This is a genomic window from Bradyrhizobium sp. AZCC 2176 (genome assembly GCF_036924645.1).
GTDB lineage: Bacteria > Pseudomonadota > Alphaproteobacteria > Rhizobiales > Xanthobacteraceae > Bradyrhizobium.
On record NZ_JAZHRX010000001.1, the window covers coordinates 1,203,970 to 1,316,843 of the forward strand.

106 protein-coding genes, 3 tRNA genes and 3 pseudogenes (2 of these 112 only partly in view) are annotated in these 112,874 nt (G+C 63.3%); 49 read left to right on the forward strand and 63 right to left on the reverse strand.

Annotated features, from left to right (window positions below; translation table 11 throughout):
* Positions 1 to 76: the beginning of a group II intron reverse transcriptase/maturase gene (gene ltrA, locus V1288_RS05305; RefSeq protein WP_334355225.1), read on the reverse strand. The gene continues 1,301 nt to the left of window position 1, outside the view; only the first 76 of its 1,377 coding nucleotides appear in the window; its start codon is at positions 74 to 76; its stop codon lies off the left edge, out of view.
* Positions 77 to 950: 874 nt separating this feature from the next.
* Between ltrA (V1288_RS05305) and V1288_RS05310 the strand changes: the two genes are divergently transcribed.
* The gene (locus tag V1288_RS05310; RefSeq protein WP_334356073.1) at positions 951 to 1,460 is read left to right on the forward strand and encodes a MarR family winged helix-turn-helix transcriptional regulator; all 510 of its coding nucleotides are present in this window, start codon (positions 951 to 953) and stop codon (positions 1,458 to 1,460) included.
* Between the two features lie 17 nt (positions 1,461 to 1,477).
* Here V1288_RS05310 and V1288_RS05315 read toward each other — a convergent pair whose 3' ends face one another.
* Entirely contained in the window at positions 1,478 to 3,121 is a 1,644-nt protein-coding gene (locus V1288_RS05315; RefSeq protein WP_334356074.1) for an ATP-dependent acyl-CoA ligase, read from the reverse strand.
* A gap of 174 nt (positions 3,122 to 3,295) precedes the next feature.
* Here V1288_RS05315 and V1288_RS05320 point away from each other — a divergent pair, with 174 nt between their 5' ends.
* Entirely contained in the window at positions 3,296 to 4,918 is a 1,623-nt protein-coding gene (locus V1288_RS05320; RefSeq protein WP_334356075.1) for an AMP-binding protein, read from the forward strand.
* 22 nt (positions 4,919 to 4,940) lie between these two features.
* On the opposite strand, the gene V1288_RS05325 is transcribed toward V1288_RS05320, so the two are convergent.
* The 7 genes from V1288_RS05325 to V1288_RS05355 form a co-directional block, all read right to left on the reverse strand.
* The gene (locus tag V1288_RS05325; RefSeq protein ID WP_334356076.1) at positions 4,941 to 6,095 is read right to left on the reverse strand and encodes an ABC transporter substrate-binding protein; all 1,155 of its coding nucleotides are present in this window, start codon (positions 6,093 to 6,095) and stop codon (positions 4,941 to 4,943) included.
* 28 nt (positions 6,096 to 6,123) lie between these two features.
* Entirely contained in the window at positions 6,124 to 6,909 is a 786-nt protein-coding gene (locus tag V1288_RS05330) for a cyclase family protein (RefSeq protein ID WP_334356077.1), read from the reverse strand.
* Positions 6,910 to 6,938: 29 nt separating this feature from the next.
* Positions 6,939 to 8,180: an SDR family NAD(P)-dependent oxidoreductase gene (locus tag V1288_RS05335; RefSeq protein WP_334356078.1), complete on the reverse strand. Its 1,242-nt coding sequence runs from the start codon at positions 8,178 to 8,180 to the stop codon at positions 6,939 to 6,941.
* Complete coding sequence (locus tag V1288_RS05340) at positions 8,177 to 9,355, reverse strand: thiolase family protein (RefSeq protein WP_334356079.1); 1,179 nt, start codon at positions 9,353 to 9,355, stop codon at positions 8,177 to 8,179. The genes V1288_RS05335 and V1288_RS05340 overlap by 4 nt, the downstream gene beginning before the upstream one ends.
* A 26-nt stretch (positions 9,356 to 9,381) precedes the next feature.
* Positions 9,382 to 9,810, reverse strand: coding sequence for an organic hydroperoxide resistance protein (locus V1288_RS05345; protein WP_334356080.1), 429 nt, complete (start codon positions 9,808 to 9,810; stop codon positions 9,382 to 9,384).
* A gap of 9 nt (positions 9,811 to 9,819) precedes the next feature.
* On the reverse strand, positions 9,820 to 10,620 hold the full coding sequence (locus V1288_RS05350; RefSeq protein WP_334356081.1) for an aspartate/glutamate racemase family protein: 801 nt from the start codon (positions 10,618 to 10,620) through the stop codon (positions 9,820 to 9,822).
* Positions 10,621 to 11,119: 499 nt separating this feature from the next.
* Positions 11,120 to 11,938 carry an alpha/beta fold hydrolase gene (locus V1288_RS05355; RefSeq protein ID WP_334356082.1) on the reverse strand — a complete coding sequence of 273 codons (819 nt, stop codon included), beginning with the start codon at positions 11,936 to 11,938 and terminating at the stop codon, positions 11,120 to 11,122.
* A 139-nt stretch (positions 11,939 to 12,077) separates the two neighbouring features.
* On the opposite strand from V1288_RS05355, the gene V1288_RS05360 reads away from it, so the two are divergent.
* The 4 genes from V1288_RS05360 to V1288_RS05375 are packed head-to-tail and all read left to right on the forward strand — an operon-like array spanning position 12,078 to position 16,784.
* The gene (locus V1288_RS05360; protein WP_334356083.1) at positions 12,078 to 13,226 is read left to right on the forward strand and encodes an ABC transporter substrate-binding protein; all 1,149 of its coding nucleotides are present in this window, start codon (positions 12,078 to 12,080) and stop codon (positions 13,224 to 13,226) included.
* Between the two features lie 38 nt (positions 13,227 to 13,264).
* Positions 13,265 to 14,308, forward strand: a complete 1,044-nt coding sequence (locus tag V1288_RS05365) for a branched-chain amino acid ABC transporter permease (protein WP_334356084.1) — start codon at positions 13,265 to 13,267, stop codon at positions 14,306 to 14,308.
* Positions 14,305 to 16,074, forward strand: a complete 1,770-nt coding sequence (locus tag V1288_RS05370; protein ID WP_334356085.1) for a branched-chain amino acid ABC transporter ATP-binding protein/permease — start codon at positions 14,305 to 14,307, stop codon at positions 16,072 to 16,074. Before V1288_RS05365 ends, V1288_RS05370 begins: the two co-directional genes overlap by 4 nt.
* A gap of 5 nt (positions 16,075 to 16,079) precedes the next feature.
* The gene (locus tag V1288_RS05375; RefSeq protein ID WP_442894010.1) at positions 16,080 to 16,784 is read left to right on the forward strand and encodes an ABC transporter ATP-binding protein; all 705 of its coding nucleotides are present in this window, start codon (positions 16,080 to 16,082) and stop codon (positions 16,782 to 16,784) included.
* Between the two features lie 22 nt (positions 16,785 to 16,806).
* Here V1288_RS05375 and V1288_RS05380 read toward each other — a convergent pair whose 3' ends face one another.
* The 7 genes from V1288_RS05380 to V1288_RS05410 all read right to left on the reverse strand — a co-directional run bounded on the left by V1288_RS05380 (position 16,807) and on the right by V1288_RS05410 (position 23,367).
* Positions 16,807 to 17,784 carry a 3-hydroxybutyryl-CoA dehydrogenase gene (locus V1288_RS05380; RefSeq protein WP_334356087.1) on the reverse strand — a complete coding sequence of 326 codons (978 nt, stop codon included), beginning with the start codon at positions 17,782 to 17,784 and terminating at the stop codon, positions 16,807 to 16,809.
* Positions 17,781 to 18,872 (reverse strand): NAD/NADP octopine/nopaline dehydrogenase family protein, encoded by a 1,092-nt coding sequence (locus tag V1288_RS05385; protein WP_334356088.1) that lies wholly within the window; start codon positions 18,870 to 18,872, stop codon positions 17,781 to 17,783. The genes V1288_RS05380 and V1288_RS05385 overlap by 4 nt, the downstream gene beginning before the upstream one ends.
* 22 nt (positions 18,873 to 18,894) lie before the next feature.
* Positions 18,895 to 19,542, reverse strand: coding sequence for a flavin reductase family protein (locus tag V1288_RS05390; protein WP_334356089.1), 648 nt, complete (start codon positions 19,540 to 19,542; stop codon positions 18,895 to 18,897).
* A gap of 9 nt (positions 19,543 to 19,551) precedes the next feature.
* On the reverse strand, positions 19,552 to 20,463 hold the full coding sequence (locus V1288_RS05395; RefSeq protein ID WP_334356090.1) for a fumarylacetoacetate hydrolase family protein: 912 nt from the start codon (positions 20,461 to 20,463) through the stop codon (positions 19,552 to 19,554).
* Between the two features lie 110 nt (positions 20,464 to 20,573).
* Entirely contained in the window at positions 20,574 to 21,701 is a 1,128-nt protein-coding gene (locus V1288_RS05400; RefSeq protein WP_334356091.1) for a cupin domain-containing protein, read from the reverse strand.
* 42 nt (positions 21,702 to 21,743) lie between these two features.
* Positions 21,744 to 22,148, reverse strand: coding sequence for a RidA family protein (locus V1288_RS05405; RefSeq protein ID WP_334356092.1), 405 nt, complete (start codon positions 22,146 to 22,148; stop codon positions 21,744 to 21,746).
* Positions 22,149 to 22,191: 43 nt separating this feature from the next.
* Positions 22,192 to 23,367 (reverse strand): acyl-CoA dehydrogenase family protein, encoded by a 1,176-nt coding sequence (locus tag V1288_RS05410; protein ID WP_334356093.1) that lies wholly within the window; start codon positions 23,365 to 23,367, stop codon positions 22,192 to 22,194.
* A 277-nt stretch (positions 23,368 to 23,644) separates the two neighbouring features.
* Between V1288_RS05410 and V1288_RS05415 the strand changes: the two genes are divergently transcribed.
* The 7 genes from V1288_RS05415 to V1288_RS05445 are packed head-to-tail and all read left to right on the forward strand — an operon-like array spanning position 23,645 to position 31,442.
* Positions 23,645 to 25,807 (forward strand): indolepyruvate ferredoxin oxidoreductase subunit alpha, encoded by a 2,163-nt coding sequence (locus tag V1288_RS05415; RefSeq protein WP_334356094.1) that lies wholly within the window; start codon positions 23,645 to 23,647, stop codon positions 25,805 to 25,807.
* Positions 25,804 to 27,348 carry an indolepyruvate oxidoreductase subunit beta family protein gene (locus tag V1288_RS05420; RefSeq protein WP_334356095.1) on the forward strand — a complete coding sequence of 515 codons (1,545 nt, stop codon included), beginning with the start codon at positions 25,804 to 25,806 and terminating at the stop codon, positions 27,346 to 27,348. The genes V1288_RS05415 and V1288_RS05420 overlap by 4 nt, the downstream gene beginning before the upstream one ends.
* A gap of 2 nt (positions 27,349 to 27,350) precedes the next feature.
* The gene (locus V1288_RS05425; RefSeq protein ID WP_334356096.1) at positions 27,351 to 28,316 is read left to right on the forward strand and encodes a PDR/VanB family oxidoreductase; all 966 of its coding nucleotides are present in this window, start codon (positions 27,351 to 27,353) and stop codon (positions 28,314 to 28,316) included.
* Positions 28,317 to 28,327: 11 nt separating this feature from the next.
* A complete protein-coding gene (locus V1288_RS05430; protein WP_334356097.1) occupies positions 28,328 to 29,641 on the forward strand; it encodes an aromatic ring-hydroxylating dioxygenase subunit alpha in 1,314 nt (437 codons plus the stop codon).
* Position 29,642: 1 nt separating this feature from the next.
* Positions 29,643 to 30,155 carry an aromatic-ring-hydroxylating dioxygenase subunit beta gene (locus V1288_RS05435; RefSeq protein ID WP_334356098.1) on the forward strand — a complete coding sequence of 171 codons (513 nt, stop codon included), beginning with the start codon at positions 29,643 to 29,645 and terminating at the stop codon, positions 30,153 to 30,155.
* A 6-nt stretch (positions 30,156 to 30,161) separates the two neighbouring features.
* Positions 30,162 to 30,896 carry an SDR family NAD(P)-dependent oxidoreductase gene (locus V1288_RS05440; protein WP_334356099.1) on the forward strand — a complete coding sequence of 245 codons (735 nt, stop codon included), beginning with the start codon at positions 30,162 to 30,164 and terminating at the stop codon, positions 30,894 to 30,896.
* Positions 30,897 to 30,914: 18 nt separating this feature from the next.
* Positions 30,915 to 31,442 carry a MarR family winged helix-turn-helix transcriptional regulator gene (locus V1288_RS05445; protein ID WP_334356100.1) on the forward strand — a complete coding sequence of 176 codons (528 nt, stop codon included), beginning with the start codon at positions 30,915 to 30,917 and terminating at the stop codon, positions 31,440 to 31,442.
* 49 nt (positions 31,443 to 31,491) lie between these two features.
* Here the strand turns inward: V1288_RS05445 and V1288_RS05450 are convergent, their stop codons facing one another.
* Positions 31,492 to 32,307, reverse strand: coding sequence for a dienelactone hydrolase family protein (locus V1288_RS05450; protein ID WP_334356101.1), 816 nt, complete (start codon positions 32,305 to 32,307; stop codon positions 31,492 to 31,494).
* A 161-nt stretch (positions 32,308 to 32,468) separates the two neighbouring features.
* Here V1288_RS05450 and V1288_RS05455 point away from each other — a divergent pair, with 161 nt between their 5' ends.
* On the forward strand, positions 32,469 to 33,398 hold the full coding sequence (locus V1288_RS05455) for a GlxA family transcriptional regulator (RefSeq protein WP_334356102.1): 930 nt from the start codon (positions 32,469 to 32,471) through the stop codon (positions 33,396 to 33,398).
* A gap of 31 nt (positions 33,399 to 33,429) precedes the next feature.
* Here the strand turns inward: V1288_RS05455 and V1288_RS05460 are convergent, their stop codons facing one another.
* The 7 genes from V1288_RS05460 to V1288_RS05490 are packed head-to-tail and all read right to left on the reverse strand — an operon-like array spanning position 33,430 to position 40,559.
* The gene (locus tag V1288_RS05460) at positions 33,430 to 34,848 is read right to left on the reverse strand and encodes an aldehyde dehydrogenase family protein (RefSeq protein WP_334356103.1); all 1,419 of its coding nucleotides are present in this window, start codon (positions 34,846 to 34,848) and stop codon (positions 33,430 to 33,432) included.
* 49 nt (positions 34,849 to 34,897) lie between these two features.
* Positions 34,898 to 35,662 carry an SDR family NAD(P)-dependent oxidoreductase gene (locus tag V1288_RS05465; protein ID WP_334356104.1) on the reverse strand — a complete coding sequence of 255 codons (765 nt, stop codon included), beginning with the start codon at positions 35,660 to 35,662 and terminating at the stop codon, positions 34,898 to 34,900.
* An 11-nt stretch (positions 35,663 to 35,673) separates the two neighbouring features.
* A complete protein-coding gene (locus V1288_RS05470; RefSeq protein WP_334356105.1) occupies positions 35,674 to 36,642 on the reverse strand; it encodes a Bug family tripartite tricarboxylate transporter substrate binding protein in 969 nt (322 codons plus the stop codon).
* A 43-nt stretch (positions 36,643 to 36,685) separates the two neighbouring features.
* Positions 36,686 to 37,765, reverse strand: coding sequence for an alpha/beta hydrolase (locus V1288_RS05475; protein ID WP_334356106.1), 1,080 nt, complete (start codon positions 37,763 to 37,765; stop codon positions 36,686 to 36,688).
* Positions 37,766 to 37,823: 58 nt separating this feature from the next.
* Positions 37,824 to 38,795 carry a DUF6282 family protein gene (locus V1288_RS05480; RefSeq protein WP_334356107.1) on the reverse strand — a complete coding sequence of 324 codons (972 nt, stop codon included), beginning with the start codon at positions 38,793 to 38,795 and terminating at the stop codon, positions 37,824 to 37,826.
* 29 nt (positions 38,796 to 38,824) lie between these two features.
* Complete coding sequence (locus V1288_RS05485) at positions 38,825 to 39,757, reverse strand: hypothetical protein (RefSeq protein WP_334356108.1); 933 nt, start codon at positions 39,755 to 39,757, stop codon at positions 38,825 to 38,827.
* The gene (locus V1288_RS05490; protein ID WP_334356109.1) at positions 39,741 to 40,559 is read right to left on the reverse strand and encodes an HpcH/HpaI aldolase family protein; all 819 of its coding nucleotides are present in this window, start codon (positions 40,557 to 40,559) and stop codon (positions 39,741 to 39,743) included. Before V1288_RS05490 ends, V1288_RS05485 begins: the two co-directional genes overlap by 17 nt.
* A 137-nt stretch (positions 40,560 to 40,696) precedes the next feature.
* Between V1288_RS05490 and V1288_RS05495 the strand changes: the two genes are divergently transcribed.
* A complete protein-coding gene (locus tag V1288_RS05495) occupies positions 40,697 to 41,476 on the forward strand; it encodes a DNA-binding transcriptional regulator (protein WP_334356110.1) in 780 nt (259 codons plus the stop codon).
* Positions 41,477 to 41,505: 29 nt separating this feature from the next.
* Here the strand turns inward: V1288_RS05495 and V1288_RS05500 are convergent, their stop codons facing one another.
* On the reverse strand, positions 41,506 to 42,438 hold the full coding sequence (locus tag V1288_RS05500) for a CobW family GTP-binding protein (protein WP_334356111.1): 933 nt from the start codon (positions 42,436 to 42,438) through the stop codon (positions 41,506 to 41,508).
* A gap of 2 nt (positions 42,439 to 42,440) precedes the next feature.
* Positions 42,441 to 43,931, reverse strand: a complete 1,491-nt coding sequence (locus tag V1288_RS05505) for an amidohydrolase family protein (protein WP_334356112.1) — start codon at positions 43,929 to 43,931, stop codon at positions 42,441 to 42,443.
* Positions 43,932 to 44,514: 583 nt separating this feature from the next.
* On the opposite strand from V1288_RS05505, the gene V1288_RS05510 reads away from it, so the two are divergent.
* Entirely contained in the window at positions 44,515 to 44,706 is a 192-nt protein-coding gene (locus tag V1288_RS05510; RefSeq protein ID WP_334356113.1) for a hypothetical protein, read from the forward strand.
* Between the two features lie 136 nt (positions 44,707 to 44,842).
* Here V1288_RS05510 and V1288_RS05515 read toward each other — a convergent pair whose 3' ends face one another.
* A complete protein-coding gene (locus tag V1288_RS05515; RefSeq protein ID WP_334361197.1) occupies positions 44,843 to 47,629 on the reverse strand; it encodes a UPF0182 family membrane protein in 2,787 nt (928 codons plus the stop codon).
* Between the two features lie 521 nt (positions 47,630 to 48,150).
* On the opposite strand from V1288_RS05515, the gene V1288_RS05520 reads away from it, so the two are divergent.
* Genes V1288_RS05520 through V1288_RS05540 form a run of 5 tightly spaced genes read left to right on the forward strand, consistent with a single transcriptional unit; the run spans position 48,151 to position 50,139 of the window.
* Positions 48,151 to 48,354 carry a hypothetical protein gene (locus tag V1288_RS05520; RefSeq protein WP_334356114.1) on the forward strand — a complete coding sequence of 68 codons (204 nt, stop codon included), beginning with the start codon at positions 48,151 to 48,153 and terminating at the stop codon, positions 48,352 to 48,354.
* An 8-nt stretch (positions 48,355 to 48,362) separates the two neighbouring features.
* Positions 48,363 to 48,812: a hypothetical protein gene (locus V1288_RS05525; RefSeq protein WP_334356115.1), complete on the forward strand. Its 450-nt coding sequence runs from the start codon at positions 48,363 to 48,365 to the stop codon at positions 48,810 to 48,812.
* Positions 48,809 to 49,075, forward strand: a complete 267-nt coding sequence (locus tag V1288_RS05530; RefSeq protein WP_334356116.1) for an HGGxSTG domain-containing protein — start codon at positions 48,809 to 48,811, stop codon at positions 49,073 to 49,075. The genes V1288_RS05525 and V1288_RS05530 overlap by 4 nt, the downstream gene beginning before the upstream one ends.
* Positions 49,076 to 49,411: a hypothetical protein gene (locus V1288_RS05535; RefSeq protein WP_334356117.1), complete on the forward strand. Its 336-nt coding sequence runs from the start codon at positions 49,076 to 49,078 to the stop codon at positions 49,409 to 49,411. It begins immediately after the preceding gene.
* Entirely contained in the window at positions 49,408 to 50,139 is a 732-nt protein-coding gene (locus V1288_RS05540; RefSeq protein ID WP_334356118.1) for a Fic/DOC family protein, read from the forward strand. The genes V1288_RS05535 and V1288_RS05540 overlap by 4 nt, the downstream gene beginning before the upstream one ends.
* Positions 50,140 to 50,355: 216 nt before the next feature.
* Here the strand turns inward: V1288_RS05540 and V1288_RS05545 are convergent, their stop codons facing one another.
* Positions 50,356 to 50,724, reverse strand: coding sequence for an addiction module antidote protein (locus V1288_RS05545; protein WP_334356119.1), 369 nt, complete (start codon positions 50,722 to 50,724; stop codon positions 50,356 to 50,358).
* Positions 50,721 to 51,025, reverse strand: a pseudogene (locus tag V1288_RS05550) (type II toxin-antitoxin system RelE/ParE family toxin). Before V1288_RS05550 ends, V1288_RS05545 begins: the two are co-directional and overlap by 4 nt.
* Before the next feature lie 178 nt (positions 51,026 to 51,203).
* Here V1288_RS05550 and V1288_RS05555 point away from each other — a divergent pair.
* On the forward strand, positions 51,204 to 52,382 hold the full coding sequence (locus V1288_RS05555; protein WP_334356120.1) for a hypothetical protein: 1,179 nt from the start codon (positions 51,204 to 51,206) through the stop codon (positions 52,380 to 52,382).
* 342 nt (positions 52,383 to 52,724) lie between these two features.
* Here the strand turns inward: V1288_RS05555 and V1288_RS05560 are convergent, their stop codons facing one another.
* The 3 genes from V1288_RS05560 to V1288_RS05570 form a co-directional block, all read right to left on the reverse strand.
* Positions 52,725 to 54,542 (reverse strand): DEAD/DEAH box helicase, encoded by a 1,818-nt coding sequence (locus V1288_RS05560; RefSeq protein ID WP_334356121.1) that lies wholly within the window; start codon positions 54,540 to 54,542, stop codon positions 52,725 to 52,727.
* Positions 54,543 to 54,718: 176 nt separating this feature from the next.
* A tRNA-Glu gene (locus V1288_RS05565) sits at positions 54,719 to 54,793 on the reverse strand.
* Positions 54,794 to 54,925: 132 nt separating this feature from the next.
* Positions 54,926 to 55,264, reverse strand: a complete 339-nt coding sequence (locus V1288_RS05570; RefSeq protein ID WP_334356122.1) for a hypothetical protein — start codon at positions 55,262 to 55,264, stop codon at positions 54,926 to 54,928.
* On the opposite strand from V1288_RS05570, the gene V1288_RS05575 reads away from it, so the two are divergent.
* Positions 55,263 to 56,291 carry an RluA family pseudouridine synthase gene (locus tag V1288_RS05575; RefSeq protein ID WP_334356123.1) on the forward strand — a complete coding sequence of 343 codons (1,029 nt, stop codon included), beginning with the start codon at positions 55,263 to 55,265 and terminating at the stop codon, positions 56,289 to 56,291. The genes V1288_RS05570 and V1288_RS05575 overlap by 2 nt on opposite strands.
* 215 nt (positions 56,292 to 56,506) lie before the next feature.
* Positions 56,507 to 57,415, forward strand: a complete 909-nt coding sequence (rpoH, locus tag V1288_RS05580) for an RNA polymerase sigma factor RpoH (protein ID WP_334356124.1) — start codon at positions 56,507 to 56,509, stop codon at positions 57,413 to 57,415.
* 271 nt (positions 57,416 to 57,686) lie between these two features.
* On the opposite strand, the gene V1288_RS05585 is transcribed toward rpoH, so the two are convergent.
* The 5 genes from V1288_RS05585 to V1288_RS05605 form a co-directional block, all read right to left on the reverse strand.
* A complete protein-coding gene (locus tag V1288_RS05585) occupies positions 57,687 to 58,310 on the reverse strand; it encodes a peptidoglycan recognition protein family protein (RefSeq protein ID WP_334356125.1) in 624 nt (207 codons plus the stop codon).
* A gap of 36 nt (positions 58,311 to 58,346) precedes the next feature.
* Positions 58,347 to 59,576 (reverse strand): GGDEF domain-containing protein, encoded by a 1,230-nt coding sequence (locus V1288_RS05590; protein WP_334356126.1) that lies wholly within the window; start codon positions 59,574 to 59,576, stop codon positions 58,347 to 58,349.
* Positions 59,577 to 60,290: 714 nt separating this feature from the next.
* On the reverse strand, positions 60,291 to 61,667 hold the full coding sequence (ltrA, locus tag V1288_RS05595) for a group II intron reverse transcriptase/maturase (protein ID WP_334355225.1): 1,377 nt from the start codon (positions 61,665 to 61,667) through the stop codon (positions 60,291 to 60,293).
* Positions 61,668 to 62,181: 514 nt separating this feature from the next.
* Complete coding sequence (locus V1288_RS05600; RefSeq protein ID WP_334356127.1) at positions 62,182 to 62,799, reverse strand: LysE family translocator; 618 nt, start codon at positions 62,797 to 62,799, stop codon at positions 62,182 to 62,184.
* Between the two features lie 81 nt (positions 62,800 to 62,880).
* Positions 62,881 to 63,267 carry a response regulator gene (locus V1288_RS05605; protein ID WP_334356128.1) on the reverse strand — a complete coding sequence of 129 codons (387 nt, stop codon included), beginning with the start codon at positions 63,265 to 63,267 and terminating at the stop codon, positions 62,881 to 62,883.
* A 122-nt stretch (positions 63,268 to 63,389) separates the two neighbouring features.
* Between V1288_RS05605 and V1288_RS05610 the strand changes: the two are divergent.
* Together V1288_RS05610 and V1288_RS05615 are read left to right on the forward strand one after the other, a co-directional pair.
* Positions 63,390 to 63,551 (forward strand): annotated as a pseudogene (locus tag V1288_RS05610) (acetoin dehydrogenase); the annotation flags it as partial.
* Positions 63,552 to 63,807: 256 nt separating this feature from the next.
* A complete protein-coding gene (locus tag V1288_RS05615) occupies positions 63,808 to 64,836 on the forward strand; it encodes an IS110 family transposase (protein ID WP_334356129.1) in 1,029 nt (342 codons plus the stop codon).
* 356 nt (positions 64,837 to 65,192) lie between these two features.
* Here the strand turns inward: V1288_RS05615 and V1288_RS05620 are convergent, their stop codons facing one another.
* Positions 65,193 to 65,999, reverse strand: a complete 807-nt coding sequence (locus V1288_RS05620; protein WP_334356130.1) for a lytic murein transglycosylase — start codon at positions 65,997 to 65,999, stop codon at positions 65,193 to 65,195.
* Positions 66,000 to 66,193: 194 nt separating this feature from the next.
* Entirely contained in the window at positions 66,194 to 66,985 is a 792-nt protein-coding gene (locus V1288_RS05625; RefSeq protein ID WP_334356131.1) for a lytic murein transglycosylase, read from the reverse strand.
* 239 nt (positions 66,986 to 67,224) lie between these two features.
* Here V1288_RS05625 and V1288_RS05630 point away from each other — a divergent pair, with 239 nt between their 5' ends.
* Together V1288_RS05630 and V1288_RS05635 are read left to right on the forward strand one after the other, a co-directional pair.
* Positions 67,225 to 68,799: a hypothetical protein gene (locus V1288_RS05630; protein ID WP_334356132.1), complete on the forward strand. Its 1,575-nt coding sequence runs from the start codon at positions 67,225 to 67,227 to the stop codon at positions 68,797 to 68,799.
* 124 nt (positions 68,800 to 68,923) lie between these two features.
* Entirely contained in the window at positions 68,924 to 69,160 is a 237-nt protein-coding gene (locus V1288_RS05635) for a hypothetical protein (RefSeq protein ID WP_334356133.1), read from the forward strand.
* Between the two features lie 233 nt (positions 69,161 to 69,393).
* Here the strand turns inward: V1288_RS05635 and rpoD are convergent, their stop codons facing one another.
* Both rpoD and dnaG read right to left on the reverse strand, forming a co-directional pair.
* Positions 69,394 to 71,502 carry an RNA polymerase sigma factor RpoD gene (rpoD, locus tag V1288_RS05640; RefSeq protein ID WP_334356134.1) on the reverse strand — a complete coding sequence of 703 codons (2,109 nt, stop codon included), beginning with the start codon at positions 71,500 to 71,502 and terminating at the stop codon, positions 69,394 to 69,396.
* A gap of 395 nt (positions 71,503 to 71,897) precedes the next feature.
* Positions 71,898 to 73,910 carry a DNA primase gene (gene dnaG / locus V1288_RS05645; RefSeq protein ID WP_334356135.1) on the reverse strand — a complete coding sequence of 671 codons (2,013 nt, stop codon included), beginning with the start codon at positions 73,908 to 73,910 and terminating at the stop codon, positions 71,898 to 71,900.
* Between the two features lie 278 nt (positions 73,911 to 74,188).
* On the opposite strand from dnaG, the gene V1288_RS05650 reads away from it, so the two are divergent.
* A complete protein-coding gene (locus V1288_RS05650) occupies positions 74,189 to 74,755 on the forward strand; it encodes a chlorite dismutase family protein (protein WP_334361198.1) in 567 nt (188 codons plus the stop codon).
* A gap of 108 nt (positions 74,756 to 74,863) precedes the next feature.
* Here the strand turns inward: V1288_RS05650 and V1288_RS05655 are convergent, their stop codons facing one another.
* From V1288_RS05655 to V1288_RS05665, 3 genes are read right to left on the reverse strand one after another with little or no spacing between them, the layout of a single operon-like run.
* A complete protein-coding gene (locus tag V1288_RS05655; RefSeq protein ID WP_334356136.1) occupies positions 74,864 to 75,262 on the reverse strand; it encodes a gamma-glutamylcyclotransferase family protein in 399 nt (132 codons plus the stop codon).
* 31 nt (positions 75,263 to 75,293) lie between these two features.
* Positions 75,294 to 76,106, reverse strand: a complete 813-nt coding sequence (locus tag V1288_RS05660) for a transglutaminase-like domain-containing protein (protein WP_334356137.1) — start codon at positions 76,104 to 76,106, stop codon at positions 75,294 to 75,296.
* 2 nt (positions 76,107 to 76,108) lie between these two features.
* Positions 76,109 to 77,020: a transglutaminase family protein gene (locus tag V1288_RS05665; RefSeq protein WP_334356138.1), complete on the reverse strand. Its 912-nt coding sequence runs from the start codon at positions 77,018 to 77,020 to the stop codon at positions 76,109 to 76,111.
* Between the two features lie 94 nt (positions 77,021 to 77,114).
* Here V1288_RS05665 and V1288_RS05670 point away from each other — a divergent pair, with 94 nt between their 5' ends.
* A complete protein-coding gene (locus tag V1288_RS05670; RefSeq protein WP_334356139.1) occupies positions 77,115 to 77,918 on the forward strand; it encodes an N-formylglutamate amidohydrolase in 804 nt (267 codons plus the stop codon).
* On the opposite strand, the gene V1288_RS05675 is transcribed toward V1288_RS05670, so the two are convergent.
* The 4 genes from V1288_RS05675 to V1288_RS05690 form a co-directional block, all read right to left on the reverse strand.
* Entirely contained in the window at positions 77,915 to 78,892 is a 978-nt protein-coding gene (locus V1288_RS05675; protein WP_334356140.1) for a DUF3592 domain-containing protein, read from the reverse strand. The genes V1288_RS05670 and V1288_RS05675 overlap by 4 nt on opposite strands.
* Before the next feature lie 71 nt (positions 78,893 to 78,963).
* Positions 78,964 to 79,581, reverse strand: coding sequence for a LysE family translocator (locus tag V1288_RS05680; RefSeq protein WP_334356141.1), 618 nt, complete (start codon positions 79,579 to 79,581; stop codon positions 78,964 to 78,966).
* A gap of 153 nt (positions 79,582 to 79,734) precedes the next feature.
* Positions 79,735 to 80,289 carry a hypothetical protein gene (locus tag V1288_RS05685; protein ID WP_334356142.1) on the reverse strand — a complete coding sequence of 185 codons (555 nt, stop codon included), beginning with the start codon at positions 80,287 to 80,289 and terminating at the stop codon, positions 79,735 to 79,737.
* 11 nt (positions 80,290 to 80,300) lie between these two features.
* On the reverse strand, positions 80,301 to 81,746 hold the full coding sequence (locus V1288_RS05690; RefSeq protein ID WP_334356143.1) for an LVIVD repeat-containing protein: 1,446 nt from the start codon (positions 81,744 to 81,746) through the stop codon (positions 80,301 to 80,303).
* Positions 81,747 to 81,863: 117 nt separating this feature from the next.
* Here V1288_RS05690 and V1288_RS05695 point away from each other — a divergent pair, with 117 nt between their 5' ends.
* From V1288_RS05695 to V1288_RS05710, 4 genes are all read left to right on the forward strand, one after another.
* Positions 81,864 to 82,178 carry an ArsR/SmtB family transcription factor gene (locus V1288_RS05695; RefSeq protein ID WP_334356144.1) on the forward strand — a complete coding sequence of 105 codons (315 nt, stop codon included), beginning with the start codon at positions 81,864 to 81,866 and terminating at the stop codon, positions 82,176 to 82,178.
* Positions 82,171 to 82,632 carry an SRPBCC family protein gene (locus tag V1288_RS05700; RefSeq protein WP_334356145.1) on the forward strand — a complete coding sequence of 154 codons (462 nt, stop codon included), beginning with the start codon at positions 82,171 to 82,173 and terminating at the stop codon, positions 82,630 to 82,632. Before V1288_RS05695 ends, V1288_RS05700 begins: the two co-directional genes overlap by 8 nt.
* Before the next feature lie 26 nt (positions 82,633 to 82,658).
* On the forward strand, positions 82,659 to 83,171 hold the full coding sequence (locus tag V1288_RS05705) for an SRPBCC family protein (protein WP_334356146.1): 513 nt from the start codon (positions 82,659 to 82,661) through the stop codon (positions 83,169 to 83,171).
* Positions 83,172 to 83,446: 275 nt separating this feature from the next.
* Positions 83,447 to 84,328 carry an FkbM family methyltransferase gene (locus V1288_RS05710; RefSeq protein ID WP_334356147.1) on the forward strand — a complete coding sequence of 294 codons (882 nt, stop codon included), beginning with the start codon at positions 83,447 to 83,449 and terminating at the stop codon, positions 84,326 to 84,328.
* A 178-nt stretch (positions 84,329 to 84,506) separates the two neighbouring features.
* Here V1288_RS05710 and V1288_RS05715 read toward each other — a convergent pair whose 3' ends face one another.
* The 3 genes and pseudogenes from V1288_RS05715 to V1288_RS05725 form a co-directional block, all read right to left on the reverse strand.
* Positions 84,507 to 86,117 (reverse strand): acyl-CoA synthetase, encoded by a 1,611-nt coding sequence (locus V1288_RS05715; protein ID WP_334356148.1) that lies wholly within the window; start codon positions 86,115 to 86,117, stop codon positions 84,507 to 84,509.
* A 138-nt stretch (positions 86,118 to 86,255) separates the two neighbouring features.
* Positions 86,256 to 87,788, reverse strand: coding sequence for an FAD-dependent oxidoreductase (locus V1288_RS05720; protein ID WP_334356149.1), 1,533 nt, complete (start codon positions 87,786 to 87,788; stop codon positions 86,256 to 86,258).
* 36 nt (positions 87,789 to 87,824) lie between these two features.
* Positions 87,825 to 88,004: pseudogene (locus tag V1288_RS05725) on the reverse strand (GTP cyclohydrolase I); the annotation flags it as partial.
* 175 nt (positions 88,005 to 88,179) lie between these two features.
* On the opposite strand from V1288_RS05725, the gene V1288_RS05730 reads away from it, so the two are divergent.
* Together V1288_RS05730 and V1288_RS05735 are read left to right on the forward strand one after the other, a co-directional pair.
* Positions 88,180 to 88,914: a protein-L-isoaspartate(D-aspartate) O-methyltransferase gene (locus V1288_RS05730; protein ID WP_334356150.1), complete on the forward strand. Its 735-nt coding sequence runs from the start codon at positions 88,180 to 88,182 to the stop codon at positions 88,912 to 88,914.
* Between the two features lie 98 nt (positions 88,915 to 89,012).
* Positions 89,013 to 89,333: a hypothetical protein gene (locus V1288_RS05735; RefSeq protein ID WP_334356151.1), complete on the forward strand. Its 321-nt coding sequence runs from the start codon at positions 89,013 to 89,015 to the stop codon at positions 89,331 to 89,333.
* 169 nt (positions 89,334 to 89,502) lie between these two features.
* On the opposite strand, the gene V1288_RS05740 is transcribed toward V1288_RS05735, so the two are convergent.
* The gene (locus tag V1288_RS05740; RefSeq protein WP_334356152.1) at positions 89,503 to 89,958 is read right to left on the reverse strand and encodes a GatB/YqeY domain-containing protein; all 456 of its coding nucleotides are present in this window, start codon (positions 89,956 to 89,958) and stop codon (positions 89,503 to 89,505) included.
* 309 nt (positions 89,959 to 90,267) lie between these two features.
* Here V1288_RS05740 and carA point away from each other — a divergent pair, with 309 nt between their 5' ends.
* From carA to V1288_RS05755, 3 genes are all read left to right on the forward strand, one after another.
* A complete protein-coding gene (gene carA, locus V1288_RS05745) occupies positions 90,268 to 91,458 on the forward strand; it encodes a glutamine-hydrolyzing carbamoyl-phosphate synthase small subunit (protein WP_334356153.1) in 1,191 nt (396 codons plus the stop codon).
* A gap of 197 nt (positions 91,459 to 91,655) precedes the next feature.
* A complete protein-coding gene (locus V1288_RS05750) occupies positions 91,656 to 92,189 on the forward strand; it encodes a cupin domain-containing protein (RefSeq protein WP_334356154.1) in 534 nt (177 codons plus the stop codon).
* Positions 92,190 to 92,791: 602 nt separating this feature from the next.
* A complete protein-coding gene (locus V1288_RS05755) occupies positions 92,792 to 93,424 on the forward strand; it encodes a Crp/Fnr family transcriptional regulator (RefSeq protein WP_334356155.1) in 633 nt (210 codons plus the stop codon).
* 200 nt (positions 93,425 to 93,624) lie between these two features.
* Here the strand turns inward: V1288_RS05755 and V1288_RS05760 are convergent, their stop codons facing one another.
* Together V1288_RS05760 and V1288_RS05765 are read right to left on the reverse strand one after the other, a co-directional pair.
* Complete coding sequence (locus V1288_RS05760) at positions 93,625 to 93,843, reverse strand: hypothetical protein (RefSeq protein WP_334356156.1); 219 nt, start codon at positions 93,841 to 93,843, stop codon at positions 93,625 to 93,627.
* Positions 93,844 to 94,209: 366 nt separating this feature from the next.
* On the reverse strand, positions 94,210 to 94,743 hold the full coding sequence (locus V1288_RS05765) for a Dps family protein (protein WP_334356157.1): 534 nt from the start codon (positions 94,741 to 94,743) through the stop codon (positions 94,210 to 94,212).
* 120 nt (positions 94,744 to 94,863) lie between these two features.
* Here V1288_RS05765 and V1288_RS05770 point away from each other — a divergent pair, with 120 nt between their 5' ends.
* The 5 genes from V1288_RS05770 to V1288_RS05790 all read left to right on the forward strand — a co-directional run bounded on the left by V1288_RS05770 (position 94,864) and on the right by V1288_RS05790 (position 100,912).
* Positions 94,864 to 95,568 (forward strand): class I SAM-dependent methyltransferase, encoded by a 705-nt coding sequence (locus V1288_RS05770; protein ID WP_334356158.1) that lies wholly within the window; start codon positions 94,864 to 94,866, stop codon positions 95,566 to 95,568.
* A gap of 82 nt (positions 95,569 to 95,650) precedes the next feature.
* Positions 95,651 to 95,726, forward strand: a tRNA-OTHER gene (locus tag V1288_RS05775).
* Positions 95,727 to 96,001: 275 nt separating this feature from the next.
* A complete protein-coding gene (carB, locus tag V1288_RS05780; RefSeq protein WP_334356159.1) occupies positions 96,002 to 99,466 on the forward strand; it encodes a carbamoyl-phosphate synthase large subunit in 3,465 nt (1,154 codons plus the stop codon).
* Between the two features lie 228 nt (positions 99,467 to 99,694).
* Positions 99,695 to 100,168, forward strand: coding sequence for a transcription elongation factor GreA (gene greA, locus V1288_RS05785; protein ID WP_171583518.1), 474 nt, complete (start codon positions 99,695 to 99,697; stop codon positions 100,166 to 100,168).
* A gap of 333 nt (positions 100,169 to 100,501) precedes the next feature.
* Positions 100,502 to 100,912 (forward strand): DoxX family protein, encoded by a 411-nt coding sequence (locus V1288_RS05790; RefSeq protein WP_334356160.1) that lies wholly within the window; start codon positions 100,502 to 100,504, stop codon positions 100,910 to 100,912.
* A 134-nt stretch (positions 100,913 to 101,046) separates the two neighbouring features.
* On the opposite strand, the gene V1288_RS05795 is transcribed toward V1288_RS05790, so the two are convergent.
* Positions 101,047 to 101,526, reverse strand: a complete 480-nt coding sequence (locus V1288_RS05795) for an Lrp/AsnC family transcriptional regulator (RefSeq protein ID WP_028350193.1) — start codon at positions 101,524 to 101,526, stop codon at positions 101,047 to 101,049.
* 280 nt (positions 101,527 to 101,806) lie between these two features.
* On the opposite strand from V1288_RS05795, the gene trxB reads away from it, so the two are divergent.
* From trxB to dapA, 3 genes are all read left to right on the forward strand, one after another.
* A complete protein-coding gene (gene trxB, locus V1288_RS05800) occupies positions 101,807 to 102,772 on the forward strand; it encodes a thioredoxin-disulfide reductase (RefSeq protein ID WP_334356161.1) in 966 nt (321 codons plus the stop codon).
* 2 nt (positions 102,773 to 102,774) lie between these two features.
* Positions 102,775 to 103,698: a LysR family transcriptional regulator gene (locus V1288_RS05805; RefSeq protein WP_334356162.1), complete on the forward strand. Its 924-nt coding sequence runs from the start codon at positions 102,775 to 102,777 to the stop codon at positions 103,696 to 103,698.
* A gap of 594 nt (positions 103,699 to 104,292) precedes the next feature.
* A complete protein-coding gene (gene dapA, locus V1288_RS05810; RefSeq protein ID WP_334356163.1) occupies positions 104,293 to 105,222 on the forward strand; it encodes a 4-hydroxy-tetrahydrodipicolinate synthase in 930 nt (309 codons plus the stop codon).
* A gap of 47 nt (positions 105,223 to 105,269) precedes the next feature.
* Here the strand turns inward: dapA and V1288_RS05815 are convergent, their stop codons facing one another.
* Complete coding sequence (locus V1288_RS05815; RefSeq protein ID WP_334356164.1) at positions 105,270 to 105,410, reverse strand: hypothetical protein; 141 nt, start codon at positions 105,408 to 105,410, stop codon at positions 105,270 to 105,272.
* Between the two features lie 234 nt (positions 105,411 to 105,644).
* Between V1288_RS05815 and V1288_RS05820 the strand changes: the two genes are divergently transcribed.
* Positions 105,645 to 105,782 carry a hypothetical protein gene (locus V1288_RS05820; protein ID WP_334356165.1) on the forward strand — a complete coding sequence of 46 codons (138 nt, stop codon included), beginning with the start codon at positions 105,645 to 105,647 and terminating at the stop codon, positions 105,780 to 105,782.
* Between the two features lie 169 nt (positions 105,783 to 105,951).
* On the opposite strand, the gene V1288_RS05825 is transcribed toward V1288_RS05820, so the two are convergent.
* From V1288_RS05825 to V1288_RS05850, 6 genes are all read right to left on the reverse strand, one after another.
* A complete protein-coding gene (locus V1288_RS05825) occupies positions 105,952 to 106,632 on the reverse strand; it encodes a ParA family protein (RefSeq protein ID WP_334356166.1) in 681 nt (226 codons plus the stop codon).
* A 169-nt stretch (positions 106,633 to 106,801) separates the two neighbouring features.
* On the reverse strand, positions 106,802 to 107,131 hold the full coding sequence (locus tag V1288_RS05830) for a hypothetical protein (RefSeq protein ID WP_442893911.1): 330 nt from the start codon (positions 107,129 to 107,131) through the stop codon (positions 106,802 to 106,804).
* A gap of 130 nt (positions 107,132 to 107,261) precedes the next feature.
* Positions 107,262 to 107,579, reverse strand: coding sequence for a hypothetical protein (locus tag V1288_RS05835; protein WP_334356168.1), 318 nt, complete (start codon positions 107,577 to 107,579; stop codon positions 107,262 to 107,264).
* A gap of 173 nt (positions 107,580 to 107,752) precedes the next feature.
* Positions 107,753 to 107,829: transfer RNA gene (locus tag V1288_RS05840), tRNA-His, on the reverse strand.
* Between the two features lie 230 nt (positions 107,830 to 108,059).
* The gene (locus V1288_RS05845) at positions 108,060 to 108,494 is read right to left on the reverse strand and encodes a phasin (RefSeq protein WP_334356169.1); all 435 of its coding nucleotides are present in this window, start codon (positions 108,492 to 108,494) and stop codon (positions 108,060 to 108,062) included.
* A gap of 249 nt (positions 108,495 to 108,743) precedes the next feature.
* The gene (locus V1288_RS05850) at positions 108,744 to 109,127 is read right to left on the reverse strand and encodes a phasin family protein (RefSeq protein WP_334356170.1); all 384 of its coding nucleotides are present in this window, start codon (positions 109,125 to 109,127) and stop codon (positions 108,744 to 108,746) included.
* Between the two features lie 290 nt (positions 109,128 to 109,417).
* On the opposite strand from V1288_RS05850, the gene V1288_RS05855 reads away from it, so the two are divergent.
* Positions 109,418 to 112,483, forward strand: a complete 3,066-nt coding sequence (locus V1288_RS05855) for a PAS domain-containing sensor histidine kinase (RefSeq protein ID WP_334361199.1) — start codon at positions 109,418 to 109,420, stop codon at positions 112,481 to 112,483.
* A 36-nt stretch (positions 112,484 to 112,519) separates the two neighbouring features.
* On the opposite strand, the gene V1288_RS05860 is transcribed toward V1288_RS05855, so the two are convergent.
* Positions 112,520 to 112,874: the 3' end of a glutathione S-transferase family protein gene (locus tag V1288_RS05860; RefSeq protein WP_334356171.1), read on the reverse strand. 365 nt of this gene lie beyond the right edge of the window; only the last 355 of its 720 coding nucleotides appear in the window; its start codon lies beyond the right edge, outside the window; the stop codon is at positions 112,520 to 112,522.

Below are 112,874 nucleotides of genomic sequence, written 5' to 3' on the forward strand. Positions count from 1 at the left end.
CTCGGGCGGCGGCGCTTCGGGCTTCACCCTCCGCTCCGGTGCCCAAGTTCAGCTCGACCTGGTTCTTCTGCCGCATGGCTCGCACGAGATCGCCGCTCTACTAACCGCTTCCACCGTTCAGGCCTTCGGCGGCGCGCTGCCGCCTACTACGCCCTCTGCTGACTTCTGCGCTGCGGTCAGGCCGCCTTGCGGCGGCCTCAGTCCCAAAGCTGGGACGCAGCGCAGACCTCCCGAGGTAAGACCGACCGCCTTCACCGCACGCCCGCCGGATCTACCACCCCGACCTTTGATGACCATGGACTTCGCGATTGGCTGCTCGCTCGTCCGGCCGGGCAGGCCTCGTTATCCGGTGTTTGTCCATCGGGCCGCGGCTTTGCTCCACGCTTTCTTCAGACCCCACCTCGCGGTGACGCCCTTGCGCTTCGCTAGTCCTTCGCCGTCATCAGGCTAGACAGAGGACTTCCACCTCCAAGCTGTCGTTCATACTCGGCACACAGCCGAAGCGCACCCGCAGGCGCGTGCGCCAAATGCCGCTCGGCAGCTCGGAAAGCGTCAAGGGTTCAAAACGGGCCATACACAAGGCGCTCATTTAGTTTAGGCCTAAAGCATTGTTTTTATAGCCGGGCCGGCTCGCAGAGTCGAGCATTTGAAGTCTCCGCACGCCGCGTCCCGACTCTCAATCGGCGATTCCGCGTTGAGGCACAGCACTGCATTTTTCCGGAAATTCAGGTGGTTTTCTGCATGGACGGGGGGCCGCGCCGCTTGCCTCGCCACGATGTCCTCTACTACGGTCGTGGGTGGCGCAGGCAACCGAACCGAGAGCAGAATCGTTCAGGCCCCTCTTGCGTCGGGCACTTGATTTGGTCCTAAAGGATTTGCACGTTCATTTCAGAACCTTTGCGCCGATCCGCTCGGCTGCACCACGGGGAACGTCGGGAGGCATGGGGTTGATGGCCGGCAAGGAAATCGCGCTGATCGACGAAGAGAACATGACGGGCGAAGACACCGATAACCGCGCCCAGGTCAGGTTATGGCTTCGCCTCCTCGCCTGTACGTCGTTGATCGGCACCGAGCTTCGCCGTCAGTTCCGGGAAGAGTTCGACTTCACAATGCCGCGCTTTGACGTGCTGGCGCAGCTCGATCGTGAGCCCGTTGGGCTGGTGCTGGGTGAGCTGCCAAAGCGGTTGATGGTCACCGCCGGAAATCTGACCCCGATCGTGGATCGCCTGGTCGAAGACGGCTTCATCACGCGGTCGCCGTCACCGCTCGACCGTCGCGTGCAGATCGTCTGCATGACGGCCGAGGGCAGGAAGGCGTTCAGGCGGATGGCGAAGAAGCATGGGCTTTGGCTGGCTTCGCTGCTTGCCGAGGTTCCGAAAGGGCGGCTCGACGGATTGGTCAAGGAGCTCGACGACCTGAAGAACGCCGTGAAGCGCGCGACGGAGCAGGCCCGCGCCTGATCCCGCGCGCCGCAAGGCTAGCGACGCAGCTTGTATCCCGCCGCATCGCGATCCCAGATGCCGGGAATCCTCCCGGCCTCGCGCAGCGCAACCTTTCGTATTTTGCCGTTCTCGGTCAGCGGCATTTCGGAGACGATCCGGACGAACCGCGGAACCGCGAAATAGGCCATCTTGCCCTCGCAATGCCTGACCACATCAATCGGCTCCAGCGCATGCCCGGGTTCGAGCTGGACGGCCGCCGCAACTTCATCCTCGCCGAGCTCGGAGGGCAGCGGATAGATGGCGCAGGCAGCGATCGCCGGATGCTTCAGCAGCACCTGCTCCACCTCCCAGGACGAAACATTCTCGCCGCGCCGGCGGATTGAATCCTTGATCCGGTCGACGAAGCGGTAGTGGCCGTCCGCATCGCGCACCACCCGGTCGCCAGTATGAAACCAGAGATTTCGCCACGCTTCGGCCGTCTTGTCCGCCATTCCGAAATAGCCCGTCGCGAACGCGAGCGGCTCGCGCGATCGTAGCAGCAGCTCGCCGGCCTCCCCGTCAGGCAGAGGTTCATCGCCAGGACCGACGATGCAGGCCTCGATGCCCTCGACGAGATGGCCCATGGTGCCGGGGCGATCGGACGGGATCGTGCCCGCGAACACGAAATTCGTTTCGGTCGAACCGTAGCCATCGAGCAGCGGCACGCCGAAGCGTTCGAGAAACGGCCCGTGAAATTGACCGGGGACGCCGCCGCCGAGCGCGACCCGCAGGAAATGCGCGGTGTCCTCGTCGGATTTCGGCTGCGCCAGCAGCATCACGGCCATCGCACCGAGGAGATAGCCGACGGTTGCCTGGTGCTGTCGCGCAGATGCCCAGAAACCGGAAGCGGAGAATTTCGGCTCGAGCGCAAAGGTGCAGCCGTTCAGGAGCGCCTGATAGAAAGCGTTCAGCGCATTGGTGTGGAACAGCGGCAGCGTCGTGAACAGTACATCACCCTCGCGGATGCCGAGCGCGCGCGCCGAATAGACGCCCCACCAGAACATCTGCGCCTGCGGGCAGCAGACACCCTTGGAAGGACCCGTGGTGCCCGACGTATAGAGGATCGCGACCGTGTCGCCGGGCCGTACGGGCGCCGGCGCAACTCCCTCGCCAAGCGCAGGCAGGGGCAAGATCGATTGCGGCGCGACCAACAGCGCGGCGCTTTCCCCGATCATCCAGATAAGATCCGGCGGCGCGATATCGCGTTCCAGCGTTTCGATCGCCGGCACAAAGCCAGACTCGATCACCAGCAGTTTCGGCGTGGAGTTGCGCAGGATGTGGCCGAGCTGAATGCCGCGCAGCGCGGTGTTGATCGGCACGGTCACGGCACCCATCCAGGCGCAGCCGAGATAGACCTCCAGGAATTCCGGCCGGTTCGAGCACATCAGCGCGACGCGGTCGCCGGCCCGAATTCCGGCGCGCATCAGGCGCGCCGCGGATGCGGCGGCGATTGCGGCCGTCTCCGCATAGCTCCATCGTGTTTCGCCGAAGACAAACAGCGTACGATCGCGGTATTGCGCGGCCTGCCGCGTCAGGATGGTCGAGAGTATGCGATCCGCCGGCGGGAAACGTTCAGCCGCCAGCGACCAGATCGACGCGCCCCGCCGCTGCCTGGCCGCGCTGCTATCACCTGCCTGCACACGCACCTCCTGGGTTTCGCCGGGCTGATCTGCGACAGATCGCACTTGGCCGACGAGATAGTTTAGGCTTAAAGTATTCACGAAAGTTGCCGCCGCAGCAAGGGGCTGCGCGCGGGTTCCGGCTGTCATCCCTCCGGCGGTGGCCGCAGCCGACGAACAGGAGCGACGTCTGCAATGAGCCTCGACACGCCGTATCGATCGCCGTCCGATGCCTTCGCGGCCACGGCTGCAAGGCGGCCGGACGCGCCATTCCTGCTGGCGCCTGCAAGCGCAGGACTGCCCTATGCGCTGGAAGGATTCAAGATCGAATACGGGGCATTCAAGACCGAGGTTGATCGGCTGCGCGCGGAATACGCGGCCGCTGGCTATGGGCGCGGGGCGCGGGTTGCGTTGCTGCTCGAAAATCGTCCGGTCTTCTTCCTCCATTGGCTTGCGCTCAATGCGCTCGGGGTTTCGATCGTTCCGATCAACCCCGACGTCCGGCCCGACGAATTGTCCTTCCAGCTTGAGCTGTCGCATGCCGATCTGCTGGTGGCGACGCCGGATCGCATGCAGGTGACGAAAGGGGCGGCACTCGGGCGCGCCCGCTTGATCGATACCGACAGCCGCATCCCGCCGTGCCAGATGGATGTCGCCGCCCAGGACGGTGAATTCAACGGCGAATGCGCGCTGCTGTTTACTTCAGGCAGCACCGGCAAGCCAAAGGGCTGCATGCTCTCGAACCGCTATTTTCTACAGGTCGCCGATTGGTACCTCGCGCAAGGTGGCGTGGCCGGGCTGCAGCCGGACCGCGAGATCAACCTGACGCCGCTGCCGATGTTTCACATGAACGCGCTCGGCTGCAGCGCCGTCGGCATGATGGTGCTCGGCGGCGCCGTGGTGCCGCTCGACCGCTTTCACGCCAACCGCTGGTGGCAGTGCGTGGCCGACAGCGGCGCGACCGTCGTGCATTGTCTGGGCGTCATCCCCGCCATCCTGCTGCAACTGCCGGTGACCGAGGTGGAACGGCAGCATCGCGTGCGCTTCGCGTTTGCGCCCGGCGTCGATGTCCGCCACCGCGCCACCTTTGAGGAGCGCTACCGCATCCCGATCGTCGAGGCCTGGGCGATGACCGAAACCGGCGGAGCGGCGGCTACCACCACCGCGCGCGAGCCGGCCGGGTTTGGCGCGCGTTGCGTCGGCCGACCATCTAAAGGCATGGAGTATCGCCTCGTTGACGACCAGGGCGCCGATGTCGCGCCTGGAAAACCCGGCGAACTGCTGGTCCGCGCCAAGGGCGAGGATATCAGAGCCGGTTTCTTCAGCGGCTATCTGAAGGACGAGGAAGCCACTGAAGCGGCGTGGCAGGACGGCTGGTTCCACACCGGAGACCTGGTCTTCGCCGATGAAGACGGGCTGATGTATTTCTTCGATCGCAAGAAGACCATCGTGCGGCGCAGCGGTGAGAACATCGGTGTGCTCGAGGTCGAAAGCGCGCTTTACATGGACACCCGTGTCGGCGGCTGCGCGGTAACACCCGTTCCCGACGACATCCGCGGCGAGGAGGTTTTCGCGTTCATCGTGCCGAACGCGGAGATCGATGACGCCGACGCGCTCGCGGTCTCGATCGTAAAGACCTGCGCTGAGCGTCTCGCCTACCACAAGGTACCCGGCTACATCGCCATCGTCGACGAGCTTCCGCTATCGTCAACGCGCAAGCTCGCCAGGGGCGAGATCAAGGCGCTCGCCGCTGCGGCCGTCAGCAACAAACGCGCGATCGACATTCGCGCGCTCAAGGCGAAGCTGCGCCACGCCTGAGCGATCTCGCTGGCTGCCGCCATCACGGCAGCAGCTTGTATGCTCCGTTTTTGATCTGGACCAGAATGCGTGCGCGGCTGTCGACGCCGTGGCGGTCGGCCGGCGTGAAGCTGTAGATGCCGTGCGTGCCGACAACGTCCTTGGTCGTAAACAGCGCCTCGCGCAATGCGTTACGGAAGGCCGGCGTGCCCGGCGTCGCCCCTGTCGCTTTTGCACGCCTGGCGGCATCCATGAACACCAGCCAGCCATCAAAGGCATAGGGCGAAAACCCGTCGGTCGGCGCCTCGCCGTTGGCCTTCTCATAGGCGGCGCGGAACGCAAGCCCGACCTTGCGGGTCGGATTGCTCTCGGGAAGCTGCTCGGCTGCCGTTATCGGCCCGGTCGGGCAGATGATGCCCTCGGCCGATTTGCCGGCAAGCCGCAGCAAGTCGGCGCTGATCATCCCATTGTTGCCATAGAGCGGTCCCTTGTAGCCACGCTCGGACAGCGTAATCACCGGCAACGCGCCCGGCGTCCCGGTCCCACCCAGCATGATCGCATCGGGTCGCGCCGAGATCGCACGCAGCACCTGCGCGGTGACTGAATTGTCGGAACGCGCGTAGCGCTCATTCGCAACCACCTTGATATTGGCCGCTTCAGCAGTTTGCAGCAGGGCGTTATAGAACAGATCGCCGAGGGCGTCGGAGAAGCCGAGAAACGCCACCGTTTTCACGTTGCGGCTCTTCATGTGATCGACGATGCCTTGAATGAGAAGCGGCATCGGCTGCGGCGTTTGCACGACCCATGGCCCGCCCTCTCCGGCCGGCACCGGCGCGATCGGCGAAACCGCCACCATCGGCACCTTCATCTCGATCGCCGCGGTGGCCATCGCAAGCGTCTGCGGCGCACCTGATGTGCCGATCAGGAAGTCGACCTTTTCCTGCTCGACCAGCTTGCGGGCGTTGCGCGTCGACGCGGCCGGGTCGGAGCCGTCGTCGAGCTGGATGACGCGAACTTTCTCGCCGTCGATCTCGCCGATATACGCTTGGCCTGCGGCCAATCCCTTGGCGTTCGGCACGCCGATCGAGGACACCGGCCCGCTCAGGCCGGTGATGAAACCGACGATAATTTCGGCGCGCACCGGCGCGACCGCGCCGAGCAGAAGCGCGGCGCCGATCAACAAAGTCTTGCTTTTCATGATGTCACTCGATGTGGGAGATGGAGGCTCAACCCTGCCCGGGCACCAGCGCAAGCACGCGCAGCGGACTGCCGGAGCCGTTCTGGATCTTGAGCGGCGCGGCCACGATCACCGCGCCGGTCGGCGGAAGCTGATCGAGATTGCACAGGCATTGCAGGCCGTAACGCCCGCCGCCGTGCAGGAAATGGTGCGCCGGATAGGGCGGATCGAGATGACCGGCCTGTCCGGCATCAGTCCCGATCGTCTCGGTGCCGAGGCCGATGATGCCGCGCTCCTCGACCAGCCAGCGCATCACGGTGGCATCCGGCCCGGGCGTGTGCGCGCCGTCGTCCTTCAAATTGGCGTAGTCGCGCCAGCCTTTCTTCGACCAGTCGGTGCGCAGCAATACCCAGTGCCGTTCCGGAATCCGCCCGTGGCTTTTTTCCCAGGCTTCAATGACCGGTATCGTCAAAAGGAAATCCGCGTCCTTTGCGGCCTGCGCCGAGCAATCGATCACGCAGGCCGGCGCGATCATGTCGCGCACCGGCAGCGTATCGACCGAATTGTTCGGCAGATCCTTGCCGGTAAACCAGTGGATCGGCGCGTCGAAATGCGTGCCGGTGTGCTCGCCGAAGGTCAGGTTGTTCCAGTACCAGGCAGGACCACTCGCGTCATAGCGCGAAATCTGCTGGATGCGGACGGGCGCGGCCTGGCCGAACTCGGGCGGCAGTACGATGACGGGGAAGTCCGGGCTGAGCGTAAACGTCAGGTCGACGATGCGCACCGCGCCGGATGCAACCGCGCCGGCAAATTGCGTGAGACCATTGCTGTCCATTGCGCTTCTCCCGTTTCTAGCAAACCCGCCTACGCCCCGAGTTCACGCTCGACCGCCTTGGGGTTGGCCGCAAGGCGCTGACGAATATCCTCGGCGACATCGCCTACGAACACATCTTCAAGTCCGCGCTTGAGCGCCGACACGATCGCGCTCGCGACCGCGCGGGGCGCGACCTTCGGCGGCGGCACCGTCTGGAACCACTCGATATCGAGCGGCCCGGTAAACACGTTCACCACCTTGACGCCGCCGGGGCGAAGCTCCGCCCGCAGGCAGTGCGACAGGGAGAGGCAAGCAGCCTGCGACGCCGAATACGCACCGAACACCGGCCAGTTTGCGAGCGCATAGACAGAGAGGATATTGACCCAGGCGGCGGCGCTGTTGACGCCATCGGAGCCCCGCATTCGCATCGCGGGTCCAAACGCCTGCGCCAGATGCACGAAGCCGAGATAGCTCTGGTCGATCTCGTCGCGCACGACGCTGGTGCCCTGACGATCGAGCAGGCCGCCGGCGCGGACATGCTCGGCGGTATTCACGAGGATATCGACCTTGCCGCCGATATCGGCCGCGAGATCCGCGACGGATTTTTCGTCGCCGATATCGAGCGGCACGATCTCGACTCCCTCCAGCGCCTGCAACGCGTCCTCGCCGGGAAACGGCTTCCACGGTTCGGCGACACCGACGAACACGATCGAAGCGCCGGCCGCCTTCAACGCGGCCACCGCTTCCTGACCGACGATGCTCCGCCCGTTTGTCACCAGAACGCGCCGGAATTTCGGATCGGCGGTCATCTCACGCCACTGCCTGTCGTCCGTCATGTTGGGGGTCTCACGTTCGGGGTACGCGAAGGCCACGGCCTGCCCGCTCTTGTCCAATTGAAACGACATCACGACCGGCCGCCCTTCTTCGCAATCCGCGTGCAGGTGCGTCACCAGCTTGGGTCCGCATTCCATCGCGACCAGCCCGACGCGCCATGGCGCGCGCTCGCGGAAATGCACGTCGGCCGGAATATGCAGCGTGGTTTCGCTCAGGAGCGTGCCGCGCCGCGGCGCGTCCGCAAAGACGAGATCGGCGGACAGGCACGCCGGACAGGCGTCGCGCGCGGGATAGCAGAACGTGCCGCAGGCGCCGCAGCGCTGCAGCATGAAGCGGCCTTCGGCGGCTGCCCGCGTAAAACCGTGCGACGCGCGGCTGCGCGCGCGTGGCGGCGACGTCGGCAGCCGCGTCCGCTTCAGCGGATTCTTTCGGCGCGGCTTTGCTATCGGCTCGATCATGCGCCCGGTCCTGCGAGAATCGCCGCGCCCGAGGCGAGGCCGCGATCATAATTGATCATACCAAAACCCGACGCCAATCCGACGCGCGCATCCCTGACCTGCGTCGGACCGGCCTGACCAAGCACCTGGCGCAGCGCCTCGACCACGCCGAGATAGGCGCCGCCCGCGCCGGCCTGCCCGACCGAGAGCTGCCCGCCGGATGTGTTGTGCGGGAAGCTGCCGTCGATCGTGAGATCATGCTGCCGGACGAAATCCGGCCCCTCACCCTTGCGGCAGAAGCCGAGATCCTCGAACTGCATCATCGAAATGACGGGATAGTCGTCATAGGTCTCGACGAAGTCGAGATCATCCGGCTTGACGCCGGCCATCGCATAAAGCTCGTCGATGTCCATCGCCCAACCGCCCCGCACCTGAACGGGATCGTCGCCGAACGCATTGTGGCGCTCGATCGTGGCGAGAATTTTGGCGGCGGGCAGCTTCAGCGAAGTGGCGACGTCCTCGCTCATCACCAGGAAGGCCTCCGCGCCGGCGCACGGCATCACGCAATCGAACAAATGGATCGGGTCGGCGATCGGCCGCGCCGACATGTATTGCTCGATCGTCAGCGGCGCTTTCATCAGCGCATGGGGATTGCGAAGCGCGTTGTGGCGCTGGGCGACGGCGATCTTGCCAAAGTCCTCGCGCCGCGCGCCGAACGTGCGCATGTAATTGCGTGCGATCAGCGCAAAGCTCGCATTGGCGCCGCCGGCGCCGTAGGGATAGACGGCATCCTGGTTGAAGCGCGAGAAATTCTCGAGCGTGTAGCGGAAGGAATCGACGTGGTTGGTATCGCCCGCCACGCAGGCCACGATGCGGGCGTCGCCCGCCTGCACCGCCCGCGCGGCGCGCCGGAGCGCGGCAATCGCGCTCGCGCCCCCAAGCGGAATGGTGTCGAGCCATCGCACGCACAGTCCGAAATGCTGGGTGAGACCGATCCCGCTGTCGAGCCCCGCCGTGAAACTCGAAACACAGAACCCGTCGATATCGCGCGGCGTGATCCCGGCGCCATCCACCAGCGCCTTCAGCGCGCGGCCGATCCACCACTGCGCGCTCTCGATCGAATAGCGCACATAGGGGATCGTCACCGGAACCGCCATCACGACCCGATCATATGGTGTTCGGATGGAGCTCTGCATCGGACTACCGGGTTCCTGTGAGCCGTTCAGAGCACGGTCAACTTGACGTCGATATTGCCGCGCGTCGCGTTGGAATAAGGGCAGCGCTCGTGGGCGCCGGCAACGATTTCCTCGGCGACGGATTTCTCCAGTCCGGGGAGCAGCACCTTGAGCTCGACGGTGAGCGCGTAGCCGACCGCGACCGGTCCCATACCGACCTTCGCGGTGATGGTCGGCTCCGCCGACGGCGTGATGTTACGGGTGCGCGCGACGAGTTTTACCGCGCCGAGGAAGCACGCCGCATAACCGGCAGCAAAAAGCTGCTCCGGATTGGTTCCCGGTCCGCCTGGCCCGCCCAGAGATTTCGGCAGCGACAGCGACACCGACAACAACCCGTCGTCGCTCGCGGCCTTGCCGTCGCGCCCGCCGGTCGCCGTCACTTCGGCTTCATACAGAATCTTGTCTGGCTGCAGCATGTCTTGTCCTCAAGGGCTCTTTGGTCTGTCGGCCTGCGTGCGCGCCACGGTGGCGCGGAAATCCTGGCGGGCGCGGTCGTTGGCCAGCGCGAAGCTCGGTCCGCGGCTCGGCTCGGTACCGTTGAGGCGCTGCAACTGCACCCACATCTCGGCGCTCTTCAACGCCACCGCCGCACAGTTGACCACCGGCGCATGACCGATCTTGAAGCCATGCTCGCTCGCAATAAGGAGACCGGGCAACACGCCAGCCGGAATGATGACATCGGCGCCGCGATCGACGAGCGGCTGGGCGCAGGCCGCAAACTCGGTCAGCATGCGCGCCTTTGCCGCCGCATCTCCCGCGAATGCGGCACTGAAATCCTCCGGACGGCAGCCCATCCCGGTGACATGCATCACGCGGCCGGAGAGTCCGTAACGATCGGCCTGCTCGTAATGCCAGACCTCGAAGGCGGTATCGAGCGTGACGAGGCCGAGGCGGCGCCCAAGCTGCGAGGCCGCGAGCAGCGTCGCCTCGCCCGTCCCGACGACCGGAATCGTGAGCGCGGAGCGCAGTTCGTACAATCCTGGATCCTGGAAGTGGCCCATGACATAGGCGTCGAAACCGTTCTCCTGCGCCGCGAGCCCATTGTCGACCGCCTGGATCGCACAACGGAATTCGCTCAGGCGGCCGAAATCACGATCAGCGGGCGTGATGCCCTCAACATGGACGCTGGTGCCGGGCGCCGCGATCTCGTTCAGATAGGCCGCAAGCCGCGCCATGTAGGGCGCGCTCGTGGCCTGGTCGACGAAGCTCTGCCAGAAGATGCGCACAGCGGGTATCCTGTTCACAGGCTAAGCGTGCCGGTCCTCGAACCTTCGCGTCATTGAGAGGCCTGACGACACGCACATGCCGGTCGCTGCGAACACACGCCACAGCGTGGCGCCATTCCATCGACCGAAATATTTCAACCACAAAATAATTTTGGCGTCAATTGAACCGCGCGCCGAAGCGTTCTGCGCGCGACACGGTCGAGTGCCGAAACGACAGGCAGGTAGCGCCTCACCCTTTTGCACAGGCGAATTCAGCCTTCGCGCCGGCGCGCGCTGCCGCAAACTTTTTCCGCGAGGCACGAAACTGGTGTATTGACCTTCGGTCGAGAAATACTTTAGGCTTTAAACAATTGACAGCATCGGCGCCTGGGCGGACGGACGTCGCATTGGTAGTTGCGTTGATAAAGGCTCATCAATCGTGGCTGAGATCATCAACCTCGGAACAGCAGGCGCTGCCGGCGAATTGCCATTCGCGCCGGTCGAGCGGGGCATTTCAGTTTCAGGGCATCCGGGCAGCGATGAACTCGCGGACCAGGCCGGCGAAAGCCTCCGGCATCTGATCGGGAAGCGGCACCATGCCTCCTGAGAGCTCACGCAAGATGCTGCCTTCGATAGCTTCAGCGACCTTCGGAGCCACCGGATGAACATGCGGATCGCCCGTCGGAGCAATGACCAGCGTGGGACAGTGGATCTGCCCCAGACGGTCCTCCATCCGATAGCGATTCACCACCCGATGGCCTTCCGCCGCCATCTCGCCGGCCCGCAGCGCGTCGATCATGAAGCGCTGCAGCAGATCGATATCGTCAGCCGGATAGAATGGCTGCCGGCGCGCCCAGAGCTCAGCGAGATGGGCGCCATCGGTACGCGCTTTCACATCGTCGATGACGCGCGTGCCGTGATGTTTGGCCCGGCGCGCCGCATCGACGAAAGGACAGGCCGAGAGCACCAGCGCGCTCACGCGCGCAGGCACGGAGGCTGCCATTTCGACCGCGATCACCGCACCGGTATGATGGCCCACGATCGCGGCGTGCGGTTCTTCCAGCGCATCAAGCAGCGCGAACGCGCCCTCGGCCCACAGTTCAATCGAAGGATCGCCGGGAGGCCGATCGGAATCCCCGAAGCCGAGCGTATCCATCGCGATCGTGCGGAAATCGCGGCCGAGCAGCGGCAGCACATCACGGTACTCGTCCCACGACCGCGGCGTCTGATGCAGCAGGAGAACGGGAAAACCGGTTCCCGCCATGGCGACGTGGATGCGGCCCAAGCGCGTCGTGACGAAGCGGCGCTCGACGTTGGAACCGGTTCTGCTGGCACTCATTTCATAACTCCATCCGGATGCGGGGACCAGGCCCGTCCCGGCTTTCGGCAACAATTACGGCATCGATCGTGCTGGTCCGACCTCGATCCATGCTGACATCTCGCTCAGGTCGCGGCTGATTTCAACCAAGGGGAATGCAATGCGCAAGATGTTGAGTTTGACTGCACTCATCGGCGGCCTCGTCGCGGCCTCGACCGCACAGGCGGATATCACGATCGGATTCGTGACGTCGCTCAGTGGACCCGGCTCCTCGATCGGCATCCCGTACGGGCGCGGCATTCAGGCGGCCATGGAATACAAGAAGGAGGTCAACGGCGAGAAGATCAAGCTGATCCAGCTCGATGACGGCTCCGATCCCTCCGCTGCAACGCGCAACGCGCGCAAGCTCATCGAGGAAGAAAAGGTCGATCTCCTGATCGGCACCGCAACCGCTCCTTCGACCATCGCAATGCTGGCGGTCGCGACCGAACTGAAGGTGCCGATGATCGCGGTCTCCCCGGTGATCGGACAGCCCAACCCGGCCGACCAGTGGGGCATTTCCGTTCCGCAACCAGCCTCGCTGCTGGTCAAGGTCGTTGCCGATCGCATGAAGCGCGATGCCATGAAGAACATCGGCTATATCGGCTTCTCTGACGCCTGGGGCGACCTCGTCTACAACGGAGCCAAGGCGGTGGAGGCCGAGGACGGCATCAAGGTGCTGACCAACGAACGCTATGCGCGCGTCGATACGTCGGTCACGGGCCAGATCCTTAAAGTTCTTGCGGTGCGCCCGGATGCCGTGCTGATCGGCGGATCGGGCACGCAGGGAGCGCTGCCGCTGCTGGCGCTCGGCGAACGCGGCTTCAAGGGCAAGACCTACGGTACGGTCGCACTGGTCAATCCCGATTTCGTTCGTGTCGGCGGCAAGGCCGCGGATGGAATTCAGGTCTCCGCCGGCCCGGTCATCGTCGCCGAGCAGCTTCCCGACAACCATTTCGCGAAGAAGCTTGCACTCGAGTTCCGCGCCGCCTTCCTGAAGGCCAACAATGTCCCGACCACGGACGGTTTCTCGGCCTATTCATTCGACGGCTGGATGATCTTCACGTCAGCCGCGGCGCGCGCGCTAAAGATCGCGAAACCCGGCACCATCGAATTCCGCAAGGCGCTGCGCGACGAGATCCTCAACACCAAGGAACTCTCGGGCGTGCACGCGGTCTACAACTTCAAGGCCGGCGCTTACCACGGCGTGGACGAGCGCGCGCTGGTGATTGTCCGCCTGAACAACGGCGCCTGGACCTACGAGCCCTGAGCGATACCTGCGGGTAACACGGAAGGACGGCCGACAGCATGACGGCAGATATCGCAGCGATCCTTGCGATCGACGGAATAGCGACCGGGGCGGTCTACGCCCTGGTGGCGATCGGGACCGTGTTGATCTTCACCGTGACGCGGGTGATCTTCATTCCGTTCGGCGACATCGCGGCCTTCACGGCGCTGACGCTGGCGGCGCTCGACGCCAAACAGCTTCCCGGAACGGTCGGGCTGGTTGTCGTGCTGGCGTGCCTGGCGTGCGCGATGGAGGCCGTCTCGCTGGCGCGCACAGGCGAGCTTCGCGCGGTGCCGAAGGCCGTCCTCGGCTATCTCGTGTTGCCCTTGATTGTCGTCGCGATCGTCTGGCTGACGATGCGCTTCAATCCGCCGATGCCGGTCCGTATCCTGCTGGCGCTGCTCTTGATCATGCCGATCTCGCCGCTGCTGGACCGGATTGTGTTTCGCCCGATCGCTGACGCCTCGGTTCTGCTGTTGCTGACGGTGTCGGTCGCGCTTCACTTCGCGCTGGTCGGACTTGGCTTGCTGTTCTTCGGTCCTGAAGGCGTCCGGACCGAGCCGCTGACGTCGATGGCGATGGAGATCGCCGGCGTGCACGTTTCCGGTCAGACGGTGCTGATACTCGCCGCGGCGCTGGTGTTCAGCGGCCTGCTGTTTCTGTTCTTCGACTTCACGCTGATCGGCAAGGCGCTGCGCGCGACCGCCCTGAATCGGACCGGCGCCCGGCTGATGGGTATCAGACCGGCGCGCGCCGGGACCATCGCCTACCTCCTGGGGTCGCTGATGGCGGGCGTCTCCGGCATCCTGATCGCGCCCGTGAATACCATCTTCTACGATTCCGGATTCCTGCTCGGCCTGAAGGCCTTTGTCGGCGCCATCGTCGGCGGCATGGCCAGCTATCCAGGCGCGGCGCTCGGCGCGTTCGGCGTCGGCATTATCGAGAGCTTCGCTTCGTTCCAGAGCAGCACCTTGAAGGACGTCATCGTCTTCTCGCTGCTGATCCCTGTCCTGCTCTGGCGCTCGCTCGCCTCGCAGCATTCCGAAGAGGAAGTCGAGGAATGACACCGCAGCAGATCCGTCTCATCATCGCCGCGGCGGTCGGCTGCCTCGTGGCGGCACCCTTCGTGCTCAATCCGTTCAGCATCACCTTGCTGAACTACATCGGCATCTACTCGCTTGCCGCCATCGGGCTGGCGCTGCTGACCGGCGTCGGCGGCATTGTCTCGTTCGGCCAGGCGGCCTTCGTCGGTGTAGCAGCCTACTCAACCGCCTGGGTCACGGCGATGAACGGCTATTCGCCATGGCTCGGACTGGTGCTGGCGATCGTCTTGACCTGCAGCATCGCAGCGATCCTCGGTTTCGTGACACTGCGCCTGGGCGGCCACTTCCTCTCCCTGAGCACGGTGGCCTGGGGATTGGCTATCGCGTTCCTGTTCGGCAACATCGATGGCCTCGGTCAACATAACGGCATCTCCGGCATTCCGCCGATTTCGATCGGCCCGGTCGCTTTGGTCGAAAGCCGGCAGATCTTCTTCCTGATCTGGGCGATCGTCGTGGCCGTTCTTTTCGTTTGCTACAACCTGCTCGACTCCCGCATCGGGCGGGCGATGCGGGCGCTTCGCGGCGGCAATACGCTGGTCGAAAGCCTCGGGATCAGCGCATTCCAGATCAAGCTGGTGACATTCGTGATCGCCGCGTTCCTCGGCGCGCTGTCCGGATGGCTCTATGCTCATCTTGGCCGTTTCGTCAGCCCCGGACCGTTCGATGCCAGCATGGGCATCGAATATCTGATGATGGCGATGGTCGGTGGTGCCGGCAGCATTTTAGGCGGCGTGGTCGGCGCGGCAATCGTGACGCTCCTGAAGAACAGCGTGCAGGACTACCTGCCGCTGATCGCAAAGGGCGCCTCGGGCCAGCTCGAGATCGTGGCGTTCTCGGCGCTGTTCATCCTGTTCCTGCAGCGCGCCCGGCAGGGCATCGTGCCGTTCCTCTTCGGTTTTCTGCCGGAGCTGAAACAGTCCCGTCCGCAAGCGGCGACGCCATTGCCGCGCCGCGAGCAACCGGCGCCTGGTACGCTGCTTCTCAAGGTCAGCGGCGCGCAGCGGCGGTTTGGCGGCCTCGTCGCCGTCAATAATGTCAGCTTCGAGGTGAGGTCCGGCGAAATCCTCGGGCTGATCGGGCCGAACGGCGCCGGCAAGACCACGATGTTCAACCTGCTCACAGGGGCGCTGCGCGCCAATAGCGGCGAGATCGCATTCGCGGGCCGCTCGATCACCCGCGACCAGCAATTCCATATCGCCCGCGCCGGCATCTCGCGCACCTTCCAGCACGTCAAGCTGCGTCCGCGCATGACGCTGCTGGATAATGTGCTACTCGGCACCTATTCGCGCACCCGGACCGGCCTGTTCGCCGGCGCGCTGCGCCTCAACCAGGCGGAAGAGGCCAGCGCGCGCTACGAGGCGCTGCAGCAACTCGAACGGGTAGGCCTCGGCGACAAGCCTTTCGAACTCGCCGGCAACCTGCCGCTCGGCAATCAGCGCGTGCTCGAAATCGCCCGCGCGCTCGCCGCCGATCCGACGCTGCTCGTGCTCGACGAGCCGGCGGCCGGCCTGCGGCGCCAGGAAAAGCTCAAGCTCGCCGAACTGCTGCGGTCGCTGCGCGCCGATCACCTGACCATCCTGCTGGTCGAGCACGACATGGAGTTCGTCATGGCGCTGGTCGACCGCATCGTCGTGCTCGATTTCGGCTTAAAGCTCTGCGAGGGCGAGCCGGCAGCGATCCGCAGCGACGCCCGCGTCCAGGAAGCCTATCTCGGAGGTGTCGCGTGACACAGATGTTCTCGGTCGAGAATGTGTCGGTCGCCTACGGCAAGGTGGAAGCCGTGCGGAATGTCTCGCTTTCCGTCGAGCAGGGGCAGATCGTGACCGTGATCGGCCCGAACGGCGCCGGCAAGACGACGCTCCTGATGGCGGCGATCGGCCTGCTGAAGTCCACCGGGCAGATGATGTTTCAGGGCGCGGACCTTGCGCGGATCGACGTCGAGGGTCGCGTCGAGCGCGGCCTTTGCCTTGTGCCCGAGAAGCGCGAGCTGTTTGCCGACATGTCGGTCGCCGACAATCTGCTGCTCGGAACCTACAGCCTGCGCGACCGCTCGACGACGCGCAAAAGCCTCGACGACGTATTCGACCGCTTCCCGCGGCTGAAAGAGCGCAGCAAGCAGGCCGCCGGCACGCTATCGGGCGGCGAGCGTCAGATGCTGGCGCTCGGCCGCGCGCTGATGGCGAAGCCGAAACTCCTGGTGCTCGATGAACCCAGTCTCGGCCTCGCGCCGCTCATCGTCCGCGAAATCTTCCGCACCATCGCCTCGCTGCGGAGCCTCGGCGTCTCGGTCCTTCTGGTCGAGCAGAATGCCCGCGCTGCGCTCGAGACAGCGGATTTCGGTTATGTGCTGGAAACCGGCGAGATCATCCAGTCCGGCCCGGCGGACACGCTGATCCACGACCCGAAGCTGATCGCGGCCTATCTCGGTGGCCACTGACGCGAGGCGCGCGGCTCCTGCATCACGCGACAGGTTCGCGCGCCAGCCCCATGGCCCGCAGCGCCGCGGCAAAGGCTGCCAGCCGCTTCTCGCGATAGGCAGCCAGATCGACGCCTTCGTAGTTCATGAATCCCTGCCCGGTCTTCATGCCGATGCGCCCCTCCCGCATATTCGTCGCGATGATGTCAGGCGCGGCGTAACGGCTGTCGCCAAGCGACTCGACCAGATAGTGGCTGGCATGATGCAGGATATCGCCGCCGCCCCAGTCGATGAACTCGAGCAGGCCGAGCACCGCAAAGCGGAATCCGAAGCCGTAAATCACCGCCTTGTCGATATCCTCCGCCGAGGCGACGCCCTCCTCCACCATGCGGGCGGCCTCGTTCATCGCCAGCGACTGGATTCTGGGAACGATGAAGCCCGGCCGCGCCGCGCAGACGACCGGCACCTTGCCGATGCCTTCGAGCAGCGTCTTCATCCGCTCCGTAACTTCCGGCGCGGTGAGCCGCCCGGGTGACAATTCGATCAGCGGCACCAGATAGGCCGGATTGAGCCAATGCGCATTGAGGAAACGGTCGGGATGTTCGATCGATCCCGCGAGATCGTCAACCAATATCGTCGACGTGGTCGAGGCGATGATCGGGCCCTCGCCCGCCAGTCGCGAGGCCTCGGCCAGCGCTGCCTGCTTCAGCGCGAGAATCTCCGGCATTCCCTCGAAGATGACATCGCAGCGCGGCAACACCGCAGCCGCCTCCTGCCGACGCACGATCGTGATCCGTTCGGCAATCGTCGGTACGAGGTCTGGCGGGAGCAGACCGATGCGCGAGAGGATTTCGAGCGTCGAGCGGATTTCCGCCTTGGCTTCGGCTGCAAGCGCCTCAAATGCTGAGGCTTCCCGTTCCTTGAAGTCGACGACGACCACCTGACGGCCGGCGAACGCGAACACGACCGCAATGCCGCGGCCCATACGTCCGGCGCCGAGGCATCCGATGACCGGCCTCATCGAAAGCCCTCCGCGAGAAGATTTTGCAGCGCCGCCCGATCGAGATCGCCAAGGCCGAGCGAAGACAAAGTCCGCCCCGTCACCGTAAAATCCTCGCCGGTGATGGCGGCGCCGATCGCCAGGAACGCCTTGACCAGCGGCGTTTGCACGCCTGCGAGGCCCGCCACTGAAGCAAGGAACGACAGGCCAAGACGCAAATCCTCCAGCATGTAGCGGTGCTCGACGAGGACGAGGCGCTCGGACCAATCGCCGGAATCCGTGAGCTGGTCATGCGCGTCGCGCGTATACATCCAGGGGTCGCCGTCCTTCGAATAATGGTCGGCCAACGGAAAATGCGGCCCTCCGTAGCCCAGCGCCTCGCGGATAGCGACGCGCTCGGCATCGAGTGCATCCGTCACGCGGCGGATCGCCGGCTGGGTTCCTTCCTTGTGGATATCCCATTTGTCGAAATGTTCGATTGGACCGGCGTTCATTGTGATCAGCGGCGGATGAATGATCGGACCGGCATTCATCAGCGCGGCCGAAAGTACATCGCCGCACGGCTCGATGGCGTTTGGAAACGCGCGCTCGATCACATCAAGCGCGTGCCGTACGAGGCGTAACGGAAATACGCCGGTCGGCAATCGCGCGCCCCTGCCCGAGATGCGCACCGCATAAGGGCCCTGCTTGCGCGCCAGCCACGGCAAGGTCCCGGTCTCCGCAGTTGCGATCTCGGCGCGGTTGCCCGCGTCTCGCGCGGCGCGGGCAAAGACATAAGAGCCGAACGTGCCGGGCGGCAGAAACACGACCTGGCCGTCGCGCAGATGCGGCGCGGCCAGATCAGCGATTGCGGGCTGCGCGAATGCCGGTGCCGGACACAGAATGAGATCGGCGGCCTCGATGGCTTCCGCGATGCAAGACGTAACCATCGCAGGTCGAGCTTCACGGCGGCCCGTCCGGTCGATGACCGTTATCGTGCCGCCCTGCGCGCGATGCGCCTCCACGTCTTTGGGATTTCGCCGCCACAGCCGGACTTCGTGACCGGCCAAAGCGATGTCGCCGGCGGCCGCGAACGAACCGTTGCCTCCACCCAACACTGCAATCTTCAAGCTGTCCTCCGCTCAGATTCTGCTACGCAGGTTTCGCCTTGATGTTCTCGTCCTGCCATGCCGCCCAGGTCGGGCGATCGATCTGGAACAGGTCGGTGGAGCGTGCATACCAGCCGCTGCCGTGCATGCGGGCGATCAGACGCAGCGCCTGCGTATCGATGTGACAGCGCTCCTTGTCCAGGATCACAGCATCGTCGACATGGGCGCGGACCACCCGGCCGATGACGGTGGTCTGCCGCGGCCCCGTCACCAGCGAAGCGAGGACCCGGCATTCGAACGACACCGGCGATTCCGCAATGCGCGGCGGACGTACCGCCTGCGAGGCAGCCTGCGTCAGCCCGGCCAGCGTCAATTCGTCGATCTCGGGCGGCGCGTCGATACAGGTGATGTTCATGGCCTCGGCGTTGGCTTCGCCAACGAGGTTCACGACGAATTCCCCGGTGTCGAGAATATTGGCCGCCGTGTCCTTGAAGCGTTCCGAGCCCGCCAGCAGACCGATCGCGACCGTGGGCGGCTCATGCCCCATCACGTTGAAAAAGCTGAAGGGCGCGGCATTGATCACACCGTTCGCGGAGAGCGTGGTGATCCAGGCGATCGGCCGCGGCGTCACCGTCGCGGTCAGGATCTTGTAGCGGCTCTGCGCCTCCAGCGTCTCCATGTCGAAGATCATGCCGGCCTCTCAGATCGCCACCACCGGGTGGCGCAGCCGGCCGATGCCGGTGACTTCCGCTTCGACCACGTCACCTGGCCACAGCCATTCCTGCGGCGAGCGCCCGGCGCCGACGCCCTCGGGTGTCCCCGTCGCGATGATATCTCCCGGCTCCAGCGTCATCGCGGCCGAAATGTCTGCGATCAGGAGCGGGACCTTGAACAGCATATGGCGCGTGTTGGAGCGCTGCTTCTCGACGCCGTTCACCGTCAGCCAGAGATCGAGCGCATGCGGATCCGTGATTTCGTCTGCAGTAACGATGCACGGCCCGAACGGTCCGTAGGTGTCCTGCCCCTTGGAGTAGATCCATTGGCCGGCGCGGCGATTGTCGCGGGCGCTGATGTCGATCATTACGCTGTAGCCGAACACGAAGCCGAGCGCTTCCGCCTCCGACACCCGTCGTGCGGTTCGTCCCATTACGACGGCAAGCTCGACTTCCCAGTCGAGCTGCTGCGTAATCGCCTTGTTGTGTTGGATGGCCTCGTCCGGCCCGATCACGCTGGTCGGCGGTTTCGAGAAGATGATGGGCTGCTTCGGCAAGTCCTTTGCCGTGTCGAGGGCGCGCGACGATTCCGCGACGTGCTCGACATAATTGAGGCCGATGCCAAAAATGTTCTTGCGCGGACGCGGGATCGGCGCGAGCAGCCTGACATTCGCAAGCGGCAATGCGGCGCCGACCGGCCAGTTATCGTTGCCTTCGCTAAGTATCTTCTTGAGCGCAGCCAATGCCGGTGGCCCGAGATCGATGAAGTCGAGCATCGATGACGGCAGGGGAGCCCCGGCCTGCTGGCCAACTTTCTCGACGTCCACGACGAGGTCGCCGACAACCGCACCAAGACGGGCTGCAGCTTCGACCGTACTGCGATAGGTAACAAGACGCACTGTTGCTCTCCTATAGCGTTTTCGAGCGAAGTGGATATCGGTTCGCGTGAAGAAAACGCGTCAAAACAAGAATTTGGAGCTTCGGTTCTGATTCAATCAGACCCGAAGCTCTAAGATACGAGCGGCTGCCGGCCGCCATTGTCGCCAAAAGCTTCCTCGCGGTAGAGCCCGAGCGCGCGCATGACCGGCAAGTCGTTGAAGGTGAAGAGACAGGCGTCCTCGTTGGCGGAGGCGTTGACATGCTCATGCCAGGCCCAGGACGGAACGCAGAAGATGTCGCGCTCCTTCCAGTCGAAGCGCCTGCCGTCGATGATCGAGTGCCCGCTCCCCTTGGCGACCTGATAGATGAAGCTACCGGTGTGACGGTGCGCGCGCGTACTCTCGCCCGGCCGCAGCATCTGCATCGATGCGCCGATCGTCTGCATCACCGGCCCGCCGGTCACTGGACTGACGTAGTTCATGAGAACTCCGTCATACGGCGAACCATTGGAGGCCTTGCCATAGCGCTGCAGCGCCTCGTAGGTCGGACCCCATTCATATTTCAATAGCGGCGAATATCCCTTGGACCATTCCGCGCCCGCCGGACGCAGGCCGGGACTACCCCAGGTGTGCGTCATGTCGTCGACGGGATAGCCGACGCTCTGCTGCAGATCGGGATGAACCACGTAGAAATTGGCTTCGAGCGTGTTGACCAGGGGAATGTCGAGGCCGTCCTGCCAGATGCAGGGCGTGCCGTCGGCGGAGACGCCGTGTTCGTGCCAGGTGCCGTTCGGCGTCAGCACGAAGTCGTTGGCGCCGAGCGTCAACTTGTGACCGTCGACGATGGTGTAGGCGCCCTCGCCCTCCATGATGAAGCGAAGCGCGGACGCCGAATGAGCGTGGGCGGTGGCGACCTCGCCCGGGTGCATGACCTGCAGGCCGGAATAGAGCCAGCCGACTGCGGCGGCGTGCTCACGTCGACCAGGATTGTTCAGATAGATGACGCGCCGACCGGCCCTCTCCGGCGATACCAGTTCGACGGAGCGCAACACATGCGCGCGGAGGTCCTCATAGCGCCACAACACTGGAACCGAAGACGATTTGGGCTGCCAGGGCTCGATCTTGTTCGCGACCGTCCAGAGCGCGCCGGCTTCCAGCCTTTCGAGTTGGTCGTAATAGGCGAGCAGTTCAGGCGTATCCTCGACATTGGCCCGTCCGGCCACGTCTTCCCGGTGGTTCTCACGCGCTTTCGCTGCCATGTCGCTCTCCTGTGAGTTGGCGCCGTGTTCGGCGTCGCGTTGTCAGTTCATCCCGTCAGGTATCATTGCGATTGCCTGGATTTCGACCTTGGCGCGATCCTCGATCAGCCCCGATACCTGCAGCGCCGTCATGGCCGGAAAGTTCCGGCCCATGACGCCGCGATAGGCCACGCCGATTTCCTTCAGCCGCGCCGAATACTCCCTGCGATCGAGCAGGAACCAGGTCATCGACACGATATGCTCGGGCCCGGCGCCGCCGGCCCGCGCCACCGCATCGACGTTCTTCAGGGTCTGGCCGATCTGATCCACCAGATCGTCGGACTCGAACTTGCATTGCTCGTTCCAGCCGATCTGGCCTGCGACGAAGATCATCTTGCCGCGGGCGGCGATGCCGTTCGCGTAACCGCTCGGCTTGGCCCAACCGGGCGGCTGCAAGAACTCGAACATTTCTTAACTCCCGTAGCAGGACGCAACCGGACGCCCGCGCGGCTTAAGCCACCTTCAGGACGTCGCGTCCGATAATGAGTTTCTGGACTTCGGTCGCGCCTTCATAGATGCGCAACGCGCGTATCTCGCGATAGAGTTGCTCCACCACCTCACCGGAGCGGACGCCGCGGCCGCCGAACATCTGCACGGCGCGGTCGATCACTTCTTGCGCGGTTTCGGTCGCGACCATTTTCGCCATCGCCGCTTCGCGCGTTGTGGGAGCCTTCTGCACGTCGCGCCGCCAGGCTGCGCGATAGGTGAGAAGCGCGCTGGCATCGACATCTGCGGCCATCTCGCCGAGGGCTGCCTGCGTCAATTGCTGGTCGGCCAGCACGCCGCCGAACATCCGCCGTGACAGCGCATGCGCCACTGCCTCGTCCAGCGCGCGGCGGGCAAAACCAAGTGCCGCGGCTGCGACCGAAGCGCGGAAGATATCGAGGGTGCGCATCGCGATCTTGAAACCTTCGCCCGGCGAGCCCAACAGCCGCGCCGCCGGAATCCGGCAACCTTCGAAACGCAACGTCGCCAACGGGTGCGGCGCCATCACGTCGATGCGGTCGGCAATCGAGAATCCAGGATCGTCTGGAAGCACCACAAAGGCGGAAATGCCGCGCGCACCCGGCGCCTCGCCGGTTCGCGCAAACAGCGTATAGACGTCGGCGATGCCGCCGTTGGAAATCCAGGTCTTCTCGCCATCCAGGATATAATGGTCGCCGTCGCGCCGGGCGCTGCAGGTCATGGCGGCAACGTCGGAACCGGCTTCCTTCTCCGACAGGGCGAAGGCCGCGACCCAGTCGCCACGCCGCGCTTTCGGCAGCACCATTGCGCGCAATTCGGGCGAACCGGCAATCGCCACCGCACCGGTACCGAGTCCCTGCATTGCGAAAGCGAAATCGGCGAGTCCGCTGTGCCAGGCCAGCGTCTCGCGGGCGAGACAGATCAGCCGGGAATCGATCACCGCATCGGGCCGATCGCCCGCGACCGATGCCTCCAGCAGTCCCGCGGCGCCAAGCTGCCGCACCAGTGAACGGCAGGTCCCGTCGACGTCGCCGCCATGCGTATCGCCAAGACTGGCTGCAAAGGCATCGAGCGCCGCAGCGTAATCGCTGTGGCGGGAATCGAAGAACGGCCATTCGAGATGCTCGCGAGACGGCCCGCGCAACTGCGAAACCGGGGTCATGTCAGTCTCCCGCAAAGGCCGCTTCAGCGTACGCCGCCAGGCGCGACGCATCCCAATAATGTTTCATGGCTAAAATATCTTGTCAAGCGAGCCGATCCGGCGACGGAGTCGGCCGGATGTGCATGTAGCTCACGAAATAGGCTCCAAAACTGCACATCAATGCGCCCAAGGTGTTTTGCCATGCGCAAACGCGCAAGTCCGATTGACATCATTTTTGTTTGATGTCTAAAATTATATTTGGTCATCCGGAGTTCCCCGCAGGGCCGAGGAGGCGAGCATGGCAGAACGCTCTTTCGCGCGCGAGGTGGAAGACCTGAAGCTGGGCGCCGGCCAGGAATTTCGCGGCGAAGGTATCCTCGCGATCACCAAGGCACTGCTCGAATGCGGCGTCAGCTATGTCGCTGGCTACCAGGGCGCGCCGATCTCGCATCTGATGGACGTGCTGTCGGACGCGCAGGATATCCTTTCCGACCTCGGCGTGCATTTCGAATCCAGCGCCAGTGAGGCTACCGCAGCGGCGACGCTGGCCGCCTCTGTGATGTACCCGATCCGTGGCGCGGTCACGTTCAAGGCACCGGTCGGCATCAACGTCGCTTCCGACGCGCTCGCCAACCTCTCCTCGGGCGGCGTCACCGGCGGCGCGCTCGTCATCATCGGCGAGGATTACGGCGAAGGCTCCTCCATCATGCAGGAGCGTTCGCACGCCTTTGCGATGAAGTCGCAGCTCTGGCTGGTCGATCCGCGGCCCAACGTGGCGTCGATCGTCAAGGCCGTGCACGATTCCTTCGAGCTATCCGAGGCGTCGAATACGCCTGTCATGCTGGAAGTGCGGATACGCGCCTGCCATGTCCATGGACGTTTCGCTACCCGCGACAATGTCCGCCCCGCCTTTCCGCTGGCCCACGCGCTCGATGCGCCGTCGCGCGATACCAACCGCATCGTACTGCCACCAGCCTCGTTCCTGCACGAGAAGGAGAAGATCGAGCAGCGCTGGCCCGCGGCGGTCGAATTCATCCACGCGCGCGGCATGAACGAGACGTTCGATGGCGATATCGACGATATCGGCATCATCATGCAGGGCGGCATGTATAACGGCGTCGTCACCGCGCTGCGCGATGCCGGACTTGCCGACGTCTGGGGCGAGACGCGGGTGCCGCTCTATGTGATGAACGTGACCTATCCGATCGTCGACCGCGAGGTGATCGACTTCTGTCGGGCTAAGAAGGCCGTGCTGATGGTCGAGGAGGGCCAGCCCGAATTCATCGAGCAGGCGCTGCACAAGATCCTCCGCAACGCCGACATTCCAGCCAAGCTGCACGGCAAGGACCTGTTCCCGATGGCCGGCGAGTACACCGCGCAAGTCATGGGCGGGGCGATCGGCGCCTTCATCCGCCGCTGGCGTCCGGACGCACTGCCCGATGCCGCGCGCGCGCCGAACATCGACCGTGTCGAGGTCGACGACAAGATCCGTGCGCTGGCCGACGTGGTGCCGCCGCGACCGCCGGGCTTTTGCACTGGTTGTCCGGAGCGGCCGATCTTTTCCGCGATGAAGCTGGTGGAGAAGGAGCTCGGCCCACATCATATCGCCGCCGATATCGGCTGCCATTTGTTTTCGATCCTGCCGCCGTTCAATATCGGCGCCACTACCATGGGCTATGGGCTCGGCCCGGCGTCGGCTTCCGCCTTCAACGTTCCGGCGAGCAAGCGCTCGATCTCGATGATGGGCGACGGCGGCTTCTGGCATAACGGGCTGACCAGCGGCGTCGGCAACGCCGTCTTCAACCAGCACGACGGCGTGATCGTCGTGGTCGACAATTACTATTCCGCCGCGACCGGCGGCCAGGACATCCCCTCCTCCCGCGCCGACAACCGTTCGCGCTCGACCAAGCATCCGATCGTGGAAGCGGTGAAGGGCGTCGGCGCCAAATGGGTGCGCCAGATCGACCGCACCTACGACGTCACGCGCATGCGCGACACGCTACGCGAGGCGCTGACAACGGAGGAAAAAGGTCCGAAGATCATCGTCGCCTCGTCGGAGTGCATGCTGAACAAGCAGCGCCGCGTGAAGCCGCAGGTTTCGGCCGCCGCCAGGCGCGGCGAGCGCATCGTGCGCGAGCGCTTCGGTGTCGACGAGGACGTGTGTTCCGGCGACCACGCCTGTATCCGTTTGTCCGGCTGTCCGTCGCTGTCGGTGAAGCCGACCAGCGATCCCTTGAAGGACAATCCGGTCGCCGCCGTCGACAATACTTGCGTCGGCTGCGGCCATTGCGGCGAGGTCGCGGACGCCGCTGTTCTGTGTCCCTCCTTCTATCGCGCCGACGTCGTTTCCAATCCAACCGCGTTCGAAGCGCGGCTCGACCGCATCTGGCAACGGATGATCGGCGCGTTGCAGCGCTGGCGGGCAGGACGGCGGATCATGTTCGAGCAGGAGGTGGCATGAACGTCTCGTTCGCCCCCTCCTCCATCGCGCTCAGTCAGGCTCGCCCGATCACCGTTGCGGTGCTCGCGATGGGCGGCCAGGGCGGCGGCGTGCTGGTCGACTGGATCGTGGCGCTGGCCGAGCGGCGCGGCTGGTTCGCGCAATCGACCTCGGTGCCCGGCGTCGCGCAGCGCACCGGCGCCACGATCTATTACATCGAGATGATCGCACCCGACGCGAGCAAGCCGGATCGTCACCCCGTGCTGTCGCTGATGCCGGCGCCCGGCAAGGTCGACATCGTGATCGGTGCCGAATTGATGGAGGCCGGCCGCGCCATCCTGCGCGGGCTGGTCTCGCCCGACCGCACGTTGTTGATCGGCTCCTCGCACCGCTCACTTGCTGTGATCGAGAAGACCGCGCCGGGCGACGGCACCGCCGACGCGTCGCAGGTCTACGAGGCGGCAAATGTCGCGGCCAATCGCTTCATCGCATTCGACATGGCCGAGATTGCGGATGCCACCGGCAGCGTGGTCTCCTCGGTGCTGTTCGGCGCGCTCGCAGGCTCCGGCGCCCTGCCCTTCACGACCGAGGATTTTGAAGCCACGATCAGGGCGGCGGGGGTCGGCGTCGATGCCAGCCTGCGCGCCTTCACTGCCGGCCGCGAGCGCGCCGTCGCCACGCTCAAGCAGGATCCGAAGATCAAGCCAGCGGCAAAACCGCCGCTCGCCAAACGCTTTCCGCGCCTGGAGCCGATCGGTGATGCCGGTTATGACGCGCTGATCGCGCGGGCGCGGCTATTGCCGGAGGCTCTGCACGGTATCGTCGCAGCCGGCCTGCAGCGCGTGGTCGATTATCAGGACGTCGCCTATGGCCGCGAATATCTCGACCGGCTGGAAGCGATGCCGCGTGACGCAACCGGCCTGCTGCAGGCCTTTGCCAAATATCTTGCGGTCGCAATGGCCTATGACGACGTCATCCGCGTGGCAGACCTCAAGACGCGCGCGGGACGATTCGACCGGGTACGCCGCGAGGTGCGAGCCGGTGACGACCAGGTCCTCGCGATCACCGAATTCTTCCATCCGCGGATCGAGGAAATGGCGGGACTCTTGCCGCCGCGGCTCGGCGAAAAGCTCGAGCGCAGCGAACGGCTCGCCCGGCTCATCGATCGTGGACGAAAGTTGCGCACAACCGCGCCGTCGGCGTTCCTGATGCTATACTGCGTGGCGGGCCTGCGGCGATTCCGCCGCGGCACGCTGCGGCATGCCCGCGAGGTGCGCCATCTCGACGAATGGGCGCAACGTATCTGCAAGTTCGCCGCAAGTGATACAGCGCTAGCCACCGCGGTGTGCGAAGCCCGCCGTCTCGTCGGCGGCTATTCGGACACACATTCCCGCGGCGAATCGAAATTCGACAAGGTCATGCAGGCGTCCGATCGCCTGTTCGGCCGGCCCGACGCCGCCGAATGGGTGCAGCGGCTGACCAAGGTCGCGCTGAAGGACGCCGATGGCACTGAGCTCGACGGCGCGTTGCGCACAGTCGAGACTCTGTTCGAGGACGCCTGAGGATGGATCAATTCGAGGTCGTGGTATCGAAGGCCGAGGCGCTCACGCCACGCATTCGCGAATTCGTGCTGGCGCGCCCCAATGGCGCGCCGATGCCGGGCTGGGCCGCAGGCGCTCATATCGACGTCCACCTGCCCGACGTCGGCCGTCGCTCTTATTCGCTGATCGAGACGAGTTCGCCGCGCGCGGCCGCCGAACATCCGGCCGCCTATCGAATTGCCGTGCTGCAGGAAAGCAGGGGTCGCGGCGGCTCGACCCACATGCACAGCCTCAAGGCCGGCGATCGCCTGACGATCTCGCAGCCGGCAAATAATTTTCCGCTCGACACGAGCGGAGCCGAAGTCGCGCTCGTCGCCGGCGGCATCGGCGTGACGCCGCTGCTCGCGATGGCCTGCGAGCTGAGCGCGGCGAAGCGGCCGTTCTCCTTCTATTACGCCGGCCGCAGCCGCAACGAGCTCGCTTTTCTCGGCGACATCGAGCGGTTGGCCAGCGCCAGCGCGACCATCCACGCCGACGACGAGGCCGGCCGCTTCTTCGATCTCGAGGGCCTGATGACGCGGCTCGCGCCCGACGTGCCGCTCTATCTCTGCGGACCGCTGCCGATGATCGAAGCCGCCATCGCGCTGGCGAAGCGGATGAACTGGCCGCAAGGACGGCTGCATTTCGAAATCTTCACCGCGCCCGAGGAGAAGTCCGGCGATACCAGTTTCGAGGTCGAACTCAAGGGCAGCGGACGCGTCTATGAGATTCCTGCCGGCAAGACCATCCTCGACGTGCTGCTTGAGGCCGGCGAGGACCCGATACATGACTGCAAGCGCGGCGATTGCGGGATCTGCCAGACCACGGTGATCTCGGGCATTCCCGATCATCGCGACTACATCTTGAGCGAAAGCGAGAAGGCGTCGAACAAGGTGATGCAGATCTGTATTTCGCGCGCCAAAACCAAGCGACTTGTGCTCGACCTGTGAAGGAGGAACGCATGATCCGATATGCCGGCAATGCCGCGGCGCTTCGAGCCCTGGTCCGCGACCAGGAGGTTCACCGCGACGTCTATGTCAGCGAAGAGGTTTTCCAGCTCGAGATGGAGCACATGTTCCCGAATAGCTGGGTCTATGTCGGCCACGACAGCCAGGTTCCCAATCCCGGCGACTATTTCGGCACCACGATCGGCACGCAGCCGGTGCTGCTCGTGCGCCATACCGACGGCAAGGTGCACGTGTTGCACAACCGCTGCCCCCACAAGGGCACGCGCATCACGTCCGAGACCTGCGGCAACACCGGAAAATTCTTCCGCTGCCCCTACCATGCCTGGAGCTTCAAGACCGACGGTTCGCTGCTCGCGATTCCCTTGAAGAAGGGCTACGAGAACACCGGCTTCGAACAGAGCCATGCAGCGCCCGGAATGGCGCCGGTACGCCATGTCCGCAACTATCGCGGCTTCGTGTTCGCCAAGATCAACGACGGCGGCCTCGACTTCGAGGAGTTCTTCGGCGAAAGCCTGTCGAGCTTCGACAACATGATCGACCGTTCGCCGGTCGGCCAGCTCAAAGTCGCTGGCGGCGTGCTGCGCTACATGCACAATTGCAATTGGAAGATGCTGGTCGAAAACCAGACCGACACCTGCCATCCGATGGTCGCGCACGAGTCCTCGGCCGGAACCGTGGTCGAGGTCTGGAAGAAGGCGCCGCCCGGCACCAAGAAGCCGATGGCCGTCGAGATCATCGCTCCCTTCATGAGCCCGTACGAGTTCTTCGAAAACATGGGCATCCGGATCTGGGACAATGGCCACGGCCATACCGGCGTGCACCACTCGATTCATTCCGACTATTCGGCAGTGCCCGGTTATTTCGAGAAGATGAAAGCCGCCTATGGCGAGGCCCGCGCCAAGGCGATCCTCGACGAGAACCGGCACAACACCGTCTATTTCCCCAACATCATGATCAAGGGGCCGATCCAGTTGTTGCGGCACTTCAAGCCGATCGCGGCCAACAAGACGCTGGTCGAATCCTGGACGTTCCAGCTCGTCGACGCGCCCGACATGCTGCTCGAACGCACGTTGATGTACAACCGGCTGATCAATGCGCCGACCTCGATCGTCGGCCATGACGACCTCGAAATGTACGAGCGGGCACAGGAAGGCCTGCACTCGAACGGCAATGAGTGGGTGAACCTCCAGCGCCTCTACAGCCCCGACGAGGCCGGACAGACCAACGTGGCGGTCAACGGAACCAGCGAATGGCCGATGCGCCACCAGTTCCGGGCGTGGACCAAGTTCATGACGATGGGGATGTGACATGAGCATGGTCGCTGACGCTCCCCTGAAGAATGCGGTCCCCACCGACCAGGAATTGATCGACTTCGTGGTCAGCGAGGCGCGGCTGATCGACCAGCAGCGTTTCGACGAATGGCTCGATATGTACGCCGACGACGCCTTCTACTGGATGCCGCTGGAATGGAATCAAACCGATCCGCGGCTCACCTGCTCGCTGATGTATGAGGACAAGCTGTTGCTCTCGATCCGGGTCGAGCGCCTCAAGGGCGCGCGGACCTTCAGCCAGAAGCCGAAGAGCCGCTGCCATCACGTGCTGCAGACGCCGCAGGTGGATTCGCGCGACGCCGCCACGAACAACTACGTCACCTGGACCCCGATGCATTATCTCGAGACCCGTCTCGACGAGCAGACGCTCTATGCGGCCTGGGCCACGCATCATCTGGGCGTCGAGCACGGCAGGCTGAAGATCAAGCTGAAGCGCGTCGACCTGATCAATTGCGATGCTGCCTTCGGCAACATCCAGCTCTTTATGTGAGGGAAGATGAGCGTGGTCCACCACACGGCGATCGTAAGCGGCGGCAATACCGGCATTGGTGCGGCGATCGCCCGCGGCCTGCTCGCCGAGGGCTATGACGTGATCTCGCTGTCGCGGCGCAAGCCCGACTGGAGCCATCCAAAGCTCTCCTCGCGCGAGGTCGATCTGCTCGATGCGACGGCGACGCGGCAGGCGGCGGCGGAAATCGCTGCGAAGGTTGCGATCACTCATGTCGTGCACAATGCCGGCGCGATCCGCGCCAAGCCGCTGGAAGAGGTCGCTGACGAAGATGTCGGCGCATTGGCCCAACTGCATTTCGGCGCCGCGATTGCGCTGGCGCAGGCGGCGCTGCCGGGCATGAAGCAGGCCCGCTTCGGCCGCATCGTGCTGCTGTCTTCCCGCGCCGCGCTGGGAACGGCCACACGTACGGTCTATTCGGCGACCAAGGCCGGCATCATCGGCATGGCGCGGACGTGGGCGCTGGAACTCGCCCCCTTTGGAATCACCGTCAATGTCGTCGCGCCTGGCCCGATCGGAGATACCGAGATGTTCGAGAGCGTGATGTCGCCGGAATCCGAACGCGCTAAAAAGCTGGCGCAGTCGATTCCGCTCGGCCGCCTCGGCAAATCAAGCGACGTTGCCCGTGCGGTCACGTTCTTCAGTTCACCGGATGCCGACTTCATCACCGGACAGACACTTTATGTCTGCGGCGGAGCCAGCATCGGATCGATTTCCATCTAGCCCGGTGAGATCCCAGCCATGGATGCCACAGTCAAACGAAAGGCCCGATCCCCGAAGGGCGCACGGGCGCAACCGTTGCGGCCGGCCGAGCCGGCGCACGAATCCGACGGCGCGCATCTGGAATTGCGCATCTGGCTGCGGCTGCTCTCCTGCGCCACCCGGATCGAGAAGGCGCTGAACGCAAGGCTGCGCAAGGAGTTCAACACCACGCTGGCCCGCTTCGACCTCTTGGCGCAACTCGCGCGCAAGCCGGCCGGCGCGACCATGTCCGAGGTTTCCGAACTTCTGATGGTCTCGAACGGCGCGATCACCGCGCTCGTGCAGAAGCTGGAGGCCGACGGCTTTATCCATCGTGAGGTCGATTCCGAGGACCGCCGCACCTTTCGCCTGCGCCTGTCGCAGGAAGGCGCCAGGGAATTCGGCCGCATGGCACGCCGGCATGAGGAATGGGTGATTGCCCTGATCGGCGAACTATCACACGTCGCGCAGTCGGATCTGCTGCAACATCTGACCCTGCTCAAGCGTCGCCTCGACAAGCACTCCTGACGCGGCCGCCGGGCCGCAACACAAGCAATGCGGGCAGTCAGTTCCGGACTCATTTGAGACGGTGTTCGAAGAACGCCAGGATCTCATCGCGGGCTGCGATCGTCGGCTGGCCCGCCTCGTCGATCAGGTGCGCGGTGACGACGCTATGCGGGGTCGTCACGTGGCGCTCGAAAAACGGCGCAAGATCGGTATTCGCCGCGCTGTCCGGAAGCACCCGGGCGATGAAACGATCGCCGAGCGCTTCTGTATAGGCCGCGAAGCGTTGCGCCATGCAGAACCTGTCGCCCGCGAAACGATAGGCCATGACAGTCAGATCTTCCCGCTCCAGCCGTTCGCGGACGGCCTTGACCTCGCCGGGCGCGATTTCAATGCCGGCCGGATCGTTCAGCGGCAGCGACGGCTGCGAGAGCACCGGCGCCAGCATCGAGGGTTCGAGCATCATGGTGAGCGCAAAATTTCCCGTAAAGCACATCCCGATGGCGCCGACGCCGGGACCGCCGCACTCGCCATGCGCAAATCGCGCCAGCGAACGGAGCCACTTCGTCACGGGACTGGATTCATTGGAGGCCAGCGCACGGAACTCGGCGCTCACGCAGGCGCGCTGAAAAATCGCGGCGCCCTCCTCCGCACCGGGAACTGCGCCGTCGCGGCCGAACAGCGACGGCATGTAAACGGAAAAGCCGGCGTCGCGGACCCAGCGGGCAAACCGCGCGACATGCGGGCTGATACCCGGCATCTCCGTCATCACGATGACGGCTGGCCCTGCGCCGGCCACGTAGACGACCTTGCTGACGCCGTCGAGCGTGATGTCGCGGCGCGTAAAATCCTCGAGCGTATCGTCCCGCTTCATGGACCGTTTCGGCATCGGCGCAATTCCTTGTTGGTCGATAGGTACTCAGGCAGACGCGCGGCGCAGGCGCCGAAGGTGCTGCAGAGCCCCACGGGACGATGTTTTCACGCATATCGTTGCGATTTAGCGCCTTGTGGACTAGTGTCAAAATTGACATTTATCAGGCATTTTTTGACATGACCAAAGTCGCGGTTATCGAGATCGACGGATGCATGGCTTCGAGCGCGGCCATCACCTACGACGTCATGGCAACCGCCAACCGGATCAGCGCTGCGAAGCGCGTTCCGCCCTTCAAGGTTACGACGGTGCGTTGCGGATCCCGCCGCAACATTGCCGATCTGCGCGGAAGCGAACTCGTCATCGTCCCCGGGCTCGGAACGGCGTCGGCAGACGAACTGGACACGAAGTTGAAGAGCCCAATGTGCCGGCGCGCGGGCGACATGCTGAGGCGGGCGCACGCGAGCGGCGCCATGCTCGCCGCGTCCTGCGCGAGCACCTTCCTGCTGGCGGAGGCGGGTTTGCTCGACGGCCGTCGGGCGACCACCACATGGTGGCTCGCGCCCCTGTTCCGGCAGCGCTATCCCGCAGTCGAACTGCTGACGGAGCAGATGGTCGTCGCCGATTGGCCGATCGCAACCGGTGGCGCGGCCATGGCGCAGATGGACCTGATGCTCGCAGTCGTCGGCCGGTTCGCCGGACCAGGCCTCGCGAAAGCCTGCGCCAACTATCTCCTGCTGGATGAGCGACGCGCCCAGGCGCCGTTCATGGCGATCAACTATCTGGCGGGTCAGGACCCCAGGATTGCCAAGGCCGAGAAATGGGTGCGTGACAACATTGCGCGCGACTTTGCGATCGAGGAGCTGGCCGAAGCCGTCGCGCTGGCGCCACGGACATTTGCCCGGCGCGTCTCGGCGACCTGTGGCATTTCACCAATTCAGTTCGTGCAGCGGATCAGGCTGGAGACTGCGCGATTGCTGCTTGAAACGACGCGGCTGCCGGTCGACGAGATCGCGCGGAGGGTCGGATATTCAGAGCCTTCCACGCTTCGCCGGCTGATCCGGCGCGATACGAAACATCCGCCCGGACATTTCCGTCCCGCCGCTTGAGCGCCTCCCTCGCCCCGCGATGCCGCCAGTCTCAGTAGCCCAGGATAGCTTTCACCTCGAGATACTCTTCAAATCCAAAAACCCCGAACTCACGCCCATTGCCGGACTGCTTGTAGCCACCGAAGGGCAGGCTGCGGTCGAACGGCGCACCGTTGAGATAGACGCGTCCTGCGCGGATGCGGTTGGCGACAGCGCGGGCGCGGTCAAGGTCTTTTGATTGCACGAAGCCCGCCAATCCGAACGGCGTGTCATTGGCGATTTCGATCGCCTCATCCTCGGTGTCGTAGCTCATGATCGACAGCACGGGGCCAAAAATCTCCTCTCGTGCAATCTTCATGTGTGGCGTCACATCACCGAAGACGGTCGGGCGAACGTAGTATCCACGGTTGACCTCGGATGGCCGCCCCGTTCCGCCAGCCACCAGCGTCGCCCCTTCATCGACACCGGACTGGATGAGATCCTGCACTTTCTCAAACTGCGCCCAGCTCACCAGCGGCCCCATGGTGCACGCCGGATCGAACGGGTCCCCCAGGCGAATGGTGTCGACAGCTTCACGTGCTGCCGCGAATGCCGCTTCCCGCTGCGCGCGGGGGATAAGCATGCGCGTCGGAGACTGGCAGTTTTGGCCGGCGTTCGTGTAACAGGCGTGAACGCCCTGGATCACGGCGGTTTTCAGGTCGGCATCGGCCAGGATGATGTTGGCGGATTTGCCGCCCAGTTCCTGCGCGACGCGCTTGACCGTATCCGCCGCAAGCTTGGCCACCCTGACGCCAGCCGTCGTCGATCCGGTGAACGACACCATGTCGATCTCGGGGTGGGCGGCGATCGCCTCGCCCACCGTGGGTCCATCGCCGTTGATGAGATTGAAGACGCCCGCCGGAATGCCCGCGTCGTCGACGATCTCCGCAAACAACATCGCGCTGAGCGGCGCGATCTCGCTGGGTTTCAGGACGACGGCGCAGCCGGTGGCGAGCGCCGGCGCGACCTTGGAGGCAACCTGGTTCAGCGGCCAGTTCCACGGCGTGATCAGTCCGCAGACACCGATCGGTTCGCGGCGGATGATGCCGTTGCCCATTCGCTTCTCGAACTTGTAGTTCGCAAGCACGCGCGCCACTTCCTCGAAATGAAACAGCGCGACGGTTGCCTGGCGTTGGGTCGCAAACGTGATCGGCGCGCCCATCTCCAAAGTCATCATCCGCGCCAGCTCCGGCAGACGTGCTCTAAAACCCTCGATGATCTTCTGAAGCCAGGCCAGCCGCTGTTCGACATCAGTTACGGAATAGGTCGCGAAAGCGCGGCGCGCTGCCTTGGCGGCTCGATCCACGTCTAGCCGCGAACCCAGGCTGATCTGCGCGAAAGTCTCCTCCGTCGCAGGATTGGTTATTCCGAGAGTTGATGGCGCGGCGGGATCGACCCAGGCGCCGTCGACGTAGAACTTCAATTTTTCCATTGTTTCCCACCCACGGACCTTACGTCGCGCTACCGGTTGCGGCTCGCTTCTAGAGGTGTCTGCCCTCATCCACCGGCACCACAATTCCCGTCGAACTGGTTAGGTTGACGATGCAGGCGACCGCCGCCCTCGCAACATCGTCGGGCGTAGTGACGTGGGCCAACGGCAGTCTTTCGGCGACCTTCTGCAGCGCTTCACGGGTCCGGCCGGCGACAAAATCCGTATCCACACCGGCTGGCGAGACGGAGAACACGCGGATTTTCGGCGCAAGGACTTTTGCGAGCGCAATCGTGAGCGCGTCGACGCCGGCCTTTGCAGCCAGATAGGCCAGGCTGCTGCCCAAACCGGTGCGGGCCGCAATCGACGAAATATTCACGATGGCAGCGCTAGTGCCGTGCTCCAGCAACGGACGGAAGGCGCGAACCATGGCGAACGGACCGCGCAGATTGAGCGAAACAGTGCGGTCGAAGATGTCGTCCGTCAGTCCCTCGAGATCATTGGCGGGCACAGGCGTCGTGGCGCCTCCGCAATTGACCAGCACATCGAGCCGCCCGTACTGCTTCTCCACGGCCGCCGTGGCGTCGGAGATGGAAGCCGGATCGTCGATCGCGATGCGCATGGCGAGATGCCCGCGGCCTTGCAAGCCCTCGATCACCTCTTCGGCCTGCGCGCGGCGGCTGTTGTAGCCGACAACGACGGCAGAACCCATGGCGGCAAGGCGCGCCGCGGTGGCCTTGCCGATGCCGCTGTTGCCGCCGGTGACAAGCGCAACCGTCGGAATCGGCAGCGCAGGAATTTCAATAGCAGCAGTCATCTATGGCGGCCTTACATCGTGATCTTTGCAGCCTCGATCACGGGATGCCATTTGGCGCGTTCGCCGTCGATGAACGCCTTGAGGTCATCAGGAGCGCCCCCGACGCCTTGCAGCGAATTTTGCTCGAGGATGGTTTTGCCTTTTTCGCTCTTCAGGAAGGCGTTCACCGCATTGTTCACCTTGCTCACGATGTCCTGCGGCGTACCGGTAGGAGCTACGATCGCGTACCACGCGGTCGCCTCGAATCCCTTGAAGCCCGCTTCCTGCACCGTCGGCACATCGGGCAGTTGCACGACGCGCTGGCTTGTCGTCACCGCGAGCGCGCGGATCTTGCCGCTGGCCACCAGCGGCAGATAGGTCGGCATAAAATCCATGGCGACGTTGACCTGTCCCCCCAGCAGGTCCGTGACCAGCGGCGCTGAGCCGCGATAAGGCACATGCGTCATCTCCACGCCGGCAAATTGCTGGATCAGCGCCGAGGTGATGTGTCCGAGCGTTCCGTTGCCGGGATGGCCGACATTGACCTTACCCGGGTTCTGTTTGGCATAGGCGATCAGTTCGGGGAGCGTCTTCGCCGGAAAGTCTGGTGTCGCCGCGATGATCAATGGAGACTTGGCGACGAGTACGACCGGCATGAAATCCCGCTCGGAATCGTAAGCCAGGCCCTTGTACATGAACTTGTTGAGCGCGATCGGCGCGGGTGTCCCGAACAGCCACGTATGGCCGTCGGCCGCCGCCTTGGCGACCGCCGTTCCGCCGAGATTGCCGCCCGCGCCCGCACGGTTTTCGACGATGAACTGCTTGCCGAAGTCTTCGCTCAGCGCGTGCGCAACGGCGCGCGCCAGCGTGTCGACGGCAGCGCCGGCCGGGAACGGCACCACCATGGTGACCGGGCGGTTCGGCCACTCCTGTGCGACGGCATCGTGACATGGCGCAACAGCAAGTGCGAGGCCCAGGAGACCCAAAGTGAGCAGGCGCATGTTTCCTCCGATTTTTGTGCGAGGCTCGCGTTGGCGCATGCGCTTATTCCCCGGCAAACTTGTCCAGGCCTTTGCGGCCCAACCATTTGGATAATTCGTCGGCAACGGCTTCGTTATTGAGATCGGCGAATGCGATGTGCGTGTTGCCGCGCAGACCCGCATCGGGAAGCAGCAAGACCTCGCAATCGCCGCCGTGGCGGTTGACGATATCGCAGAAGGTCCGCGCCACCTTGACGGAAGAGGCCCAGATCGGGCGCGTGTCGGTGTAGTCGCCGAACACCATCTGGATCGGAAACTTCGTCAGCTTCATGAACTCCGCCAGCGGCACGGCATTGGGGCCATACGGCGCGTCCGGCTTCGGCTCGGGTCCCTCGCCCTCCGGGAAGACGAAGCCCGGGGTTTCGTAGGCAACAATGCCCTTCATGTTGTCGCTCTTTGCCTTCAGCGCCGACAACAGGGCGCGCCAGCCGCCCGCGGAATTGGTGACGGCAATGACAGGTCCGATTCTATCGATGGCCTGGCCGCCGGCCTCAGCCTGCAACAATGCATTCTCAAGCGTATCGAACTCGTCGTAGCGGGCGCGCGTCGCCTGATTCCAGGCTTCCTTGTCGGCGGTCGGGAATTGCAGTCCCGGATACCAATTGAGATAGGTCAAGCCGAAACGCCAGGCGGCAAAGTTGCGTTGATCGAAATAATCAGGCGTATAGGTGATCGGCTCGCAGCTCCAATTCGCACGCCCGACGCGCGGGCCATCCCAGAGGTAAACGGGATATCCCTGACGCAAGAAAATGCTCTTGTAGCCTTCACCGCCATCCCAGCGGTTTTCCCAAACCTTCGTGCTGGAGCTGTGCCACATGATCAGGCCGACGCTGCGCCGTTTCGCGGGGATGAAGTATTCGACGTAGCCATGGTCGCAAGAGAGCGTCTGACTGGGATCGCCGGGCTTGGCAATGATCTTACCGCCAACTTCATACGCGCCGGTCGATTCCAGGATGATCGGAGGCTTCGCTGGTTTGCGATTCTCTTCCGCGAATCCCGGGTTGCCTAGTCCGGCGACCAGCAATGCCGTGGCAAACGGCTGCAACCGCTTCCAGCGTTTCAAAGGACTTCTACCGCAATTCATGATCAGCCTCCTCCCCGAATAATGCGCGCCGCTTTTCGCGGTCTTTGCGCGCCTTTTGCTAGGCGGCGTCCTGCGCAGCCGACCGGCTCACCGGAAGATTTAGGAACCGCGCGGCGTTATCGCTGATGAGTTTTCTGATTGCCGTGCTCGGCATCTGCAGATCGAGCAGGATCTGCGTGATGCTGCGGAAGCCATCGACCGGACGCTGCGACCCCTGCAGCCCGAGGTCGGACGACAGGATCGTGTTGTCGACGCCGGCCACCTCGATCAGGTGCGCAAGATCATCCGGGCTGTATTTTAAGGATTTGCCTTCGATGAACATGCAGATCGAATGTTCCATCTTGACGCCAATCGCGACCAGTTGCCGGATATCGGTGTCACTGCAGCCGACGATGTAGGTCGGGTGGTTGACCATCATCTTCTTGACGCCGCGCCGCGCCGCCTCGTCGAACAGGATGTGCAGCTCGCTGGCCGGCAGGTGACCACCGGCCAGGATGATATCCGCCTCGGCAATGAGGTCGATGACCTTTTTGGTGTCATCCGTGAGCTTGCCATTGGCGTCGAGCGCGGAAAGCGGAATCGGATCGAGCATCTTCTGCGAGGTCTTCGGAAAGGTCGAATTTCCCGCCGCCATGGCCTTGATATGGTTTGCGGCTGATAACGTCGGCATCCAGACGATCCTGGCGCCGAGCTTGATCGCGTGGTCGACCGCATGCGGGTTGATGCCGCCCGATGCATTGTTCAGCACGATACCCGAGAACAGCTTCACATTGGTTTCGGGGAACAGCTTCTCCAGCAGGATCGCGTGCGCCATGCCGGCATAGAAGTGATCCTTGTAGAGCACGGCACGGAATTTCGCTTCGGCCGCATCGAGCAGTTCCTCGTGATGGTCGAGAATGCGCGGCATGGCCGCCGGACCACTATGGCAGTGCAGGTCGATCGCGCCGACCAGGAGCTCGGCGACTTCGGCCGCGCGAGACAGCGTCGGCAGCGGCACAGTGGTCGGGTAGGATGCTTGCTTGTCGGCCATGGTCCGGGCCCCTTTCGGTTGAACAGGTATCAGGCAGCGGATTTTCCGGCGGGGCTTTGCGCGGGCATCGGATAGTCGTCCTCGTTCAGCACCCAGCCCGGCTTGGCCGAAAAATCCATGCGCGGCGGGCAAAAGATGTCGACGAGAATGTTGAGTTTTGGATCGATGGCCTGCGAGGTGTGAATGGAGGGCGGCGGAATCACCGCGATGGAGGGCGATCCGCAGCTCTCGTGATCGTCGTTGCGCCACTGAGCCATGTCGGTCGTCCATGGCCAGCGCAGGTGATGAATGAAGGTGCCGGCCAGCGCCAGCGAGCATTGCTCGAAATCGTCATGGTGATGCGGCGACATCTTGCTCGGATCGCGCGGGCCGTTCCTCGGCTCGAGGAAATTCACCATGAAAGTCGAGCAGCGGAAGATTCGCCCGAACCTGCCCGGCGTCGCCGCGACGTCGAGGCTGCAGGTCCGGATCTTCGCACCTGCGGCCGCCTCCGGCCACGGCTCGAACGGCGGCAGATTGGGATGCGGCGTCGCGTAGGACGCGGCGTTAGAGCACAGCCGTGCGAGATCCTCCGATCGCGTCGTCATCATGCGCACTACCTTGGCGGCGCCGAGCAGCGTGACGGAGCTAGCGCCCGCCGGCACGAAACTGATGGAGTGACCGCCCACGACCTTGCGCTCGTTGCCCCACACGATCTCGGCGCCTGCCCCCGGGTCGGGAAGCAGCACGACATATTCATCGGGCTGATCGGCGCGGCTCAGCACCGCGCCCTTGTCGGCGTCGCTATAGGCGATGATGAAGTTCTGGCCGCGGGCGTACCAGGTGCGCGCGCCGTTCTGATTCTCGGCCGGCGGCGTTTCGTAGAATTTCGCATACTCGGCCCCTGCGAAATGGGTGGCGGCGGGTTTGGTGCCGACCGGAGCGGCGGCGAGCGCCGCGCGGGGATCAGAGTTGTGATACATGCGAGCCATCCGTGGTTGGAACAAGGGTTTTGAAATCGGTGAGGGTCTGCGCCGCGGCCCGGCGCATCTGGCCCTGATCCGACGAGATGATGAAGGCGCTGGCGCCGAGGCCGGCAAAATCCTTGGCTTCCGCCGCGCTCGCCACCATCACGCAGACCGGCTTGGCGACTTTCTTCGCCGCCGCAATGATCCTGATGACCGCGTCCTTTACGGACGCGTCGGCCGACGACTTGGCGCCAAGCGCAACGGTGAGATCGCCACGGCCGATGAAGAGCCCATGGATTCCGTCGACGGCGGCGATGGCATCGATGTGATCCAGCGCTTCGGGATCCTCGATCATCGCGATCGCGCAGACCGACGCATCCTGTTCATCGACGAAGGACCACATCGGTGTGCCGCCATAGGCGCCGGCGCGGGCCGAGCCGGAGTAGCCGCGCCGTCCGCCGCGGTATCGTGCGGCCGCGGCAACCGCGTGCGCTTTCTCGACCGTTGCGACATGGGGCACCAGCACACCGGCGGCACCGCAGTCCAGACAAGATAGCATCTTGGCCGGATCATCCGATGACACCCGCACGATGCCGGCGAGGTTGCTCGCGCGCGCGGCCAGCAGCATGACATCGGTCATCGCGCGATCGATCGGCGCGTGCTCCTCGTCGATCACGACGAAATCGTAGCCGAGCGCGCCAAAAATCTCGGTCGCGTGCGTGGTCGGCGTCTTGATGAATGAGCCGACGACGACCTGCCGCGCCGAGAAGCGGCGGCGGAATGACGAAAAATGCGGCCTGACGACGTCTCCGGACACGGCTGTTCCTCCCGGCCATCTGCACGGGCCGTCTTCAGAAGACGGGCTCCGGCGTGGCGCTTGGCGAAAACCATTGCAGGGAGGGCGGCGGTGGGCCATAGCTAATCCGCCGTGTTCCACCAGGTGGAATTTTAGGGATGCCACTCAAGTCCGACAAAGTTGAAGCCGCCTCGCGCACGCTCCTGCTGCTGGAGGAACTCAATCGCCACCGCGTCACCTCGATCGATCGCCTGCACAAGGCGACGGGGCTGCCCAAGTCGACGGTGGTGCGGTTGATGAAGTCGCTCTGCGCGATGGGCTATGCCGCCAACGACCGCCGGCAAGGCGGCTACGCGGTCGCCTCGCGGGTCAAATCGCTGAGCAATGGCTTTCACGGCGACCCGCTTGTGGTGGAGGCCGCGCGCCCATGGGCGCTCGCTTTTACGCGGCAATATCACTGGCCGATCGCCATCGCTGTGCTCGACAGGAGTTCTGTCGTGGTCCGCTTCAGCACGATTCCCGACAGCCCGGTCTCGCCGTTTCACGGCACCCTCAACATGCACCTCAGCCTGCTCGGCCGGGCGCTGGGGCGCGCCTACCTGGCATTTTGCCCCGTGAGCGAGCGGGCGATGCTGCTCGACATGCTGACGCGATCGCAGGAAAACGAAGACAAGCTCGCCACCGAGCGCAAGCGAGCACTGTCTTTGCTGGCGACAATCCGCAAGCAAGGTTTTGCCGAACGCGACCCGATGGTCGAGCCGCGCACGTCCGGCACGATCGCGGTTCCCATCCTCGTCGACCGGCGCGTGCTCGCCACCGTCGGCATGACTTACTTCATATCAGCGCTCGACCGCGCAGACGTCGTCCAGCGCTACGTGCCTCTCGTGAAGGCGCTTGCCGACAACATCGCTGCGAGCGTCTCGTCGTTGCAGCAATAGAGCTACGGCGTGAGCCGTCATCCCCGCCGCTACGTTTCAGGAGCGATACACTCTTCCATGATCCCATCGATCTCGGCGATCGAGAGAACGCCGATCTCGGCAATAAATACGATCCGCGCCCGCGGCACGTCGGCCGGTAGCGCTCCGCCCGGTGCCAACGTCGCGCGCCCGCCGGCAAGCTGAAACACCGTCAGTTGCCCGGGCTGCTCCACGGTCTCGAACAACCCCTTCGCCCGGGCGAGCTTCGGCGCCAGCCGAGCGATCGCGTGCTGCAACCGGGAGAACGACACCGGCCGTTCCGATGTCCAGCTCAGCGTCTCGAACCGGTCAGCCGCGGGCCGTCGCGGCCCCACCTCGCGCGGCGCCTGCACGCGCTCCACGTCCGCAGGGAACAGCAGCGCTGCGGGGACTTCGCCATGCGGCGCATCGACCATCACCGCCGCCGGACGCAGCACCCGGACGGCATCGCGTAGCTGTGCGCGAGCCGCCGCGTCCGCCAGGTCCACCTTGGTCAGCGCCACCACATCGGCCGCCCGCAGCTGAGACCGCAGCAACGCGTCGTTCAATGTCTCCGCCTTTGTCGTCGCGTCCACCACGCACAGCACCGTTTCCAGCGGCGCCTCCCGCCAGATCATCGGGTCCATCAGGTTGCGCACGATATCCGAGGGATCGGCGACCCCGCTGGTTTCGATCACGATGAACTCGGGCCGCGGGTCACGCCGCAGCAGGGCGGCGAGCGTGCGCAACAGATCGCCTTCCAGCGAGCAACAGATGCAGCCGTTGCTCAGGCTGACCACCCCATCGCTGGCGCCCGCGATCAGCTCCGCATCGATGTTGATCGCGCCGAAATCGTTGACCACGGCGGCGATCCGCCGCCCCTCGGCATGCGCCAGCAGACGGTTCACGACCGTGGTCTTGCCCGCCCCGAGGAAGCCGGTCACCAGCAGGATCGGGACCGGCATAATCAATGCTCGGCAACGGACCGGCGCACTGGCCGGCCGGGCCTTGCCGTCACATCCAGCACGCCGTCGGTGATCAGCGGCTCGCCGCTGACGACCAGATGCCGCACGCCCTCTGACGGACGGTTCATCGCCGAGAACGTCGCCCGGTCGGTCAGCGTGTCGAAATCGAACGCGACAATATCGGCATCCGCGCCCACCTGCAGCCTTCCCTTGGCGCGCATGGCGGGCGTGCTGCGGGAAAGGATTTCCGCCGGGATCAGGGCGCATTTGCGGATGCCTTCCAGCAGCGATACTGACTTGCGCTCACGCACCCACTCGCGGATGAAACGGGTGAAGCAACCAGCCGAACGCGGATGCGAGGTGGCATCATCAGGCAGCGGCCAGGCGTCGCCGGTGTAAGCGCTGCCGTCCGACAGCGTCCAGGGCATCGCGTCGGACGCAATCGCACCGCCGGGATACAGCACCGAGATGTCCAGCAGGTCACGATGGTGCGGATTGTTCTCCGTATCCAGGATATGCCACAGCACCAGCGTGGACGGCTCCTCCGCCTGTGCCGCCAGCAACTCCTTGCGGTCGCGGAAGCGCCGCCCGTCGGTCACCCGCTGCACCGAATCGTAGCCTAACCCATTGCGCGCCTCGAATTCGGGGTCGCTGAAGAAGGCCGCCGCCAGCACCGTCGAGCCGGTGCCATATGGATAGGCCTCCACCGTTATTGGCAGGCCCTGCGCCTGCGCCTTGGCGACCAGCACGGCACAACGTTCCACGTCCGTCTTGCTGGAGGAGTTGAAGTGGCAGATGTGCATATGCGCGCCGGTGGCGCCGGCATAACCGATCAGGCGGATATAGGCCTCGGCGGCGCTTTCCGGGTCGATGCGGGACATGTAGGCGACATGGGTGAAGGTCGCCACATCATGCGCCGCCGCGAGTTGGCACACCGCGGTCAGCTCCTGTACGCCCGCGCCCGGGGCATAGGCGTTGAGAATGCCGATGCCGATGCCGCCCTCGTTCAGTCCGTTTGCAAGGCGCTCGAGGATGCCGGCGACCTCGGTGTCGCTGGCCACATTGTCGATCCAGCGGCGATCGCGCATGGCATTGCCGAATGCCTCCAGCGAGCTTTCCGCGTTGGAGCCGGTCATCGCGCCGATGCGCGCGAAGGCCCAGTTGGCGGCGGCGCCGTAGTTCAGCACGCGCCCATGCGCGGCCTGGCGTCGATACCAGGATGCGACCGGCAGTACGCCCGCCTCGAGATCGAGCGTCGTCGTCACGCCGTCGAATGCCTGCATGCGGTCGGCCGGGATCGACTGGCCGTGCGCGTGCAGGTCGATAAAGCCGGGCGCCACCACCAGCCCGGTCGCGTCGATCACCCGTTCGGCGCTGCCGAGCCCGGTGCCGACAGCGGAGATCCGGCCATCCTCTACCGCCACATCGCCAATGGCGTCCATCCCGCTTGCCGGATCCACCACCCGGCCGCCACTGATCACCAAGCCAGTCATATTGCCACTCTCCTCAACGCAGAAAATTTAGGTCCGTCAAGGCCGGCAGCGCTCCGCGAGCCCGGGCACCTACCGGTCGTCTCTATTCCAATAGAGACAGATTTTCAGGCCGACGACCACCTCCACCGAGGCTGAGGCATCATGCGTATTGCTGCACATCCTTGGCGTTCGTCGCCACGGTAGCCTTTTCAGATCGATCGCCGATATTGCGGCATCGCTTCGCCAGGTGATCCTCCTGAGCCGACCCGACGCTCCCAAACCATCGCGGACCGCGACCTCAGCTGCGGACTGAACGTTACGGGCTGGGCGAAGATGGCACGAGGTTTATCGTTGCCCGGTCCAACGGCGGGATCAAACTGTAACCCCGTTACCACATTCGTGAGTTCAGTGTTGTTGTGTTCGCCGCGCTACAGACTCCGCGGAGAACATCAATAAGTGTGTTCTGCGGGGCAACCAAAGCGGCGCGGCGGTTGCGGACTCGTCGATGGCCATCGCGGTTCGACCTCGACGAGTCCGCATGCTCCGTTTTTTGAGCGCACGCGCGATGACCTGTAGGTTCCTGGAGAGAGCGAAGGGATTGGATATGCGCAAACGTCCCGCTGCGGCTGCTTCTACAAACTACAACTTCATCAAAGCGTATTTCGAGCTGAAGAAATTGCGAGAAGATATTGAGTGCATCGAAAGATCATCGAGGCCATCTCCAAGCCAGGCGACAGTAGCGGGCCGCGATACACCCAAAGGTGATGATGGCATTCGAGGTATTTTGCGGCCTTAGCGGGCGCCCCTTGCCGACAAAACGCAAATTATAAACGAGAGCATTCCATCGTGACGGGACGCGCTTCGCGGTGGTCGACGAAAAAGCTGCCGGTGTCCCGGGCCGGAGGCAGCGATGGATCGGAGGTTTCGGGGCCCTAGTGGCCGGTGGAGCGTCGGTTCATTTCCTCCAGAAGCTCGCGCATTGCATCGAACTGCGTACCGAAGCCTTTCCAATCTCCGGACTTCAATCGCTCCACTGCTTGATTGTAGCGATCGAGCGCCTCCCGTGCCTGACTTGCCGCCGGGCCTGTGGCGGGCCTCTCCCCTGTCGTGGTTGAAACCGCCGGCGCAGCGCCGGACTCCGTGAACAGCGCTGACAAGGCCTCGGCGAGCGTCTCTTTCATCACCACATGTTCGCCGTAGGCCGCGATCACGCGCTTCAGCTCCGGCAGGTGTCCGTGCTCCGCTCGCAGATAGAGCGGTGTTACATAAAGAATCGAGTTCTCGATCGGGATCACAAGCAAGTTCGCACCGCGTATCACTCGCGAGCCCATCTGATTCCACAGCGTGATTTGTTGTGATATCTCGGTACTCTGATTGATCCGCGCTTCGATCTGGAATGGTCCATAGACGAGCTTCTCCTTGGGAAATTCGTAGACGATCAGCTTGCCATAGTCGGGCGCGTCGCAGCGCGCGGCGAGCCACGCGATCATGTTGTCGCGGCGGCTAGGCACCATCGGAAGCATGAGGAAGAACTCGGCCTGCGGCTCGCCGGGCAGCCGCATGATGATGTAATAAGGGGCCATCGTTGCAACGCCGCCGCCGCCCGGCTGGCGCGGAAACTGCCAGAGATCCTCGCGGTTGTAGAAAACATCGGCCGCCTCCATGTGGTAGGTCTGATAGAGCCGCGCCTGAATCAGGAACAGGTCCTCGGGATAGCGGATGTGCCTCTGCAGGTCTGCCGGCATAGCCGCGAACGGCTTGAACAAGCTCGGAAAGATGCGCTGGAAGGTTGCGGCGACCGGGTCGGCAGCGTCCATCAAATAGAAGTCCACGGTTCCGTTATAGGCATCGACGATAACCTTCACTGAATTACGAATGTAGTTGAGGCCCAGCTCTTGCGCCGGCTCTGCATAGGGGAAATAGGAACTCACCGTATAGGCGTCCTGCATCCAGAACATCCGCCCATCGCTGATGGCCAAATAAGGATCGTGATCGAGCCTGAGGAACGGAGCGATCGTTCCGACCCGTTGCTGGATATTGCGGCGGATCATGATCCGGCTGTCGGCGGTGATGTAGCTTGAGAGCACCAGGTTCGGGTCGTTGAAGTAATAGGCGAACAGGCCTCTCCACACCATCGCTCCGATCGGAACGCCACCGGTGCCGTCATAGGCCGCGTAGACATTGTCCTTTCCCTTCGGATAGTCGAACTCAGGCGTGCTCCCTTTGACGATGACGTAGCTGTCGTGCTCTTCGCCGTAGTAGATGCGCGGTTCACGGATCTGGGGGCCTCCGTCCGCAACAGGAGGTATATCGCGCAAATAAAGCAATGGCAGCCCTTCGGTGGTCTTGCGAGTGACCGGGCTCATCACCGCGCCGGTGCCGTGGGTAAACAGCACGTGGCGGTTGACCCATGTCTGGGCATTCGGCGGCAGCAAGGAGGGCCGCAGTTCGCGGGCCGAGATCATTACGCTTTGGTAGGAGCCATCGAGCCAGTAGCGGTCAACGTCAAGATGACGGAATTTGTAGTAGGTGCGGATCTCTTGCAGCTGCGCGTAGGTGTCCGACAAGGGCAGCCAGTCCCACAGCCTGATATTGTCGATGGTCGCCTTGTTGGCTTCGAGCGTCTTGAAGGTAAGCTTCTGTTCGGCAGCAAACGGCTTGGCGGCGACCTGATCGAGATTGTATGCCTGCCGGGTGAGCGCGATGTTGCGCTCGATGTAGGGCTTCTCCAGCTCCAACTCGCTTGGTTTGACGAAGAACTGCCGGAACAGCACGGGAGCTACGCCGGACAGCACGAAAGAGCCGATGACGACAAGCATGACCGCGGCGGCGGGAAGCCGGTAGGTCCTCACCCGGAGGTTTGCCAACACAGCAAACGCCGCAATGATCGACAGCCCGATCATTAGCCACAGGCCCGGTAGCCCCACATGCACATCGGTGTAGCTGGCGCCGACGACGACGCCGTTGTCGCCATAGAGCAGCAGGTAACGGTCGAGAACGTACGACCAGGCCTTCACGGCAAAGAGCAGAGCAAGCAGCGCCGAGCCGTGAGCGATTGCTGTCGGCGACATCGATCGATGATGAATGTCGTATTCGATGTCGCCGTGCACCCAATAGATCGCCGCGGCGAAAAGCGCGCTCAGAACGAGTGTGAGCAGCATCCAGTTTTTGACGAGGATATAGGCCGGCAGCACGAAGAGATAGAAACTGATGTCCTTGCTGAAGAGCGGATCGTCTGCGCCATAGGGAACGTAATACAAAAACTGCAGGAAAATACCCCAATTGCCGACTTCCAGCGCGGCAACCAGCAGAGCGAGCAAACCTGCACCAGCCGCGATGACGCGGCGCCACGGCAGCCGATCGCGCACGACCACGAACAGGTCGGGCGGCGGAACATTGCCTGCAAGATTGCCCACGAAGGCCGCGACAGATTGCTGCGGCTGCCGTCGGGCAAAGCGCACCGCGAGCCATCCGTTCAACCAAAGGACGACCGCAGTTCCGGTCCAGACTGCAAAAAAGACGACGGCTTTGGCGCCGATTGTCGTCCAGAAAACCTGCGGATAGCCGATCGCAGAAAACCACAGCCAGTCAACCAGGAAGTCGCTCGTGAGCCAGAGCAGGATCAGGCAAATCCCGGCGAAGACGGCCGCAATGATCAACCCGACCACGGCGCTTTGCCTTGGCACCTTCCGTTCGGGTCCGGTAATCCCGATCGTCATGAGTTGATCATAGCGGAAATGAGGGACGCCTGCCGCTTGATTCGTGGTCGGGTTGCGCGGCAAAAGCGGCACGCAGATGCCCGAAGTTCCGTCGCTGGCCCCCGGAACAGCGCAAAGCAGCAAATCGAGGAGCGCAAAGGACAAAACTCGGCGGATGCAGCCGCCGGCTATCCCACTACCTTGCATATCGCCCCGTGCCTTTGCCGGCGGGTGACGTTGGAGAACTCCCCTTCGAAGGTGCGCGCTCCCAAAATATCGAAAACAACCCCATGCAAAGTAGCGGGCGGCCGGCATGGATGCCTTGAAAGCAAGTTGACACGTCGGGCAAATCAGGGGCATTTCTTCACCATCCCGCAATCTGTAAACGCCCGCCGCTCTCCGCAACAACGGCGCGTCAGTTGCGATTGCCGCTCAAAATCCTCACCCACCATTTGAAATTGCAACCGCCTCGCCGCGGCGAACGATCGCCTGCGCGTGGCCGAACCGCGCGCGCGGCCCGCGCGCGCCAGGGGAATCTCAACATGAACAGCGCTCCGGACCTCGCCATGCCAACGGCGATCGCCGCAACGGACCAGGCCAAAGCTGCCGCAGCCCCGCGAATAAAGCTTCTGTCGCACGGCTTCTCCATCGACCATCCAGATCCGGAGCTCGGCGAACAGCTCATGGCGAACGCACTGGGGGTCGCGGATCGCGAAGCGATGATGGCATTATCAGGCAATTGGTAAAGGCCAGCGTGAGCGGCGAGAGTCCTGACGAGGTCAATCTCTCTTTCATGATTTCGATGGTGAAGAGCATCAAGCCGAGGGATTCTGTCGAGGGCATGCTTGTGGCGCAGATGGTTTCCGTTCATGTGATGGCGATGCGATGCGCCCATCACCTTGCAAATGCGGACGATCTCGCTCAGCACGACAGTGCCGCGCGCGCATTGGGCAGGCTCGCCCGCACGTTTCCCGCCCAGATCGAGGCGCTGAACCGTTACCGGAGCCAAGGCGAGCCCGCCATCACCGTGCAGAACGTGTCGGTCGGCGACGGCGGCAAGGCGATTGTCGGCAACGTCACGCAGCATGCCAGCGTGATCGTTTCCGACAAGAACCCGGCATCGGCGGCGCGGAATGCGCCGAAGGCCGCGGGCTCCAGGCGAAGGCGCGATTCCGCTGATGCCAAGCGGGAAGCACAGGCATGAGCGATCACCTCAGAAATACCGGCCCGATACTGGCGAGCCCGCGGTGTGGCGCCAAAACCCGAGCCAGTGGCGCCTGCCGCTCGCCGGCGGTGCACGGCAGGAAGCGCTGCCGCATGCACGGCGGCGCACCGGGATCCGGCGCGCCAAGGGCAAACCAGAACGCGCGCAAGCACGGCCTGTTCACCAGGGATGCGATCGCCGAGCGAGGGCAGATTCAGGCGTTGCTGGGTGAAGCGCGGAAGCTGCTGGACGAGATGAAGTGAGTGGCTTTCGGCACGACAGAGCGCCTACAACCCACTGATTTCCGGCCCCTGTTCGTTAATGGAATTTCAGTCAAAAAGTGCTATGTTGATGATATGAATAAGCCAACTTCCTCTTCGACCGCAGAGCACATACGGACCCTGGCCCGGACGTTCCACGTGTCCTACACGGAGGGTCCAAATGATCGCCTGGCGCACCACATTTCCCGCCTGGCGGGGGACACGGTTGAGCTTGATGAGATCGAGCAGTTGCTCATTGGTTTGCAGCGGGCCAAACACATTACACGCACAGAGATGATCCAGCTCCAGGCTCGCTACCTGCACGAAGCCAAGCCGTGACATTCGATCCGTTCGGCGACTTTGAATCGCGCGGGTATCTAAGGAATATAGCCCAAGAGAAAGACCCTGCCATTGTGAGGCGGCTGGAGCATGCCTCCTTTACAACCGGGATCGACGACGCTTTCGAAGCGCTAAAAAAGGAGAAGGCCCTCACCTACTCCGACGTGCTCAGCACGCACAAAATACTGTTCGAAGCAATGTATCCGTGGGCCGGGCAGGATCGCACCCAAACAGCGCCCAACATTGCGGTAAGCCGTGGCAGCGTCCTCTTCGCCCATCCAAAGTATATTCAGAATGCAATCGAGCATGCGCTAAAGCTCGGCAACGACCCGAAAGCGATGCGAGAGAAGGCGGGCGAAGTTATGGGCTACCTCGCCCATGGCCATCCCTTCCTGGACGGCAATGGACGCACCATCATGATCGTCCACTCAGTCCTGGCTCAGCGTGCCGGCTTCAGTGTCGATTGGGCCTCGACGGACAAAACCGCCTATCTGCAAGCGTTGACCAAAGAGCTGGATGATCCTGGCAAGGGAATTCTCGATAAATATCTCGAACCGTACATCCGACCAGCAGTCACTGATCTCAAAGAGCACATTGCAGCGACCAAGGGCCTCGATGGCGGCACAGGCGATGCCGATAAAGTTCGCGGCAGCAACGACAATCCGGCAGTTATAGCCGAGTACAAACAGCAGCAGCTTAAACGCGACGAGCATACCGGCGGCGCCTAGGCTTGTGAGCGTACTGATGCTGTGAAGTCCCCAAACCTGAGATTACCGTGACAATGCACTCAACTGCGGTGATGAGAGTTTCATGCACTGTCACTGTAATTTCCTGTTCACCACGGATGCGATCGACGAGCGAAGGCGGATTCAGGCGTTGCTGGGTGAAGCGCAGAAGCTGCTGGAAGAGATGAAGTGATTGGGTTTCGCAGCCTCGCTCGCCACCTACGCCGCTGTCAACTTGCGCGCCTTCTTCGCTCGCACTGGCAATCTGCTTACTGAAAACCCGACATTCAGCGCCCGCATGATGGTGGCAATCGTTTCGAAACGCGGCTTGGCACCCGGCGCAAGTGTCTTGTAGAGGCTTTCCCGGCCGAGACCGGACGCCTTCGCGACCTCCGCCATGCCGCGCGCCTTGGCCACGTCACCAAGCGCCTTGAGCAATACGCCGGGGTCTTCGTCGCGGGCCGCGAGCGAAAGATACTCCGCAATCGCTTCCTCACTGTCGAGATAGTCAGCGACCTCAAATGGCGCGTAAGTGACCTTTGCCTTCGCGTTTGCCTTGACGTTTTCCTTGGCTTTGGCCTTCTTCATCGCCCGCTCTCCTTCAATTCCCTCGCCATGCGCTTTGCCCTGGCGATATCGCGGCGCTGGCTGGACTTGTCGCCACCGCAAAGCAGCACATAGACGGCGGCACCATCACGCACGAAATAGACACGGAATCCCGGACCATGGTGGATACGCATTTCCGAGACGCTTCGCCTACCGGCTCGCAATCCCCGAAATTACCCAGGGAAGCTTGCGACAGCCGGTGCAGTATCCGCGCCTTGGCCTTCTGATCTTTCAAGCTATTCAGCCAATCGGAAAAGACGGATGACCGAATGAGCGTGTTCATGACCAATTGTATCTAACTGGATACAGATTGTCAAGAAGAAGCCGCGCACGGGTCCATTCCGCTTTGGGCTCCGAACGAGGGCACCGGGCCGCCGCTATGACCCCACGATTTCGCCATACGCATCGTGTTGTTCGCCCGCACGACCCTTCCCGTCAGGCTAGCCTTCGGAAACATAGACATGGGCGGTGATTTCATTGGCCACTGGCGCGCGGGTAGCGGCAGGAGAACGGCACGGCAAGCGAAACCCGGACGGTACAGCGCGAAGGTGCTTGCTTGCGGCTCATTGCTGCTCTCGTGTGTCGTCGTCGCTGGCATGGCGACGCAAACGGCATTGGCGGAAATAGCCGCGCCGGCCGCGACACGCGTCGCTGATAATGCAAAAGAGCAGGGTGGGCCTGGCATCGCGCAAGCATCCCACACGCAGAAGTCGGAACCCGAAACAGTCCTGCGACAGCCTGAGGTGCAGAAGCCAGCGCCGGAAGCTGCCGTTCTAATGCCGGAAGCACGGAAATCGAGCCACGAGGCCAAGGATTTACCTGTACCGCAGCTCGTCTTGCCGGGCGATCTGGCCAAGAAGATCGGCCAGAAGATCTGGCTGAATGAAACAGGCGGGAAAAGTGATGCGATCACGTCATGGAATGCGAACGAGGAATTCGCTTCCCTAGGCATCGGTCATTTCATCTGGTTTCCTGTCGGCAAATGGCTGCCTTTCGAGGAGAGCTTTCCGGCCCTGCTCGAATTCATGCGCAAGAAGAACGTGCGTTTGCCCGCCTGGCTGGACCAGACGCAAATTCCGGCCAACCCGTGGACGAGCCGGGCTGAGTTCAGGAGGAACTCCAACTCACCGCAGATGAAAGAGTTGAGGCAGCTTCTGCTCGACACCGTGGCGGAGCAGACGCAATTCATGGTGACGCGGGCGCAAGGTGCGATGGAGAAGATCCTCAAGACGACGCCCGACGGCACGGAGCGCGAACATATCGTCATCCAGTTCACGCGCGTCATTCGCGCCTCCGAGGATTTTTATCCGCTGATCGACTACATCAACTTCAAGGGCGAGGGCACCAACCCGAACGAAGCCGCCATGGACAGGGAGACCGGGCGGCGGCAGGGTTGGGGTCTCAAGCAGGTGCTGCTCAAGATGAACGGTGATACCAGCGATCCGAAGGCCGTGCGCGCCGAATTCGCCGATGCGGCGCAGTTCGTCCTGCAGCAGAGGGTTCGCAACCTTCCATCCAACCGTGTCTTCGAGGTCGGCTGGCTGCGCCGCGTCGCGACCTACCGCCGCCCGATCGCGGATCCGGAATCGAGCCCCCAACGGGCTCTGAGGAAACCGTTGCGAGTGACGGCGGCTCAATAGCTTTCCTATGAAGGGGACAGTTGCCGTTTTTGCGTATGCGTGAGGCTGCTTGTCCCGCGACGTTCGTCAGGCAATCGCGGGCTGCGCCTCGCTGACGTCAGCCTTTGGCCCTCTTCGCCATCACCTTCTCATAGGCGGCCTGCAGCCTCGCTCGACACGCTTGATCGCCCTCGGTTTGTAAGCCGTCGGAAACTGACGGTTCTTCCCTCTTGCTGCCACAGGTCATCCTGGGAATGCCTGTCACCGAGATTATCGTGTCTCACTTGAGGGGTGCAGTCCAGCAGTCCAGCACTGTCACCGTAATAGAATAGTTTTTCGTCACAGGATTCCTCCTATCGCAGTCTACGCGATCAACCGCTGCACCAGCGGCGACTCACTTGAGTAGGTCAAAAGCGCCTCGTGAGTCGCCCGGGTAACCCCAACATATGTCAGCCGAACACATTCCTCGACCGCCTCGCCATGGCGGCCGAGCAAGCCCAACCCTGCAATAGCGACGCACGGAAACTCGAGCCCCTTCGCGGTGTGCATGCTCAACAACCGCACGGCTACACGCTTCGTCGAAACTCTGTTCCTGTTGTTCTTGGCCATATCGATCGGCACTTCATGCTTGCTGAGTACCTGAGCGACCCGCTCCCCAATCCAGTGCTCCGGATAAAGGCAAGCCATTTGCGGCCACTCGTACCCCGCCTTTTTCCGCCCAAGAAACCACTCGGCGACGCAGTGAGCTTCTGCTTCGATGCTCACACACTGCCGCACGTCTGGCACCAGTCCCTGCCGACCTGCATCTTCGGGCAACAGGATGGGGTGCTCATCATCGGCCGTCGTGCCCGGAGCGCCGATCACGTCTGAAGCGAAGCGTCGCGCGAAGGCAACGATCTGCGCCGTGTTGCGGTAGTTGACTTTCAGTACGGTCGTTCTGCCCGTCGCTTCAATTCCGAGCTGTTTCCACACCGGGCGCCCACGTCCCTTGTAGATGGCCTGTATATCGTCGTAGACGACCATCAGCGCCTTCGTGCGCGGGTTCACCATCTTGGCCGCAAGCGCGAGCCATTGCGGCTCGAAGTCGTGCGCCTCGTCGATCAGGACAGCGTCATACTGTTCCGTTGGGATATGCCCCTGATCCACAGCCTTCACGACCTCTGAAACGCTCGCAGCCAGTCGCTTTGCGTAGTCTGGATATTCTCGCTCGGATGGGGCGGGAATCCCATAAGTCCGCAGCATCCGGTAACACCAAGCATGAAAGGTAAGGACCTGAACACGGTCCTCCACGCCCCGATTCTGCATGGTGTCCTCAAGTCGTCCAGCGATGCCATTGGCGTAGCACAGGATGAGTACCGGCTTTGTCGCCGCACGCGCCAGATGTTCGGCCCGAAAGGCAAGGATCAGCGTCTTGCCCGATCCAGCAACGCCGCGAATAATTCGATGCCCCTCTCCCAAGCTGCGTGCGATCTGCTCCTGATGCATGTCCATCACTGCAAGCGTCCGGTCGGATGGATCGGGCACCATCGGTTCGTCCAGAGGCAGGGCAATCTGTCGTATGCGGATTTCGGGAAAGAGCAGCGCGCGCAGCCGGTCGAACTGCGGCATCGACAGAGGCTCTCCGAGATGCGGATAAACCATGCGCCACAATCTGGACCGGAATGCTTCAGGGTCCGCGCCCTCCGTCATTTCATCCTTGAACACACATAGATGCTCGGCGAGTACCTCCTTGAGATTGGTCTGATCGAACTGCTTGCGCGTGATATTGGTGAATACGGCCCCGAAGCCGAACGGAAGGATCGATTTGCCCATGAAGCGGTGACCGGCCGGGAACAGTAGTTGGCCATCGCGCTCCAGCGTGCGCACGACCTCGAACGTGTACTTGCGAGCCTGCTCCAGGGGGTTGCTCTCCCGCACGATGCCGCGACTCGTCAGCAGTTCGACTTTTGCCTTGTCGGCCGAGACGATTGACTCCAGGCGCCAGTCCTTCACCTCAAGCACGAGCAGGCCATTTGCTGGGTGAACGATGATAAAGTCCGGATGCCGGCTGCGCGGGCCTACCGGGAGATTGTGCCAAACGACAGCGTTCTCTTCGAGGAAGTCCTTGAGGCGCTCAGCGAGTCTCAGCTCGCCGCGGGTGTCGAAGCGCGCGAAGCCGAGGCTGGGAATCAGGATTGCCATGTAACGGCCGAGAAGTTGACAGCCGGCTCGGAGCTTAACGTGACCTCAACACGCTTTGGACCAATGCTCACGGGCCTGCCCCTTCGCAAATCAATCGTTCTCCCAGCGACTTTTTCAGGAAGACCAATTTGGGCAGGGGCGACTTCAACACCCGTGCGACGGCGTCCTGAAGCCCGTGGCGCTCCCTAGGGGAATCGAACCCCTGTTTCAGCCTTGAGAGGGCCGCGTCCTAACCGCTAGACGAAGGGAGCGTACGGCCTCAGGGAATAGCCGCGAAATGTGCGATCGGCAAGGCACGTCTGAGGGCCTGCTGCCAATTGGGTAAACCTGTTGCCTGGCGTCCCCGGGCCGGCTCAGGGGCATTTTTGGCGATCGCGCCGGCCTCAGGGCTCGCTGATGAATTTGAGCTTTCCGGCCGGTTTCAGCGTCCTGGCGTCGAAGGTGCGGATTTCGGTCACCCCGTCGATATCCAGCGTCAGCACCAGCCGCTCGCCGGCCACCGCCGTCGAGACGATGCGGGCGCCCTTGGGCAGGGTTGCGATAATGTCCGTCGTGGCTGCCGCAGGGCTTCCCTCGCCACGGTAAAGACGGTACCCGACGGCGATCAGAACCACGGCCACCGCAAGTGCCGAGGTGAGGCCCGCGATCAGCATCATCCGCCGCACCCGCGCGATCAGCGCGGCCTGCTCGGGGGTCGGTTCGGGCGCAACGGTATCGGTCATGCAGGACTCTTGGTTGGAACAGGGATCATCAAACAGCGGTCAACGGCTGGAGGTTACCGTCGGCGGCGACGAGGGGTCGCCCCGCCTCGACCGCGTGCTCGCGGTGCTCCGCCCGGAACTGTCGCGCTCGCGGCTGAAGGCGCTGATTCTGGCCGGTTCCGTTACCGCGAAAGGCGCCCCCATCCGCGACCCCGCTTATCATGTCGCGCGAGGCGATACGATCACAATCGACGTCCCCGAAGCGGCCGCGCCGGAGCCAAAGGGCGAAGATATCGCGCTCGACATTGTCTATGAGGACGACGACATCATCGTCATCAATAAGCCGAAGGGCCTCGTTGTGCATCCGGCCGCCGGCCATGAGAGCGGCACGCTGGTCAACGCGCTGATCGCCCATTGCGGCGCCAGCCTTTCCGGCATCGGCGGCGTCCGCCGGCCGGGCATCGTGCACCGGCTCGACAAGGACACGACAGGCCTGATGGTGATCGCCAAGAACGACCAGGCGCATCAATCGCTCACTGCACAATTCGCCGATCACGGCCGCACCGGGCCGATGCAGCGGGGCTACATGGCGTTCGTCTGGGGGGTGCCCAATCGCCAGCGCGGCACGGTCGACGCGCCGATCGACCGGCATCCTTTTGCCCGCGAAAAAATGGCGGTGCGCCAGAGCGGCCGCGAGGCGATCACCCATTGGGAATTGCAGGCGGCGTATCAGGGGCGCGACGGCAAGCCGGTCGCCTCGTTTCTCGCCTGCCAGCTCGAGACCGGGCGCACCCATCAGATCCGGGTGCACCTCGCCCATATCGGCCATCCCCTGATGGGCGATGCCGTCTATGGCCCGCACTTCAAGACCAAGGCCGGCCAGCTCGGCACCCAAGGTAAGGAAGCGCTCACCGCCCTCGGCCGACAGGCCCTCCATGCCTACCTGCTCGCCCTTGAACACCCCCGAACCGGGGAATTTTTGCATTGGGAGGCGGCTTTGCCGGAGGATTTGCTCCTCCTGCAACGGGCGCTGGAAGCGGCGCTATGACGCAGCCCCTTCAGAAAAGATAAGCTATACCAATAGGTTATAGCTGCCACACGGCGACGTGACGTCAGCATTCCTTCCCTATTTGTTCGTTTTCCGCTATGTTGCACCTGCGCTGAATATCCAGCGCGGAACATCGCAGCCTGGTCGGCTTTAACACAGCGATCACCTGCCGGGCCCGCCGCTATCGGGGGCCTGAACCACTGGAGGGCGCTCAAATGGCCCGTACAGCTACGTTGCCGGTTCTCAATGGAGAATCCGGTCTCTCAAGATACCTCGCCGAGATCCGCAAATTTCCGATGCTGGAGCCCCAGCAGGAATACATGTTCGCCAAGCGTTGGCGCGAACATGACGATCGCGACGCGGCACATCACCTTGTCACCAGCCATCTCCGGCTCGTGGCCAAGATCGCCATGGGCTATCGCGGCTACGGCTTGCCGATCTCCGAGGTCGTCTCGGAAGGCAATGTCGGCCTGATGCAGGCGGTCAAGCGGTTCGAGCCCGAGAAGGGTTTCCGTCTGGCCACCTACGCCATGTGGTGGATCAAGGCGTCGATACAAGAGTACATTCTGCGTTCCTGGTCGCTCGTGAAAATGGGAACCACCGCGAACCAGAAGAAGCTGTTCTTCAACCTGCGCAAGGCGAAGAGCAAGATCTCCGCGCTGGACGAGGGCGATCTCCGCCCCGACCAGGTGAAGCTGATTGCCAAGCGCCTCGGCGTGACGGATCAGGACGTCGTCGACATGAACCGCCGCCTCGGTGGCGACGCGTCGCTCAACGCGCCGATCCGCGACGACGGTGAAGCCGGCGAATGGCAGGACTGGCTGGTCGATAACTCGCCCAACCAGGAAGCCGTGATGGCCGAGCACGAGGAGTTCGATCATCGCCGTCAGGCACTGAACGGCGCTATCGGCGTGCTCAACCCGCGCGAACGCCGCATCTTCGAGGCGCGGCGCCTGGCGGAAGAGCCGATGACGCTGGAAGACCTCGCCGCCGAGTTCGGCGTCTCGCGCGAACGCGTGCGGCAGATCGAGGTCCGCGCTTTCGAGAAGGTGCAATCGGCCGTCAAGGGCACGATCGCCCGGCAGGAAGCCAAGCAGGAAGCGGCGCTCGAAGCCGCGCACTGATCGCGCGGCCGAGGTAACAGTTGACGAAAGCCGGCGGCAACGCCGGCTTTTTGTTTTTTGGTGTTGTTTCCACAAGCGCCGTCGTTCCCGCGAACGCGGGGACCCATACGCCGTGGGTCTGATGAGGAAGGCAGTGTACGTTGCCTTCTTTGTCTACGCACAACAATGAGCGGCGGTGGTTATCCCCGCTTTCGCAGCGACGACGAGAGAGCGCCTCAACAATACTTCCGCCGACGGTCCGCGAAGCCGGTCGACCGGTTGAGGACGTCCCCTACTCGCCCCACTCTCGCGCCATCTTCGCCAGCGCGCAGCCTTCGCAATAGCGGGCGTCCTTGTAGTCGATCCAGTTGTGCGCGTAGACGCGATCGGGCGGGATGCCGTAGCGCGCGCGCAGCACCTTCACGAGAATTTTCCACGCGGCGACTTGCGCGTCCGTCGGACCGCGGGTCAGGTCCGGAAAATTGCCGGCGAACTCGACGCCGACCGAATTGTTGCCGACCACCTGCCGATAGGTCGGTTTGTTGTCGATGTACTTGTTGTCGTTGCGGTTGGCGCCGTCGCCATGGGTCGGAACCAGATGTTCGGCGACCGCCCAGTACACCGTGCCGTCGGTCTCGACCCAGACCATGACGCCGCGTCGCGTCGGGTTCTTCGATTGCGCCTGCGCGCCGCCGCGTGCCGAACCGGCCGGCCCTTCGGTCTGGTGTACGATGATGTTGCGCCAGGGATGGGCGTTCGCAACGTCGCCCCACGGCGCGAGCCAGACCATTTTCAACCCGGGAATATCCGGCGTGCCCGACCCGCGCGCGATCGCGGCGAGGTCTTGCGTTTGCGCGGCGGCGGATAGGGAAAATGCGAGGGCGCAAACCGCCAGCGCAAGCGAGCGAAGGTTCATGTCTCACGGCCCGGTGACGGACCTTAATAACACGCTTCAGGCGTGCTTGCGCAGCGGCATGCCGGACATCGGCGGATTGACGGGTTCGGGCGCCAGCGGCGGTGCCGCGTCGTAGGTGGCAAAGCCGTTGCGGCCGGCCTTCTTGGCGTCGTAGAGCGCATGGTCGGCGGCCGCAATCAGGCGGTCGGGATAGGCGCCCATCTCCCGGGTCCATTGCGCGACGCCGATTGATACCGCGATCGGAATGTCGTTGCCGGCGCATTGTTCGGCGTCCGCACGGCAGACCTCCAGCACGCGGCGCGCGATCATGGCGCCTTCGCGCAGCGTAGACGACGGCAGCACGATGCAGAATTCGTCGCCGCCGGTCCGTGCCAGCATGTCGCCGGGCCGCAGGCGGGTTTGCGCCATCAGGGTGAAATGCTGCAGGCAGGCATCGCCCGCGGCGTGGCCGTGGGTATCGTTGATGGCCTTGAAGCCGTCGAGATCGGTCACCAGCAGCGCGAAAGGCTGGCCGCTGCGTTCCGAGCGCGCGCATTCTTCCGTCAGCCGCTGCAGCAGATAGCGGCGGTTGCCGACACCGGTGAGATCATCGAGCAGCGCGAGATCGGCGACCTCGTTGCGCAGCCGGTCCATCGCCATCAGCAGGAAGCCGAAATTCAGCGACATCGACAGGAACACCAGCACCAGGATGACGACCGATTGCACCGGGCTGAAATGCATGTAGGAGAAGCCGCCGCCCGTGGTGGTCAGCGCGCCGATCCACCTGGCGACGAAAATGGCCATGATGAGAATGGTGACGACGCCGGCCAGCCGCGCGCCCGGATTGGCGCGACCCTCATGGCGGCCGAGCAACAGCTTCAGGCTCAGCGCCATCGGCAGTGCCTGGGCGATCGTAAAGACGGTCATGCGCGCGGGCACGCTGTCGTGGACGAAGATGAAGAAGGTCAAGCCAGCAAAGCCGAGCCCCGTCGTCAGCACGGTGTCAGGCCAGGAAACGGCCTGGTTGAAGAATTTCCGGATCCCCATCGCGGCCAGGCAGATCGCCAGGATCAGCGCGGTGCCGGCAAACAGCAGCGGCACCAGCGTATCGGTGTAAATCACGCGCAGCATCGCCATCGCAGCACCAGCCGCCGCAACGAACGCCGAGCCGGTCCAGAACCGCGCGGCTTCGAACGACGGATAGCTGCGCATCACGTAGGCCCAGATCAGGCCCAGCGCGAGAAAATTGATGACGAACACCGTCCAAAGCGTCGGAACGCTCAGCATCGCGAACCCGGGACGCGCGCGTCCCGTCTCCCCTGTTGTCTAACGACCGCTCAAAGGCTCTGCCTCGCGCCTTCTCCCACGACGATCCCCGTCGTCTTGCAGGACAAGGTGCATCCGCGACGTTTAACGGACCCTCACTGCCGCCGGCCAATCCAAACCGTGGTTTTGAATTGATGAAGATCGTCGACGTTGGCGCATCGTTAAGCATGATGCGCGCGATGCGAACGGCAGTGGCGAGGCTCGTTTTCGGCACGAAATCGCATCAAAATGCATAACAACTGTGGATAACGTGATGACAACGCCATGACGGCACGCGGCATGGGCCTGCGAATCTGCTGGGATTGTCATCGAGGATGTTGCGAGGCTGGCCCTCCGCCAAGCATGCCTCGGTGTCGCGTTTCAATCCATGAAAACCTTGAGAGGATACTATGGCTAAGAAAGCGAAGAAGGCGAAGAAGGCCAAGGCGAAGAAAGCCAAGAAGTCAAAGAAGAAGTGAATTTTGGCCCGGGTGGAGTGCTCAGCTCTGCCCGGGCTCCCAACTCCGGGTGCAATTTGGAGAATGGCGGGCCGCGGGTCCGCCTTTTTAGTTTTGGTACGCACGAACGCGTAGATGGGGTAACGGGGCCCGGATGGATCGGGATAGGGGGGAGCCTCTCGGCTCCTCCCCTCCCACACCACCGTACGTACGGGTCCGTATACGGCGGTTCGGTGGATTATGCATGTCGTAGTTCTGTGATGGAAGTCAGGCCGAGTGAACCGAAGAAAGCAATTGGCATTGCAGTGGTGAGCGCGGGGCTGCTTGCGAGCCGCCAAGGGCCACGCGGGCTTCCGGCGGTTCGCGCCGCCAGGTCCCGGCCGACGCCGCAGCGTCGCAGCTCGGCAAAGCGAGCAGGTCCACACTTCCATTGCTTCCAGGCGATGGCGCGCAACCGCCGCCTGATCCATTCCTCAAGCGCGCGCAACACCGACGGGGTTTGGCAGAAGCCGAAGTAACCCCGCCACCCGATGAGGTAGACCGACAGCTCCTTGACGATCTGCGCAAGGCTTCGTCCACGCGTGCGCCGCGTCAGCTCCCGAATTCTCGCCTTGAAGCGGGCGATGGCCTGCGGCGCAACGCGCCGTCGCGGCTTTCGTCCACTCGTGTAGCTGAAGCCCAGGAACTTGCGAACGCTCGGTTTGGCAACCGCACTCTTGGCTTTGTTGACCTTGAGCTTGAGGCGCTTCTCGATGAACCGCTCGATCCCGGCCAGCACCCGCTCGCCCGCCTTCTGACTGCGCACATAGATGTTGCAATCGTCGGCGTAGCGCACGAAGCGATGGCCGCGTTTCTCCAGTTCCTTGTCCAGCACATCCAGCATCAGGTTCGACAACAGCGGCGAGAGCGGCCCACCCTGCGGCGTGCCTTCCTCCGTCGGGCTGACAAGGCCTCCTTCCATCGCACCCGCGGTCAGAAAGCCGCGGATCAGCTTCAGGATGCGTTTGTCGGCAACCCGCTTGGCAACAAGCCCCATCAGGATATCGTGGTTGACCCGGTCGAAGAACTTCTCCAGGTCGATGTCCACGACGATGGCGTGTCCGGACGCAATATACGTCTGCGCCCGCTCTACCGCCTGATGCGCCGAGCGCTTCGGCCGGAAGCCGAAGCTCGTCTCGGAGAACGTTCCGTCCCAGTCGGCTTGCAGCACCTGCATCACCGCCTGCTGGATAAAGCGGTCGAGCACCGTCGGAATGCCGAGCAGCCGCATGCCACCCGACGGCTTCGGTATCTCGACGCGCCACACCGGCTGCGGCTTGTAGATGCCTTCAAGCAACTGGACCCGAACCGTAGGCCAGTGCTCCTTCAGGTAGGCCGACAAGTCATCGACATTCATACCGTCAATGCCTGCCGTACCTTTGTTGCGCTTCACTCGCGCCAACGCTTTCTTCAGGTTCTCACGCTCAACCACGTCTTCCATCGACGGTCCCGCAACCGCCGGGCGTTCGGGACAGGCTCTCGCCGGGCGCGCTTCGGGCTCTCGGGCGGCGGCGCTTCGGGCTTCACCCTCCGCTCCGGTGCCCAAGTTCAGCTCGACCTGGTTCTTCTGCCGCATGGCTCGCACGAGATCGCCGCTCTACTAACCGCTTCCACCGTTCAGGCCTTCGGCGGCGCGCTGCCGCCTACTACGCCCTCTGCTGACTTCTGCGCTGCGGTCAGGCCGCCTTGCGGCGGCCTCAGTCCCAAAGCTGGGACGCAGCGCAGACCTCCCGAGGTAAGACCGACCGCCTTCACCGCACGCCCGCCGGATCTACCACCCCGACCTTTGATGACCATGGACTTCGCGATTGGCTGCTCGCTCGTCCGGCCGGGCAGGCCTCGTTATCCGGTGTTTGTCCATCGGGCCGCGGCTTTGCTCCACGCTTTCTTCAGACCCCACCTCGCGGTGACGCCCTTGCGCTTCGCTAGTCCTTCGCCGTCATCAGGCTAGACAGAGGACTTCCACCTCCAAGCTGTCGTTCATACTCGGCACACAGCCAACGGGTCGCGCAAATGCGCGCCCGATGACAGGCTCAGCGAAATCCGGGGTTGTCGCAGCGTAACGATTGTCCCGGCTACGGCTGAACCGCCTAGCGCTCCGCCAGCGCCAGCTTGGCGCCGAGCGCGGCAAATCCCGCCGCAAAACTGCGGCGCAGCCAGGCCATCGCCTTCGGGCGGGTGATAACGCGGTCGCGCAGCGAGGCTGCGAACAGGCCATAGACCGCAAACACCGCAAACGTCATCGCCATGAAGGCTGCGCTCAATTCCAGCATCCGCGCCAGCGGGTGCGGCTCGTCGACGGCGACGAACTGCGGCAGGAAGGCCAGGAAGAAGATCGACAGTTTTGGATTGAGGATGTTGACCAGGATGGCGGTGACGATGACGCGCCGGCTGGAGCGGGTAGCGGCGGCCGGGCGCGTATCGATCGACAGCGCGCCGGTTTCGCGCAACGCCTGCCAGGCCATGTAGAGCAGATAGGCCACGCCGCACCATTTCAGCGCGGCAAACGCCAGGGCACTCGTATGCAGCACCGCGGCCAGCCCGAGCATGGCGGCCAGCATGTGCGGCACGATGCCGAGCGTGCAGCCGAACGCCGCCGCGAGGCTCCGCCGCGCGCCTGATGTCAGCGCCACCGCGAGCGTATAGAGCACGCCGGTGCCGGGTGAGGCGACCACGATCAGCGAGGTCAACAGAAATGACAGCGTCATGCCCTGCCATTACCACGGCGGCATCCGGCGCGGAAGCACGGGTAAGCCACGGCCCGCATACGGACGCGGGCGCGCCTCGGCCTAGTGGCGGCTCCGTTCATACACCATGCGTTCCGCCTCGCGGATCACGTCGAGCGGCGCCCATGGCTTGGACCAGAACTGGACACCCTCGGGCAATTCCTGATGCAGCGGCTTGCCCGAGGTGACGATCACTCCCATGTCGGGATTGTACTTCCTGGCGATATGCGCGAGCTCGACGCCGTCCATGTTGCCGGCGAGTTGCACGTCGGTCATCATCAAGACCAGACTACCGGCCGCGCGCTCCAGCACCAGCTCGGCGGCCTCCGCACTTTCGCATTCGATGACATCGACCTCGCTCTCTTCCAGCAGCAGGCAAATCATGTCCCGTTGCATCGGATCGTCTTCGACGATGAGGGCCGTCGCGCGAAGTGGTTTTGATTGTCCCATGTTGGCCTCCTCGGAAAGGATCGTGCCGGGCGCCGTTGTGTCGGCTAGTCGACGTTAAGGCCCGAAGCGCTTTATTGTTCAGTTCCAATTTGCGAAAGTTGCGGAACCCGCCATCGCCGCTTGCGGCGCAGCGCATCATCACCGGCATCGAGAAAAACCAGCCGCGCATCCTGATCGGCAACGATGCGCGGTTCATGGATCTGCTGCAGCGGTTTCGCCCGGCGACGTATTGGGCGGTGCTGGCGAAGCGGATCGGGAGGGTGGCGGAGGAGAAGGGGAAGTGAGCTTGAGGTGGCGCGCTCAAATGTCGTCCCTGCCTGGTGCGCCATTGCGCACGGGCGCAGGGACCACGGAAGATTTTCAGCCCGTAGATGGGGTAACGGGCCCGGGTCTGCCCTCCAAGCAAGCCGCGCTTGCTACGGCGCTATTTGATGGCGCGCTGCGCGCGGCTTGCTTGGAGGGCGGGCGGTCGTCCCTCACATTGATGGTGTGACGGAGTCGAGGGATGAGCCTCGCTCCAAACATCGAGGAGAGACGACCATGAACTACTATGCCGGAATCGACGTGTCATTGGAATGCTCGAGCGTGTGTGTTGTTGACGCAAGCGGCAAGATTTTGCGCGAGGCCAGGGTGGCCAGCGAGCCGGAGGCGCTGATCGCCTGGTTCCGGTCGTCTGGCTTTGAGTTTGAGCGGATCGGGCTGGAGGCCGGGCCGCTGTCGCAATGGCTGTTTGCGGGGATGAAGGCCGCCGGCCTCGCCGTTGAGCTGCTGGAGACGCGGCACGTGCGGAAGGCGTTTGAGGCGATGCCGGTCAAGTCGGATCGCAACGACGCGCGAGGGATTGCGCAACTGATGCGGCTGGGCTGGTTCCGACCGGTCCACTGCAAATCGATCAGTGCGCAAGAGACCCGATCGCTGCTGACGGCGCGCAAGCTGGTGCAATCGAAGCTTCTCGACGTGGAGAACAGCCTGCGCGGGATCCTGCGCGGTTTTGGCCTGAAGGTTGGCAAGACGACCGGGCAGAAGTTCGCGGGACGGATCGAGGAACTCGTGGACGGCCACCCGCACCTGCAGATGATCGCCAAGGCGCTGCTGGCGGTGCGGGCGGTGCTGCGGACCGAGTTCGCAGCTTTCGAGAAGCAGACCTGCAGGATGGTGCGGTCTGACATGCAGGCGCGGCTGCTGACGTCGGTCCCGGCGGTCGGCCCGATCGTGGCGCTGACCTATGCCAGCGCCATCGACGATCCAACCCGGTTCAAATCGTCGAAGCAGGCAGGAGCCCATTTCGGGTTGACCCCGAAGAAGCACCAATCCGGCGAGACCGACTACACCGGCCGGATCAGCAAGATCGGTGACGCCTCGGTGCGCACGGCGCTTTACGAGGCCGCCAACGTCATGCTGACCAAGCCGGTCAAAGGCTGTTCGCAATTGAAGAGCTGGGCCATGCGGATCAAAAAGCGCGCCGGCATCAGCAAAGCCAAGGTGGCGCTGGCGCGCCGGCTCGCGGTGATCATGCATCGCATGCTCGCCGACGGAACCCCCTTTAACGCCGCTGCGACGGCAGCCTGACAGGAGAGACGCAACCGTTTTCGGGCGGGTCACGACACCAGGCCTTCTCGAAGCGAAGTCCCTTCGCCGGGACGATGGATCAGGTCAGGCCGTTGCCCACCAGGTTGCCCTCGTGAGCACGCTCAACGTAGATTGGTCGACCTATCCTCTTCCAACCCCATCAGGTGGCGGCCCTGCGCCGACCCCGTACAGAAGCGAGACCCCGGCGAGCGGACAACGCAAAAGGGATTGACTAATCGAGGCCCGTTACAGAAGGGTGGGCAAAGCGAAGCGTGCCCACCATCACACGCGAACGTGAAATGGTGGGCACGGCGCCAGCGCGCCTTTGCCCACCCATCTACGAAGCTGCGAAGCCCTCACCGCCCCACCAGCCTGTCGGCAAAATAGCCGATGGTCTTGCGGTAGATCGTCGCCCTGTTCCACTCGCGCATCGCTTCGAAATTCGCACTCCCCTCGCCGTAGGGCGCGCCGGCCTTGAAGCCGCTCGTGTGCAGCAGGTTCGCGGTGGAGGCGAGCACGTCGGGAACGCTGTGGCGCAAGTCGACGTGGCCGTTGCCGTCGAAATCGACGCCGTACTTGATGTAGGACGACGGCAAAAATTGCGTCTGGCCGATTTCCCCGGCGAAGGCGCCGATCAAATCGCGCAGGGGCAGATCGCCGCGCTGCACGATCTTCAGCGCAGCCAGGAGCTCGCCCTGGAACAGCTCGGTGCGGCGGCAATCATGCGCCATGGTGGCGAGCGTGCGGATCACCGGCATCTTGCCGATGTCGCCCTTGCCGTAATCGGACTCCAATCCCCAGATCGCGACGATGATTTCCGGCGGCACCCCAAAACGCTGCTCGATGCGCGCGAGCAATGAGCCGTGCCGCAGCAGCATCTGTCGGCCGATATTGATCCGCCCGGGGCCGACGCGGGTCGAGACATATTGCTCGAACGTCTTGTTGAAGGTGCCGCGCTGGCGCCGGTCGAAGGCCAGCACCGCTGGATCCTGCGTGATGCCGGCGAATGCCTGCGAGATCACCGCTTGCGAGACGCCGGCTGCCGCCGCCTCCTGCGACATCGCCGCCACGAAGGTGTTGAAATCGCCGCCGCAGCGGGCGGCGTAAGTCGGGGTGGAGAGCAGAACGGCACCGAGGAAAATGGCCCAACGAACTATGCGCATGCGAATCCCTTGTTAAGTCTCGTGCCGATCATGCCATGGGAAGCGCCGCTGGGCACTCTCTCTCGTCATGGCCGGGCTTGTCCCGGCCATCCACGTCCTTTTTGCAGAAGGAAGACGTGGATGCCCGGGACAAGCCCGGGCATGACGGTGGAGAGAGGCGAGGCAACGTCGCCAAGCAGCGACGCAAAAGCCCCCTACTCGCCACCGTCGATCTGGCGGCCCATCAGCGCGATCGCCTTCTGATAGACGCCCGCGGCATTCCAGGCCTGGATCGCTGCAAAGTTCGGCTCGCCCGGCTGATAGCCCGCACCCGCGCGCCAGCCGTGCGCCTTCAAAAAGTTCGCAGTCGAGGCCAGCGCGTTGGCGGCGTTTTCGAGATTGCCGGTGCCATAGGCCAAAATGGCTTTGGGCATGAACTGCGTCTGGCCGACTTCGCCATGCATCGAGCCCCGCTGGGCAGGCGACAGCGCGCCGCGATCGATCAACTGCAGCGCCGCGTAAAGATGCTCGGTGAAATATTCCGAGCGCCGGCAGTCATAGGCCAGCGTCGCGATCGAGGCGAGCATGTTCTGATTGCCGCGCTGGCTGCCGAACCCGGTCTCCATCCCCCAGATCGCCAGCAGCGGCCCCGGCGGCACGCCGTAGCGGCTCTGAATGGAGGCGAACAGCGCGGCTTGCGATTGCTTCAATTGCCGCCCTTTCGCGACGATGGTCGTCGCCCCCCGCTTGGCGAGAAACTGGTCGAGCGAGAGATTGAAGCTGCGCTGGCCGCGATCGGCATTGATGGTCGCCTGCGCGTAGTTCGTCGCCATCAGCGCCTGGATGGTGGAGGCGCCGATGCCCTTGGCCTGCGCTTCGCGGGCAAACTCCTGCTTCCAGGTCGCGTAGCCGGCGGACGAACGGCCGCATTGCGCGGCGTTAGCCTGAGAGTTGAAGCATGCGAACGTTGTCAGGGTGACGCTGAAAGCAAATACGACGCGGAGCATGGAAAAGCCATTCCTGAGAGAGCACGGCAAATAAGCACCGGCTTCTAGCACGTCCTTTGCCGCGCTTCGAGGGTTGCGGCAAACGCACGGACAAAATCTCCCCGAAAACGGCCATGATTGCGGCTCATTTGAACGGGGTGATCTGCCAGCCACGCGTTGAACCGCCGCGTCGAATTGGCGGCGCCGTAGCTTCAATGCGTGGGCCAACCTCCGCTTTGGCTCGTCCAGGGACAATGGCGATGACCAGGTCCAGTGGTTTCAAAATAGGAATCGGAATTGCGATCGCTGCGCTGACGGGAATCCCGAAGGCCACGGCCCAGGTACCAGCGCTTTCCGTAGACCCTTCACGATTGCCGCGTATCGGTACCATCGATGCGCGCTTTCAATCGTACAATGTGGAAATGGTCGAGGTCACCGGCGGACGGTTCTGGAAGCCATACGGGACGAGCACCTCCATGCCGTCCACCAGCGACGCGGCTAACTCCGGGAACATCCCGGTGGGCGGCAAGCCCGACCTGTTCGCGTATCGGGAGCCTATCGATCTGTCGAACCGCCGGCTGCGCACATTGGCCGCCGCGCTGGCGCCTACCTACCTGCGCGTCAGCGGCACTTGGGCCAATAGCACCTACTTTGCTGAAAGCGATGCGACGCCCTCCGCGCCGCCTAGCGGCTTCCGCGCGGTGCTTAGCCGCGAGCGCTGGAAAGATGTCATCGACTTTGCCCGCGCCGCCAGCGCCGAGATCGTGACCTCGATGGCAATAAGCCCGGGTGCCCGGGACGCAGCAGGCCGATGGCAGAGCGATCAGGCGCGCCGCTTGTTCGCCTATACCAAAACTGTCGGCGGCAGAATTGCCGCCGCCGAGTTCATGAATGAGCCGACGCTGGCCGCCATGGGCGGTGCACCCAAAGGCTACGACGCGGCAGCCTATGGGCGGGATTTTAAAGCCTTTGTTGCGTTCATCAGGGCGAGCGAACCGGATGTGATCGTCCTGGGTCCCGGTTCGATCGGCGAGACGACAGCTATGCCGTCCACCTCCGATTTCATCAGTGCGCGGGACTTGCTCGTCGCATCCGGGCCCGGCATCGACGCGTTTTCCTATCATCACTACGGCGCGCTCTCGCAGCGATGCTCGGGAATTCCGGGCCACACCACACCCGATGCCGCGCTTTCGGAAGCGTGGCTGGCGAGCACGGACAAAACGCTCGCGTTCTACCGATCGCTCCGGGACGAGTTTGCACCGGGAAAACCGATGTGGCTCACCGAAACCGCGGAGGCTGCCTGCGGCGGCAATCCCTGGGCTTCCACGTTCCTCGATACGTTCCGATATCTCGATCAGCTTGGCCGGCTTGCCAGAGCCGGCGTCCACATGGTCGCGCACAACACGCTGGCGGCAAGCGATTACGGCCTGCTCGACGAGAAGACGTTGCGGCCGCGGCCAAGCTATTGGGCAGCGCTGCTCTGGCGCAAGCTGATGGGCACAATTGTTCTCGACGCCGGCGTGCACGAGGGGATGCACCTCTACGCGCATTGCCGGCGAGGCGTGCGCGGGACCGTCACACTGCTGGCCATCAATACGGACCGGACGAACGCTGTAACCTTGCGATTGCCTGTGGCCAGCGAGCGTTACACGCTGTCGGCGGATGATCTGCAAAGCGCCGAGGTGAAGCTGAATGGTACGGCTTTGGAGCTCGGTTCGAATGACGAACTTCCGCGGCTTGCCGCGGTGACGTCGCCGCTGGGTTCAGTTGAGATCGGACCGGCCACGATCACTTTCCTTGACGTCGCGGATGCCAAAAATCCGGAATGCGATTGAATTTTCCCCGACGCCGGCCGCACGCTCGTCCGCGCGTTTGTCCCGCGCGCATTGACCCGGCTTACCAGCCAAAGACCTCCTGTTTTTCTTTGACAACGTCGCCCTGATCGAAGAAAAGCCGCCCATGGCCAAGAAACCCGGGACCAATCCCAAAGGCGAGTTCGCCTTTTTCAACGTCGTCTATGAAGACGACACCCAACGCTCCAACCGGCGCGTGCCTTCCGAGTTGCTCGGCGGCCTCGACGGCGACGAGCCGGCGCGTGGCTACATCATGGAGCAGGACCGCGAGATCGCCGAAAAATCCGGCCGCGCACCACTGGCGATCAAGAGCATCAGTCGGGTTGGAGCGAAGAAGAAATAGGTCGCTGGGACTCTGCGCACACTCACATCTTTCGACCTTGTAGAGACAGCCCCTCACCCCAACCCTCTAAGAGCGAGCTTCGCTCGTCTCGACTCCGCAAGAGCGGGGCGAGGGAGATCAGCCCGACATCCCAAGCTCCAGATAAAGCAAAACGGCGGGCTTTCGCCCGCCGCTTTGTTTCGATGGATTGCCGGGTCAAGCCCGGCAATGACAGTCAATGCTGACTTACAATCTCAGTTATCGAGGAACGACCGCAGCTTCCGGCTTCTCGACGGATGCTTCAGCTTGCGCAGCGCCTTTGCCTCGATCTGACGGATGCGTTCGCGGGTCACCGAGAACTGCTGCCCTACTTCTTCCAGCGTGTGGTCCGTGTTCATGCCGATGCCGAAACGCATGCGGAGCACGCGCTCTTCGCGCGGCGTCAGCGAGGCCAGCACCCGCGTGGTGGTTTCGCGGAGGTTGGACTGGATCGCGGCGTCGATCGGCAGGATCGCGTTCTTGTCCTCGATGAAATCGCCGAGGTGTGAATCTTCTTCATCACCGACGGGCGTTTCCAGCGACAGCGGCTCCTTCGCGATCTTGAGGACCTTGCGGACCTTCTCCAGCGGCATGCCGAGCTTTTCGGCGAGCTCTTCGGGCGTGGGCTCGCGGCCGATCTCGTTGAGCATCTGGCGGCTGGTGCGCACGATCTTGTTGATGGTTTCGATCATGTGCACGGGGATGCGGATGGTGCGCGCCTGGTCGGCGATCGAGCGCGTGATCGCCTGCCGGATCCACCACGTGGCGTAGGTCGAGAACTTGTAGCCGCGGCGGTACTCGAACTTGTCGACCGCCTTCATCAGGCCGATGTTGCCTTCCTGGATCAGGTCGAGGAACTGCAGGCCGCGGTTGGTGTATTTCTTGGCGATCGAAATCACGAGACGCAGATTGGCCTCGACCATTTCCTTCTTGGCCTGGCGCGCCTCGCGCTCGCCCTTCTGCACGCCATGCACGATCTTGCGGAATTCGCCGATCTCGAGACCGGTGAGCGCCGCCAGCGACTGGATCTCGTGGCGCAGATCCTTGATGCGGTCCTTTTCGTGATGGACGAAATTCTTCCAGCCCTTGGCGGAAAGTTTCGAGACACGGTTGAGCCAGCGCGGATCGAGCTCCGAGCCTTGATAGTTGCGCAAAAAGTCCTCGCGCGCGACGCCGTGGCTGTCGCCGAGCCGCAGCAGGCGGCCTTCGAACGAGACCAGTTTCTTGTTGATGTCGTAGAGCTGCTCGACGAGTGAATCGATGCGCGCCTGATTGAGGCGCAGCGACTTCACCTCGACGATGATCTCGTCCTTCAGCTTCTTGTACTTGCGCTCCTGCGAGGGCGACAGCGACTCGCTCTGAAGCTGGTTGGCGATATCCTGTTCCTGCAGACGCCGCAGCTTCTTGTATTCGGAGGCGATCTTGTCGAAGGTCTCGACCACCTTCGGCTTCAGTTCGGCCTCGATGGCGGCAAGCGACATCTGGTTTTCGAACTCGTCGTCATCCATGTCGCCTTCGGCGGCAGCTTCCGCCGGATCCTTCTCCTCGGTGTCCGCACCGCCCGCAGGCGCGGCGCGGAACGGGGTCGGCGACGGCGGAGCCGCGGGCGGCGCGACGTGCGCGGGCGCCGCTTCGCCATTGGCGGCCTGGCCGTCGGCGGGGGCTGCGATCATCGCCGGGTTCATGTTGTTCTTGGCGTCGGGGCCGGCGTAGGTGGCTTCGAGATCGATGATGTCGCGAAGGAAGATCTTTCCTTCGTTGAGTTCATCGCGCCAGATGATGATGGCCTGGAAGGTCAGAGGGCTTTCGCACAGCCCTGCGATCATCGCCTCGCGGCCGGCCTCGATGCGTTTGGCGATCGCGATTTCGCCTTCGCGCGACAGCAATTCCACCGTGCCCATCTCGCGCAGATACATGCGGACGGGATCGTCGGTGCGCTCGCCGGGCTCGGATTTCTTGACCTCGGTGACGGCCTTCTGCGTGACCTCGACAAGCTCGTTGTCGGTGTCGTCGTCGGCCTCTTCCTTTTCCTCGTCGCTGTCGGCCTCTTCGGCCTCGGAGACGTTGATGCCCATGTCTGACAGCATCGACATGATGTCTTCGATCTGTTCGGGCGAGGTCGTGTCGGAAGGGAGCACTTCGTTGAGCTGATCGAAGGTCACGAAGCCGCGCTTCTTGGCCTGCTTGATCATCTTCTTGACTGCGGCGTCCGAGAGGTCGAGCAACGGCGACGGCGCGTCGGCAGAATCCTTCTCAGGCGTGTCCACTGCCTTGTCGTCTTTTTCCTTTTCCTTAACCTGCAGCGTCTTTGCCTTGGTGGCCATTCATCAAGCTCCCGAAACGCGCTCGTGCGACATGGCGCCGAACGCCATCCGCCCCTGAATTACTGAAGTCGTCAGCAGGATGTCTTTTGTTCGAAAAGCCAACCCGCCAGATCCTTGCTCTTTGCGCGCGATCCTTTTCGGAAAACCGGATAGCCACTTTTCCGGATCACGCTCGTGCCCCTTGAGTCTTCGCATGCTCACGACGCGGAAAGGGCGGCGCTGACTGTCGCCACCCCTTTAACCCGCCATCGCCGGTGTTATGCCAATAGCCCTTGGGTGTCGTTAAGGTAACCTTCGGACTATTAAGCTTCGCTTAACCCTGTTTTTGCCGCCAAACCATGGATTTGGCGAGTCTTTTTGCGGGCACGGCCGCCGCCGTCCGCATCATTTTTTTCTCACACGCTCTTCCGGAACCGGCCCGAAAGCTCGCCAAAACCCTCGATCAGGGCCTCGGTGCCGTCGAACGAGTCCAGACGGGCACTGACGTCCTTCAGCCATGCCAGATTGGATTCACTGGGCTCATCGCCCAACGCCAGCTCGGCATCTTTCTTCTCCCTAAGTAGGGCGTGCGTTTTCTGATGCAAGACAACGAGTTGCTGCCAGGTGGCCAAAACGTCCTCCCGCGCCGCGCCGGGCTTGGCGCCCCACACCGCCGCGGTCGTGATCGCGCGATCAACCCTTTGAAGAACCTCGCTTAATCCGCGTGCCTCGAGATCGGCTTGCATTTTCTCGGCCTGCTCTTCGGCATCAGGGGAATGGTGATGGTCGTTGGCGAAGGCCGCGATAATGCCGGCGCGGAGCTTGTTGGCCTCGGGATGGGCCAGTTCCAGGGCGGCCACTTCCTCCAGATGGTCGTGCAATAACCAGGGATGGTTGATCAGGGATTGCAGGATCAGCGCCTCGCGGCGGGACATGGCGCTGCGCTGTCCGCGCATGATCGGGCTGGTCGCAAGCTGGGGACTCGCCGCCTGGTAGGGGCCCGGCGAGATCGCCGAAAGGCCGCCCGCCCCCGGTCCGCGGCCACCGCGGGGGGCGAATCGGCCGGCCGGGCCCGCGCCGCGCGGGGCAAATGCGCGGGGTGATTCGCTCCCCCGCCCGGTCCGGAAATTACCCCGGCCGTAGCCGCCGCCCCCACCTTGCGGGGCAAAGGCGCGCTGCAGGCGGTCGGCGAGATGGTCGCGATAATGGCGGCGCACCACCTCGTCGCGGATGCCCCTGGAGAGTTCGTTGATGCGTGCTTCCAGCGCCGCGCGCCGTTCGGGGGTGGCAAAGCTGCCGCCCTCGATCTCACGCGACCAGATCATGTCGACGAGCGGCCGCGCCGCCGAGATCACTTCCTCGATCGCACCGCGTCCGCCGGAGCGGGCGAGATCGTCAGGGTCCTGCCCCTCGGGCAGCAGCGCAAAGCGCAGGCTTTTGCCGGGCAACAGATTCGGCAGCGCCAGATCGGCCGCGCGGTAGGCAGCTTTTTGTCCGGCGCGGTCGCCGTCGAAGCACAGGATCGGCTCGTCCGCCATCTTCCAGAGCAGCGCGAGCTGGTTTTCCGTCAGAGCCGTACCAAGCGGAGCCACCGCGCCAGCAAAGCCCGCGGTGACCATGGCGATGACGTCGACATAGCCTTCGACCACGATCAGGGGGCTGCCGTTATGCGTCGCCTGCCGCGCGGTGGCGAGGTTGTAGAGATTGTCGCCCTTGTGAAACAGCGGGGTTTCCGGCGAGTTCAGGTACTTTGCCGGAACGTCCTTTTCCAGCGCGCGGCCGCCGAAGGCGATGACGCGGCCCCTCGCATCGGTGATCGGAAACATCACGCGATCCCTGAAGCGGTCGAACGGAACGGGCTTGTCCTCGCCGGCCACGAGTAGCCCCGCCTCCACCATGTCCTCGGTCGAAATGCCCTGCGCGCCCAGGTGCTCCTTCAGCGCAAAACGATCCGGCGGCGCATAGCCGAGGCGAAACTGGAGCTGCGTCGCCGGCGTGATCGCGCGGTCGCCGAGATAGCCGCGCGCCTTGGCGCCGTTGCGCGAGGCCAGCGTGTCGGCAAAGAATTTGGCCGCGAGTTCCATCACGTCGTGGAGCGTCTTGCGGCGTTGCTCGTGGCGCGCAGCATCGGGGGTTGCCGCCGGCAGCGCCATGCCGGCCATCGCGGCGAGGCGCTCGACCGCTTCCGCGAAGCCGACGCCCTCGGTTTCCATCAGGAACGAGATGATGTCGCCATGCTTGCCGGAGGAGAAGTCGTGGTAAAACCCCTTCTGGTCGTTGACCGTGAAGGACGGCGACTTCTCCTGCTGGAACGGCGACAGCCCTTTGAACTCCCGTCCTGCCTTCTTCAACTTGACGCGGCGGCCCACGACTTCCGAGACCGGAAGCCGGGCGCGCAGTTCGTCGAGGAATTGAGGCGTGAAGCGCATGGGTTAAGTAGCTGCCAGAGTCGTAGGGCCGTGCCAACCGATCATGGATATAGGGACTGGCCCGGAAAAGGCGACGGATATCGGGATTCTCGCCGCTATTCACAGCCTCCTCAGTCTTCAGGAGCGTCCGAAGGACGAGCCCGGAATCCATTTCTCCGTCAGCTACGCGGCCCAATGGATTCCGGGCTCGCGCTCCGCGCGCCCTCAGGTGCGCAATTGCGCACCGGGGAATGACAAGACCGCTTGAATCGCCACCCGTTCCGCGCTTCCATATCAGCATGTTCACGGTGTTCCGGGGCGGCCAGAGCGGGGCTTGGCGGGTGACGCGGTTCGCGCCGGTGAAGGGCGCGTCGCTGGCGCCGACGCCGTCGCTGTCGGTCGTGCATTCGCTGACGATCGCGCTGCCGATCCTGCCCTCGCCGACCTCCTGGCGGCTGGCCGGCGTCGCCAGCCATCTGCGCTATACCGAGCGCGCCGAAAAGCAGCAACTCGTCGCCGTGCAGGCCGAGATCGGCCGCCCCGAGGCGACGTACGCGGCGCTGATCCCGATCAAGAAATCGGCAGCGTGGTGGGAGCTGACGCAGGAGGAGCGGCGGCAGATCTTTGAGGACAAATCGCACCACATCGCCGGCAGCCTGAAATACCTGCCGGCGATCGCCCGGCAGCTCTATCACAGTCGCGACCTCGGCGAGACCTTCGACTTCCTGACCTGGTTCGAATACGCGCCTGCGCATGCGGACGAATTCGAGGAACTGGTCCGCATGCTGCGCACCACCGAGGAATGGCGCTATGTCGAGCGCGAGGTGGATATCCGCATGGAGCGGGAAAGGCTGGATGCGGGGTAGTTAGCTCTCGTCATGCCCGGGCTTGTCCCGGGCATCCACGTCCTTGTTGCTGCGACATAGGAAGACGTGGATGGCCGGGACAAGCCCGGGCATGACGAGAAGAGAGATTTACTGCGCCAGAAACTTCCCCGAGGCGATCTGCGGCAGGCCGGTGACGGGCCAGTTGTAGATATAGGTCCACGCCTCACCGGCCGCGCCGTCCTCCTGCGTCACGGACAGCATGCGGCGGAGATATTCGGTCGGCTCCGGAAAGCCCGGGCCGCAGGCCTCATACATGTCGAACTCGCCGAGCAAGGCATCGCGGTCGCGCAGGCGATACAATTCGCCGAACACGATGTCACCGGGGTCTTCGGAGAGCACGAGCCCCGGATAATGCTTGATGAGATAGAGCCGGCCGCGGCAGGTGGCGGTCCCGAGAAAATCCGCGCTGCGCGACAAGAGCTGCGCCATCGGATGGTCGAAGCCACGCATCAGCGTGCCGTAGACGAAGAGACGATCTGAGATCATGCGCGCAGTTATCCCGTCAATGCGCCCGGGATCAAGCCGGCACGACCTCTTCGCTGATGACGAAAAACTTCACCAGATCCATCCGGCCGAAGCTCGTGGTCAGCGCCACGTCAGCGGCGTCGCGGCCGGTGCCCATCAGGATGCGGCCGATCCGCGGGTGATTGTGGCGCGCGTCAAACGTGTACCACTGGCCGGACAGATAGGCCTGGAACCAACCCGAAAAGTCCATCGGTGCGGGGTCACGGGGCACGCCGATGTCACCGAGATAGCCGGTGCAGTAGCGGGCCGGGATATTCATGCAGCGGCAGAACGTCAGCGCCAGATGGGCAAAGTCGCGGCAGACACCGGCGCCCTGCTCGTAGACGTCGTGCGCGGATTTCATGTGGTGGGCGTGCTGGTAGCCGAAGCTGACATGGTGGTGCACGAAATCGACGATCGCCTGCACCCGCGCCCACCCCTGCGGTGAGTTGCCGAACAGCGACCAGGCGATGTCGGTCAGCTTGTCGGTCTCGCAATAGCGGCTCGGCATCAGATATTGCAGCACGTCGTCGGGCAATTGATCGATCGGCAATTGCTGCGCGGTCGGCACGACCGCATCCGGCAAACCGAAATCGCGCACCAGCGCGTCGCCCCGCAGCGTGACGCCACCGGCGGGCGCCACCAGGCGGCCGCAGACGTTGCCAAAGCTATCGCGGTAGAAGCCGATCGGCACGTCAGGCTCGGCCGTGATCCGCTCGGTGCCGACGATATCGGCAAAACGCGACGGATGGATCGAGAGCATGATCACCATCGGCGTCGGTTGGGCGGCCACATAGGAAATCTCGAAGCCGACCCTGATCTCCATGATCAGACTTCCTCCGCCTGCGGCGCCTGGTGTTGGTCTTCGCCCTCAGAGACGATGTCGATATGGACCTCCATGCCGGCGAAAGCATCGGGAGAGCCCAGATAGGTCCCGTGCAGCGGGATCGCCTGACGCGGATCGCGCGCCACCGCCACCCGAATGAGATCACGGGTGCCGACGATGCCGTTGGTCGGATCGAACTCGATCCACCCCGCGCTCGGCAGATAGACCTGCACCCATGCGTGCGTCGAGCCGCCGCCGACATAGCCATGCGCACGATCGCGGGGAATGAAGACATAGCCGGAGACGAAACGCGCAGCGATACCGAGCCGGCGCAGCGCCTCGATCATGAACAGCGCATAGTCGCGGCAGGTGCCGGAGCCGGTCTGCAACGTGTCAAGCGGATGCTGGGTGCCCTGCTCGTACCGCTTGCGATAGGCAAAAGCCTCGCGGATGCCATGCGTCATGCCACTCAGGATCTTGAAGGTCGGCGTCGGCCCTTCGGCGTCGAGAAATTTTCTCGCCCACGCCGACAACTCACCATTGGGATCGCCATATTGCGGCGTCACGTATTGCAACAGGTCGGGAAACTCCTCGTCGTCATAGAGGAACGGATAAAAATAGGCTGGATCGTCCGGCGTCAGCGCAAACTCGTCCGCCGGATTGTGCTCGACGGTGGCGGTCGCCGTGAACGACAACGTGTCGGCGCGCTCGTCGAAGGTCGCGATCGCCACGGTGTTGCCGAACACGTCGTGGATCCAGCGCAACTGCATCGGCTTCGGTTCGATTTCGAGGTGGCTTGCGCGGATCCGCAAATCATGGCCCGGCAGCGGGCGCAGCATGACGCGGTGCTCACCGAATGCGACCGGGCGGGCGTAGCGATAAACAGTCTTGTGGTTGATGGTCAGGAGCGGCATCGTCAGACAATCATCGATTCTGGTACGCCTAATCTAGACCGAATCCTGCTCATCGGGGTGCCGCTTCAATAGGCAACGCTTGAAGGAAAATGCTTTGGACGACGCCACCGATACAGCCTTGCTTCTCAGCGCTGAAGACGTTCCTCCGGTCCGCGAATTCAACGCCGAAGGACGGTCGCCGTTCCTACTGACCTGCGATCACTACGGAAGGCTCATTCCGCGCCTGCTCGGCGATCTCGGCCTGCCCGAGAGCGAACTGGTGCGGCACATCGCCTGGGACATCGGCATTGCCGGCGTCGCGGAGGCGCTCTCACAGCATCTCGACGCCCATCTGATCGTGCAGCGCTACTCGCGGCTCGTCATCGACTGCAACCGCCCGCCCCATGTCGCAAGCTCGATCCCGCGCATCAGCGAGGCCACGACGATCCCGGCCAATGAAGGCATTTCGCGCGAGGCGGCGCAGATGCGGCGCACGCAGATCTTCGATCCGTACCACCGGCGCATCGACGAGATCATCGATCAACGCGGCAGCGCCGGCATGCCGACGGTGCTGGTGTCGCTGCACAGTTTTACGCCGGTCTATGCCGGCATCACGCGGCCCTGGCATATCGGCACGCTCTATCACCGCGACACGCATCTGCCGCCGCTGCTCTTGAACCTGCTGCGCGCCGAGGGAGATCTCGTGGTCGGCGACAACGAGCCCTATGCGGTCAGCGACGAGACCGACTACACGATCCCCGTGCACGGCGAGGCGCGCGGGTTGATGAACACGGGAATCGAGATCCGTCAGGACCTGATCTCGGATCCCGCGGGCGAGAAGGCGTGGGCCGAGCGGCTGGCGCGATTCTTTGGTGAAATCGAGCCCATGCTGCGCGCGCAGCAATTGCTGTCCGCCTAGCCGTGGACAGCCACATAATACGCGACACCCCAAATAAACGTGACGGATGCCCAGAGTATCCAGATATGGCTAGCGCGAGGCTCCAACACGGCTTCCGACGGATTCAGCGGATTGACGTAAACTTTGACTTTGGCGCCGTTGGGATATTTTCGGGCGAAGCGCTCCATCAGGCCCCTCGATGTCGACGAGACCTTGCCGCCGAGGCTGACGTGCTCGCTGACATAATCGATGCCGTTGAAGCGATACGCGAAGGAAACCTTGGACTGGAACGTGAGCTGGCTGCTTTCGGCGGGTTCCGACGACGCGGACATGAATTGTTCAAGGCCCGACGACTTGATGGCGCCGGGCACGACCGGCCATTTCCTTGCTAGCGAAGCCTGGCGGTGCAGCGCCAGCCCGAACAGTGCAACCAGAAATCCGAACGCGCTCATGGCGACGACAAACGGCGACACTTTGGGATTCGCGAGATGCTTCGACACGAACTCGGTGATCTGATGCAGGCCGATCGCCGAACCGAACACGATCGCCAGCGCGATCGCCGTGCCGATGCCCAGGCAGCCCCACATGCCCTTGGGCAGGTCGCGCTCCAGCACCGCCTGGTCCGGATGCAGCGGATTGTAATAGACGGTGACGACGGTACCGACCGGATATTTCGCGATGGTCTCGGCGACCTCGAAATTTCCGCGATCCTCGCCGATGCTGACGCGGTTATTGCGCAGCTTGCGGCCCGCGACGGAATATTCGTAGACGATGTCGGCGAAGTTGCGTTCCTCGAAGCGATGCCGCTCTTCCCGGTCGCTGTCGATCACCTCGACCTTGCGAACCTCGGTCTTCGAAACCACCACCTTGCCCGTGACGGAAGGCCACTCGCGCGCGGCGCGCACCTGCAGCGACTTGTAGGCGGCGGCTACGAAGAGCAGCCCGAGCGGGGCGAGCAGCATCGCATAGACGGACCAAGGTAGGTCAGGCAGCACGGATTGTTCCCCGGAGGCGGCTAGCGGTTAGACGCGCCGCAGCCGCCCCGGGTTCAAGCATGCATGCGAATTTACTTCGCCCGCGTCAGCGCCAGCCAGATGCCGCCGCCGATCATGAAGCCGCCGGAGACGCGCGACAGCAACCTTGTGCGCTGCTTGGAGAAGAACAGCCGCGCCCGGCCGGCCAACAGCGCGTAGACCGAATCGGTCGAGGCCGCGATCACCATGAAGGTGACACCGAGCAGCGCCACCTGTGGAAGGTGGTCCTTCTCCATGTCCATGAACTGCGGAATGAACGCGCCAAAGAACACCAGCACTTTCGGGTTTGAGAGCAACACCAGAAAGCCCTGCAGAAAGAAGCCCCCGCGCGGCGGAGGCGGCGGTTCATCGGCGTTGAGACCTTCGACAGGCGAACGGATCAGCTTGATGCCGAGCCAGATCAGATAGGCCGCACCGGCAAAGCGCACCCAGTCGAACCAGTAGCCCATGGTCGCCATCAGCGAGGTCAGTCCAATCGCGACGATCCCGATCACGATGGCGAGGCCGGTCTGCGCGCCGGCGCAATTGATCAGCGCCGCGCGGGTGCCGTGCCGCAGGCCGTTCGCAATCAACAGCGTGACCACCGGACCCGGCAACAGCGCCAGCGCGATGCAGGCGGCGACAAAGGCGAGATAGGCTTGAAGGGACATGGGTAGAACTCCGGCGGGAGAAACGTCATGGCCGGGCTTGTCCCGGCCATTCACGTCTTATCGCAAAGCGCGCCCGATAAAAAGACGTGGACGGCCGGGACATCTAGCGCGAAGACGCGCTTCGCGCTTTTGCCCGGCCATGACTGAATTGTTTCACCGCCCTTCCATCGCGGCCGTCATCCAGCGCGTCATTTCGCTGCTCGCCAGAAACGCCAGCGCCGCGCGTCGCACCTCGGGCGCATCACCCTCGGCGTGCGCGACCGCGACAAGGAGATCGCAGCGGCGCGAGACTGCGACGCCGATCGCGGTGTGCCGCGAACCATCAGACATTTTGAGATCATAAACCCTGATCCGCCCGGTCATATCGGCGACACGGACCACATCGCCCGGCGCGAGCGGCGCAAAATGCGGACTCATCAGGTCGAGATCGGCGACGCGATCGACCTCGTCGTCGTCGGTGACGCCGCGGTCGCAATTGCAGAACCCCATCTTCGGCCGCACATAGATCGCGACATCCCCGCCGCACACAGCTCCCTCGCAGTGGAAGGCCTTGCCGGCAGGCCAGCCGTCCCGCGGGAAGGGCCAGGCGATTTCCCGCCAGTCGGCTTTCTGTTCCTCTCGGTGCGGCGCGACGTGTTGATAGGCCGCAGCGCCCGGCAGCGCACCGAGTGCCATGACGGCGAATGCAATGAGCGGCCAGCGCCGCATCGCCGGCGGTCTCACGGCAGACCGGCGACGGCGCGCGCCTGGCCGGTCAGTTCCAGAATGTGCAGGCCGGTATTGGCACGGTCGACGATGTAGATGTAGCCGCGCTCGTCGGTTTCGACATTGTTGGTCTGGATTGCGACCTTGCAGCGATCCTTGCCATCGATCTTGACGCAGCGCTTGTCGGTCGCCGCCGTGATCGCCGGAATGAAATAGCCGACCTCGGTGGGATGATAGGGATCGCGAATGTCGAGCGCGCGCACGCCCGCATTGAAGAAGGATATAAACGCCATCTTCTTGTAGAAGACCGGCGCCATGCTCTCGTTGGAGGAATGCGCACCGAACCGCCCTCCCCGTTCGCAGAACGCCCCGCTTGCTTCCGGCACCGTGTAACTCGATATCATCATCGGCCGGTTCTCGACGGTGACGTCGGCGAACCACACCATCTGCCGCGGCTCGTTGCATTCGTTCAGGATCGCTTCATCGACGATCATGACGATGTCGCGGGTCTTGCCATCCTTGTCTTTGGCAAATTCCGCAATCGGCATGCCCAGCATCGGAAACGTCGTATGGGCGCCGTTGAAGGCCGACATCGCCAGCCGCGCAATTTCCGGCGAACGCAGATTGTCGGCGGTCGGCTCCCTCGGGCCATTGAGCAGCTTCTCGCGATCGACGATCTGCAGGACCCCGCCCTTGTTGGTGCCGTAGCCGAAATAGATCCGATTGCCGGAAGGGCCCGTCGAGATCGGTCCATGCAGCTCCGTCGGCACTGCCCCCGTCGAACCGGGCTCCTGGCCGGGAAGGCCGAAATCGCGGATTTTTTGCGGGCGCGCGGGATCGGAGAGATCGTAGACCTGCGTCATGCGGCGCGTGCGCCAGTCGGGCGCGCCCGATACCAGGAAGGCAATGCCGGTGTCGCACTCCCACCAGTTCTTGTGCGTGTCCTTTAATCCCGCAATCCGCGTGACCAGCACGGGATTGGCGGGATCGGCGACGTTCCAGATCTCATGCGCCTCGCCGCCAAAGGTCCGCAGCATATAGACCGCGTTGCGATCGCCTTTCGGCAGCGCCTTGCCGTCGCAAATCCGCACCATCTGCGCGCCGCCGGCTTCATACTTGCCTTCCTGGCCCGGAAGATGGCGCAGATATTTGGGCTGCGCAGGATCGGTGACATCGACGATCGACGTGCCGTTCGGCTCAGTCTTGCCCGTTAGCGGATTGACCGGCGCCGGAATATCGTCGCTGCCGCCGTGATGGCCGATATAGGCGATCCAGCGGTCGCCCTGATGATGAATGGTCGGCTGATAGGCGCTGCGCGCCTGCAGGTCGCTGGTTCCGACCAGCTTCATGTTGAGGGCTTCAGGCGGTGCGCCGATCACTTGCGGCTGCGCGCAAGTGATGCCCGAGCTTGCAAGGAAAAGGATAGAGAATGAGGCTGCGAGTTTAAGGCGACTGCTCATGTTCCACCCCGACTGTTCAAGGCCAATCTGCGCTGGCTGAGCGCACGATAACACAGCGGCAGGCTGCGCCAAAACACACCTTGACATGCAACCATTTGGTTGCCTACTATCTCGCCCATGGATGAAGTCTTCAAAGCGCTTGCCGATGCGTCGCGGCGCTCTTTGTTGGACCGGCTTCACGTAAGAGGCGGACAGACGCTGAACGAACTTTGCGACGGCCTCGCCATGACGCGGCAGGCGGTCACAAAACACCTTGGGATTCTCGAAGCGGCCAACCTCGTCACTACGCTGAGGCATGGCCGCGAGAAGCTGCACTACATCAATCCGGTTCCGATCCATCAGATCGGCGAACGCTGGATCAAGAAATTCGAGCGCGGGAAACTTGGCGCCCTCAGCGAGTTGAAACGAAAGTTGGAGAAGCGTGATGAGTAAGCCGGAATTTGTCTACGTCACCTATATCGAGACCACGCCGGAGAAATTGTGGGAGGCACTGACGTCCAGCGAGTTCAGCAAACGCTATTGGTTCGGCACCGAGGTAAGGTCCAACTGGAAAGTGGGTTCGCCGTTTGCGCTGGTCACGGACGGCATGACCACCGACTCCGGCGAGATCCTCGTAGCCGACCCGGCGCGGCTTCTGTCCTACACCTTCAAGCACCAGCGCTTCGAGGAAATGCGCGACGAACCCGTGACGACGGTCGTATTCACTATCGAGCCCTATGAGAAGATCGTGAAGCTGACCGTGACGCACGAAGGTTTCGTGGAGGGCGGCAAGCTGCTCGGTGCCGTTTCCAAGGGATGGCCTGCCATCCTCTCCGGCCTCAAGAGCCTGCTCGAAACCGGCCACGTGGTCAGCATCCCACCTGAAGCGCTCGGCAAGACACGATGAAAATCTACCGAAGGATTCGCACCGACATGAACATCGAAAAATTCAAACCCGCGATCGTTTATGCGATCTACATCGCCTCGACACCTGAGAAGGTATGGGAGGCTCTGACCAGCGCCGAGTTCAGCCGACAATATTTTTCCGGCCATGCGGTCGAGGTCGATCAGAGGATCGGCGGCGCCTTCATCATGCGCACGCCGGACGGCGCCTTGCATATTTCGGGTGAGGTGATCGAGTGCGAACCGCCAAGGAAGCTCACCGTTACCTTCAACGTCAACTGGCCGGCACTGGTGGAAAAGCTCGGCCCGACGCTTGTCACCTACGAGATCGAGCAGGCGGGTGACGCGGTGAAGCTGACGATGCTGCAGTCGCACGACCGAGAGATCAGTGACGATATCCTTTCGGGTGGCCGCACCGGCTGGCCGGCGATCCTCTCCAGCCTGAAGAGCCTGCTGGAAACCGGCAACGCGCTGGCAATCGAGATGCAACCGCCGGAACGGATGCTGGCCGCGCTGAAGGAGATGGGGATCGGGACGCCGTAGCAATATGTTCCCGCGAACGCCGGAACCATGCGCCGTGATTTTGTTATGGAAAAGAAAGAACCGCTAGCCACGCGCAAGGCAATGGACGCCGGTGGCTATGGGCCCCACGTTGGAAGGCGGGGATTGCGCCAAGTCCGAAAGCGCCACCACGACAAGTCACACCCACGTAAATCGGTCCAGGCTTACCGGTTCCGGCGCGATTGACGCCACAGATCGGCCAACTGCTGGACTGAGACTGCCCCACTCTGCAACATTATGCTTGTGAGGCCGCCGCCATGCTTGTTCCGAAGACCGTCCGCTTCCTCTTGAAGTACGCGCCGAGCGATCCCTTGGGCTTTGCTGATATCGTGCGCCGCCGCGCGATGGAGCAGTTCAGGACGCCGCCCACGGGCCTCGCGACGAGGCGCTTCAACGGCGTGCATTACGAGATCGACATGTCATTGCATCGCATGATGAAGAAGTATCTTTTCCATACCCACGAAATGTTTCTTGAACGCATCTTCAAGCGCTGCCTCGCTGCCGGCGACACCTTCATCGATATCGGCGCCAACTGCGGCTACTGGTCGGCCTATTCCTTGTCGCTCGTGGGCAAGAGCGGAGAGGTGCACGCCTTCGAACCGGTGCCGCAATATTTTTCCTTTGTCCAACGGCTCGCCGAGCTCAATCCCGATTATCGAGTCATTGCCAACCAGGTTGCCTGCGGCGCGCGGCCGGGCGCCTTCACGATGGCCGTTGTCACGCCGCGCGCCGAAAATTTCGACAATTACGACACCAATATTGGGTCGAGTTCGCTTGCCGCCGGCTTTCTCGACCACGCCCGCGAACTCACGGAAAATATCACCGTTGAGGTTATCGCCTTCGATAACTACGCGTGTGAGCGGAAAATCGATCTCGATCGCGTCGGCCTGATCAAGATCGACGTCGAAGGTTTCGAGGCTGAGGTATTCGACGGCATGCAAGGCGTGCTGGCAAAAGGCGGCCGCAAAGTCCCGATCCTGTGCGAAGTCCTCACCGATCTGGATCGCCCTGAGCCGCTCGACGGCCGACGGATTATCGAACGCCTTGAAGATTTCGGTTACCGTTGCCTTGATGCCACGCATTTGCGACCGATCAATCGCGATGCGCTTGGTTTTGAGGAGAACATTCTCTGCCTCTGACACGCTCCGGATCGGCCTTGTCGGAAACCGATGTCATCGATTCCTCCGTTTGGTTTGCGGGTATTGAGGCAGCACGCGCGGGAGGAGTGTTGATCTTGGTCAAGGTCCAGCCTCTCGCCGTCGTCCCTGCGTTCGCAGGGACGACGGTGAGGGTTTGCGACGACGGCGGTAGCGCGCCCTACCCCAGCGCCCGCAACTCGCGTCGCAGCACCTTGCCCGTCGCCGTCATCGGCAGCGTGTCGGCGAACTGCACGAAGCGCGGGTATTCGTGGGCGGCGAGCTGCACCTTGACGAAATCCTGGATCTCGCGCGCCAGTTCATCGCTCGCCGCAAAGCCCGGGCGCAGCACGATCCAGGCCTTGATGGACTCGGTGCGGATCGGATCGGGGATGCCGACCACCGCCGACATCGCAACCGCCGGATGCTTCATCAGCGTGTGCTCGATCTCGGAGGGGCCGACGCGATAGCCGGCGGTGGTGATGACGTCGTCCTCGCGGCTGACGTACCAGAAATAGCCGTCCTGATCCTGCACGCCGAGATCGCCGGTCAAGAGAAACTCGCCGGCATATTTCTTCGCCGTCGCTTCCGGATTCTTCCAGTATTCGATCATGGTGCAGGGACACGGCTGGCGCACGCCGATGATGCCGCGCTCGCCGCGCGGCAGTTCCTCGCCTTTGTCGTTGACGATGCGGACGTCGAAGCCCGGCGTCGCCTTGCCCATCGATCCGGGCCGAAGCGGAAACAGGTTCGAATTGCTGCCGATCACGAGATTGCATTCGGTCTGGCCGAACACTTCGTGCGCATCGATGCCAAAGGTTTCGCGCACCCAGCCCAGCAGCTCGCCGCCGAGCGATTCACCGCCGGTGAAGATGCTGCGCAGCTTGACGCCGGGATTTTTCACGCCGGCCTGCCGCATCAGTTTCAGCGCGGTCGGCGGCAGGAACGTGTTGCGGATGGAAAGTTCCGCCATCATCGCCATCGCCGCCTGTGGTTCGAATTTGCGCGCGCGATGGCCGACCAGCGGAATGCCGTGATACCAGAACGCCAACAGGGCATTGATCAGCCCGCCGATCCAGGCCCAATCGGCCGGCGTCCACATCAGGTCGCCGGGGCGGGGCAGGAAATTGTGGCACATCTCGACATTCGGCAGATGGCCGAGCACGACGCGGTGGGCGTGCAGCGCGCCCTTTGGATTTCCCGTGGTGCCCGACGTGTAGATGATCAGTGCGGGGTCGTCGGCCGAGGTATCCACGGTCGCGAAATCCGCCGATGCCGCCTCAAGCTGCGGCCAGAACGGTTTTGTTCCGGCTGGCGCCTTCCCGCCGATCACATAAACGTTCTTCAGCGCGGGAAGACGGTCGCGGATTTTTGCAAGCTTCTCCCAGCCGCTCTCGTCGGTGACAACAGCCTTGGCCTCGGAATTCGACAGACGGAATTCCAGCGCATCCTCGCCGAACAGCGCAAACAGCGGGATCGAGACCATGCCGGAGCGGAACGCCGCGAGATGCGCGATCGGCAATTCAAGGGACTGCGAAAGAAACACCGCTACGCGGTCGCCGCGCGAAAGGCCGTCGGCTTTCAGGACGTTGGCAAAACGGCGCGAGGCTTCCGCGACCTCGTCGAACGAGGTGCGCGTGGTCGCGCCGGCTTCATCGACATAGATCAGCGCCAGCCGCCTGGTGCCGTCGGCGTGGCGGTCGCAGCACGCAGTCGCCATGTTGAAACGCCCGGGAATGCTCCAGCGGAAGTTGCGGTAGAGCTCGTCGTAGGTTGCGGCTTCGGTGAGCATGGCGTTTGTTGTTTCCGTTCCTCGTCATCGGGCCAATCACGTTCTTGCTTGCAGGCAAGTTTAAAGACGTGGATGCCCGGGACAAGCCCCGGGCTTGACGTAGAACGATGTTTCGGAGCGATGTTTTGTCACCCTGACTCAAGGCGCCCGCGCCTTCTCCATCGCCAGCTCAGCTTCGAGACTTGCGATGTCGCGATAGATAGAGGCAACGGCGAGCACACGGCCGCGGCTCTTGTACTGCAGCAGGCAATCCTTGCCGGCGATGTCGCCGTCGACGGCGATTTCGTCCCATTTCTCGGCGTGGCCGACATAATTGATCGGCACATCGTAGTGCTGGCTCCAGAAGAACGGCACCGCATGGAACGGCTCGCGCTGCCCCAGCATGTTTCGCGCGGCGGTCTGGCCCTGACGCTCGGCCACCACCCAATGTTCGACACGAATGGTCTCGAGGGAATGCGGATCGGGCCAGCGCGCGATGTCGCCCGCCGCGTAGATGCCGGGGACGCTGGTCTCGAGATACGCGTTGACGGTGACGCCGCGATCGATCGCCAGTCCTGCTCGCTCCGCCAATTCAAGGCGGGGGCGCACGCCGACGCCGACCACCACGATGTCGGCCTCGATGGCTGCGCCGCTCTTGAGCATCGCGCGCTTGCCGTCGATCGCGGTCACGGTGTCGCCGAGATGAAAGATAACGCCATGCTCTTCGTGCAGGGCACGGACGAAGTCGCCCAGCTCGGGTCCCAGCACGCGCTCCATCGGCCGTTGCTCCAGCCCGACGACGTGGACCTCGAGATTTCTGGCGCGCAACGACGCCGCGGCTTCGAGCCCGATAAAGCTCGCGCCGATCACGACCGCGCGCCGCGCGCCATCGGCCAACCCAATGATCGCACGGCTATCGGCCAGCGAGCGCAGCACGTGCACATGCGGCTGGTCCGCGCCCGGTATCGGCAGGCGCACCGGCTCCGCGCCGGTCGCCAGCAGCAAGCGGTCGTAGGGGATGGTCTCGCCGCCGGCCGTGACGACGTGGCGTGCGTCGGTATCGATGGACGTCACCTCGGTGCTGAGCCGCAGGTCGATCTTCGCATCGGTGTAGAAATCATCCGGCCGCAGCGGCACCCAGTCCTCCGGCGCGCTGCCGGCGAGATAGTCTTTTGACAGGTTCGGCCGGTCCAGGGGTGCTGCGGCCTCATTGCTCAGCATCACGAGGCTGCCGCGATAATCCTGCCGCCGCAGCATCTCGGCTGCGGCAAAGCCCGCCGCGCCGCCGCCGACAATCACGATCCTGCCGGGCGCATCGATGGCGCCCTTCACCCGCGGCTTGACTTGCGGCTGTTCACGCTTTTCCCGAACGAGGATGCGACCGTCTTGCTGCTCGACCTTCCAGACCGCAATCGGACTGAGCGCGGGCGCGCGGATGGCTTCGCCGGTGCGCAGATCGAAACAGGCGTGGTGCCAGGGACAACGGACGCCCTCGCCGGTGATGAGGCCGTCGGCGAGCGGCCCGTGATAATGGCTGCAATGGGCGCCGATCGCAAAGATCTCCGAGCCCGATCGCACCAGCAACACTTCGTCATCGCCGACATGGCCAAGCAACATCTCGCCGGCGAATTCGGACGGGGCTATGCCTTTTGAAAGATCGGGACCGGCGGGCGGCGCTTGCTGATCGGTCATTTCTTCCTCCGCTGCATCTTCCTCCGCTGCGTTGCGCTACGTCGCCATTCCCGAGAGTTCCTGACGGGTCACCGCGTTGTCGCGAAAGCGCCCGGCATGGGGCTCGCGGGGTCGGTGTTCGGCTTGTGCACGCCGCGCGTCGTCATGCAGTGATGCGACGCCTTGATTAATTACGCCGACGCCCTGCGGTTCCAGGACATCGTTGATGGTGCGTGAGGAGAGGTCAGCTTACCAGCCCTATGCAGGCATGGTATCAAGACCTGCTGGAGGACCGCCTGAACGCGTTGCGGTCATTCGCTGGACGCCGTGTTTCGCACAACGGCTGATCGGTCGAATCCTCTCATTGCGCTCAAGCGGTCGACGGGAAGCGTGGACCGACGGGAGCACAATCATGAAGACCATGCTGCTGCTGGTGCTTTTCATCGTTGCCGCCGCGCGGGACGCGACCGCCCAGGACGCACAATGCGTCCACGAACGCGCCGCCATGGTCGAGACCATCAAGGCCTACGGCCGGTCCCATGCCGACGTTTTGGGACAACAGGCTTTTTCGGACCGGGTCCTTGAGGCCATGGGGCAAACGAAACGCCATCTGTTCATTTCCGAGCGATCTTGCTCGATCGCATACGCGGACAGGCCTCTACCGATCGGCCTCGGCCAGACGATGTCGCAGCCGTTCATCGTAGCCTTGATGACCCAGTTGGCCGAGGTCGCGCCCGATCATGTTGTGCTCGAAGTCGGTACGGGTTCGGGCTACCAGGCCGCCATCCTCGCGCACCTGGCGCGAAAGGTCTGCACCATCGAGATTGTCCCGCAATTGGCTGAGACCGCCGCCAAAGCACTCAGAGACCTCGCGTATGACAACGTGAGCGTCAGGCTTGGCGACGGCTATGCTGGCTGGCCCGAATGCGGTCCTTTTGACGCCATCGTGGTGACCGCCGCACTCGGGCAGGTACCGCCGCCGCTGATCGAGCAGCTTAAAGTGGGTGGTCGGCTCGTGATGCCGGTGGGAGCCGAGTACGGCACTCAGCACCTCACCGTCGTCGAAAAAACTGCCCCTGACAAGACGACGACCCGCGCGGTGGTCCCCGTGCGCTTCGTGCCCTTTACGCGTTCACAAAGCCGATAACGATCCGGTTCTTCGCGGAACAGGCCAGACTTGTCGCCCATGGAACCCCCGGTGTTCGCGCCCGTTGAACTTCCAAATCAAGCCAGGGAGGACCCCACATGATGAAGATCGCTCTTGCCGTGGCGGCAGCCGCAGCCGTGCTGACGACTGCCCCGCTCGTTACTCCGGCCAAGGCCCAAGACGTCAAGCAACAAGACGTCAAGCAAGGCGTCAAGATGGCCCAAGTCGATGTTCAGGTCGGGCGGGACCGCGACGACCGCTATTACAGGGACCGTCGCCGCTATGACTCAGACACTACAGTTGGCGTCGGCCCAGGTGGTATCAGCGTCGGCCCGCGACAACGCTGCCGCATGGAGACTACCACGATTGAACGGGACGACGGCCGCAGGATCACGCGCAGGCAGCGCGTCTGCGACTAAAACTGCGAGCAACAAAGAGATAGCTGTTCACGGGCGTCCATAACCCGGAAATCGCTACTGATCCGGCGCGGTCTTCAGCGTCCGCGGACAAGCCTTGTCCGCGGACGCACTGAATTCGCAACCTGAACGGGGCCCAGGGTAATATCTGAGGACTCGTGCTGAAAAGAACTCATCCCGTCAGCGCCGCCTTCACCAAGCCGCTCGCCTTGCCGAAATCCATCTGCCCGGCGAACTTTGCGCGCAGCACGCCGATCACCTTGCCCATGTCCTTCATGCCGGCGGCGCCGGTCTCGGCGATCGCGGCTGATATCGCGGCCTTCATCTCATCCTCCGACATCTGCTTCGGCAGGTAGGCGGAAATGATGGCGATCTCCTCGCGCTCCTGCGCGGCGAGTTCGGCGCGGCCGCCCTTGTCGTACAGCTCGACCGATTCCTGGCGCTGCTTGATCATCTTCTGCAGGAGGCCGAGCAGGTCCGCGTCCGAGAGCGGCGGCTTGCCCTGCCCGCGCGCATCGATATCGGCGTTCTTGATGGTCGAATTCACCATGCGCAGCGTGGAGAGCTTTCGCTCCTCCTTCGCCCTCATGGCGTCCTTGACCGCATTGTTAATGTCGTCGCGCAGCATGGGTTAGCCTCACTGGGAATGGCGCCGCCGGAAAGGCCCTTGGTCTATATGAAGATTCCGCGTCCACCTAGGGGCTGATCCGCAAGGGCCGGCTAATGTCGCCGGGAACGGGCGAGATCAGCGCCGAACTATCCGTTCGCGGGGTCCGGATAGGGACTGATTTGGCGAAAAAACGGGAAAAGCGCCAGCCAAACCGCGGAACCGGCGGTCAACTATGCGGCAAACGCATGTGAATAGCCGGTTTTCTTCGGCTTTTCCTGGCCTTCCGGCTTTGACGCGCGGGGGCGCTTGCGACTATGAAGTGCGCTCATGACAACATCTGAAAACGCCTCAGCCTGGCCGGACCACAAACCGACCGCGCTCCTCGTGCTTGCCGATGGTACCGTGCTGGAGGGTTTTGGCCTCGGCGCGGAAGGCCACGCCGTCGGCGAGGTCTGCTTCAACACCGCGATGACCGGCTATGAGGAGATCCTCACCGACCCCTCCTATGCCGGGCAGATCATCACCTTCACCTTCCCGCATATCGGCAATGTCGGCACCAACGAGGAAGACATCGAGACCGTGAACATGGCGGCGACGCCCGGCGCGCGCGGCGTGATCCTGCGCACCGCGATCACCGATCCCTCGAACTACCGCGCGACCAAACATCTCGATCAGTGGCTGCGCGCCCGCGGCATCATCGGCCTCTCCGGCATCGACACCCGCGCGCTCACCGCGCTGATCCGCAGCAAGGGCATGCCGAATGCGGTGATCGCCCACGCCAAAAATGGCGAGTTCGATCTGCACGGTATGAAGGAAGAGGCCCGCGAATGGCCCGGCCTCGAAGGCATGGATTTGGTGCCGATGGTGACCTCCGGCCAGCGTTTCACCTGGGACGAGACGCCATGGGTCTGGGAAAAGGGTTTTGGCCGGCAGAACGGGCCGGAGTTCAACGTGGTCGCGATCGACTACGGCATCAAGCGCAACATTCTGCGGCTACTCGCCGGTGAAGGCTGCAAGGTCACGGTGGTGCCGGCGACGACATCGGCCGAAGACATTCTGGCGATGAAGCCGGACGGCGTTTTTCTGAGCAACGGCCCGGGCGATCCGGCCGCGACCGGCAAATACGCGGTGCCTGTCATCCAGCAGGTGATCTCCTCGGGCACGCCGACCTTCGGCATCTGCCTCGGCCACCAGATGCTGGGCCTCGCCGTCGGCGCCAAAACGAAAAAGATGCACCAGGGCCATCACGGCGCCAATCATCCGGTGAAGGACGAGACCACCGGCAAGGTGGAGATCACCTCCATGAACCACGGCTTTGCCGTGGACCAGGACACGCTGCCGGAGGGCGCGACACAGACCCACATCTCGCTGTTCGACGGCTCCAATTGCGGCATCGAACTGAAGGGCAAGCCGGTGTTCTCGGTGCAGTACCATCCCGAGGCCTCGCCGGGCCCGCGCGACTCGCACTATCTGTTCAAGCGATTTGCGGACCTGATGCGGGCGAACAAGCGCGCGTAGGGCCAGCCTCGTGCCTGGTTTTCGAGATTCCGAAGGGAACGTGAGCGGCAGACAACGGTTTGAAGTTGTAGAACGTGGAATCGTAGGGTGGGCAAAGCGCAGCGTGCCCACCATTTTGTACGCGTTAAAGCAATGGTGGGCACGTCGCTAACGCTCCTTTGCCCACCCTACGATTCCTGCGACTCGTGGAGACCCCCATGTCCGTCGCCAGCGCCGATATCGAGCCGCTCACTTTCATCTTCGAGGATGACGGCCTCGTGCCCAACAATCCCCTGCCGTTCCTGGTCTACAAGGGCGCGGTCGACGTCGCCAACGATCACCCGGAAAAGACCATCGAGGGACTGTTCGGCGCCAATGGCTGGGGCGCGATGTGGCGCAACGGCGTCTATGATTATCTGCACTATCACTCGACCGTGCATGAAGCATTAGGCGTTGCCCGAGGAAGTGCGCGGGTGCAGTTCGGCGGTGACCATGGCAAGCCACTCGATATCTCAGCCGGCGACGTTGCCATCCTGCCCGCGGGCACCGGACATCAATTGATCTCGGCAAGCCAAGACTTTTGCGTGATCGGCGCCTATCCGCCCGGACCACCGATGCAGATCACGCGGCCGACGCCGGAGAACCATGCCAAGGCGCTGAAGACCATCCCGGAAGTAAAGCTGCCGAAGACCGATCCGGTGCGGGGAGAAGATGGCCCGCTGGTCCGGCTATGGAAGGGCAGCGCGGCTTAGACGACTGCGAGCGTCATTTGGGCGGCCGCAATTCGCCTTCGGTCCAGCCCACGGCGTTGGATTCCAGCGGATCGTACACCACCGTCCTGGTTTCGATGTGGCCGCATTTTGAGCATTCGAACCTGCGTCGTTCCAAACCTTCCGGCCCATCCGAAACGGCTGTCGTGATCATCCGCGCCTCGCAATCGGGGCAACGCGGCCGCATCGGCAGAAGCTCTGGAGGGGGTCTTTCCGGGGCTAGCATGACACTCACCCAGCGTTGAGTTGGAACCTATCGGCGCTTGCAATTCACCCGCCGACAACCTTCACAAGGCGCAATTTAACCCGTGAAAACGGCCTTCGATCCGTCCAGTACCCGACACTTGGCATAATTGTGATAAATATATCAGTCGAACTGTCCGATACCCGACTATCCACCCAGAATTAATTAGCTATTGCCGTTAGTCGCGCCCATTGTGGGTCTATCGCCGAATTCGTACCAGGGCATCGGTGACAGAGAGAGTTGAAGCTCCCGCCTATGTTGCGCAGGAGCTCCCGTGGCCGCTGAAAATCACCTTCTGAGGTTGCTGGATGCTTCAGCGCTGGCCCTGCTGAAGCCTCACATGCGGACGATAACGGTCGACCATGGCGAGCTGCTCCACAGCTCGTCGTTGGATATCGAGTTTGCCTATTTCCCGCGGTCCTGCATCATTTCCGTTCTCGCAACCACCGAGCAGGGCGCGACCGCCGAGACCTCCATCGTCGGGCGCGAGGGCATGATCGGCTCCTCTTCCATCCACGGCATCACGACCTCGTTCGCGGATTCGATCGTCCAGGTCGCCGGCGAAGCCGTGAAAATCCCCGCTGCGGAAGTTCACCGTGTCGGACGTGCGAGCGACAGCTTTCGAAAGATCGTTGCACTGTTCGATCTCTCCTTGCTCGCGCAGTCGCAGCAATCGACCGCGTGCCAGGCGCTGCACCAGGTGGAAAACCGGGCCGCGCGCTGGCTCCTGCAGTGCCGGAGACGGTTGGGCAGCAACGATATCCGCCTGACCCAGGAGTTTTTCGGGCAAATGCTCGGGGTTCAGCGCACCACCATCAATCTGGTCGAGCGCACCCTGCAGAATGCCGGTCTCATCCAGATCGGCCGCGGCCGCATCTCGATCCTCGACGCCGAGGGACTGCACGCCGTCTCATGCGACTGTTACGAGCGCATCGAGAAGCGGTACGAGGAATTGCTGGGCCCGCTCGAGTAAATTTCTTCCTGCTTCAGAAACGAATTGACCAGGGCCGCGCTGCGACGTCAGGGCGTGCCGGGATCATCGATAGCGACCTGCCCGAGGGCAGACGCTCCCTGCCCAAGGCCTGCTCCGCCGCGGAGATCACCGCGACACTTCATGAGTTGATCCAAATTGATTTAATTGTTTCAAGGCTAGATCAGCCAGCAACGCTGCCGTCACCCCTGGCTGGCGATCGGCAAGTTAGAGTTAACTGAAACATCGCCTGCCGGCTCGCCGGAAGACAGCCGCATCGCGGCGACCCGCGCGACGAAAAGCCCGATGACGAGATTTGTTCGTTCGATCTCCAGCTTGTCGCGGATCGGCCCGGTCGGCTCGGTCGCGCACATGGTCTTGATGCAATCGAGGGTGCGGGCCAATGAATCGACCACCGCCAATATCGGCTCCATGGGCGGCGGCGCTGTCGGTCTCGACACGGCTTCAGCGCCACCAGGGAATTCAATCACTTTCTGCATCGTTCGATTCCAAACCAGAACAGCCAATATAACGCACGGCCCGGCTGCGTCCGCATCATCCTGCACGGGCTCATCGGGCGGCTTTCATCATAACGGCGCCTCGCACAGGCTCGCTTAAATTGATTATCGGAATCTTGCAGCACAATCTAAAGACGCGCGTTTTTTTCGCGCATGTTTGCGGCAACCGCGGAAATCCCAGGGTGGATTAGCGCAAGCGTAATCCACCAGTTGCGAGAAATGGCGGGTTACGCTTTCGCTAACCCGCCTTACGCAAACAATGTCGCCCGCTCACGCCGCGTTGGCGCCTTCCTGGCGGCTGGCCTCGAACAGGAACCAGGTACGGCGCTCGGTCTCGTCGATGAACAATTCGAGCAGTTGAGCGGTGCCCGTGTCCTCATTGTCATCGGCCAACTTGTGCGCCTTGCGCATCGCCGCCGCCATGTGCTTGTTGTCTTCCATCAGTTCGCGCAGCATTTCGCGCGGCGGCACATAGGCCTCGTTGTTGTCCTGGATGGTCTGCAGCTTGGCGATCTGCCCGATCGAACGCAGCGTGATGCCGCCGAGCTTGCGCACCCGTTCGGCGAGTTGGTCGGTGGTGGCAAAGATCGCTTCCGATTGCTCATCCAGCATCAGATGATAGTCGCGGAAATGCCGGCCGCTGACATGCCAGTGGAAGTTCTTGGTCTTCAGGTAAAGCGCGAAGGCGTCCGCCAGCAGCGTGTTGAGGGATGTCGAAATCTTCTCGACGGCGGCCGCCGGCAGGTCGGTCGGCGTGTCGAGATCGGGGGATACCTTGCCGGATTTGTTGTTGGTTTTGCTCACGTTGCACCTTCCTGTTAGGAACTCTGGCGACGGTGGACATTGGCCGCCGGACGACCTAACGCATCACCTTCAGGCTGGTTCCAGTGCCGGAACCCGCTGATTTTTGCCGGACGCGCAAGCATGGATGAATGGATCGACTATTACGATTCAACGCATACGATTTATGCGAGCAAGCTGCATCGCGACCTGCATTTCCAGATCATCGCGCGCGACATCATCGGTTACATCTCCTCGCCCGACTCTGTCGTGCTGGACTATGCCTGCGGCGAGGCGCTGTCGGCCGCGAGGGTAGCGGACGCCTGTGCCCAGCTCTATCTGGCCGAACCCGCCCCCGGCGTCCGCGGTCGGCTGATTGCGCGCTTTGCACCGAACACCAAGATCCGCGTCCGCTCGCTTGAGGATCTCACGCGCATGGCGGAAAGCTCGATCGATCTCGTCGTCATGAATTCGGTCGCGCAATACATGACGCCGCACGAACTGGATTCGGCGCTGGCCGTCACCCGCCGGCTGCTGAAGCCCAATGGCCGCCTGGTGCTGGGCGACATCCTGCGGCCCGAAGTCGGCATGGCCAGAGACGTGCTGGCGCTGTTGAAATTCGCAACCACCCACGGTTTCCTGAAAGACGCCCTGTATGGCCTCGCGAGCACGGCGCTGTCGGACTACCGGCAACTGCGCACCCGCGTCGGGCTGCAGCGCTACGGCGAGGACGAGATGATCGAAAAACTCGCCGCCGCCGGCTTTACCGCCTCACGCGCGCATCTCAACATTGGCCACAACCCGTGGCGGATGACGTTCGTGGCGCGGCACGCGCTCCAGCGCATCTGAGTTCCAAGCGCGCGCTAAGGTTGTTAACCCTAAGGCGCGGTAAGGGGTGGTTCACCGCGCCGTGATGAGCAATGATCGCCGCGGCCCGGTGGCGGAAGCGATAACGCGGGAGCAGTGCAATGCTCCTTATCCTGGTTCAAATCCAGGCCGGGCCTCCAGCCTTCGCTGCTGACGCAGCTTCGGCTCGGCAAGCCAGTCCCGAAGAAGGCCTGGCACGCGGTAGCTCACCGAGCGAAGGCGGGTGCTCGTAGAGCGAGGGCGGACCGAGCGCCAAATCCCTGAATTTCCCCGTTGATGGCCCGTTTTTGGGGGTTTCGCGGGTGCGGAATCTGGTCTAAAGACCACCCGCGCGCGAGGGTGACCCGCGCTCTTGGCTTAGGGGACGCGCGGCTGCGCGCCCTTTTTTTGTGCCCAAAATCCAGTCTGAGAGCTGATGCCCAAAAGAACAGATATCTCCACCATCCTGATCATCGGCGCCGGTCCCATCGTGATCGGCCAGGCCTGCGAATTCGACTATTCCGGCACCCAGGCGGTGAAGACACTGAAGGAAGAGGGCTACCGCATCGTCCTCGTCAATTCCAATCCGGCCACCATCATGACCGACCCGGAATTGGCGGACGCGACCTATATCGAGCCGATCACCCCGGAAATCGTCGCAAAAATCATCGAGAACGAACGCTACGTCATCCCGGGCGGCTTCGCGCTGCTGCCGACCATGGGCGGCCAGACCGCGCTGAACTGCGCGCTGTCGCTGCGCCGGCAGGGCACGCTGGACAAATTCGACGTCGAGATGATCGGCGCCACCGCCGACGCCATCGATAAGGCCGAGGATCGCCAGCTCTTCCGCAACGCGATGGAGAAGATCGGCCTGCAGACGCCGAAATCGCGGCTCGCCAATGCCTCGGCGCTGAAGAAGTCCTACCGCGACCAGCACCACGCCGAACGCGAGAAGCTGTCGGGCGAGGCGCTGGAAGAGTGCGAGCGGCAATGGACGCTCGGCGAAAACGAGCGCCGCAAGCGCTACCAGGAGCACGCGCTCGGCGAGGCGCTGATGGCGCTGTCCGAAATCGGGCTGCCCGCGATCATCCGCCCCTCCTTCACCATGGGCGGCACCGGCGGCGGCATCGCCTACAACAAGGAAGAGTTCCTCGACATCATCGAACGCGGCCTCGACGCCTCCCCGACCAACGAAGTGCTGATCGAGGAATCCGTGCTCGGCTGGAAAGAGTTCGAGATGGAGGTGGTGCGCGACAAGAAGGACAATTGCATCATCGTCTGCTCGATCGAGAACCTCGATCCGATGGGCGTGCACACCGGCGATTCCATCACGGTGGCGCCGGCGCTGACGCTGACCGACAAGGAATACCAGATCATGCGCGACGCCTCGCTGGCGGTGCTGCGCGAGATCGGCGTGGAGACCGGCGGATCCAACGTGCAGTTCGGCGTCAACCCCGACGACGGCCGCATGGTGGTGATCGAGATGAACCCGCGCGTGTCGCGCTCCTCGGCGCTCGCCTCAAAAGCCACCGGCTTTCCGATCGCCAAGGTCGCCGCCAAGCTCGCAGTCGGCTACACGCTCGATGAAATCGCCAACGATATCACCGGCGGCGCGACGCCGGCCTCGTTCGAGCCGACAATCGATTACGTGGTGACCAAGGTTCCGCGCTTTGCGTTCGAGAAATTCCCCGGCGCCTCCACCACGCTGACGACCTCGATGAAGTCGGTCGGCGAAGTGATGGCGATCGGCCGCACCTTCCAGGAGAGCCTGCAGAAGGCGCTCCGCGGACTCGAGACCGGACTGACCGGGCTCGACGAGATCGAGATCGAGGGGCTCGGGCGCGGCGACGACAAGAACGCGATCCGCGCCGCGCTCGGCACGCCGACGCCGAACCGCATCCTGCAGGTGGCGCAGGCGATGCGGCTCGGCTGGTCCAATGAAGAGATCTTCAATTCCTGCAAGATCGATCCCTGGTTCCTCAGCGAGATGCGCGGCATCGTCGACATGGAAGCCAAGATCAAGGCGAACGGCCTGCCGCCGAACGGCTACGGCATGCGCATGCTGAAGGCGATGGGTTTTTCGGACGCACGGCTCGCCGTGCTGTCCGAATCCACCGAGGCCGAGATCACCGCAAAGCGTCACGCGCTCGGCATTCGCCCCGTCTTCAAGCGCATCGACACCTGCGCCGCCGAATTCGCCTCGCCCACCGCCTACATGTATTCGACCTATGAGGCGCCGTTCGCAGGCAAGCTCGCCGATGAAAGCGCGCCGTCGGACAAGAAGAAGGTCGTTATCCTCGGCGGCGGCCCGAACCGGATCGGCCAGGGCATCGAATTCGACTATTGCTGCTGCCACGCCTGCTTCGCGCTCGCCGACGCCGGCTACGAGACCATCATGGTCAACTGCAATCCGGAGACGGTGTCGACCGACTACGACACCGCCCACCGGCTCTATTTCGAGCCGCTCACCGCCGAGGACGTGCTGGAAATCATCGCCACCGAACGGCAGAACGGCACGCTGCACGGCGTGATCGTGCAGTTCGGCGGCCAGACCCCGCTCAAGCTGGCACGCGCGCTGGAAGCCGCCGACGTGCCGATCCTCGGCACCTCGCCCGACGCCATCGACCTCGCCGAGGACCGCGACCGCTTCAAGCGCGTGCTCGACAAGCTTCGTCTCAAGCAGCCCAAGAACGGCATCGCCTATTCGGTCGAGCAGGCGCGGCTGGTGGCCGCCGATCTCGGCCTGCCGCTGGTGGTGCGCCCCTCCTACGTGCTGGGCGGCCGCGCGATGCAGATCATCCGCGAGGAAACCCAGCTCAGCGATTACCTGCTCGGCACCTTGCCGGAGCTGGTGCCGGGTGACGTCAAGGCGCGCTATCCCAACGACAAGACAGGCCAGATCAATACCGTGCTCGGCACCAATCCGCTGCTGTTCGACCGCTATCTGTCCGACGCCACCGAGATCGACGTCGACTGCCTGTGCGACGGCCAGGACACTTTCATCGTCGGCATCATGGAGCATATCGAGGAAGCCGGCATTCACTCCGGCGATTCCGCCTGCTCGCTGCCGCCGCATTCGCTGGATGGTAGGATGATCGAGGAGCTCGAGCGGCAGACCCGCGAGCTGGCGCTTGGCCTCGACGTCGTCGGCCTGATGAACGTGCAATATGCCATCAAGGACGGCGAGATCTACGTGCTCGAGGTCAATCCACGGGCGTCGCGCACCGTGCCGTTCGTCGCCAAGGTGGTCGGCACGCCGGTGGCGAAGATCGCCGCACGGATCATGGCCGGCGAGAAGCTTGCCGATTTCAAGCTGAAGAAGAAGCAACTCGGCCATGTCGGCGTGAAAGAGTCCGTCTTCCCCTTCGCACGCTTCCCCGGCGTCGATACCGTGCTCGGTCCGGAGATGCGCTCGACCGGCGAGGTGATGGGCATCGACCGTTCCTTCGAGGTGGCGTTCGCAAAAAGCCAGCTCGGCGGCGGCACCCGCGTGCCGCGCAAGGGCACGGTGTTCGTCTCGGTGCGCGAGACCGACAAGAACCGCATCGCGGAAGCCGTGCGCCTGTTGCACTCGCTTGGCTTCAAGGTGATGGGGACATCAGGCACCCAGCGCTTCCTCACCGACAACGGCATTCCGACCGAGAAGGTCAACAAGGTGCTGGAGGGACGGCCGCATATCGTCGACGCCATCACCAATGGCGATATTCACCTCGTGTTCAACACCACCGAGGGGCCGCAGGCGCTGGCCGACAGCCGTTCGTTACGGCGGGCTGCCCTCTTGCATAAAGTGCCGTATTACACCACTCTTTCAGGTGCCGTGGCGGCCGCGCAGGGCATCCGCGCCTATCTGGGCGGGGACCTTGAGGTCCGCACGCTGCAGAGCTACTTTTCCGAAAACTGATCGTTAGTTGGGCAGGAGCCCGCTAAACGATTGGCAATAAAGCCGGATGGCTGGAACTCACCGCTCGTCGGACGTTGAATCGGCCCCTAAAGGGGCCGAAATTACGAAGTTAATAGGCTGGTGGGCTCGCGTTGGGGGCCATGAAAGCCCGAATCGAAATCTAAAAAGTGCCTCGTGCGCGCAATGCCCCGGGCGGCTCGCACGACTGAAGGACGGAAGAGAATGATGATGGAAAAGGTTCCGATGACCGCGAGCGGCTATGCCGCGCTGGAAGTCGAGTTGAAGCAGCGCCAGTCGGTGGAGCGTCCGCGCATCATCGAGCATATCGCCGAGGCGCGCTCGCATGGGGACCTTTCCGAGAACGCGGAATATCACGCCGCCAAGGAAGAGCAGTCGCACAATGAAGGCCGCATCGCCGAGCTCGAAGACAAGCTCGCGCGCGCCGACATTATCGACATCTCTAAGCTCTCCGGCGACACCGTCAAGTTCGGCGCCACCGTCACGCTGGTCGACGAAGACACCGAGAAGAAAGCAGTTTGGCAGATCGTGGGCGAGCCGGAAGCCGACGCCAAGAAAGGCCGCATCTCCATCACCTCGCCGCTGGCCCGCGCCCTGATCGGCAAGAAAAAGGGCTCGACCGTGGAAGTCGTGGCGCCGGGCGGTGCCAAGGCCTACGAGATCACCAAGGTCGAGTGGCGCTAGTCACCTGCAAGTTACTGTTGCGACAAAGCCGCGTTTCGACGCGGCTTTTTTGTTGGCTGCGTACTGACAGGATTGTGAGTGGCGAAGCAGCGGGATTACAGCGTACTGATTTCGACAATGGTTATATATTATAATCAATCGGAAAAGGTCGCTGCGCGGGATTAAGCCGAAGCTGTCCTGCTGCGCTGCAATCGCAGCAGGACCGTCAGCCGGTGACACGCAACGGGAATGATTCAATTTCGGGGGTGTTGTGTCGGCATCACACGCAATCGGCCAACACCGTGTAATGTTATGACGCTAAGTTCTAGCGTGCCAAACAAGGGGGACGATGACATGGACCAAATCGACAGGATGCTCGCGAAATGGCAGCCGACGGCACTGAGCCTGTTTCGCTTCATGACCGGGCTGCTGCTGTTTCAGTACGGCGTCGCGAAGATTCTCGGTTTTCCGGCCGTACCTATGTTCGCCAAGATACCTCCGTTGATCGTCGTGGCGGGCACGCTCGAGCTCGTGCTAGGCGCGCTCTTGATGATCGGGCTGTTCACGCGCATCAGCGCCTTCATCCTGTCCGGTGAAATGGCATTCGCCTATTTCCTCGGACATATGTTCAGGGATGCCGCCAAGCCCGTGTTCCTGCCGTTGCTCAACAACGGCACCCTTGCGATCCTGTTCTGCTTCGCCTGTCTCTATCTGGCGACCGCGGGCGGCGGGCCGTACAGCGTCGACGAGATGCGGAAGAAGTAAGCTGAGACTTGTAGGGTGGGCAAAGGCGCGCCCTCGCGCCGTGCCCACCACTCCGGGTCACGAAAGAACTGGTGGGCACGCTTCACTTTGCCCACCCTGCGAAGCTACGCTCGCAATGACGCGGGTGAATAAACTCACCCCGCCACCTTTACATCGAGCGGCACGGCCGCCTCGTATTTCGAATTGTGCAGCACCAGCGACGTCCGGACGTTGCGGACGTGGGGCGCTGCGGTCAGGTGGGTGACGAAATCCTGGAACGTCGCCATGTCGGGCGCGACGCATTTCAAAATGAAATCCACCTCGCCCGACAGCATCCAGCATTCCCGCACCAGGGGCTCGGCGCGAACGAAATCCTCGAACGCGCGCAAATCCGCATCCGCCTGGCTGGACAAATGCACGGAGGCGAACACAGTGACGTCGAAGCCGAGTCGGCGCGGATCCAAGAGACCGCGGTAACCTTGGATATAGCCCTCCTCCTCCAGTGTGCGGACCCGGCGCAGGCAGGGCGGTGGCGAAATCCCGACGCGTTTGGCCAGTTCGACGTTGGTGATTCGGCCGTCGGCCTGGATCTCGGCCAGGATTCTGAGATCGATTTCGTCAAGATTCTTCGACACGCGCGTCGGGTTCCCTAATTCTGGCTGCGTTAAGTGGGTCTTGCTGGCAACTCTCTTAGCGCACGCCGGGCGACTTGCGCAATTTTATTGCGCGTGCGGCGCCACATTTCGCGATCGTGACTTCAGTTCCGGGGAAAATTCGCTGGGATGAATTGCAATTCTTGCATAGCTACCCAGATATCTTAGACTTGGATTTGACACTTTCAGCGCCCCCGCGACCTCCTCCGGGCGCTTTCTGCACAGTCATAAACAAACCCCCGAATAAGAGAGGGATCCGCCGATGCCCGCGCCTATCCATGCCAAGGTCGTCATTATCGGTTCCGGCCCCGCCGGTTACGCCGCGGCGATCTACGCGGCGCGCGCGATGCTGGAGCCGGTGCTGATCCAAGGCATCCAGCCCGGCGGACAACTCACCATCACCACCGACGTGGAAAACTATCCGGGCTTCGCCGACGTCATCCAGGGCCCCTGGCTGATGGAGCAGATGGAGAAGCAGGCGGCGCATGTCGGCACCAAGATCGTCACCGATCTCGTCAACAAGCTCGAACTGGCGCAGCGGCCGTTTCGGCTGACCTGCGACAGCGGCGACGTCTATCTGGCGGAAACCGTAATCCTCGCCACCGGCGCGCAGGCGCGCTGGCTCGGCATTGCCTCGGAAGAAAAATTCAAGGGCTTTGGCGTTTCTGCCTGCGCGACCTGCGACGGCTTCTTCTACCGCGGCAAGGAAGTGATCGTGGTCGGCGGCGGCAATACCGCGGTCGAGGAAGCGCTGTTCCTGACCAACTTTGCATCGACCGTGACGATCGTGCATCGCCGCGATCATTTCCGCGCCGAGCGCATCCTGCAGGATCGCCTGTTCAAGAACCCCAAGATCAAGGTGGTCTGGGACTCCGCGATCGACGAAATCTGCGGCACCGAAAATCCCGGCAAGGTCACCCATGTCCGCCTGAAGAACGTCAAGACCGGCACGCTGACTGAGGTGCCGGCCGACGGGGTCTTCATCGCCATCGGCCACGCGCCGGCGACCGACCTCGTCAAAGGCCAGATCAAGCTGAAACCATCAGGCTATGTCGAGGTGGCACCGAACTCGACCGCCACCTCGATCCCCGGCCTGTTCGCCGCCGGCGACGTGGCTGATGAAACCTATCGGCAGGCGGTCACGGCCGCCGGCCTCGGCTGTATGGCGGCCCTCGAGGCCGAACGTTTCCTGGCTTTGCGCGCGAGCGATCGCGCGGCGGCTGAATAATCATGCCTAGAACGCGAGACGGATCATCGGACATGGACTGGGACAAGCTGAAAGTCTTTCATGCGGCTGCAGAGGCGGGAAGCTTCACCCACGCCGGCGAACAGCTCGGGCTTTCGCAATCGGCAGTATCGCGGCAGGTCAGCGCGCTGGAGCAGGAGCTCGCGGTGTCGCTATTCCACCGCCACGCCCGCGGGCTGATCCTCACCGAACAGGGCGATCTCCTGTTCCGCACCGCACATGACGTGTTCATGCAGTTGCAGGCGGCGCGCGCCAAGCTCACCGACAGCCGCGAGCGGCCGAGCGGCGATCTCAAGATCACCACCCCTCCGGCGCTCGGCATCAACTGGCTGATCCCGCGGCTCGACGAGTTCACCGCGCTCTATCCTGACATTCGCATCTCGCTGATCGTCACCGACGAGGATCTCGATCTGTCGATGCGTGAGGCCGACGTGGCGATCCGGACCCGCAAGCCGACGCAGCCCGACCTGATCCAGCGCAAGCTGTTCTCGATCGGCTTCCACGCCTATTGCTCGCCTGAATACATCAAGCGCTTCGGCACGCCGCGCACCCTCGACGATCTCGACTCGCACCGCATCATCATGCTCGGCGATGCGCAGGTTCCGACGCATCTGCAGAACCGAGCCTGGCTGATCGACGCCGGCCGCAACGGCTCGGGCCCGCGCGAGGCCTACTTCAAGGTGAATAACATCTTGGGACTGGTCCGCGCCTGCCAGCAGGGGCTCGGCATCGCCGCGCTGCCGGACTATCTGGTCGAGGACAACAGTCGCCTGGTCCAGCTCTTCGGCGAGTCCGATTCGATCCAGCTCGATACGTATTTTGTCTATCCCGAAGAGTTGAAGACGGTGGCGCGGGTGCAGGTGTTCCGCGATTTCGTGGTCAGCAAGGCGCAGCGCTGGCCGTCCTAGAGCACCGGTTCTGATTGCATCAGAACCGAAGCTCTGGATTCTACCGCGTCGTCCCGCGATGCGGATTAGCTGATTTTATAGAGGGCCCGCTCACCGCATGACTGACATGCGGCTCGGACGGTTGCCGCACGGCAGGGATGAGGATCATAGTACTTGAACGCTGAGCGGTCGCGTCGCGCATATGTCCCCCTCCTCCAGTGGCGCGGCAGTTCAGTAATCCCTCTTGGAAGGTGATTGTGTCGGCCTCACGTGGCCAATACCTCAAGCCGGGCTCTTTGGGCCCGGCTTTTTTTCGTCTGCAAGTCTTTTCATGTCCAAGTCTTTTCATGTCCAAGCCTTTCATCGACAAGCCTCACCGACACGTCATGTTGCTGCGCCGATTGACATCGGGGTCCGCTGCCACCATCATCCGCACATGATCACGCGTTCGTGCGCAGCTTTGTCGTCGAAAAAAGGTCCCCACCTGGGGACCCGAGATCGACGCGCGCGCTAGGCTGCCGCAACACACGATCCCGAAGCCCCGCCGTCTGGACGGGGTTTTTTTATTGGTCCCGTCTCCGGCTCACCCCCAAGTGGACAAGAGGAGATGGAACAATGACCGACCCGACCAACGATCTGGCAAGCCGCCTGCAGGGCCTGTGGCTGCCGCTCATCACGCCGTTTCGCGACGGCGAACTCGACGAGGCGTCGTTACGCCGGCTCGTCAGGCACTATGCGGCCGGCCCGGTCGATGGCTTCATTCTCGCGGCAACGTCGGGCGAAGGCATGTCGCTCCGCACGGGCGAACTCGAGCGGCTGGTGACGGTGACGCGCAGCGAACTTTCAGCGAGCCGGCGCCACCTGCCGATCCTGCTGGGCCTGTCCGGCGCTTCGACCGCGAAGCTGCTGGATGCGCTGGATGAGACGGCGGCCTGGCCGATCGACGGCTATCTGATCGCGAGCCCCTATTACATCCGCCCGTCGCAGCGCGGCCTGGTGCAGCATTTCACCGCGCTCGCCGATCACGCCGCGTGGCCGATCGTTCTCTACAACATCCCCTACCGGACCGGTGTCAGCCTCACCAACGAGACGCTGCTGCAGCTCGCCCAGCATCCGAACATCGCCGGCATGAAGGATTGCGGCGCCGACCGCGCGCAGTCGATCGATTTCCTAAGTCGGCGGCCACCCAATTTTGGCGTGCTGACCGGCGAAGACGCGCTGTACCACGAAGCGCTCACCGACGGCGCCGACGGGGCGATCCTGCTGTCGGCGCATCTGGAGACCGAAGCGTTCGCCTCGGTGCGGACGCTCCTGAAGCAGGGCGATCGCGGCGGCGCGCAGGCGTGCTGGAAGGCAATCTCCGGACTTACCCGGCTGTTGTTCGCCGAGCCGAGCCCGGCGCCCGCCAAATACTGGCTGGCGCGCGGCGGACTGATCGACAGCCCCGAGGTTCGCCTGCCGATGGTGGAAGTGAGCGCGGAGCTCGCAGCGTTGCTGGACGAGGAAATCGAGCGGCGCAGGCCGCAGCTTCTGCGCCGGGCGTAGGCGCGATCGGCTCCCTCCCGTCTCGATGGCGAGAGGGAGCAGCCGGATTAGCTGACCAGCAGGCGATAGGTCAGTACCGGCGCGAAGCCGAGCACCATCGCCCAGATGGCGAACGACGACACCAGGAGAACGTCGTGCGCCCGCTGGGCGTACTCGCTGACCGGATATTTCCTGTCGTGCGCGATCATTTTCATTTCCCCCCGTGATGTTCTTCGAGGAGAAACCTACCGATAAAATTTTAATGTCGCGGCCGGGTCTTGGCTCGAAGTTGCCGGTTCGTGCTCACCAGCCGTTAACCAGGATACCGCGGTGGTTAATCGGCGGTAGCACCTGCGGTCAAATGCAAGCGAAATCGCCACCGGCTTCTTAAAGCTGGCCGCGTAACAAGGTCGCCATAACAACGGAAAACGCGGGGGCGCGTCGTGCATTTCGAAAACAACAACACCATTCCTGAACAACAGGGTTTTTCCACCGAAGACATTCTCTGGGCAGTCGGCATCTGGTCGGTGATCCTGACGCTGTCGCCGGTCGTCGTGTTCTACGTGCTGATGGTGGCGTAAGGGAAGCTGTCATTCCGGGATGGTCCGAAGGACCAGACCCGGAATCTCGAGATTCCGGGTTCGATGCTTCGCATCGCCCCGGAATGACGATCTACACATACACACAAAAAGAAAAACGCGCGGAGCGCCGCGCGTCTTTGTCAGTCCAGAAAGACAGAAAGCGGCGTTGTTACGCCGCCTGCTTGTGCATGGCACCCGATCCGGACGCCGTTCCGCGGATCGCCTTGATCGAACGTTCGATCGCGCCCCACAGTCTGGAGATCTCCGCCGCAGCCCGGCCTTCCGCGTAATATTCGCGGGCGCCTTCGCCCTGGCTCAGCGCCATGATCAGGTCGGCGCGGTTGGTGATCTGGCCGCTCCACACCGGCGCGCGGAATTTCGCCAGCGCTTCGCGGGCGATGGTGACGATGCGGCTTTCGACGCCGTCACGTTCGGCGGGTGCGCCGTTGACCACGACCGCGTAGGGCTTGCGCGCCGAGCGGCAGGTCTGAATCGTTTCCTGCACCGCGTTGACGTCGAACACCCCCGGTCGCGCCGGAATGATCACCATCGTGGCGTTACGGATCGCGTCGTCGACGACGGCCGACAGGTTAGGCGGCGTGTCGATGAACACCCATTCGACGCCGTCGCGCTTGGCGGCAGCGACGATGCCGCTGACGGAATTTACCGCCGCCTTGATCGGCGGTTCGTTGGTGCCGCGCAATTTATGCCAGAGCGTAAGCGATCCCTGCGGGTCGGCATCGACCAGAAGGATGGGCTTCGTTGCCTTGTGAACATGGGCAGCGAGGTGAGCAGCCAGGGTACTCTTTCCCGAGCCCCCCTTACGCGAAGCGAAAACTATGACGTTCATACCTTGGCCTCCAGTTGACCCCAGAAGCCGAAAATGAATCAGCGAGCTGATTCGCGAAAGAAAAATTTATGGGACGCCGCGATGAAGCCACGTAATTGCCAACAAGGCTGGTTTTTGAGTCACACGTGTGAGCCCGGTCACAACCGAACAGGTTGAACCCCTGATCGTCTCACTGCACGGTTTTTGCGCGCTCGCGTTCGAGCTTTGCTCGCTGGCGCTCGAGCCATTTGCGCTCGATCCATCCGAGCCCCTGCGCCATCGGCTTCTGCAGCGGCGGCACATCCTGTGCGAACAAAAGGAGTCCGAGCGGCAGCATCCAGAGCCCGAGCACCGGCAGGAAGCTGAGAAATCCGCCGACGACCAAGAGAAACGCAAGCGGAATTCGGACGTAGATCGATGACGGCTTGCGTACCCAGCCGACGAACTTCGCCGGCCCGGGCGGCAGCTTCCTCTCGAACCAGGCAAAATGCCGGTCGAGCTCTTTCTGGTGTTCGCTCAATGAACCCTCTCCTCTTGACTGGGAGATGTTCATTGCAGACGCCGCAAACAAGGCGTCAGTCTGCCCGCGAGGGAATCTTAAAATGATGTAATGCCGTCAGGTCGCCCGCGCCGTCAGGTCGCCCGCGCCGTCAGGTCGCGCGTTTCGCCAGCTTCCTGGCCTTGCGCGGCTTGGCGCTCACGGCCTTGCGCGGCGTTGCCGGCCGGATCACGGCCGGCCGGCCGGCCGGCCTGGCCGCGGCTTCACTCGGGTCCGGCCTGAACTGCGCCCGGCAGGCCGGCGAAAGCTGCGACTTCTTGGCGACCATGCAGGTCGTCACGCGGCTGACATCGGGAATTTCGGAACTGCACAGCCGGAACGCGTCGCCGGTGCAGGCCTGCTCCTGTTCGGGGGTGTAGGTTTGACCGGCGGCAGGCGAGATCGAAACCGACAGCGCCGTGGCCAGCAACCATCCAAACCAAAAATTCCCTACTCGAAAAATCGTCATCCATCCCCCCAGCCCAAAGTTTGGCGGAATTCTGGGTGAACCGATCAGGATTCGCAAGCACGGGTGGACAACACGCCACAGCACAAGTGTCGCGGCGGTTCGAGCGGCAATACAGATTCGAATGGAGTGAAGACTGGTACAGTTGGGTGGGCTCGAACCACCGACCTCCTGTTCCACAGACAGGCGCTCTAACCAACTGAGCTACAACTGCATCCCTCACGCGAGGGCCCCAAAAGGGGGCCTGCGAATGGGCCGGAAACTAGGTGCAACGCTTCACTTTGGCAAGGCCGGGAAGCGTCTGATTATAGTCGCCCCGAGGGCTTTTTGCGTTCATTTGCCGGGGCTCCGCGGACGGCGGCAAAAGCCTTGGCAGCAAAGAACGTTTGGCAGCAAAAAGCCCGGGCCGCTTTGCCCGGGCTTTTCGTGATCAATACGAAGCGGTCAGGCGGCCGGCTTGTAAAGCTTCGAGGCGGAAGTCTTGATCGGCTCGACGGTCTCGCTGGCGACCTTCTGGCCGAGCTCGGCGAGCTCCTTGGCTTGCGCGGTGAGGGTCTCGTACTGCTTCTTGGCGTGCGAGGTCCACAGCTCAAGCGCTGCGGCCGGCGTCTTCACGCCGAACAGCTCCTGCGCGAAATCCAGCGAGGACGAGGTGTTGGCCTTGAAGAACTCGATCAGCTTGGCGTTGTATTCGCTGGCGCCCTTGCTGGCCGAGGTGAACACGGCCTCGATGGTGCCGTTATGGGTCTCGGCGGCATCCTTGAACTTGGCATAGCTGTCGCGGGCCTGCGAGACGCCCTTTTCGGCAAGCGCGCGCATTTGCTCGGGGACTTCGAAGGGGATGATGGAGGCAGAGAAGGGATCGGTGGAGCTGGTCACGGCTTGCATCCTTCACAATGGGGTTAAACGGCATTCCCCCTTGCGGACCGCCGGGCAGGCAAGGCGGGCCGAAAGGTCACGACACACTCACGGAAAGTTGCCCATCCACGGGCTGGCCCAATTAGAACCAATATCATGTCAAATTTGTGCAACGCACTGCAATTTCTGGTGCATCGCCGCATATTTAACCCGGAATACGGGTTCCATCCCGGCTGGCCCGGTGCCGGGTCTCTCGCCGATGGCGGCCACTCAGGCTTTCGGCTTGGTTGCGTCCATGGCGGCCTTGGCGACGATCTGGCCCATCTCGCCGGCCTGCTCCGTCAGCGATCGCATCAAACCCTGCACATATTCCCCGTGCAGTCGCACCACCTCGGTCACATCCTTGGCTTTCAGCAGCGACTGCGCGTGATCGAGCGAGGCCTGCACGTTCTTCTCGGCATAGGCGATGGCCTTGCCACTGACATCCTTGGCGCCGGCGCGAACCGTGGCGTTGCGCTCCTCAATCGAGCCGGCGGTAGCCTGCGCGGAAGCGAGGAATCTATCGAAGGCCTTGCGGGCCTGCTCGAAGCTCGCTTCCGCCATCGATCGCATTTCCTTGGGTATCTCGAAACGATCTCGCACTTCGTCACTCATGGTGCGTTCCCTTGCATTGGCTGAGATTGCGCCCGGATACCGTCAGGGGCCGCTCCGGGGACGGATGCGGCGCCGGGGAGGTTCGACGTTGAACCCTTGACGGCCGTTGGCAACCATCCAACGCGGCGGCCGGCCAAAGGGTCCAGCCGGGTTAAGGTTATCCGCCGCTTAGATTACCGCCGGCCCGCCGGGCCGTGGACCTGCCGCTGCCGGCTTGCGATACTAACGATCCCTTAACGCCGCCGGCGTTTGGGGTGCCGATTTTGACGCCGGACGGTCATGTAGCTGCGATGCAGGATGCGGAATTTCAGTGGCGGGCGCTCGGAGATCCGCGATTGGCGGCTTACGCGGCGAGTCCCCTGCCCGCATGGCTATGGACCGCCGACGGCACCCGGATACTGTGGGCCAATCCGGCCGGCGTCCGCCTGTTCGGCGCGGCCAGCGCCGCAGCCCTTGCCGAAAAAGCTTTTGGGCCGGCCGACCGGCACCGGCGGCAGATTGCGCGGCTCGCAGGCCGGTTGCTCGCCAACGGCGCGATCCGGCTGGAGCGTCTGCAGGGATTTGGCGCCGCGCCCGGCATGCTTGCGACCTGCGGCGCTTTGCGGTTCGACTTTCCCGATGGCAGCCACGGTGTTCTGATCGCCGCCGGCAACATCCCGGTGATCGCGCCGCGCCCGGCGCAGACGCAGCCCGATAACGCGGTGCAGCCGGCACAATCGGGCGAAGCGCCGGCCGAGTTTGCGTTGTTCGATGCGTTTGCCGAGCCTGCCGCCGCAGACGAGCCGCCCGCCGCCGAAACCATTTCGCGCGCGCCTCCATCTGCGGTCGACGTATTTGGGCTCGAAGCCTTTGCCGGCCGGACGGTGCCGCCGGCGCGCCGCCTGCCGCTGCGCTTCACCTGGCGGATGGACCGGGAAGGCCGCTTCACGCTCGGCACCAACGAATTCACCGGGTTGATGGGCCCGCGCACCACGGCCGCTTTCGGCCGGCCATGGCGCGAGATCGCCGCGACCTTCGGCTTCGATCCTACCGGCCGGATGATGCAGGCATTTGCGACGGGTGCGATCTGGAGCGACATCACGCTGAACTGGCCGGTGGACGGCGGCGGCACGTTGCCCGTCGAATTGTCCGGCCTGCCGGTCTTCGATGGCGCGCGAAACTTCGTCGGCTATCGCGGCTTCGGCGTCTGCCGCGATTTCGATGCGCTGGCGCGGCTCGCCGCCCTGCGCCTCGCGGAATTGTCCGGTGAGACGGTGACGCCGCAAGACGTGTCCGCTGCAGCATCTGCCGAGCCGACCAGCGTTGCATCGGCTTTATCCGACGAATTGCCTGAAACGATTGCTGCCGAGACTTCTGGTGCAGAGACTTCTGCCGCAGAGACTTCACATCAAAACGATTTGGAAACGCCCGTGGAACCTCCCAAGGAAAGCTTGGCGGAAAGCGTCAAAGAAAGTGTCCAGGACAGCGCCCTCCAAGACAGCATCCAAGACAGCCTCCAGCAAATCATCGAGGACACGCCGACCGAAGCCGCAACCGCGTTGCCGGCGGACGCCGCCGGAAACGTCTTGCCATTCCGTGTCCCCGGCGAAGCGAAGCCGCTGTCGCTGACGCCGGTTGAAAACAGCGCCTTCGACGAACTCGCGCGGCAATTGTCGGCGCGGCTCGACACCGAGAACGGCAACGAGACGGCGCGGGATGCCGCCGGCGACGCCATCTTCGAACCGCTGGCCGCACTGCCCGTGCGCGAAGCCGCCAGCGCGCCGCCCGAATGGCTGGCGACGCCCGAGCCGCCCGCACGCGGCGAAGCCGCGCGCGACAAGGCGCTGCTCGATTTGCTGCCGGTCGGCATCCTGATCTACCGGCTCGACCGGCTGCTGTATGCCAACCCCGCGTTCCTGACGCAGATGGGCTATCCGAACCTGCACGCGCTGGAAGATGCCGGCGGCCTCGATGCGCTCTATGTCGAACCCGGCACCTCCAACACGTCCTCGACATCGGACGCCGGCCGGCCGGTGACGATTTCCGCAAGCGGGCCTGCGGATGCCGATGCGCCGTCATCGGCAGCAGAGGCCCGCCTCTACACGATTTCATGGGACGGCGATTCGGCGCTGGCTTTGATCTTCTCAGGCACGCGGCATGAGGGTGCCGCGATCGCGGCCGCCATCGCGCAAGCCGAGCCGGTATCGGAGCCTGTCTCCGAGCCGCCGGTGTTGAAGCCTGACGTCTCCGAACCGTCTGATGTCGGAAATGCCAACGCCGAAGAGCTCGCCGCCATCCTCGACACCACGGCCGAAGGCATCGTGATGTTCGACGCCGAGGGCAACATCCATGCCGCCAACCGCAGCGCCGAAGCACTGTTCGGCCATGACGGCGACGAGCTCGCGCGACGCAATCTCACCGACCTGTTTGCGCCCGAAAGCCGGCACGGCGTGTTCGAATATCTCGCCGGCATCAAGGCTTCCGGCGTCGAAAGCCTGCTCGATCACGGCCGCGAGGTGCTGGGCCGCGAAAGCAAGGGCGGCATCATCCCGCTGTCGATGACCATGGGCCGCACCCGCCCTGATGGGCCGAATTTCTTCGCGGTGTTCCGCGATCTGTCGCCAGTCAAGAAGACCGAGAGCGAATTGCGCGAGGCGCGGCGGCTGGCCGAACGCGCCGCCAATGCCAAGGCCGACGTGCTGGCGCGGATCAGCCACGAGGTGCGGACGCCGCTGAACGCCATCATCGGCTTTTCCGAGGTGATGATCGGCGAGCGTTTCGGCGCGCTCGGCAACGAGCGCTACCTCGAATACATGAAGGACATCCGCGCCTCCGGCGAACGCGTGATCGCCATCATCAACGATCTGCTCGACCTTAGCCGGATCGAAACCGGCAAGCTCGATCTCGCCTTCACCAACCAGAACCTCAACGAGCTGGTCGAGAGCTGCGTGGCGGTGATGCAGCCGCAGGCCAATCGCGAACGGATCATCATCCGCACCTCGCTCGCGCACATGTTGCCGCCGGTGATCGCGGACGCGCGCGCCCTGCGCCAGATCACGCTGAACCTGATCGGCAATTCGATCCATCTCGCCAACGCCGGCGGCCAGGTCATCGTCTCGACCGCGCTGTCCGATTTCGGCGAGGTGATGCTGCGGGTCCGCGACACCGGCCACGGCCTCAACGACAATGAGGTGGCCGCAGCCCTCCAGCCGTTCCGGACGCGTGCGCCGTCGGATCACGCCGAGAGTTCGGCCGTCAGCCTGTCGCTGACCAAGGCGCTTGTCGAAGCCAACCGCGCCAAATTCCAGATCAAGACCGGCGGCCGCTCCGGCACGCTGATCGAGATCGTGTTTCCGCACACGGTGGCGCGCGCCTGACCGGAGACCAACGGGCGCGCGTACTCGCGATGTCGATCACGTCGCTTTTGACGGAAGAAACGCTGGAACGCTGAGGCCCTGGCCGCGCAAATAATCGGCCATCGGTCCGACGACGTTGATGACCGCCGGTCTTGCCGTCATGCGCTGCCGCCACTGCAGAAGCCTCGGCGTTTCGCCGGTCATGTCGGCGCCCCAGCGCGCGCCGAACAGCTGGGCCATATAGAACGCGATATCGGCAAAGGAATACGTGCCGCCGAGAAACTCGCGGTCATCAAGCACGCTCTCCATGGTTCGATAATAAGCCGCGGCGCCCGCGCGCGCGAGCTCCGCGGCGGGATCGAGCGGCGTCTTCCAGAGCTGCATCAATTTGATGATATGAGGGAAATAGACT

Excerpts from the sequence above, each read along its gene's own strand:
- V1288_RS05555 (WP_334356120.1), top strand. The coding sequence starts at position 51,204 with ATGGGCGGTGATTTCATTGGCCACTGGCGCGCGGGTAGCGGCAGGAGA.
- V1288_RS05360 (WP_334356083.1), top strand. The coding sequence starts at position 12,078 with ATGCGCAAGATGTTGAGTTTGACTGCACTCATCGGCGGCCTCGTCGCG.
- V1288_RS05590 (WP_334356126.1), bottom strand. The coding sequence starts at position 59,576 with ATGCTGAGCGTTCCGACGCTTTGGACGGTGTTCGTCATCAATTTTCTC.
- V1288_RS05605 (WP_334356128.1), bottom strand. The coding sequence starts at position 63,267 with ATGGGACAATCAAAACCACTTCGCGCGACGGCCCTCATCGTCGAAGAC.
- V1288_RS05340 (WP_334356079.1), bottom strand. The coding sequence starts at position 9,355 with ATGCAGAGCTCCATCCGAACACCATATGATCGGGTCGTGATGGCGGTT.
- V1288_RS05445 (WP_334356100.1), top strand. The coding sequence starts at position 30,915 with ATGGATGCCACAGTCAAACGAAAGGCCCGATCCCCGAAGGGCGCACGG.
- V1288_RS05720 (WP_334356149.1), bottom strand. The coding sequence starts at position 87,788 with ATGACCGATCAGCAAGCGCCGCCCGCCGGTCCCGATCTTTCAAAAGGC.
- V1288_RS05825 (WP_334356166.1), bottom strand. The coding sequence starts at position 106,632 with ATGAACGTCATAGTTTTCGCTTCGCGTAAGGGGGGCTCGGGAAAGAGT.
- V1288_RS05520 (WP_334356114.1), top strand. The coding sequence starts at position 48,151 with ATGAACAGCGCTCCGGACCTCGCCATGCCAACGGCGATCGCCGCAACG.
- V1288_RS05650 (WP_334361198.1), top strand. The coding sequence starts at position 74,189 with ATGTTCACGGTGTTCCGGGGCGGCCAGAGCGGGGCTTGGCGGGTGACG.
- rpoD (WP_334356134.1), bottom strand. The coding sequence starts at position 71,502 with ATGGCCACCAAGGCAAAGACGCTGCAGGTTAAGGAAAAGGAAAAAGAC.
- V1288_RS05685 (WP_334356142.1), bottom strand. The coding sequence starts at position 80,289 with ATGCGGCGCTGGCCGCTCATTGCATTCGCCGTCATGGCACTCGGTGCG.
- V1288_RS05630 (WP_334356132.1), top strand. The coding sequence starts at position 67,225 with ATGACCAGGTCCAGTGGTTTCAAAATAGGAATCGGAATTGCGATCGCT.
- V1288_RS05635 (WP_334356133.1), top strand. The coding sequence starts at position 68,924 with ATGGCCAAGAAACCCGGGACCAATCCCAAAGGCGAGTTCGCCTTTTTC.
- carB (WP_334356159.1), top strand. The coding sequence starts at position 96,002 with ATGCCCAAAAGAACAGATATCTCCACCATCCTGATCATCGGCGCCGGT.
- V1288_RS05560 (WP_334356121.1), bottom strand. The coding sequence starts at position 54,542 with ATGGCAATCCTGATTCCCAGCCTCGGCTTCGCGCGCTTCGACACCCGC.
- V1288_RS05405 (WP_334356092.1), bottom strand. The coding sequence starts at position 22,148 with ATGTTCGAGTTCTTGCAGCCGCCCGGTTGGGCCAAGCCGAGCGGTTAC.
- V1288_RS05370 (WP_334356085.1), top strand. The coding sequence starts at position 14,305 with ATGACACCGCAGCAGATCCGTCTCATCATCGCCGCGGCGGTCGGCTGC.
- V1288_RS05330 (WP_334356077.1), bottom strand. The coding sequence starts at position 6,909 with ATGGACAGCAATGGTCTCACGCAATTTGCCGGCGCGGTTGCATCCGGC.
- V1288_RS05465 (WP_334356104.1), bottom strand. The coding sequence starts at position 35,662 with ATGACTGCTGCTATTGAAATTCCTGCGCTGCCGATTCCGACGGTTGCG.
- V1288_RS05530 (WP_334356116.1), top strand. The coding sequence starts at position 48,809 with ATGAGCGATCACCTCAGAAATACCGGCCCGATACTGGCGAGCCCGCGG.
- V1288_RS05625 (WP_334356131.1), bottom strand. The coding sequence starts at position 66,985 with ATGCTCCGCGTCGTATTTGCTTTCAGCGTCACCCTGACAACGTTCGCA.
- V1288_RS05545 (WP_334356119.1), bottom strand. The coding sequence starts at position 50,724 with ATGAAGAAGGCCAAAGCCAAGGAAAACGTCAAGGCAAACGCGAAGGCA.
- V1288_RS05455 (WP_334356102.1), top strand. The coding sequence starts at position 32,469 with ATGACCAAAGTCGCGGTTATCGAGATCGACGGATGCATGGCTTCGAGC.
- trxB (WP_334356161.1), top strand. The coding sequence starts at position 101,807 with ATGCCCGCGCCTATCCATGCCAAGGTCGTCATTATCGGTTCCGGCCCC.
- V1288_RS05505 (WP_334356112.1), bottom strand. The coding sequence starts at position 43,931 with ATGACTGGCTTGGTGATCAGTGGCGGCCGGGTGGTGGATCCGGCAAGC.
- V1288_RS05710 (WP_334356147.1), top strand. The coding sequence starts at position 83,447 with ATGCTTGTTCCGAAGACCGTCCGCTTCCTCTTGAAGTACGCGCCGAGC.
- V1288_RS05730 (WP_334356150.1), top strand. The coding sequence starts at position 88,180 with ATGAAGACCATGCTGCTGCTGGTGCTTTTCATCGTTGCCGCCGCGCGG.
- V1288_RS05365 (WP_334356084.1), top strand. The coding sequence starts at position 13,265 with ATGACGGCAGATATCGCAGCGATCCTTGCGATCGACGGAATAGCGACC.
- rpoH (WP_334356124.1), top strand. The coding sequence starts at position 56,507 with ATGGCCCGTACAGCTACGTTGCCGGTTCTCAATGGAGAATCCGGTCTC.
- V1288_RS05705 (WP_334356146.1), top strand. The coding sequence starts at position 82,659 with ATGAACATCGAAAAATTCAAACCCGCGATCGTTTATGCGATCTACATC.
- V1288_RS05680 (WP_334356141.1), bottom strand. The coding sequence starts at position 79,581 with ATGTCCCTTCAAGCCTATCTCGCCTTTGTCGCCGCCTGCATCGCGCTG.
- V1288_RS05435 (WP_334356098.1), top strand. The coding sequence starts at position 29,643 with ATGAGCATGGTCGCTGACGCTCCCCTGAAGAATGCGGTCCCCACCGAC.
- V1288_RS05510 (WP_334356113.1), top strand. The coding sequence starts at position 44,515 with ATGCGCAAACGTCCCGCTGCGGCTGCTTCTACAAACTACAACTTCATC.
- V1288_RS05345 (WP_334356080.1), bottom strand. The coding sequence starts at position 9,810 with ATGCTGCAGCCAGACAAGATTCTGTATGAAGCCGAAGTGACGGCGACC.
- V1288_RS05850 (WP_334356170.1), bottom strand. The coding sequence starts at position 109,127 with ATGAGTGACGAAGTGCGAGATCGTTTCGAGATACCCAAGGAAATGCGA.
- V1288_RS05470 (WP_334356105.1), bottom strand. The coding sequence starts at position 36,642 with ATGCGCCTGCTCACTTTGGGTCTCCTGGGCCTCGCACTTGCTGTTGCG.
- V1288_RS05770 (WP_334356158.1), top strand. The coding sequence starts at position 94,864 with ATGGATGAATGGATCGACTATTACGATTCAACGCATACGATTTATGCG.
- V1288_RS05375 (WP_442894010.1), top strand. The coding sequence starts at position 16,080 with ATGTTCTCGGTCGAGAATGTGTCGGTCGCCTACGGCAAGGTGGAAGCC.
- V1288_RS05440 (WP_334356099.1), top strand. The coding sequence starts at position 30,162 with ATGAGCGTGGTCCACCACACGGCGATCGTAAGCGGCGGCAATACCGGC.
- V1288_RS05485 (WP_334356108.1), bottom strand. The coding sequence starts at position 39,757 with ATGTATCACAACTCTGATCCCCGCGCGGCGCTCGCCGCCGCTCCGGTC.
- V1288_RS05660 (WP_334356137.1), bottom strand. The coding sequence starts at position 76,106 with ATGGAGATCAGGGTCGGCTTCGAGATTTCCTATGTGGCCGCCCAACCG.
- V1288_RS05475 (WP_334356106.1), bottom strand. The coding sequence starts at position 37,765 with ATGAATTGCGGTAGAAGTCCTTTGAAACGCTGGAAGCGGTTGCAGCCG.
- V1288_RS05620 (WP_334356130.1), bottom strand. The coding sequence starts at position 65,999 with ATGCGCATAGTTCGTTGGGCCATTTTCCTCGGTGCCGTTCTGCTCTCC.
- V1288_RS05790 (WP_334356160.1), top strand. The coding sequence starts at position 100,502 with ATGGACCAAATCGACAGGATGCTCGCGAAATGGCAGCCGACGGCACTG.
- V1288_RS05335 (WP_334356078.1), bottom strand. The coding sequence starts at position 8,180 with ATGATCGAGCCGATAGCAAAGCCGCGCCGAAAGAATCCGCTGAAGCGG.
- V1288_RS05460 (WP_334356103.1), bottom strand. The coding sequence starts at position 34,848 with ATGGAAAAATTGAAGTTCTACGTCGACGGCGCCTGGGTCGATCCCGCC.
- V1288_RS05495 (WP_334356110.1), top strand. The coding sequence starts at position 40,697 with ATGCCACTCAAGTCCGACAAAGTTGAAGCCGCCTCGCGCACGCTCCTG.
- V1288_RS05600 (WP_334356127.1), bottom strand. The coding sequence starts at position 62,799 with ATGACGCTGTCATTTCTGTTGACCTCGCTGATCGTGGTCGCCTCACCC.
- V1288_RS05755 (WP_334356155.1), top strand. The coding sequence starts at position 92,792 with ATGCGGACGATAACGGTCGACCATGGCGAGCTGCTCCACAGCTCGTCG.
- V1288_RS05690 (WP_334356143.1), bottom strand. The coding sequence starts at position 81,746 with ATGAGCAGTCGCCTTAAACTCGCAGCCTCATTCTCTATCCTTTTCCTT.
- V1288_RS05390 (WP_334356089.1), bottom strand. The coding sequence starts at position 19,542 with ATGATCTTCGACATGGAGACGCTGGAGGCGCAGAGCCGCTACAAGATC.
- V1288_RS05410 (WP_334356093.1), bottom strand. The coding sequence starts at position 23,367 with ATGACCCCGGTTTCGCAGTTGCGCGGGCCGTCTCGCGAGCATCTCGAA.
- V1288_RS05695 (WP_334356144.1), top strand. The coding sequence starts at position 81,864 with ATGGATGAAGTCTTCAAAGCGCTTGCCGATGCGTCGCGGCGCTCTTTG.
- V1288_RS05380 (WP_334356087.1), bottom strand. The coding sequence starts at position 17,784 with ATGAGGCCGGTCATCGGATGCCTCGGCGCCGGACGTATGGGCCGCGGC.
- carA (WP_334356153.1), top strand. The coding sequence starts at position 90,268 with ATGACAACATCTGAAAACGCCTCAGCCTGGCCGGACCACAAACCGACC.
- V1288_RS05570 (WP_334356122.1), bottom strand. The coding sequence starts at position 55,264 with ATGACCGATACCGTTGCGCCCGAACCGACCCCCGAGCAGGCCGCGCTG.
- V1288_RS05515 (WP_334361197.1), bottom strand. The coding sequence starts at position 47,629 with ATGACGATCGGGATTACCGGACCCGAACGGAAGGTGCCAAGGCAAAGC.
- V1288_RS05425 (WP_334356096.1), top strand. The coding sequence starts at position 27,351 with ATGGATCAATTCGAGGTCGTGGTATCGAAGGCCGAGGCGCTCACGCCA.
- V1288_RS05420 (WP_334356095.1), top strand. The coding sequence starts at position 25,804 with ATGAACGTCTCGTTCGCCCCCTCCTCCATCGCGCTCAGTCAGGCTCGC.
- V1288_RS05750 (WP_334356154.1), top strand. The coding sequence starts at position 91,656 with ATGTCCGTCGCCAGCGCCGATATCGAGCCGCTCACTTTCATCTTCGAG.
- dnaG (WP_334356135.1), bottom strand. The coding sequence starts at position 73,910 with ATGCGCTTCACGCCTCAATTCCTCGACGAACTGCGCGCCCGGCTTCCG.
- dapA (WP_334356163.1), top strand. The coding sequence starts at position 104,293 with ATGACCGACCCGACCAACGATCTGGCAAGCCGCCTGCAGGGCCTGTGG.
- V1288_RS05740 (WP_334356152.1), bottom strand. The coding sequence starts at position 89,958 with ATGCTGCGCGACGACATTAACAATGCGGTCAAGGACGCCATGAGGGCG.
- V1288_RS05665 (WP_334356138.1), bottom strand. The coding sequence starts at position 77,020 with ATGCCGCTCCTGACCATCAACCACAAGACTGTTTATCGCTACGCCCGC.
- V1288_RS05615 (WP_334356129.1), top strand. The coding sequence starts at position 63,808 with ATGAACTACTATGCCGGAATCGACGTGTCATTGGAATGCTCGAGCGTG.
- greA (WP_171583518.1), top strand. The coding sequence starts at position 99,695 with ATGGAAAAGGTTCCGATGACCGCGAGCGGCTATGCCGCGCTGGAAGTC.
- V1288_RS05575 (WP_334356123.1), top strand. The coding sequence starts at position 55,263 with ATGCAGGACTCTTGGTTGGAACAGGGATCATCAAACAGCGGTCAACGG.
- V1288_RS05450 (WP_334356101.1), bottom strand. The coding sequence starts at position 32,307 with ATGCCGAAACGGTCCATGAAGCGGGACGATACGCTCGAGGATTTTACG.
- V1288_RS05480 (WP_334356107.1), bottom strand. The coding sequence starts at position 38,795 with ATGGCCGACAAGCAAGCATCCTACCCGACCACTGTGCCGCTGCCGACG.
- ltrA (WP_334355225.1), bottom strand. The coding sequence starts at position 61,667 with ATGCGGCAGAAGAACCAGGTCGAGCTGAACTTGGGCACCGGAGCGGAG.
- V1288_RS05805 (WP_334356162.1), top strand. The coding sequence starts at position 102,775 with ATGCCTAGAACGCGAGACGGATCATCGGACATGGACTGGGACAAGCTG.
- V1288_RS05500 (WP_334356111.1), bottom strand. The coding sequence starts at position 42,438 with ATGCCGGTCCCGATCCTGCTGGTGACCGGCTTCCTCGGGGCGGGCAAG.
- V1288_RS05585 (WP_334356125.1), bottom strand. The coding sequence starts at position 58,310 with ATGAACCTTCGCTCGCTTGCGCTGGCGGTTTGCGCCCTCGCATTTTCC.
- V1288_RS05700 (WP_334356145.1), top strand. The coding sequence starts at position 82,171 with ATGAGTAAGCCGGAATTTGTCTACGTCACCTATATCGAGACCACGCCG.
- V1288_RS05355 (WP_334356082.1), bottom strand. The coding sequence starts at position 11,938 with ATGAGTGCCAGCAGAACCGGTTCCAACGTCGAGCGCCGCTTCGTCACG.
- V1288_RS05430 (WP_334356097.1), top strand. The coding sequence starts at position 28,328 with ATGATCCGATATGCCGGCAATGCCGCGGCGCTTCGAGCCCTGGTCCGC.
- V1288_RS05320 (WP_334356075.1), top strand. The coding sequence starts at position 3,296 with ATGAGCCTCGACACGCCGTATCGATCGCCGTCCGATGCCTTCGCGGCC.
- V1288_RS05400 (WP_334356091.1), bottom strand. The coding sequence starts at position 21,701 with ATGGCAGCGAAAGCGCGTGAGAACCACCGGGAAGACGTGGCCGGACGG.
- V1288_RS05735 (WP_334356151.1), top strand. The coding sequence starts at position 89,013 with ATGATGAAGATCGCTCTTGCCGTGGCGGCAGCCGCAGCCGTGCTGACG.
- V1288_RS05325 (WP_334356076.1), bottom strand. The coding sequence starts at position 6,095 with ATGAAAAGCAAGACTTTGTTGATCGGCGCCGCGCTTCTGCTCGGCGCG.
- V1288_RS05815 (WP_334356164.1), bottom strand. The coding sequence starts at position 105,410 with ATGATCGCGCACGACAGGAAATATCCGGTCAGCGAGTACGCCCAGCGG.
- V1288_RS05655 (WP_334356136.1), bottom strand. The coding sequence starts at position 75,262 with ATGATCTCAGATCGTCTCTTCGTCTACGGCACGCTGATGCGTGGCTTC.
- V1288_RS05855 (WP_334361199.1), top strand. The coding sequence starts at position 109,418 with ATGCAGGATGCGGAATTTCAGTGGCGGGCGCTCGGAGATCCGCGATTG.
- V1288_RS05415 (WP_334356094.1), top strand. The coding sequence starts at position 23,645 with ATGGCAGAACGCTCTTTCGCGCGCGAGGTGGAAGACCTGAAGCTGGGC.
- V1288_RS05310 (WP_334356073.1), top strand. The coding sequence starts at position 951 with ATGGCCGGCAAGGAAATCGCGCTGATCGACGAAGAGAACATGACGGGC.
- V1288_RS05715 (WP_334356148.1), bottom strand. The coding sequence starts at position 86,117 with ATGCTCACCGAAGCCGCAACCTACGACGAGCTCTACCGCAACTTCCGC.